Origin of the sequence: Microbacterium sp. 22195, assembly GCF_052056515.1 — a bacterium.
Lineage (GTDB): Bacteria > Actinomycetota > Actinomycetes > Actinomycetales > Microbacteriaceae > Microbacterium.
The window spans coordinates 368,697-482,337 of sequence record NZ_JBQEPE010000001.1 but is presented as its reverse complement, the minus strand read 5'-3'; the positions used below and the strand labels follow the sequence as shown (position 1 = coordinate 482,337).

The 113,641-nt window shown below is 70.2% G+C and carries 101 protein-coding genes, 5 tRNA genes and 1 pseudogene (2 of these 107 only partly in view); 30 read left to right on the top strand and 77 right to left on the bottom strand.

Annotated features, from left to right (window positions below; genetic code table 11):
- The 14 genes from rpe to pyrR form a co-directional block, all read right to left on the bottom strand.
- A protein-coding gene (rpe, locus tag ACTJJ4_RS02355; RefSeq protein ID WP_440941846.1) for a ribulose-phosphate 3-epimerase crosses the window boundary here: on the bottom strand, positions 1-374 show its 5' portion. 307 nt of this gene lie to the left of the window's left edge; the window shows 374 of its 681 coding nt (coding positions 1-374); the start codon lies at positions 372-374; its stop codon lies beyond the left edge, outside the window.
- Between the two features lie 3 nt (positions 375-377).
- Entirely contained in the window at positions 378-1,790 is a 1,413-nt protein-coding gene (locus tag ACTJJ4_RS02350) for an RsmB/NOP family class I SAM-dependent RNA methyltransferase (protein WP_440941845.1), read from the bottom strand.
- The gene (fmt, locus tag ACTJJ4_RS02345; protein WP_440941844.1) at positions 1,787-2,707 is read right to left on the bottom strand and encodes a methionyl-tRNA formyltransferase; all 921 of its coding nucleotides are present in this window, start codon (positions 2,705-2,707) and stop codon (positions 1,787-1,789) included. The genes ACTJJ4_RS02350 and fmt overlap by 4 nt, the downstream gene beginning before the upstream one ends.
- Before the next feature lie 52 nt (positions 2,708-2,759).
- Positions 2,760-4,673, bottom strand: coding sequence for a primosomal protein N' (locus ACTJJ4_RS02340; RefSeq protein ID WP_440942806.1), 1,914 nt, complete (start codon positions 4,671-4,673; stop codon positions 2,760-2,762).
- A 92-nt stretch (positions 4,674-4,765) separates the two neighbouring features.
- Positions 4,766-5,962, bottom strand: a complete 1,197-nt coding sequence (gene metK, locus ACTJJ4_RS02335; protein WP_440941843.1) for a methionine adenosyltransferase — start codon at positions 5,960-5,962, stop codon at positions 4,766-4,768.
- 126 nt (positions 5,963-6,088) lie between these two features.
- Entirely contained in the window at positions 6,089-6,343 is a 255-nt protein-coding gene (gene rpoZ, locus ACTJJ4_RS02330) for a DNA-directed RNA polymerase subunit omega (protein WP_179410807.1), read from the bottom strand.
- A 77-nt stretch (positions 6,344-6,420) separates the two neighbouring features.
- Positions 6,421-7,329 carry a guanylate kinase gene (gmk, locus tag ACTJJ4_RS02325; protein WP_440941842.1) on the bottom strand — a complete coding sequence of 303 codons (909 nt, stop codon included), beginning with the start codon at positions 7,327-7,329 and terminating at the stop codon, positions 6,421-6,423.
- Positions 7,322-8,185, bottom strand: a complete 864-nt coding sequence (gene pyrF, locus ACTJJ4_RS02320; protein WP_440941841.1) for an orotidine-5'-phosphate decarboxylase — start codon at positions 8,183-8,185, stop codon at positions 7,322-7,324. Before pyrF ends, gmk begins: the two co-directional genes overlap by 8 nt.
- Positions 8,182-11,469, bottom strand: a complete 3,288-nt coding sequence (gene carB, locus ACTJJ4_RS02315) for a carbamoyl-phosphate synthase large subunit (RefSeq protein ID WP_440941840.1) — start codon at positions 11,467-11,469, stop codon at positions 8,182-8,184. The genes pyrF and carB overlap by 4 nt, the downstream gene beginning before the upstream one ends.
- Entirely contained in the window at positions 11,469-12,641 is a 1,173-nt protein-coding gene (gene carA, locus ACTJJ4_RS02310; protein WP_440941839.1) for a glutamine-hydrolyzing carbamoyl-phosphate synthase small subunit, read from the bottom strand. Before carA ends, carB begins: the two co-directional genes overlap by 1 nt.
- On the bottom strand, positions 12,638-13,144 hold the full coding sequence (locus ACTJJ4_RS02305) for a PH-like domain-containing protein (protein ID WP_292703061.1): 507 nt from the start codon (positions 13,142-13,144) through the stop codon (positions 12,638-12,640). The genes carA and ACTJJ4_RS02305 overlap by 4 nt, the downstream gene beginning before the upstream one ends.
- Complete coding sequence (locus tag ACTJJ4_RS02300) at positions 13,141-14,439, bottom strand: dihydroorotase (protein WP_440941838.1); 1,299 nt, start codon at positions 14,437-14,439, stop codon at positions 13,141-13,143. Before ACTJJ4_RS02300 ends, ACTJJ4_RS02305 begins: the two co-directional genes overlap by 4 nt.
- Entirely contained in the window at positions 14,436-15,401 is a 966-nt protein-coding gene (locus ACTJJ4_RS02295) for an aspartate carbamoyltransferase catalytic subunit (RefSeq protein WP_440941837.1), read from the bottom strand. Before ACTJJ4_RS02295 ends, ACTJJ4_RS02300 begins: the two co-directional genes overlap by 4 nt.
- Positions 15,398-15,928, bottom strand: a complete 531-nt coding sequence (gene pyrR / locus ACTJJ4_RS02290) for a bifunctional pyr operon transcriptional regulator/uracil phosphoribosyltransferase PyrR (RefSeq protein ID WP_440941836.1) — start codon at positions 15,926-15,928, stop codon at positions 15,398-15,400. The genes ACTJJ4_RS02295 and pyrR overlap by 4 nt, the downstream gene beginning before the upstream one ends.
- A gap of 135 nt (positions 15,929-16,063) precedes the next feature.
- Between pyrR and ACTJJ4_RS02285 the strand changes: the two genes are divergently transcribed.
- Positions 16,064-16,993 (top strand): NUDIX domain-containing protein, encoded by a 930-nt coding sequence (locus tag ACTJJ4_RS02285; RefSeq protein WP_440941835.1) that lies wholly within the window; start codon positions 16,064-16,066, stop codon positions 16,991-16,993.
- On the opposite strand, the gene ACTJJ4_RS02280 is transcribed toward ACTJJ4_RS02285, so the two are convergent.
- The 17 genes from ACTJJ4_RS02280 to ACTJJ4_RS02200 all read right to left on the bottom strand — a co-directional run bounded on the left by ACTJJ4_RS02280 (position 16,965) and on the right by ACTJJ4_RS02200 (position 36,119).
- Positions 16,965-18,536: a Rieske 2Fe-2S domain-containing protein gene (locus tag ACTJJ4_RS02280; RefSeq protein WP_440941834.1), complete on the bottom strand. Its 1,572-nt coding sequence runs from the start codon at positions 18,534-18,536 to the stop codon at positions 16,965-16,967. The genes ACTJJ4_RS02285 and ACTJJ4_RS02280 overlap by 29 nt on opposite strands.
- A 92-nt stretch (positions 18,537-18,628) precedes the next feature.
- Positions 18,629-19,717 carry a DNA glycosylase AlkZ-like family protein gene (locus tag ACTJJ4_RS02275; protein WP_440941833.1) on the bottom strand — a complete coding sequence of 363 codons (1,089 nt, stop codon included), beginning with the start codon at positions 19,715-19,717 and terminating at the stop codon, positions 18,629-18,631.
- Positions 19,718-19,739: 22 nt separating this feature from the next.
- Positions 19,740-23,009, bottom strand: a complete 3,270-nt coding sequence (locus ACTJJ4_RS02270) for a DEAD/DEAH box helicase (protein WP_440941832.1) — start codon at positions 23,007-23,009, stop codon at positions 19,740-19,742.
- A 60-nt stretch (positions 23,010-23,069) separates the two neighbouring features.
- The gene (gene nusB, locus ACTJJ4_RS02265) at positions 23,070-23,480 is read right to left on the bottom strand and encodes a transcription antitermination factor NusB (protein ID WP_440941831.1); all 411 of its coding nucleotides are present in this window, start codon (positions 23,478-23,480) and stop codon (positions 23,070-23,072) included.
- Between the two features lies 1 nt (position 23,481).
- Positions 23,482-24,045: an elongation factor P gene (gene efp, locus ACTJJ4_RS02260; protein ID WP_285632140.1), complete on the bottom strand. Its 564-nt coding sequence runs from the start codon at positions 24,043-24,045 to the stop codon at positions 23,482-23,484.
- 114 nt (positions 24,046-24,159) lie between these two features.
- Positions 24,160-24,702, bottom strand: coding sequence for a GrpB family protein (locus ACTJJ4_RS02255; protein ID WP_440941830.1), 543 nt, complete (start codon positions 24,700-24,702; stop codon positions 24,160-24,162).
- Between the two features lie 96 nt (positions 24,703-24,798).
- Complete coding sequence (locus ACTJJ4_RS02250; protein ID WP_440941829.1) at positions 24,799-25,242, bottom strand: type II 3-dehydroquinate dehydratase; 444 nt, start codon at positions 25,240-25,242, stop codon at positions 24,799-24,801.
- Positions 25,239-26,318, bottom strand: a complete 1,080-nt coding sequence (aroB, locus tag ACTJJ4_RS02245) for a 3-dehydroquinate synthase (RefSeq protein WP_440941828.1) — start codon at positions 26,316-26,318, stop codon at positions 25,239-25,241. Before aroB ends, ACTJJ4_RS02250 begins: the two co-directional genes overlap by 4 nt.
- Complete coding sequence (locus ACTJJ4_RS02240) at positions 26,315-26,845, bottom strand: shikimate kinase (RefSeq protein WP_440942805.1); 531 nt, start codon at positions 26,843-26,845, stop codon at positions 26,315-26,317. Before ACTJJ4_RS02240 ends, aroB begins: the two co-directional genes overlap by 4 nt.
- Positions 26,832-28,061, bottom strand: a complete 1,230-nt coding sequence (gene aroC, locus ACTJJ4_RS02235) for a chorismate synthase (RefSeq protein WP_285632127.1) — start codon at positions 28,059-28,061, stop codon at positions 26,832-26,834. Before aroC ends, ACTJJ4_RS02240 begins: the two co-directional genes overlap by 14 nt.
- A 4-nt stretch (positions 28,062-28,065) precedes the next feature.
- Positions 28,066-28,890, bottom strand: a complete 825-nt coding sequence (locus ACTJJ4_RS02230) for a shikimate dehydrogenase family protein (protein WP_440941827.1) — start codon at positions 28,888-28,890, stop codon at positions 28,066-28,068.
- Between the two features lies 1 nt (position 28,891).
- Positions 28,892-30,541: an endolytic transglycosylase MltG gene (gene mltG / locus ACTJJ4_RS02225; protein WP_440941826.1), complete on the bottom strand. Its 1,650-nt coding sequence runs from the start codon at positions 30,539-30,541 to the stop codon at positions 28,892-28,894.
- On the bottom strand, positions 30,534-31,016 hold the full coding sequence (gene ruvX, locus ACTJJ4_RS02220; protein ID WP_440941825.1) for a Holliday junction resolvase RuvX: 483 nt from the start codon (positions 31,014-31,016) through the stop codon (positions 30,534-30,536). Before ruvX ends, mltG begins: the two co-directional genes overlap by 8 nt.
- The gene (alaS, locus tag ACTJJ4_RS02215) at positions 31,013-33,673 is read right to left on the bottom strand and encodes an alanine--tRNA ligase (RefSeq protein WP_440941824.1); all 2,661 of its coding nucleotides are present in this window, start codon (positions 33,671-33,673) and stop codon (positions 31,013-31,015) included. The genes ruvX and alaS overlap by 4 nt, the downstream gene beginning before the upstream one ends.
- 70 nt (positions 33,674-33,743) lie before the next feature.
- A complete protein-coding gene (locus ACTJJ4_RS02210; protein WP_285632111.1) occupies positions 33,744-33,935 on the bottom strand; it encodes a hypothetical protein in 192 nt (63 codons plus the stop codon).
- 62 nt (positions 33,936-33,997) lie between these two features.
- On the bottom strand, positions 33,998-34,627 hold the full coding sequence (gene rpsD, locus ACTJJ4_RS02205; protein WP_182253198.1) for a 30S ribosomal protein S4: 630 nt from the start codon (positions 34,625-34,627) through the stop codon (positions 33,998-34,000).
- A gap of 172 nt (positions 34,628-34,799) precedes the next feature.
- Entirely contained in the window at positions 34,800-36,119 is a 1,320-nt protein-coding gene (locus ACTJJ4_RS02200) for a replication-associated recombination protein A (protein ID WP_440941823.1), read from the bottom strand.
- 173 nt (positions 36,120-36,292) lie between these two features.
- Here ACTJJ4_RS02200 and ACTJJ4_RS02195 point away from each other — a divergent pair, with 173 nt between their 5' ends.
- A complete protein-coding gene (locus ACTJJ4_RS02195; RefSeq protein ID WP_440941822.1) occupies positions 36,293-37,234 on the top strand; it encodes a formate/nitrite transporter family protein in 942 nt (313 codons plus the stop codon).
- 49 nt (positions 37,235-37,283) lie between these two features.
- Here ACTJJ4_RS02195 and ACTJJ4_RS02190 read toward each other — a convergent pair.
- The 5 genes and pseudogenes from ACTJJ4_RS02190 to nirB form a co-directional block, all read right to left on the bottom strand.
- Positions 37,284-37,925 (bottom strand): annotated as a pseudogene (locus ACTJJ4_RS02190) (sirohydrochlorin chelatase); the annotation flags it as partial.
- Entirely contained in the window at positions 37,922-39,052 is a 1,131-nt protein-coding gene (locus tag ACTJJ4_RS02185) for a uroporphyrinogen-III synthase (protein ID WP_440941821.1), read from the bottom strand. The gene ACTJJ4_RS02185 and the pseudogene ACTJJ4_RS02190, both read right to left, overlap by 4 nt.
- Positions 39,049-40,284, bottom strand: coding sequence for a uroporphyrinogen-III C-methyltransferase (gene cobA / locus ACTJJ4_RS02180; protein ID WP_440941820.1), 1,236 nt, complete (start codon positions 40,282-40,284; stop codon positions 39,049-39,051). Before cobA ends, ACTJJ4_RS02185 begins: the two co-directional genes overlap by 4 nt.
- Positions 40,281-40,643: a nitrite reductase small subunit NirD gene (gene nirD, locus ACTJJ4_RS02175; protein ID WP_440941819.1), complete on the bottom strand. Its 363-nt coding sequence runs from the start codon at positions 40,641-40,643 to the stop codon at positions 40,281-40,283. Before nirD ends, cobA begins: the two co-directional genes overlap by 4 nt.
- Positions 40,640-43,234, bottom strand: coding sequence for a nitrite reductase large subunit NirB (gene nirB, locus ACTJJ4_RS02170; RefSeq protein ID WP_440941818.1), 2,595 nt, complete (start codon positions 43,232-43,234; stop codon positions 40,640-40,642). Before nirB ends, nirD begins: the two co-directional genes overlap by 4 nt.
- 156 nt (positions 43,235-43,390) lie before the next feature.
- Between nirB and ACTJJ4_RS02165 the strand changes: the two genes are divergently transcribed.
- The 3 genes from ACTJJ4_RS02165 to ACTJJ4_RS02155 all read left to right on the top strand — a co-directional run bounded on the left by ACTJJ4_RS02165 (position 43,391) and on the right by ACTJJ4_RS02155 (position 45,725).
- Complete coding sequence (locus ACTJJ4_RS02165) at positions 43,391-43,696, top strand: hypothetical protein (RefSeq protein ID WP_440941817.1); 306 nt, start codon at positions 43,391-43,393, stop codon at positions 43,694-43,696.
- A 118-nt stretch (positions 43,697-43,814) separates the two neighbouring features.
- Complete coding sequence (locus ACTJJ4_RS02160; RefSeq protein WP_440942804.1) at positions 43,815-45,101, top strand: DUF349 domain-containing protein; 1,287 nt, start codon at positions 43,815-43,817, stop codon at positions 45,099-45,101.
- A 66-nt stretch (positions 45,102-45,167) separates the two neighbouring features.
- On the top strand, positions 45,168-45,725 hold the full coding sequence (locus ACTJJ4_RS02155) for a hypothetical protein (RefSeq protein ID WP_440941816.1): 558 nt from the start codon (positions 45,168-45,170) through the stop codon (positions 45,723-45,725).
- Here the strand turns inward: ACTJJ4_RS02155 and ACTJJ4_RS02150 are convergent.
- From ACTJJ4_RS02150 to ACTJJ4_RS02110, 9 genes are all read right to left on the bottom strand, one after another.
- Positions 45,712-47,964 carry a RelA/SpoT family protein gene (locus ACTJJ4_RS02150; RefSeq protein ID WP_440941815.1) on the bottom strand — a complete coding sequence of 751 codons (2,253 nt, stop codon included), beginning with the start codon at positions 47,962-47,964 and terminating at the stop codon, positions 45,712-45,714. The genes ACTJJ4_RS02155 and ACTJJ4_RS02150 overlap by 14 nt on opposite strands.
- A 72-nt stretch (positions 47,965-48,036) precedes the next feature.
- On the bottom strand, positions 48,037-49,032 hold the full coding sequence (gene secF / locus ACTJJ4_RS02145) for a protein translocase subunit SecF (protein ID WP_285632075.1): 996 nt from the start codon (positions 49,030-49,032) through the stop codon (positions 48,037-48,039).
- A complete protein-coding gene (gene secD, locus ACTJJ4_RS02140) occupies positions 49,029-50,786 on the bottom strand; it encodes a protein translocase subunit SecD (RefSeq protein WP_440941814.1) in 1,758 nt (585 codons plus the stop codon). The genes secF and secD overlap by 4 nt, the downstream gene beginning before the upstream one ends.
- A gap of 35 nt (positions 50,787-50,821) precedes the next feature.
- Positions 50,822-51,250 (bottom strand): preprotein translocase subunit YajC, encoded by a 429-nt coding sequence (locus ACTJJ4_RS02135; protein WP_440941813.1) that lies wholly within the window; start codon positions 51,248-51,250, stop codon positions 50,822-50,824.
- Between the two features lie 89 nt (positions 51,251-51,339).
- Positions 51,340-52,371 (bottom strand): Holliday junction branch migration DNA helicase RuvB, encoded by a 1,032-nt coding sequence (ruvB, locus tag ACTJJ4_RS02130; RefSeq protein WP_440941812.1) that lies wholly within the window; start codon positions 52,369-52,371, stop codon positions 51,340-51,342.
- Entirely contained in the window at positions 52,364-52,972 is a 609-nt protein-coding gene (gene ruvA / locus ACTJJ4_RS02125; RefSeq protein ID WP_440941811.1) for a Holliday junction branch migration protein RuvA, read from the bottom strand. The genes ruvB and ruvA overlap by 8 nt, the downstream gene beginning before the upstream one ends.
- A gap of 9 nt (positions 52,973-52,981) precedes the next feature.
- The gene (gene ruvC, locus ACTJJ4_RS02120; RefSeq protein WP_292702985.1) at positions 52,982-53,581 is read right to left on the bottom strand and encodes a crossover junction endodeoxyribonuclease RuvC; all 600 of its coding nucleotides are present in this window, start codon (positions 53,579-53,581) and stop codon (positions 52,982-52,984) included.
- Between the two features lie 64 nt (positions 53,582-53,645).
- Positions 53,646-54,407: a YebC/PmpR family DNA-binding transcriptional regulator gene (locus ACTJJ4_RS02115; RefSeq protein ID WP_285632057.1), complete on the bottom strand. Its 762-nt coding sequence runs from the start codon at positions 54,405-54,407 to the stop codon at positions 53,646-53,648.
- A gap of 77 nt (positions 54,408-54,484) precedes the next feature.
- Complete coding sequence (locus ACTJJ4_RS02110) at positions 54,485-55,357, bottom strand: DUF402 domain-containing protein (protein WP_440941810.1); 873 nt, start codon at positions 55,355-55,357, stop codon at positions 54,485-54,487.
- 94 nt (positions 55,358-55,451) lie between these two features.
- Between ACTJJ4_RS02110 and ACTJJ4_RS02105 the strand changes: the two genes are divergently transcribed.
- Positions 55,452-56,183 carry a VOC family protein gene (locus ACTJJ4_RS02105; RefSeq protein ID WP_440941809.1) on the top strand — a complete coding sequence of 244 codons (732 nt, stop codon included), beginning with the start codon at positions 55,452-55,454 and terminating at the stop codon, positions 56,181-56,183.
- A 6-nt stretch (positions 56,184-56,189) separates the two neighbouring features.
- Here ACTJJ4_RS02105 and pdxT read toward each other — a convergent pair whose 3' ends face one another.
- Complete coding sequence (pdxT, locus tag ACTJJ4_RS02100) at positions 56,190-56,783, bottom strand: pyridoxal 5'-phosphate synthase glutaminase subunit PdxT (RefSeq protein ID WP_440941808.1); 594 nt, start codon at positions 56,781-56,783, stop codon at positions 56,190-56,192.
- The gene (gene pdxS, locus ACTJJ4_RS02095; RefSeq protein WP_285632048.1) at positions 56,780-57,676 is read right to left on the bottom strand and encodes a pyridoxal 5'-phosphate synthase lyase subunit PdxS; all 897 of its coding nucleotides are present in this window, start codon (positions 57,674-57,676) and stop codon (positions 56,780-56,782) included. The genes pdxT and pdxS overlap by 4 nt, the downstream gene beginning before the upstream one ends.
- A gap of 82 nt (positions 57,677-57,758) precedes the next feature.
- On the opposite strand from pdxS, the gene ACTJJ4_RS02090 reads away from it, so the two are divergent.
- Together ACTJJ4_RS02090 and pdxY are read left to right on the top strand one after the other, a co-directional pair.
- A complete protein-coding gene (locus ACTJJ4_RS02090; protein ID WP_440942803.1) occupies positions 57,759-59,060 on the top strand; it encodes an aminotransferase class I/II-fold pyridoxal phosphate-dependent enzyme in 1,302 nt (433 codons plus the stop codon).
- A 31-nt stretch (positions 59,061-59,091) separates the two neighbouring features.
- Positions 59,092-59,943 (top strand): pyridoxal kinase PdxY, encoded by an 852-nt coding sequence (gene pdxY / locus ACTJJ4_RS02085; RefSeq protein WP_440941807.1) that lies wholly within the window; start codon positions 59,092-59,094, stop codon positions 59,941-59,943.
- Positions 59,944-59,949: 6 nt separating this feature from the next.
- Here the strand turns inward: pdxY and ACTJJ4_RS02080 are convergent, their stop codons facing one another.
- The 6 genes from ACTJJ4_RS02080 to ACTJJ4_RS02055 form a co-directional block, all read right to left on the bottom strand.
- Complete coding sequence (locus ACTJJ4_RS02080; protein WP_440941806.1) at positions 59,950-60,543, bottom strand: hypothetical protein; 594 nt, start codon at positions 60,541-60,543, stop codon at positions 59,950-59,952.
- A gap of 79 nt (positions 60,544-60,622) precedes the next feature.
- Entirely contained in the window at positions 60,623-61,183 is a 561-nt protein-coding gene (locus tag ACTJJ4_RS02075) for an HIT family protein (RefSeq protein ID WP_440941805.1), read from the bottom strand.
- Complete coding sequence (thrS, locus tag ACTJJ4_RS02070; RefSeq protein ID WP_440942802.1) at positions 61,180-63,117, bottom strand: threonine--tRNA ligase; 1,938 nt, start codon at positions 63,115-63,117, stop codon at positions 61,180-61,182. The genes ACTJJ4_RS02075 and thrS overlap by 4 nt, the downstream gene beginning before the upstream one ends.
- 286 nt (positions 63,118-63,403) lie before the next feature.
- A tRNA-Val gene (locus ACTJJ4_RS02065) sits at positions 63,404-63,475 on the bottom strand.
- Between the two features lie 27 nt (positions 63,476-63,502).
- Positions 63,503-63,573: transfer RNA gene (locus ACTJJ4_RS02060), tRNA-Cys, on the bottom strand.
- A gap of 54 nt (positions 63,574-63,627) precedes the next feature.
- Positions 63,628-63,700: transfer RNA gene (locus tag ACTJJ4_RS02055), tRNA-Gly, on the bottom strand.
- Between the two features lie 214 nt (positions 63,701-63,914).
- Here ACTJJ4_RS02055 and ACTJJ4_RS02050 point away from each other — a divergent pair.
- The 3 genes from ACTJJ4_RS02050 to ACTJJ4_RS02040 all read left to right on the top strand — a co-directional run bounded on the left by ACTJJ4_RS02050 (position 63,915) and on the right by ACTJJ4_RS02040 (position 65,021).
- Positions 63,915-63,987: transfer RNA gene (locus ACTJJ4_RS02050), tRNA-Val, on the top strand.
- A gap of 1 nt (position 63,988) precedes the next feature.
- Positions 63,989-64,064 (top strand) — tRNA-Gly (locus ACTJJ4_RS02045).
- A 60-nt stretch (positions 64,065-64,124) separates the two neighbouring features.
- On the top strand, positions 64,125-65,021 hold the full coding sequence (locus tag ACTJJ4_RS02040; RefSeq protein ID WP_440941804.1) for a TIGR01777 family oxidoreductase: 897 nt from the start codon (positions 64,125-64,127) through the stop codon (positions 65,019-65,021).
- Between the two features lie 102 nt (positions 65,022-65,123).
- Here ACTJJ4_RS02040 and ACTJJ4_RS02035 read toward each other — a convergent pair whose 3' ends face one another.
- From ACTJJ4_RS02035 to ACTJJ4_RS02025, 3 genes are all read right to left on the bottom strand, one after another.
- Positions 65,124-65,510 carry an SPW repeat domain-containing protein gene (locus ACTJJ4_RS02035; protein ID WP_440941803.1) on the bottom strand — a complete coding sequence of 129 codons (387 nt, stop codon included), beginning with the start codon at positions 65,508-65,510 and terminating at the stop codon, positions 65,124-65,126.
- A gap of 97 nt (positions 65,511-65,607) precedes the next feature.
- Positions 65,608-66,213 carry a type II toxin-antitoxin system PemK/MazF family toxin gene (locus ACTJJ4_RS02030; protein WP_440941802.1) on the bottom strand — a complete coding sequence of 202 codons (606 nt, stop codon included), beginning with the start codon at positions 66,211-66,213 and terminating at the stop codon, positions 65,608-65,610.
- 20 nt (positions 66,214-66,233) lie between these two features.
- A complete protein-coding gene (locus tag ACTJJ4_RS02025) occupies positions 66,234-67,469 on the bottom strand; it encodes an ammonium transporter (RefSeq protein ID WP_292702953.1) in 1,236 nt (411 codons plus the stop codon).
- 214 nt (positions 67,470-67,683) lie between these two features.
- Here ACTJJ4_RS02025 and ACTJJ4_RS02020 point away from each other — a divergent pair, with 214 nt between their 5' ends.
- A complete protein-coding gene (locus ACTJJ4_RS02020) occupies positions 67,684-68,280 on the top strand; it encodes a YceI family protein (protein WP_440941801.1) in 597 nt (198 codons plus the stop codon).
- Positions 68,281-68,301: 21 nt separating this feature from the next.
- Here ACTJJ4_RS02020 and zapE read toward each other — a convergent pair whose 3' ends face one another.
- Positions 68,302-69,357, bottom strand: a complete 1,056-nt coding sequence (gene zapE / locus ACTJJ4_RS02015) for a cell division protein ZapE (RefSeq protein WP_440941800.1) — start codon at positions 69,355-69,357, stop codon at positions 68,302-68,304.
- A 186-nt stretch (positions 69,358-69,543) separates the two neighbouring features.
- Here zapE and ACTJJ4_RS02010 point away from each other — a divergent pair, with 186 nt between their 5' ends.
- Positions 69,544-70,440 (top strand): sulfurtransferase, encoded by an 897-nt coding sequence (locus ACTJJ4_RS02010; RefSeq protein WP_440941799.1) that lies wholly within the window; start codon positions 69,544-69,546, stop codon positions 70,438-70,440.
- A gap of 18 nt (positions 70,441-70,458) precedes the next feature.
- Positions 70,459-70,890 (top strand): SufE family protein, encoded by a 432-nt coding sequence (locus ACTJJ4_RS02005; protein ID WP_440941798.1) that lies wholly within the window; start codon positions 70,459-70,461, stop codon positions 70,888-70,890.
- 6 nt (positions 70,891-70,896) lie between these two features.
- Here ACTJJ4_RS02005 and ACTJJ4_RS02000 read toward each other — a convergent pair whose 3' ends face one another.
- Positions 70,897-72,069, bottom strand: coding sequence for an alpha/beta hydrolase family protein (locus tag ACTJJ4_RS02000; protein WP_440941797.1), 1,173 nt, complete (start codon positions 72,067-72,069; stop codon positions 70,897-70,899).
- 25 nt (positions 72,070-72,094) lie between these two features.
- Between ACTJJ4_RS02000 and ACTJJ4_RS01995 the strand changes: the two genes are divergently transcribed.
- From ACTJJ4_RS01995 to ACTJJ4_RS01975, 5 genes are all read left to right on the top strand, one after another.
- Positions 72,095-72,676 (top strand): DUF3000 domain-containing protein, encoded by a 582-nt coding sequence (locus ACTJJ4_RS01995; protein WP_285632002.1) that lies wholly within the window; start codon positions 72,095-72,097, stop codon positions 72,674-72,676.
- Entirely contained in the window at positions 72,669-73,862 is a 1,194-nt protein-coding gene (locus ACTJJ4_RS01990) for a ribonuclease D (RefSeq protein WP_440941796.1), read from the top strand. Before ACTJJ4_RS01995 ends, ACTJJ4_RS01990 begins: the two co-directional genes overlap by 8 nt.
- 73 nt (positions 73,863-73,935) lie before the next feature.
- Entirely contained in the window at positions 73,936-75,141 is a 1,206-nt protein-coding gene (locus ACTJJ4_RS01985; RefSeq protein WP_440941795.1) for a thiolase family protein, read from the top strand.
- Positions 75,142-75,149: 8 nt separating this feature from the next.
- Positions 75,150-77,294, top strand: coding sequence for a 3-hydroxyacyl-CoA dehydrogenase NAD-binding domain-containing protein (locus ACTJJ4_RS01980; RefSeq protein ID WP_440942801.1), 2,145 nt, complete (start codon positions 75,150-75,152; stop codon positions 77,292-77,294).
- 143 nt (positions 77,295-77,437) lie between these two features.
- The gene (locus ACTJJ4_RS01975) at positions 77,438-78,133 is read left to right on the top strand and encodes an SPFH domain-containing protein (RefSeq protein ID WP_440941794.1); all 696 of its coding nucleotides are present in this window, start codon (positions 77,438-77,440) and stop codon (positions 78,131-78,133) included.
- Here the strand turns inward: ACTJJ4_RS01975 and ACTJJ4_RS01970 are convergent.
- The 3 genes from ACTJJ4_RS01970 to ACTJJ4_RS01960 are packed head-to-tail and all read right to left on the bottom strand — an operon-like array spanning position 78,126 to position 82,299.
- A complete protein-coding gene (locus ACTJJ4_RS01970) occupies positions 78,126-79,757 on the bottom strand; it encodes a GMC oxidoreductase (RefSeq protein WP_440941793.1) in 1,632 nt (543 codons plus the stop codon). The genes ACTJJ4_RS01975 and ACTJJ4_RS01970 overlap by 8 nt on opposite strands.
- Before the next feature lie 21 nt (positions 79,758-79,778).
- Positions 79,779-80,681, bottom strand: a complete 903-nt coding sequence (locus ACTJJ4_RS01965; protein WP_440941792.1) for a diacylglycerol/lipid kinase family protein — start codon at positions 80,679-80,681, stop codon at positions 79,779-79,781.
- Positions 80,674-82,299 carry an FAD-binding oxidoreductase gene (locus ACTJJ4_RS01960; RefSeq protein WP_440941791.1) on the bottom strand — a complete coding sequence of 542 codons (1,626 nt, stop codon included), beginning with the start codon at positions 82,297-82,299 and terminating at the stop codon, positions 80,674-80,676. The genes ACTJJ4_RS01965 and ACTJJ4_RS01960 overlap by 8 nt, the downstream gene beginning before the upstream one ends.
- 38 nt (positions 82,300-82,337) lie before the next feature.
- On the opposite strand from ACTJJ4_RS01960, the gene ACTJJ4_RS01955 reads away from it, so the two are divergent.
- From ACTJJ4_RS01955 to ACTJJ4_RS01940, 4 genes are read left to right on the top strand one after another with little or no spacing between them, the layout of a single operon-like run.
- A complete protein-coding gene (locus ACTJJ4_RS01955) occupies positions 82,338-82,913 on the top strand; it encodes a TetR/AcrR family transcriptional regulator (RefSeq protein WP_440941790.1) in 576 nt (191 codons plus the stop codon).
- On the top strand, positions 82,910-84,355 hold the full coding sequence (locus ACTJJ4_RS01950; protein WP_440941789.1) for a glycerol-3-phosphate dehydrogenase/oxidase: 1,446 nt from the start codon (positions 82,910-82,912) through the stop codon (positions 84,353-84,355). The genes ACTJJ4_RS01955 and ACTJJ4_RS01950 overlap by 4 nt, the downstream gene beginning before the upstream one ends.
- Positions 84,356-84,400: 45 nt before the next feature.
- The gene (locus ACTJJ4_RS01945) at positions 84,401-85,069 is read left to right on the top strand and encodes a TetR/AcrR family transcriptional regulator (protein WP_440941788.1); all 669 of its coding nucleotides are present in this window, start codon (positions 84,401-84,403) and stop codon (positions 85,067-85,069) included.
- A complete protein-coding gene (locus ACTJJ4_RS01940; protein ID WP_440941787.1) occupies positions 85,066-85,680 on the top strand; it encodes a hypothetical protein in 615 nt (204 codons plus the stop codon). The genes ACTJJ4_RS01945 and ACTJJ4_RS01940 overlap by 4 nt, the downstream gene beginning before the upstream one ends.
- A 3-nt stretch (positions 85,681-85,683) precedes the next feature.
- Here ACTJJ4_RS01940 and dxs read toward each other — a convergent pair whose 3' ends face one another.
- The 5 genes from dxs to dut form a co-directional block, all read right to left on the bottom strand.
- Positions 85,684-87,627, bottom strand: coding sequence for a 1-deoxy-D-xylulose-5-phosphate synthase (gene dxs, locus ACTJJ4_RS01935; protein ID WP_440941786.1), 1,944 nt, complete (start codon positions 87,625-87,627; stop codon positions 85,684-85,686).
- 184 nt (positions 87,628-87,811) lie between these two features.
- Positions 87,812-90,691, bottom strand: a complete 2,880-nt coding sequence (locus ACTJJ4_RS01930) for an aconitate hydratase (protein ID WP_440941785.1) — start codon at positions 90,689-90,691, stop codon at positions 87,812-87,814.
- A 129-nt stretch (positions 90,692-90,820) separates the two neighbouring features.
- A complete protein-coding gene (locus tag ACTJJ4_RS01925) occupies positions 90,821-91,558 on the bottom strand; it encodes a DUF3159 domain-containing protein (RefSeq protein ID WP_440941784.1) in 738 nt (245 codons plus the stop codon).
- Positions 91,555-92,142, bottom strand: coding sequence for a DUF3710 domain-containing protein (locus ACTJJ4_RS01920; RefSeq protein ID WP_285631959.1), 588 nt, complete (start codon positions 92,140-92,142; stop codon positions 91,555-91,557). The genes ACTJJ4_RS01925 and ACTJJ4_RS01920 overlap by 4 nt, the downstream gene beginning before the upstream one ends.
- Positions 92,139-92,588: a dUTP diphosphatase gene (gene dut, locus ACTJJ4_RS01915; RefSeq protein ID WP_440941783.1), complete on the bottom strand. Its 450-nt coding sequence runs from the start codon at positions 92,586-92,588 to the stop codon at positions 92,139-92,141. Before dut ends, ACTJJ4_RS01920 begins: the two co-directional genes overlap by 4 nt.
- 3 nt (positions 92,589-92,591) lie before the next feature.
- Here dut and ACTJJ4_RS01910 point away from each other — a divergent pair, with 3 nt between their 5' ends.
- Positions 92,592-93,071, top strand: coding sequence for a DUF3093 family protein (locus ACTJJ4_RS01910; protein WP_440941782.1), 480 nt, complete (start codon positions 92,592-92,594; stop codon positions 93,069-93,071).
- Positions 93,072-93,171: 100 nt separating this feature from the next.
- On the opposite strand, the gene ACTJJ4_RS01905 is transcribed toward ACTJJ4_RS01910, so the two are convergent.
- On the bottom strand, positions 93,172-93,465 hold the full coding sequence (locus ACTJJ4_RS01905) for a DUF4193 domain-containing protein (RefSeq protein ID WP_285631951.1): 294 nt from the start codon (positions 93,463-93,465) through the stop codon (positions 93,172-93,174).
- A gap of 205 nt (positions 93,466-93,670) precedes the next feature.
- Here ACTJJ4_RS01905 and sepH point away from each other — a divergent pair, with 205 nt between their 5' ends.
- Complete coding sequence (sepH, locus tag ACTJJ4_RS01900) at positions 93,671-94,696, top strand: septation protein SepH (protein WP_440941781.1); 1,026 nt, start codon at positions 93,671-93,673, stop codon at positions 94,694-94,696.
- 31 nt (positions 94,697-94,727) lie between these two features.
- Here sepH and ACTJJ4_RS01895 read toward each other — a convergent pair whose 3' ends face one another.
- Positions 94,728-95,849, bottom strand: coding sequence for an alkaline phosphatase family protein (locus ACTJJ4_RS01895; protein WP_440941780.1), 1,122 nt, complete (start codon positions 95,847-95,849; stop codon positions 94,728-94,730).
- Between the two features lie 85 nt (positions 95,850-95,934).
- Here ACTJJ4_RS01895 and ACTJJ4_RS01890 point away from each other — a divergent pair, with 85 nt between their 5' ends.
- Complete coding sequence (locus ACTJJ4_RS01890; RefSeq protein WP_440941779.1) at positions 95,935-98,373, top strand: DNA gyrase/topoisomerase IV subunit A; 2,439 nt, start codon at positions 95,935-95,937, stop codon at positions 98,371-98,373.
- Positions 98,374-98,411: 38 nt separating this feature from the next.
- Here the strand turns inward: ACTJJ4_RS01890 and ACTJJ4_RS01885 are convergent, their stop codons facing one another.
- Complete coding sequence (locus tag ACTJJ4_RS01885) at positions 98,412-98,834, bottom strand: GNAT family N-acetyltransferase (protein WP_440941778.1); 423 nt, start codon at positions 98,832-98,834, stop codon at positions 98,412-98,414.
- 11 nt (positions 98,835-98,845) lie between these two features.
- Entirely contained in the window at positions 98,846-100,954 is a 2,109-nt protein-coding gene (locus ACTJJ4_RS01880; RefSeq protein WP_440941777.1) for a DNA gyrase/topoisomerase IV subunit B, read from the bottom strand.
- 181 nt (positions 100,955-101,135) lie between these two features.
- On the opposite strand from ACTJJ4_RS01880, the gene ACTJJ4_RS01875 reads away from it, so the two are divergent.
- Positions 101,136-101,345, top strand: a complete 210-nt coding sequence (locus ACTJJ4_RS01875) for a DUF7455 domain-containing protein (protein WP_285631933.1) — start codon at positions 101,136-101,138, stop codon at positions 101,343-101,345.
- A 3-nt stretch (positions 101,346-101,348) separates the two neighbouring features.
- Here the strand turns inward: ACTJJ4_RS01875 and ACTJJ4_RS01870 are convergent, their stop codons facing one another.
- The 6 genes from ACTJJ4_RS01870 to ACTJJ4_RS01845 form a co-directional block, all read right to left on the bottom strand.
- On the bottom strand, positions 101,349-102,383 hold the full coding sequence (locus ACTJJ4_RS01870) for an alanine racemase (protein ID WP_440941776.1): 1,035 nt from the start codon (positions 102,381-102,383) through the stop codon (positions 101,349-101,351).
- The gene (locus ACTJJ4_RS01865; RefSeq protein ID WP_440941775.1) at positions 102,380-103,075 is read right to left on the bottom strand and encodes an alanine racemase C-terminal domain-containing protein; all 696 of its coding nucleotides are present in this window, start codon (positions 103,073-103,075) and stop codon (positions 102,380-102,382) included. The genes ACTJJ4_RS01870 and ACTJJ4_RS01865 overlap by 4 nt, the downstream gene beginning before the upstream one ends.
- Positions 103,076-103,089: 14 nt before the next feature.
- A complete protein-coding gene (locus ACTJJ4_RS01860; protein ID WP_440941774.1) occupies positions 103,090-103,863 on the bottom strand; it encodes a type 1 glutamine amidotransferase in 774 nt (257 codons plus the stop codon).
- A complete protein-coding gene (locus ACTJJ4_RS01855; RefSeq protein WP_440941773.1) occupies positions 103,860-105,176 on the bottom strand; it encodes a MurT ligase domain-containing protein in 1,317 nt (438 codons plus the stop codon). Before ACTJJ4_RS01855 ends, ACTJJ4_RS01860 begins: the two co-directional genes overlap by 4 nt.
- Entirely contained in the window at positions 105,176-106,420 is a 1,245-nt protein-coding gene (locus ACTJJ4_RS01850) for an RNA polymerase sigma factor (protein ID WP_440941772.1), read from the bottom strand. Before ACTJJ4_RS01850 ends, ACTJJ4_RS01855 begins: the two co-directional genes overlap by 1 nt.
- A 166-nt stretch (positions 106,421-106,586) precedes the next feature.
- Positions 106,587-107,519 carry a proteasome assembly chaperone family protein gene (locus tag ACTJJ4_RS01845; protein ID WP_440941771.1) on the bottom strand — a complete coding sequence of 311 codons (933 nt, stop codon included), beginning with the start codon at positions 107,517-107,519 and terminating at the stop codon, positions 106,587-106,589.
- Between the two features lie 112 nt (positions 107,520-107,631).
- Between ACTJJ4_RS01845 and ACTJJ4_RS01840 the strand changes: the two genes are divergently transcribed.
- The 3 genes from ACTJJ4_RS01840 (at position 107,632) to sucB (ending at position 112,341) form a co-directional block, all read left to right on the top strand.
- Entirely contained in the window at positions 107,632-109,107 is a 1,476-nt protein-coding gene (locus tag ACTJJ4_RS01840) for a leucyl aminopeptidase (protein WP_440941770.1), read from the top strand.
- Positions 109,107-110,480: a dihydrolipoyl dehydrogenase gene (gene lpdA / locus ACTJJ4_RS01835; RefSeq protein WP_440941769.1), complete on the top strand. Its 1,374-nt coding sequence runs from the start codon at positions 109,107-109,109 to the stop codon at positions 110,478-110,480. Before ACTJJ4_RS01840 ends, lpdA begins: the two co-directional genes overlap by 1 nt.
- Positions 110,481-110,547: 67 nt before the next feature.
- A complete protein-coding gene (gene sucB, locus ACTJJ4_RS01830; protein ID WP_440941768.1) occupies positions 110,548-112,341 on the top strand; it encodes a 2-oxoglutarate dehydrogenase, E2 component, dihydrolipoamide succinyltransferase in 1,794 nt (597 codons plus the stop codon).
- Positions 112,342-112,364: 23 nt separating this feature from the next.
- Here sucB and ACTJJ4_RS01825 read toward each other — a convergent pair whose 3' ends face one another.
- Positions 112,365-113,641: the 3' portion of a hypothetical protein gene (locus ACTJJ4_RS01825; RefSeq protein WP_440941767.1), read on the bottom strand. 130 nt of this gene lie beyond the right edge of the window; only the last 1,277 of its 1,407 coding nucleotides appear in the window; its start codon lies beyond the right edge, outside the window — the gene reads right to left on this strand; it ends in the stop codon at positions 112,365-112,367.

Sequence of the window (113,641 nt, the reverse complement as noted above, 5' to 3'; positions counted from 1 at the left end):
GACTCCCCTGCCGTGCCGGGCTTGATGGCGACGCCGGCGCGCGAGCCGATCGACCGGAGCCGGCGCGCGAGGGCCACCGGATCGGCGGCGGCCTCGAGGTGGAAGGTGACGCTCGCGGCGCCCAGCTCCGCGTAGCCGGGCGCCCAGCGGTCGGGGTCGGTGATCATCAGGTGCACGTCGAGCGGGATGGGACTGGTCGCCTGGATGCGCTCCACCATCTGCGGCCCGAACGTGAGGTTCGGCACGAAATGGTTGTCCATCACGTCGACATGGGCGAAGTCGGCGGTCGCGATCCTGGCGAGGTCCGCCTGCATGTTGACGAAGTCGGCGGCGAGGATGCTGGGGTTGATGCGGGGTGCTTCCGGGAGGCTCATGGCTCATCCTTCCTGGGCGGTGCGCTGCAGCAGCGCGAGGAACATGGCGTCGGTGCCGTGCCGGTGCGGCCAGAGCTGCACGTGCCGGGTGGTGCCGTCGGGGTTCGGGGCGAGGTCGATCGGCACCTCGGACACCTCGTTCATGACGGCCTGGGCATCGAGCTGGGCGACGTCATCCCGTCGGCGGAGGACCTCGCTCACGACGCCGGTGGTCTCCGCCAGGTGCGGTGAGCAGGTCACATAGGCGACGATCCCGCCGGGCGCCAGCGCCCCGATCGCGACGTCCAGCAGCTGCGTCTGCAGCTCGACCAGCTCGGCGACGTCGGCCGGCGACTTGCGCCAGCGCGCCTCGGGGCGGCGGCGCAGGGCGCCCAGGCCCGTGCAGGGCGCATCGACGAGGATGCGGTCGAACGCCCCCGGATGCTGCGCCGCGAACTCCCGGCCGTCCTGCTCGTGCACGGGCACGTCGATCGGCAGGGGGCGGACGGCGTTGCGCACCAGGCCGGCGCGCGCGTGCACCACCTCGTTCGCCTCGAGGTGCGCTCCGTCACGGTGGGCGATGGCGGCGAGCAGAGCGGTCTTGCCGCCGGGCCCGGAGCACAGGTCCAGCCAGCGCTCCCCCGCGCGCACCGGCGCGGCCGCAGCGAGGGCCAGTGCGACGAGCTGCGATCCCTCGTCCTGCACGCGGATGGTGCCGTGGGCATCTCCGATCGCATCACGGGGATCGCCGCCGGGCGAGCCGAACGCCGTCGGCGCGTAGGGCCGGGCGGGCTGTCCGCGCTCCGCCAGCCCGGGCAGCGCGACGAGCGTGACCTCGGGCGAGACGTTGTCCGCAGCGAGCAGGGTCTCCAGCTCGTCGGCACGTCCCTCGGCCGCCAGCGAGCGGCGCAGCGCGCGGATGACCCACACCGGGTGCGCCGTGCGCAGGGACAGCCGCTCGTCATCCGAGCGGGCGCCGGCCTCGATGCGCTCCTGCCAGGTCTCGGCGTCATCGCGACTGATGCGGCGCAGCACGGCGTTCGCGAAGCCCGACGCCCCGCGGCCCACTTCGGAGGCGACGAGGTTCACCGACTCGTTGACCGCAGCATGCGGTGCCACCCGGGTCGCGAGAAGCTGATGCGTGGCGAGCCTGAGAGCGTCGAGCACCGCCGGATCGATGTCGGCCACCGGGCGGCCGGCGGCCTCGGCGATGATCGCGTCGTAGGTCCCGCGCCGCCGGAGCGTGCCGTAGGCGAGTTCGGTGGCCAGCGCGGCATCCTGCCCGTCCAGCTGCGCCTCCACGATGAGCCTGGGCAGCAGCAGGTTGGCGTAGGCGTCGTCGTCGGACACGGCGCGCAGCACGTCATAGGCGACCCACCGGGCGGGCTGGATGCCGCGCTTGCGCGGCGAACCCGCGTCGCGCTGAGCGCCGCTCATGATCCGGCCCTCACCGACTGATCGGCGCGCAGCCCGCGCCACCAGTCGGCAGCGTTCATGGCGCCCTTGCCCGCCGGCTGCACGCGCGTGACCTCGAGCGCGCCGTCGGCCGTGCCGATGAGGACGGCCGCCTTGGTGCCCTGGATCTCGCCGGGAGCGAGTGCGGTGCCATCGGCAGCGGGAGCCGCGGAGAGGATCTTCAGCCGTGCGCCGTCGACGGTCGTGTGCGCGCCCGGCTCAGGGGTGACTCCGCGGTAACGCGAGAACACAGCCGACAACGGCTGCGACCAGTCCAGGTATCCGTCCTCGAGCGCGAGCTTCGGGGCGAGGCTGGACTCGCCCTGCTGCGGGACGGCCACGGCGCTCCCGTCGGCGATGCCGGCGACCACGTCGGCGGTGAGGCCCGCCCCATCCTCCGCGAGGATCCCGAGCGCCGCGTCGGCGGTCGCGTCCGAGGGGATCTCGACCGTGCGCATCGCGAACACGTCACCGGCATCGAGCGCCGGCACCAGCTGGAACACGCTCACGCCCAGTCGGGCGTCGCCGGCGATCAGAGCGCGCTGCACGGGGGCCGCGCCGCGCCACGCCGGCAGCAGCGAGAAGTGCAGGTTGATCCAGCCGTGCGCCGGAGCCGACAGGAGCGGCTCGCGCACGATGCCGCCAAAGGCGACGATCACGCCCAGATCCGCATCCAGCGCGGTGATCCGTGCCGTGGCGTCGTCGTCGAGCCGGGCGGCCTTGATGACCGTCAGCCCCAGCTCTTCGGCGGCTGCGGCGACGGGTGACGGCGTGAGGACGCGCTTGCGGCCGAGTGGCGCGTCCGGTCGGGTGACGACGCCGGCGATCTCGTGGTGTGAGGCGAGGGCGCGCAGCGTGGGGACGGCGACGGCGGGGGTGCCTGCGAAGACGAGGCGCATGAAGGTTCTCCGGTGGGAAGGTCGGTGACGGATCGAGGTGATCGGATGCCGATCAGATCTCCGGTTCGAGGATATCGAGGTGGACCGAGAGCGACACCCGGGGACGTCCGCGCGGGCGCCTGCTCTGCGCGGCATCCGCGATGACGGCGGCGCGCAGCGTGCTCGCCACGCTCTGCCCGGCGGCGTAGGCGAAGCGCACCAGCGCCCGCACCCTGCCGTCGTCGCCGACCGGGAGCGGACCGAGCACGGCCTCCCCGGCGATGCCGATCTGCGCCAGTGCGTCCAGCGCGGTGCGCACGGATGCCGGGAGCCCTTCGAGCTGTGCGACGCGCGTGGTGGGCGGCATGCGCAGCGGGAGCCGCGCCTCCAGCTCGCTGCGGGCGTACGCAGCGGGTGACCAGGTCGCCAGAGCGCGCGCGACGGGCCCGTCCACGCCGACGAGGTGGATGGGAGCGCCCGGCGCTGCGAGAGAGGCCGCGTTGGCCCACCAGCGCAGGCAGGACTCGGCGATGCGCAGTTCAGGCGCCTGCAGCATCCGCGCCCCGTCCAGCAGGATCACGGCCCGGTAGCCGCCTGATGCCAGCGGCTCGGCGCCGCGGGTCGCGACGACGAGTGCGGGTCTGGCATCCACGTGCTGCACGGGGTGAGAGCCGTCGGAGACGATCACGCGCACGCCAGGGAACGCGCGGCCGAGCTCGTCCGCGGTGCGCTCGGTACCGGACGAGGCCAGGCGCACCTGGTCCGAGGAGCAGTTCCCGCAGCGCCAGGAGTTGGCGGAGCGCCCGCACCACCCGCACACGGGCACCGCGCCGCGCCGGCGGGCGCCGAGGGGGCCGCCGCAGTGCGCGCAGCGGGCGGGAGCGCGGCAGGTCGCGCACACCAGTGTCGGCGCGAACCCGGGCCGGGCCACCTGCACCAGCACCGGTCCTTCGGCCGCGGCAGCGCGCGCAGTCGCGAAGGCGCTGGAGGGCACCCGCTGACCGGTCTGCTCGAGCTCCTGCGGTGTGCTCAGGCGCACCTGCGGGATCACGCGCCGCACGGCGGTGACGTCCTGAAGCCATCCGTGCTGCACGAGCCGCTCGGCATCCGTGGAGCGGGTGTGCCCGACGATCAGCAGGGCGCTCCCCTCCTCCTCCTGCCTGACGAGCGCGGCATCCCTGGCGTGCACGTAGGGTGCGAGCGGTTCCGCCAGGAGCGGGTCGCCGTCGTCCCAGATGGCGACGAGCCCCGCCTGCACGGGCGAGTACACCGCGGAGCGGTTGCCCACCACCACGCACGGAGCGCCCCCGAGCGTGCGCAGGAACGCGCGGTAGCGGTCGGGGTTCGTCTGGCGCGCATCGTGCCGCACCACTGCATCCTCGCCGACCAGCGTCGCCAGCGCGGAGAGCAGCAGCTCCTGGTCGCGGTAGTCCGGTACGACCAGCACGCTCGAACGGCCCTCCGCGAGCTGCAGAGCGGCGGCCGACGCCAGCAGCAGCGCCCACCCGGGGAGGTCGTCCTGCAGCACCGGGATCGCCTCGACAGCGGCGCGGCCCGAGCCGGAGAGCACCGCATCGAGACCGTCGTACGCCGCCGTGACGGCACGGGCGCGGTCCACGGCGTCGCTGCTCGGCGGGGCGCACGGTTCCGGCTCCTGCCAGGACTTCTCGACCCGCACCTGCCGCTTGGGGATCGCGAGACGCAGGATGTCGGAGGCGGAACCGGCTGCGCGGTCGGCGGCCTTGCGGGCGAGCCGGTACAGTCTCTCGGGCATGACCTCGACGGTCGAGACGACGCTCTCGATCTCGGACAGCGTGCGGGTGGCATCCGGCTCCACGTCGAGCTCGACGATGTAGCCGTCGATCACGCGACCCGCGGTGCGCAGCGGCGCCTTGACCCGCATGCCGGGACCGACCTCGCCGACGTCCTTCGGGAGGGCGTAGTCGAACAGCCGGTCCAGCTGAGGCAGCGGCGAGTCGATCAGCACCCGCGCGATCCGCCGAGCGTCCCCCGACCGCCCGGTGTCTACGGATGTCGCCTCGGTCGGCGTCGCCTCGGGCACCGTGGACACGGCGTCCCTCAGACGCCGGCGGCGCGACGCAGCTCGTCGGCGCGGTCGGTGCGCTCCCAGGTGAACTCGGGCAGCTCACGGCCGAAGTGCCCGTACGCGGCGGTCTTGGCGTAGATCGGGCGCAGCAGATCCAGCTCCTCGATGATCGCCTGCGGGCGCAAGTCGAACACCGACTCGATCGCGCTCGTGATCACGTCGTCCGACACTGTGCCGGTGCCGAAGGTCTCGACGTACAGGCCCACCGGGCGAGCCACGCCGATCGCATAGGCGACCTGCACCTCCGCGCGCTCGGCGAGGCCGGCCGCGACGACGTTCTTGGCGACCCAGCGCATCGCGTAGGCGCCCGAGCGGTCGACCTTGGACGGGTCCTTGCCGCTGAACGCTCCGCCGCCGTGCCTGGCGGCGCCGCCGTAGGTGTCGATGATGATCTTGCGGCCGGTCAGGCCCGCATCACCCTTGGGACCACCGGTGACGAACGGGCCGGCCGGGTTGATGTAGTACTTCAGATCGGGAGCGAGGTCGAGTCCGGTCTGCGCGAGCACGGGGTCGATGACCTTCTCGCGAACGAGCGCCTGCAGCTCGTCCTGCGCGATGTCCGGGTGGTGCTGCGTGGAGAGCACGACGGCGTCGACCGTCTTGGGGGTGTAGCCGTCGTAGCCGAGCGTGACCTGGGTCTTGCCGTCGGGGCGCAGGAACGCCAGCTCGCCCGAGCGGCGCACCTCGGTGAGACGCTCGGCGATGCGATGCGCGGTCCAGGCCGCCATCGGCATGAGCTGCGGTGTCTCGTTCGTCGCGAAGCCGAACATGATGCCCTGGTCGCCGGCGCCGAGCTCGTCGCGCGGGTCGGTGGAGCCGCCGTCGCGGCGCTCCTGCGCGTTGTCGACGCCGTTGGCGATGTCCGTCGACTGCTCCCCCACCGAGACGGTGACGCCGCAGGACGAACCGTCGAAGCCCGTGTCGCTGGAGGTGTAGCCGATGCCGTTGACCACGTCGCGGACGATGGTGGGGATGTCGACGTATCCGTCGGTGCGGATCTCACCCGCGACGTGCACGAGGCCCGTCGTCACGAGCGTCTCCACGGCGACGCGGGAGCCGCGGTCGACGGAGAGCAGCCCGTCGAGCACGCTGTCGGAGATCTGATCGCAGATCTTGTCGGGGTGCCCCTCGGTGACGGATTCGGACGTGAACAGGCGCAGCGCGCTCATCGGTTCTCCAAAGCGGGAAGATCGGGGCGGGTCGGGTTCGGCTCACCCGCGTGTGTTGCAGGCCCAGTGTGCAGGAAGCCGCCGACATCCGGGTGTGGACGTCGGCGGCTCACAGGGTGCGGAGTGTCACTCGGCGTGACGGATCCGGAGCTTGTCCTCGTTGATCTCGTGCAGCGCGATCGTGAGCGGCTTGTCCTCGACGGACGAGTCCACCAGCGGGCCCACGTTGTCGAAGAGGTTCCCCTCGTGGAGGTCGGAGTAGTAGTCGTTGATCTGACGGGCGCGCTTGGACGCGTAGATCACGAGCTCGTACTTCGACTCGACGCGCTCGAGAAGGTTGTCGATGGGCGGGTCGATGATTCCCTGGTTGGTTCCAGCCATGGTGGACCTCCTGGTCGGGCGACGCTGTCGTCGGATGACGACGTGTCGCGAAGTCGGTTTCGGGCGCGCGCGAGCGTTCAGCGCGAAGAGCCCGTGGACAATTCTACGACCTCTCGCGCCGCGGTGGCGACGTCGGCGTTCACGACGAGGTAATCGAACTCGTTCTGCGCCGCCAGTTCGGTGCGCGCGGTGCGCAGCCGCCGGGCGCGCTCCTCGGCGTCCTCGGTCCCCCGGCCGACCAGCCGGTTCACCAGCTCGTCCCAGGACGGCGGCAGCAGGAACACCAGCGACGCCGAGGGCTCCGCCGCCCGCACCTGCCTGGCGCCCTGCAGGTCGATCTCCAGCAGCACGGTCCTCCCGGCGGCCAGAGCCTCATCCACGGGCCCGCGGGGCGTGCCGTACCGGTACTTGTTGTGCACCGTGGCGTGCTCGAGGAGCCGCCCGTCGGCGATCATGCGGTCGAACTCCGCGTCGTCGACGAAGAAGTAGTGCACGCCGTCGACCTCCCCCGGGCGCGGCGCCCGCGTGGTCGCCGACACCGAGAGGTGGATCTCCGGGTACTGCTCGCGGATCTGCGCGGCGACCGTGCCCTTGCCCACGGCGGTCGGGCCCGCCAGCACGAGCAGCCGGCTGCGACCCGGACGAGCGGTGTGCGGCGGGAAGCGCCGGTCCAGCCACTCCGACAGCGCGGCGAGCTGGCGAACGCCGAGACCGCCCAGGCGCTTCACCGGCGAGATGTGCAGCTCCTCGAGGATCCGGTCGCGCTTGCCGGCCCCGATGGCGGGCAGCGCCATCAGGAAGTCGGTGATGCGCAGGGTCGCGGCATCCGATTCGGCATCCTCGACCGCGCGCCGCAGGACGTCCTGCGGCGCGGTCACCCGGGTCGTGAGGTCCCGCTTCAGCGCGGCCCGCGCACGCCGACGCTGCAGTGCACGTCGCGATGCGGCGGCACGATCCACCTCGGGGACGACTCGACCTTCAGCCACGGAGAACCTCCTGATATCGCGCGGCGCGCTCACTGATGACGGCCGCGATGCCTGCGGGGCCGGCGCCGAGGATGCTGCGGCTCTCGCTCGCGAGCACCTGTCCCGCCGTCGCCCCGAAACGGGTGATCAGATCCTCTGGCGTGGCGCCCTGCGCTCCGAACCCGGGGGCGAGGATCGGCGTGCCGCCGAGGACCTCGTCGCCGAGGCCCACCTCGTCACGGTCGACGGTGGCGCCGATCACGAGACCGACCGGCCCGAGACCGCCCTCGAACGCCGGCGATCCGTTGGCCCAGGCCACGTCCCTCGCCACCCTCCTGGCGACCGTCTGGTCCTCCTCGGAGGCGACGTCCACGGTGCGCGCGGTCTGCAGCGAGGCGGCTTCGGGGTTGCTGGTCGCCGCCAGGACGAACACGCCCTTGTCCGCGCGCACGGCCGTCGTGATGGTCTCGCGCAGGGAGTCCGGGCCCAGATACGGGCTGATGGTCACGGCGTCCGATTCCAGGGGCGAGCCCGGCTCGAGCCATGCCGACGCGTAGCCGGCCATCGTCGAGCCGATGTCGCCGCGCTTGGCGTCGGACAGCACGATCAGGCCGGCCGCGCGTGCGGCCGCGATCACCTCTTCGAGGGCGGCGAAGCCCTTCGAGCCGAAGCGCTCGAAGAACGCCACCTGCGGCTTGACGACGCCCGCCCGGCCGGCGGCGGCCTCGACCACCGCCAGACCGAACGCGCGCAGACCGTCCGCGTCCTGCGTCAGCCCCCACTGCTCCAGGAGCGCCGCGTGCGGGTCGATGCCCACGCACAGCGGGCCGTACGCGTCGAGAGCCGCACGCAGGCGCGTTCCGAAGGGAGTGCTCACTCGGCGGCCTGCCGATCCAGCTCGTACTCCTGCAGGCTGCGCACCGAGAAGCCCTCGTTCGCCGCGTCCATGCCGCTGACGGCCGCGCCGAGCACCGCCATCGTGGTGAACAGCGCCTTGTCCGCCGCGACCGCGGCCGCGCGGATCTCGTAGCCGTCGGCGCGGGCCGCGCCTCCGCTGGGCGTGTTGACGATGATGTCGATCTCGCCGTCGTTGATCAGATCGACGATGTTGCGCTCACCGTTCCCCTGCGTCTCGCTGTACTTGGCCGCGAGGGCGACCTGGATGCCGTTGCGGGAAAGGATCTCGGCGGTGCCCTCGGTGGCCACCAGCGAGAAGCCCAGCTGCGCGAGACGGTGGGCGGGCAGGATGACGTCGCGCTTGTCCGAGTCGGCCACCGAGATGAACACGGTGCCCGAGGTGGGCATCCCGCCGTACGCGGCGGCCTGGCTCTTGGCGAACGCGGTCGGGAAATCGGCCGCGATGCCCATCACCTCGCCGGTGGAGCGCATCTCCGGGCCGAGCACCGAGTCGACGACCTTGCCGTCGTGCGTGCGGAAGCGCTTGAACGGCAGCACCGCCTCCTTCACGGCGATCGGGGCGCCCAGCGGCACGCTCGAACCGTCCTGCGCGGGAAGCATCCCCTCCGCGATGAGTTCGGCGATGCTCGCCCCCGCCATCACGCGGCTGGCGGCCTTCGCCATCGGCACGCCCAGCGCCTTGGAGACGAACGGCACCGTGCGGCTGGCGCGCGGGTTCGCCTCGATGACGTAGAGCACGCCGGCGCTGATCGCGAACTGCACGTTCAGCAGGCCGCGGACGCCCACGCCCTCGGCGATCGCGAGCGTCGCCGCCCGCACCCGCTCGATCTGCGTGCGACCGAGCGAGATCGGCGGCAGGGTGCAGCTCGAGTCGCCGGAGTGGATGCCGGCCTCCTCGAGGTGCTCCATGATCCCGCCGATGTACAGGTCGGTGCCGTCGTACAGCGCGTCGACGTCCAGCTCGATCGCGTCGTCGAGGAAGCGATCCACCAGCAGGGGCTTGCCCTCCTCGATGACGACGTTGCCCGCGGTGCGGACGAAGTAGTCGCGCAGGGATGCCGTGTCGTAGACGATCTCCATGCCGCGGCCGCCGAGCACGAAGCTCGGGCGCACCAGCACCGGGTAGCCGATCTCCTCGGCGATGCGCACCGCGCCGTCGACGTCGATCGCCGTGCCGTTGCGCGGCGCGACCAGGCCCGCATCGTCCAGCAGCCGGGAGAACAGCTCCCGCTCCTCGGCGAGGTCGATCGCGGCGGGGCTGGTGCCCAGCACCGTGTAGCCCGCAGCCTCGATGCCCTTGGCCAGGCCCAGCGGCGTCTGGCCGCCGAGCTGGCACACCACGCCCAGGATCGTCCCGCTCTGCGCCTCGGCGTCGAGCACCTCGAGCACGTCCTCGAGCGTGAGCGGCTCGAAGTACAGCCGGTCCGAGGTGTCGTAGTCGGTGGACACGGTCTCGGGGTTGCAGTTGACCATGACGGTCTCGTATCCGGCATCCGACAGGGCGAACGACGCGTGCACGCAGGAGTAGTCGAACTCGACGCCTTGCCCGATGCGGTTCGGTCCGGAGCCGATGATGACCACCTTGGTGCGCTCGGACGGCGCCACCTCGGTCTCGAAGTCGTAGCTCGAGTAGTGGTACGGCGTGAGCGCGGGGAACTCGCCCGCGCAGGTGTCCACGGTCTTGTAGACCGGGCGCAGGCCCAGGGCGTGACGGATGCCGCGCACCTCGGGCTCGCTGATGCCGCGGAGCTGCGCGATCTGGGCATCCGAGAAGCCGTGCTCCTTGGCGTGCCGCAGGGTGGCGGCGTCCAGCTCCGCCGCCTGTGCGACGGTCTCGGCGACCTCGTTGATCAGCACGATCTGGTCGAGGAACCAGGGGTCCATCGCCGTGGCGTCGAACGCCTGCTCGATCGTGGCGCCCTTGCGCAGCGCCTGCTGCAGCACGACGATCCGGCCGTCGGTGGGGGTCTTCGCGATCTCCAGCAGCTCCTCGACCGAGCGATCTTCGGGGCCCCAGTGGAACGACGAGCCGCGCTGCTCGAGAGAGCGCAGCGCCTTCTGCAGCGCGGTCGTGTAGTTGCGGCCGATGGCCATGGCCTCGCCCACCGACTTCATGGTGGTGGTGAGGGTGGCGTCCGCGGCGGGGAACTTCTCGAACGCGAAGCGCGGCACTTTGACGACCACGTAGTCGAGCGTGGGCTCGAAGCTGGCGGGCGTCACGCCGGTGATGTCGTTCGGGATCTCGTCGAGGCGGTAGCCGAGCGCGAGCTTGGCGGCGAGCTTGGCGATCGGGAAGCCGGTGGCCTTCGAAGCCAGGGCCGATGAGCGCGAGACGCGCGGGTTCATCTCGATGACGATGATGCGCCCGTTGGTCGGGTCGACCGCGAACTGGATGTTGCAGCCGCCGGTGTCCACGCCCACGGCGCGGATGATGTCGATAGAGATGTCGCGCATCTTCTGGTACTCGCGGTCGGTGAGGGTGAGCGCCGGCGCGACCGTGATCGAGTCGCCGGTGTGCACGCCGACCGGGTCGACGTTCTCGATGGAGCAGACCACGACCGTGTTGTCGGCCGTGTCGCGCATGAGCTCGAGCTCGTACTCCTTCCAGCCCAGGATCGACTCCTCCAGCAGCACCTCGGTGGTGGGCGAGTCATGCAGGCCGGCGCCGCCGATGCGGCGCAGGTCCGCCTCGTCGAACGCGAAGCCGGAGCCCAGGCCGCCCATGGTGAAGGAGGGACGGACCACCAGCGGGTAGCCGAGCTCGGCCGCACCGGCGAGCAGCTCGTCCATGGTGTGGCAGATGACCGACTTGGCGACGTCCGCGCCGGCCTCGATCACGAGCTCCTTGAAGATCTGGCGGTCCTCGCCCTTCCGGATGGCGTCGACCTTCGCGCCGATCAGCTCGACGTCGTACTTCTCCAGGATGCCGCGCTCGTGCAGCGCCATGGCGGCGTTCAGCGCGGTCTGCCCGCCGAGGGTCGGCAGGATCGCGTCGGGCTTCTCCTTCGCGATGATCGTCTCGATCACCTCGGGGGTGATCGGCTCGATGTAGGTGGCGTCGGCGAAGTCGGGGTCGGTCATGATGGTGGCCGGGTTGGAGTTCACCAGGATGACGCGCACGCCCTCCTCGCGCAGCACCCGGCACGCCTGGGTGCCGGAGTAGTCGAACTCGCAGGCCTGGCCGATCACGATCGGGCCGGAGCCGATGACCAGAACGGATGTGATGTCGTCGCGCTTCGGCATTACTCAGCGTCCTTTCCGGCGATGTCTGCGAGGACCAGGTCGCGGAACCTGGCGAAGAGGTAGTGGGCGTCGTGGGGGCCTGCGGCCGCCTCGGGGTGGTACTGCACGGAGAAGGCGGGGATGTCGTGGGCACGCAGTCCCTCGACCACCTGGTCGTTCAGACCGACGTGGCTGACCTCGACGGTGCCGTACCCGTTGGGGCTGGCGAAGGTGCCGTCCAGGGGCGCCTCGACGGCGAATCCGTGGTTGTGCGCGGTGATCTCGACCCGGCCGGTCGCCCGGTCGAGCACCGGCTGGTTGATGCCGCGGTGGCCGAAGGTGAGCTTGTAGGTGCCGAGCCCCAGGGCGCGCCCGAACAGCTGGTTGCCGAAGCAGATGCCGAAGTACGGCAGCTTCGCGTCGAGAACCTGCCGCAGCACGGCGACCTGGCTGTCGGATGCCGAGGGGTCTCCGGGGCCGTTCGAGTAGAACACTCCGACCGGGTCGACGGCCTGGATGTCGGCGAAGCTCGCCGACTGCGGCAGGACGTGCACGTCGAATCCGAGGCGGGCGAGGTTGTCGAGCGTGGACTGCTTGACACCCAGGTCGAGCACCGCGAGGTTGCCGATGCGCTCGCCCTCGGCGGGGATCACGGTGGGCTCGCTGACCGAGACCTCTGCGGAGAGGTTCTGGCCGGCCATCTGCGGGGCGTCGGTGACGCGACGCAGCTGCTCCTCGGCATCCAGGTCGGCGTCGGGGCCGGAGAAGATCCCGCCGCGCATGGACCCGGTGTCGCGGATGCGCCGGGTGAGCGCCCGGGTGTCGATGCCGCTGATGCCGACGATGCCGTCGCGCACCAGCACGTCGTCGAGCGACTCCTCGGCGCGCCAGTTGGACACACGGCGCGCGGGGTCGCGCACGATGTAGCCGGCGACCCAGATGCGCGCGGACTCGTCGTCCTCGCGGTTCATGCCGGTGTTGCCGATGTGCGGCGCGGTCTGAAGCACGATCTGGCCGGCGTACGACGGGTCGGTGAGGGTCTCCTGGTAGCCGGTCATGCCGGTGGCGAAGACGACCTCGCCCAGGGTGGTGCCGACGGCGCCGTAGGCGCGGCCGGTGAAGCGGGTGCCGTCCTCGAGGACGAGCACGGCGGACGTCAGCGGGGACGGCGCCCCGGTGGTGGGAATGGTCAAGACTGCTCTCCGTTCTCGGAGCCGGCGCTCAGGCGCTGCAGCTGCGGGAGGATCTGCTGCGGCCCGACGGATGCGGGACGCAGGAAGGAATCTACGATGGTGCCCTCGGCGACCCGCCAGACGAGGCGGATCAGGCCGTTCGGCTCGACGACGCGGTCGATGGCGACCGTCGCGAGGTCGGCTGCGAGCAGCCGTTCGGATGCGATGAAGACGGTGGGAGATCCGTCCAGGCTGAGCGCCACTCCCCTGTCGGTGAGCACGAGCTCGCCACGGGCGCGGTACGTCAGCGCCTTCATCGCGATGCGCTCCAGGGGCTGATCGTGGACGGTCGTCGCGACGTACAGGACTTCGTGGCGATCGATCACGTCAGCGTGCTCCGGGACTCCGAGGGGCGCGGTCAGCGCGGAGTCCCGGCTGATGCGTCGTCGCCAGGCGAGGAACATCGCGGCGAGGATCACGAGCGCGACGGCGATCGTGATCAGCACTGCCCCTTCACGGGTCATACCAGCTCCCGCACGAGCTGCCCGTCGTCCACCGTCACGACGCCGCCGTGGACCGTCCACTGCACGCGCCCGGGAAGTTCGCGACCGAGGTACGGCGAGTTGTGGCTGCGTCCGTGCAGGTCGGCCTCGGTGAACACACCGGGGACGCTCGGGTCGTAGAGGGTGACGTGCGCCGGAGCGCCGACCTCCAGCGAGCCGAACCCCTGGAGCTGTCCGATGCCCGCGGGCGCCGAGCTCATGACGCGAGCGACGTCGGCCCAGTCCAGCATCCCGGTGGCGACCATCGACTGGTGCACGACGCGGAGCGCGCTCTCCAGCCCGACCATGCCGTTGGCGGCGACCTGCCACTCGCAGGCCTTGTTCTCGGCCGGGTGGGGGGCGTGGTCGGTGGCGACGATGTCGATCGTGCCGTCCGCCAGGCCCTCGCGGACGGCGGTGACGTCCTCGGCGGTGCGCAGCGGCGGGTTGACCTTGTATCGCGCGTCGTAGTCGCGGACCAGCTCGTCGGTCAGCAGCAGGTGGTGCGGCGTGACCTCGGCGGTGACGCGGATGCCGCGCTTCTTGGCCCACCGGATGATGTCGACCGAGCCCGCCGTGGACAGGTGGCAGACGTGCAGCCGCGAGCCGACGTGCTCGGCGAGCAGCACGTCACGGGCGATGATCGACTCCTCGGCGACCGCCGGCCATCCGGCCAGGCCCAGCTCTGCGGAGACGATGCCCTCGTTCATCTGGGCGCCGTCGGTCAGGCGCGGGTCCTGGGCGTGCTGCGCGATGACGCCGTCGAACGCCTTGACGTACTCGAGCGCGCGACGCATGATCAGCGGGTCCCAGACGCAGAAGCCGTCGTCGCTGAAGACCCGGACGCGAGCGCGGGATCCGGCCATCGCCCCGAGCTCGGCAAGACGCTCGCCCTTCTGCCCGACGGTGACGGCGCCGATCGGCTGCACCGTGGCGTAGCCGGCGGCCTCGCCGAGGGCGAGCTCCTGCTCGACCACGCCGGCCGTGTCGGCCACGGGCTGGGTGTTCGGCATGGCGAAAACGGCGGTGAATCCGCCCGCGGCGGCCGCCTGGGTGCCCGTCAGCACGGTCTCGGATGCCTCGAAACCGGGCTCGCGGAGGTGCGTGTGCAGGTCGACCAGTCCGGGCAGGGCGACGAGGCCGGCAGCATCGATGACGCGCGCACCGCTGCGGGTGAGGCCGGCACCGATCTCGACGATGACGCCATCCTCGATCGCGATGTCGGCGCTGCCGCCACCGAGCAGCTGGGCTCCGGTGATGACGAGGTTCCGGTTCACTTCGCTTCTCCTCGTTCGTCGATGCGCTCCCCCGCCAGCAGCAGGTAGAGCACGGCCATGCGCACCGAGACGCCGTTGGTGACCTGCTCCAGCACGGTCGAGCGTGCGGAGTCTGCGGCCTCGGAGGAGATCTCCAGACCGCGGTTCATGGGGCCGGGGTGCATCACGATGCTACTCTCGGGCAGCGTCGCGGCCCGCAGTGCGTCGAGGCCCCACAGCCGGGAGTACTCGCGCTCGGTCGGGAAGAACGCCGCGTGCATGCGCTCCACCTGGATGCGGAGCATCATGACGGCATCCGGACCCTCTGCCAGCGCCTGATCCAGGTCGTAGAGCACGCGCACCGGCCACTGCGAGACGTTCTGCGGCACGAGCGTCGGCGGTGTGACCAGCGTCACCTCGGCGCCCAGGGTCGACAGCAGCCAGACGTTGGAGCGCGCGACCCGCGAGTGCAGCACGTCGCCCACGATGACGACGCGGAGCCCGCTCAGGTCGCGGCCGCGGCTGTCGGCGCCGTACCGGCGCTTGCGGATCGTGAACGCGTCCAGAAGAGCCTGCGTGGGGTGCTCGTGCGTTCCGTCGCCGGCGTTCACGACGCCGGCGGAGATCCAGCCGCTGGTGGCGAGCGTGCGGGGGGCGCCGGATGCCGAGTGGCGGATCACCACGGCGTCTGCTCCCATCGCCTCCAGGGTCTGCGCGGTGTCCTTCAGGCTCTCGCCCTTGGAGACGCTGGATCCCTTGGCGGAGAAGTTGATCACGTCCGCGGAGAGTCGCTTGGCAGCGGCCTCGAACGAGATGCGGGTGCGCGTGGAGTCCTCGAAGAAGAGGTTCACGACCGTCTTGCCGAGCAGGGTCGGAAGCTTCTTGATCTGCCGGGACTGGGTCTCGGCCATGTCCTCGGCCACGTCGAGGACGCGCAGCGCCTCGTCCCGGTCGAGACTGCGGGTGTCGAGCAGGTGCCTCATGATTCGATCGTCACCTCATCGGCGCCGTCGAGCTCCTTGAGGCGGACGTTCACGCGCTCCGTGCGCGAGGACGGGATGTTCTTGCCCACGAAGTCGGGGCGGATCGGCAGCTCGCGATGACCGCGGTCCACGAGGATCGCCAGACGGACGACCGACGGACGTCCGATGGACTGGATCGCGTCGAGCGCGGCGCGGATGCTGCGCCCGGAGAAGAGGACGTCGTCCACCAGCACGACCGTCTTGCCGTCGATGCCGCCCTCGGGGATCTCGGTGCGCTTGGGCGCACGGGTCGGGTGCTTGGACAGATCGTCCCGGTACAGCGTGATGTCGATGGAGCCGACCGGGATCTCGGTGTCGGCGATGCCGGCGATGATGGGGCCGAGCCGATCGGCGAGCGTCACCCCGCGGGTCGGAATGCCGAGAAGGACCAGTCCTTCGGCGCCGCGGTTGGATTCGAGGATCTCATGGGCGATGCGCGTCAGCGCACGCGCGATATCGGCTTCTTGCAGCACTGTCCGTGCGGCCATCTGCCTCTCCCTTCTCCGCCTCACAGGACGGGCTTAAAGGTTGGGTGATGGTTCGAGTCTAGCGATTCGCCTCGTCCGTCGTTGGTATACCGGCGACCACAGGCGTCTCGTCGCGCCCCGCCTAAGCTGAGCCGCATGGCCCGCATCACGTTCCTCCGCCACGCGATACCGGAGGTCGAGTCAGGGGTCATGCCTGCGGAGTGGCGGCTGAGCGCGGCGGGCGTCGCGGCGGCGGGCGCGCTGCACATCGCCTCCGCACCGTCGACGCGTGCCCTGTCCAGCCCGGAGCTGAAGGCACGTCAGACCACCGCGCTGGCGATGGGCTCGCCGCTCGAGACGATGATGACCGACATCCGCTTCCGCGAGGTCGACCGCGAGGAGCGCGTGCACGACGGATTCCGTGAAGCGCGACGGGCGTGGGTCGCGGGTCGCCTGGATCGGCGGCACCGGAGCTGGGAGACGCCGGAAGCGGCTGCGCGCCGCTTCCATGACGGGCTGCTCGCGCACGTGGCGGAGCACCTCGTCATCGGAACGCACGGGATGGTGCTGACGGCCTGGATGGTGGATCAGGGGCTGATCGCCCCGGGCGACGAAGCCGTCGCGTTCTGGGAGGCGCTGCGCCTTCCGGACGTGGTCGAGCTCGCCCTCCCGCTCCTGCGGGTGCGCGCCGTGCTCACGGACGCCGAGGGTCGGCACGTCCTGATCAAGCGGACGCGACCGGGAGCGGAGCCGTACTGGACGGCACCGGGAGGCGGGGTCGCCCTGACGGACGCCTCACGGGATGACGCGCTGCGGCGCGAACTGCGCGAGGAGCTCGGCGCTGAGGCGGACATCGGTCCTGTGCTCTTCGAGCGGCCGATCGACGGCATCCGCTCCGAGATCTACCACCGCGTGCGACTGGTCAGCATGGATCCGTCCCTGCGCTGCGGGCCGGAGTTCGACGATCCGGCCCGCGGGAGCTACGACATCGAGCACGTCGGCGCCGACGAGCTCCCGCTCCTCGACCTCCGGCCGACCGAGCTCAAGGAGCGACTGCTCAGCCGGCGCGCAGCGCCTCGTCGGTGAGGGGGCACTGCGAGACCCGGATCGGGTGACCGGTGGTGGTCAGGCACTTGCCCGTCTTCAGGTCCCACTTCCAGTCGTGCATGCTGCAGGTGAGCACGCCGTCCTCGTCGATCTTGCCGGTGCGGGTCAGATCCGCCCGCAGGTGCGGGCAGCGGCGCTGCACGACCCAGTCGCCGATCTCGGCGTCCTCGGTCTGGTCGGTCTGCTCCTGGTACCAGTTCTCCACGTACTCGATGCGGTCCACTGACAGGCACTTGAGGAACGTGGTGAGGAACTCGTTGAACTTGCCGCTGCGGCCCACCGAGAACTGCATAGAGAGGAAGATCGAGTTCGACCAGTCGATCTCGTGATCGACGATGTTCGTCGAGACCAGGTCGGCGGGGAGCGTGTACCAGTAGATGCACTCCTCCCCCGCGTACTCGCGCACCTTGGCCTTGGGGAAGTCGACGACCATGTCCAGCTCGCCGATCCTGAACCGCACGTTGCCGCCGACGCCCAGGCGGATGGTGCGGGACTTCTTGATGAGCGGCTCCCACCACTCCTTGATCGCAGCGAGCATTTCGGCGGGCGGGATGATCTCAGCCCGTCGCGCCTCCTCGTCGCGGAGCTCCTGCTGCCGCGAGGCGCGCTGCTCCTCGAGGTACTGCCACTTCTCGTCGAAGATGTGGCTGATCTCGGCATCCGAGTAGAGGCTCTGCGAGACGTTCAGCTCGCCGCCGTTCAGATCCACGACCGTGCCGGGGATGAAGAGCTGTCCGTCGTACTGCGGCGCCTGCTCCTTCAGATGAGCGAGGAACTCCTTCTGATCCGTGAAGATCGAATCGTCGTCCTGACCGGTTCCGTTGTAGCGGAAGATGTCGTCGCGCAGGAACATCGGCGGGCCCGCCATCGGGAAGACGTGCGGGGCGTCGACCTTCTCGATGTAGTACATGGCGCGCTTGTTCTGCGCCTCGCGCTTCAGGCGCGCGAAGTTCTGCTTGGCGTCCTGGGGCAGGTCGTAGACCATCGGCCACCAGATGGCACCGGAGACCTGCGTGAAGTACGCCTCGGGCTTGCCGAACGACAGCAGCGCCTCCAGATCGAGGGGGTGCGAGTCGTTCTGGTTGAGGATGGATGCCGTGCCGTCGTCGACGCTCAGGGAGGAATCGCCGATCGGCCCGTCGCTGGGGGCGCGCAGCGGCGTGATCATGATCCTGGTGCCGCCCCGCTCGAAGATCTCGCCGGCGGGAGCGTAGAAGATGTTCTCGTACCCGAGCGCCCGGATGTCGTTCTCGAGATCATCGGTGACGTACTCGGGCAGCAGAACCTCGATGTCCTTGCGGATGTACTTCTCCAGCAGGCGCGGGTCGAAGTGGTCGCGGTGCCGGTGCGAGATGTACAGGAAGTCGGCCTCACGGCCGTATCGCTCCCAGTCGAGACCGCGATTGTCCGGGAACGGGAACCACGAGCCGAAGAAGGACGGTCCGAGCACAGGGTCGCAGATGATGTTTCCGCCGACAGTCTCGATGAACATCCCGGCGTGGCCGAGTCCCGTGATCCGCATGTCTCTCCTCGTGCTTGGGCAGCCTCGATTCTACCGGCGGGCTCCTGTGCCGCAGCGGTGACCGGCCGGGAGAAAGCGCGCCGGGCGCGCCGTCAGTCCAGTCCGGTCAACGGCACGCCCAGCCAATCCGCCAGCTCGCCCAGCTCGAGGCGCACGAGTTCGCGCTCGTCCGAACCCCACTCGTCGAACTCGTGGATCGCGTTCACGCGGAGCACCTCCCGCTCGCGGTCGTGCTCGGCATCCAGCATCCCGATGAAGCGGTCGCCGAACAGGATCGGATGCGCGAAGTAGCCGTACACGCGCTGTGGCTTGGGTTTGAACTGCTCCAGCACATAGGTGAAGCCGAACAGCTCGATGAGCCTCCTCCGGTCGAACAGCAGGCGGTCATAGGGGTTGAGGAAGGCGACCCGGCCGCCGGGATCGGGCTCGTCGAGCGCCCGCAGTGCGTCGGGATCCACCCGGAACCGCATCCTGGTCCCCTCGACGCGAGCCGGCTCGCCGGTGTCCTTGCCGACGCCGCTCCACCAGTGGTGCGGGCGCGCGAGGCCCTCCGCCTGCAGGCACCGGCGCTGCAGCTCCGCCGTCGCCTCCATCGGCTCGAGCTCCGGCAGGTCCTGCGGGAAGGCGCGCTCGGCGACATCCCAGATGCGGTTGCGTCCGACTCGGCCGACGATGCCCACTTCGCCGTGACGGGAGAGCAGGTCGAGCATGATCGGCACCTGGTTCGCGCCGTACCACCCGTCCGGCGCCTTCGACACCTGTGCGGTGTCGGGGATCTCGGATGCCGTCATCGGTCCCTCCGCGCGGAGGCGGGCGAGCACCTCACGCCGGAAGCCGTCGTTCACCGCGAGCCATTCGACGGCACTCTCCCGCACCGCCGGATCGCGCATGCCTGCCCGGATGGCGGGCAGCAGGGACACCGGCCGGAAGGCGCCGTCGAACTCGAACAGCAGCCGGTCCTGCTCGACCGCCTTCTTCAGCTGACCGGGCTCGTACGACCAGCCGATCCGCGACCAGAGCACCGTGTGCTCGCAGGGCGCGATCACCGCTGTGGGGTCGATCTTGATCTGCCCGATCTGCTCGGCGACCTCGACCACGTCGCCGGGGCGGTCGGCGTCGAGCAGCGTCGCGCGCACCACGATGCGCCGCGCCTGCTCGAGAGTCAGCTCATGCGAAGTCATCGCTCAGAGCCTAGGCCGCCGGTCAGGTCTCCAGAAGACCCCGGATGTCATCGGCCGTGAGCGCCTTCGAGAACAGCTCGTCGTCGTCCATCACCGCGGTGAACAGGCGCGCCTTGCGCTGCTGCAGCGCAAGGACCTTCTCCTCGATCGTGCCCGAGGCGATCAGCCGGTAGACGAACACCCGGCGCGTCTGACCGATGCGGTGCGTGCGGTCGATGGCCTGCGCCTCGGCCGCGGGATTCCACCAGGGGTCGAGGAGGAACACGTAGTCGGCCTCGGTGAGCGTGAGTCCGAATCCGCCCGCCTTGAGGCTGATGAGGAACACCGGCTGCTCGCCGTCCTTGAAGCCGTCGATGACCTCGGTGCGGTTGCGCGTGGAGCCGTCCAGGTGCACATACGCGATGCCTGCGGCGGTGAGGCGCTCCGCAGCGAGGTCGAGGAAGCTCGTGAACTGGCTGAACACCAGCGCCCTGTGCCCCTCCGCCTGCAGCTCCTGGACGTGCTCGAGCAGCACGTCCAGCTTGCTGGAGGGGATTCCGGCATCCGCCTCATCGATCAGGCCCGGTGCCAGGGCCAGCATCCGCAGCATGGTCAGCGAGCGGAAGACGATGAAGCGGTTGCGGTCGAGGTCCGCGAGCAGGCCGAGCAGCTTCTGCCGTTCGCGCTGCAGCACGGCGTCGTAACGGGCGCGGTGCGCGGGCGAGAGCTCGACGAACACCTCCTGCACCTGCTTCTCGGGCAGCTCCGCGGCAACGAGCTCCTTGGTGCGGCGCAGCATGAGCGGGCGGATGCGTCGTCGCAGACGCTCCAGCCGGCGCTGCCGGTAGTCGCCGCCCTCCTCGTTGTCGGGGACCTTGCCCTTCTCGATGGGCTGCACGTACTCCTCGCGGAACCGCCGTGCCGACGGGAACAGCCCGGGGGCGGTGAGCGAGAACAGCGCCCAGAGATCAGTGAGGCTGTTCTCCAGCGGGGTTCCGGTCACGGCGATCTTGACCCGGGCGCGCAGCGCCGCGATGGCCTTGTGCGCCTTCGTCGCGGGATTCTTCGCGAACTGCGCCTCGTCCAGGATGACGCCTGCCCATTCGACATCCGCGTACTCGCTGTCATCCAGACGCAGCAGCGTGTACGAGGTGACGACGACGTCGGCCTGCTCCACGGCGTCGGCGATGCGCTCGTCCCGGCGCGACGCGGTGCCCTCGATGATCCGCATCCGCAGGCCCGGCACGAACCGGGCCGCCTCGCTGCGCCAGGTTCCGAGAACGGAGGTCGGGGCGATCACCAGGAACGGGCGCGTCTCCCCCGCCTCTCGCGCGTGCGCGATCAGCGCGAGCAGCTGCAGCGTCTTGCCGAGGCCCATGTCATCGGCGAGCACACCGCCGAGGCTGTGCCCCCAGAGGAACGCCAGCCAGTCGAACCCCTGCTTCTGGTACGGACGGAGCTGCGCGTTCAGCCCCTCGGGCACGGGTGCGGGCGGCACGTTCTGCACGTCGCGAAGCCCCTCGGCCAGCGCGCGCCATGACACCGCCGACTCGGACTGGTCAGCGAGGTCCTCGAAGTCCGCCCACAGGGCGGTCTGGTGCCGGCTGATGCGCGGACCGGTCTCCCACTCGGCGAGATCGGCCGCCTCGTCGATGAGCTCGCGGAGCGTCTGCAGGGCGGGATGCGCGAGGGAGAACCAGCTGCCGTCGACGAGCATCAGCTTGGTGCGCCGCATGCTCAGCGCGGTGAACAGGGGCGTGAACGGGATCGAGACGCCGTCGATCTTCACGATGATCCCCAGATCGAACCAGTCCGGATCGGTCGACTCGACGGTGGAGACCGTGATCTCGGGGGCACCGGTGAGCTCGCGGTACTTCTTGCGCTTGCCGGTGATGACGACGCGCACGTCGCTGTCCTCGAAGGCGGGCAGGACGGTGGACGCCCATTCGGCGGCGGGCACGCCGATCACCGCCGCCCGTGGTTCGAACGGGGTGTCGGTCGCGGATGCCCAGATGCGCTCCAGCTCGCGGAGCTCGCGCTGCTCGGCGTCGGCGTCGCGGAAGGCGTGGTCAGCGGGCACCGGCTCGCCCGAGACGACCGGCACGGTGCCGTGGCCCGCGTACTCCCACTCGAAGCGGTGCTCGAGCCGGTCGGCCGAGCCGAAGTTGACGCGGAGCACGGGCGCGGGCCGCACCGGTGCGGGGAGGGACAGGCCGCTCGCGGCCGTGATCGTCGACTGTCGTGCGATGCTGGGGTAGGCCTCGTCGAGGAACAGGTCGCGATCCTCGGCGGACACCTCGATGGGCTCCTCCGCCGTGATGGCGGCGCGCACGGGGGCGCTCAGGTGCACGGGCGCGAGCGTCACCTCGATGTCGGCGCCCACGACCTCCCAGCGGTAGAGGCCTGTGGTCCCGATCGGGCGGACGGATGCTGCGGGCACAGGCTGCTCGTCGATGCGGATGTCCGCGTCGACCACCAGGCCTCCGTCCTCGTCGGTGTCGATGCGGATGCCCGCCGTTGCGTGGTCGGTGAGGCGGACGGCGGTGTGCGTCTGCGCCGCGACCATGGGGATGCCGAGGCTCGGCAGCGAACGGAGGTGCTGCCAGAGCAGCGGCGACTCGACCCGGTCCAGCGGTATCCAGTCGGAGGCCGTGCCGGAGAGCAGCGAGTCCCGCGCGATGGCGAGGAAGTCGGTGAACCAGCGTGACTGCGCGGCATCGAAGCGGATGCCGGGGCGCCGGATGCCGTCCCAGGTGACGTCGCCCTGGATCCACTTGCCGGTGGAGTCGCTGCGCATGAGCGGACGCACGGACAGCTGCACCTCGCCGTGCTCGCGGGTCAGCTCGCGCGGCGTGGCGGTGCGGGCGGGGGCGGAACTCCAGCGGTCCCGCGCCCTCGACGGACGCACGCGCAACTCGACGCCCAGGGCGAGCGCCGTGATCTGCCGAGCCGGAGCGGCCTCGGGCACCAGCCGCCGCCAGGCGGCGCGCTGGGCGTCCAGTCGGCGTTCGACCGCGATCCGCTCGCGGGCCTCCTTCTCGGGCGCGACGAGCATCGCCGCGACCACGTGCTTGCAGCCGCGCTGCAGCGGACAGGAGCACGCGGTGCCGGCGATCTCCCCGCCGTTGAAGCGGATACGGCATCGGTACGGCGCGGGCGCGCTGCCGTACACATCGGCCGTGAGCGTCTCTGTCGCAGCATCCCACGACGTGCGCTCGACGTGGCCACGGCGGGCGTAGTCCAGGCCGCGCTGATAGCCGCCGTCACCGGCGAGCCGGCGCAGCTGCTGTGCACTGGGCCGGGGAATGCTCATCTCAGCATCCTTCCCGACAGCACCGACACTCCACCCGGTTCAGCGGGGATCCTGCGCAACTCAGCGTGCGCGGTCGATGCGGGCGAGCACGCCGTGCACGAACGCGCCGGAGTCCTCGGTGGAGAGCTCCTTGGCCAGCTCCACCGCCTCGTCGATCGCGACGGCGGTGGGGACCTCGTCGTTGAAGAGGATCTCCCAGGTGCCGATCCGGAGCAGGGCGCGGTCGACCGCGGGCATTCGCTCGAGCTTCCAGTCACGGCTGTGCGTGGTGATCTGCTCGTCGATCTCGTCGCCGTGGTCGATGATCCCGTCGACGATGTCGCGGGCGTACAGCCACGACGCCTGGCGGGAGGGCTCGCTCGCGGCGCGCGCGGCGGCCGCGGCGAGGGACACCGACACCTCTTCTCCGCGCACGTCGGCGGAGAAGAGGATGTCGAGGGCGCGCTTGCGCGCCTTGGTGCGTGCGCTCAACTCAGTCGTTGACCCGGCCGAGGTAGCCACCCGTGCGGGTGTCGACCTTGACCTTGGTGCCCTGCTCGAGGAACAGCGGAACCTGGATCTCGTAGCCGGTCTCGAGCGTGGCGGGCTTGGTGCCGGCCGACGAGCGGTCGCCCTGCAGGCCCGGCTCGGTGTAGGTGACCTCGAGCACGACGGATGCCGGGAGCTCGATGTACAGCGGGTTGCCGTTGTTCAGCGCGATCTGCACCTGCTGGTTCTCGAGCATGAAGTGCGCCGCGTCGCCGACGGTCGCGGCGCCGACGGTGAGCTGGTCGTAGTCCTCGACGTCCATGAAGACGAAGCTGTCGCCATCGGTGTAGAGGTACTGGAAGTCGCGACGGTCGACGTTCTCGATGTCGATCTTGGCGCCCGCGTTGTAGGTGCGGTCGACGACCTTGCCGGAGACGACGTTCTTCAGCTTGGTGCGCACGAACGCACCGCCCTTGCCGGGCTTGACGTGCTGGAACTCGATGACGCTCCACAGCTGTCCGTCGATCGAGAGGACGACGCCGTTCTTGATGTCTGCAGTGGATGCCATGCTGGTGCGAGTCCGTTCGTTTCGAAGGTTCAATGGCCGAGCGCGGATGCGCGCAGGAAGTGGCCAAGGATTCATCTTATCGGATGCCGGGGAACCGGCTGTCCGGAGCTCAACTCAGGTCTGGCTGTTCAAGGCGAGGATCTGTGCCTTCTCGCCAGCCGTCAGGTCCGAGATCGAGAGCACATCCTGGAGGACGGCGGATTTTCCGGCGATGTAGGTGTCGATGTCCATCTCCGCGTCACCGGCCAGCGCGAGCTTCACAGCTTCGTATCTCTGCCGGAGCTTCACGTCGCTCCTCAGGACGTCACGCACCGCCAGGTGATTCCTCAGGTGCAGAGTCCCCTCCACGCAGACATAGACGTGACGAGAGGGACCCTGGTCGGGCGCCTTGAACGCTTCCCTGTCGGCCAGCCCGAGGTCGCCGACATGCTCGTACCCTGCAGTTTCAAGCGCCTTGATCGCCTGGGCCACGTGCGGCCGCCGGACGACGACGTCGATGTCGATGATCGGCTTCGCAGCGAGCCCGGGCACTGCGGTGGAACCGACATGCTCGATCGATCCGACCGGCACTCCGTCTAGGGCCTGGGCAAGTTCTGCTGCGACGAGGGCGAATTGCGCAGGCCACTGGTCGGAGTATGGGATCACCTGGATGCTCACCACACGATCCTCATGCAGCGCTGCCGCGGAATCAATCTCGGGGCGCGGACGCCGCGTCCCCGAGCATCCCGCTGCCCCGCTCCCCCGAACCACCGACTACTCGCCGAGCTGCGCGACCAGCTCCCGCACGGCCTCGGCATAGCCGTCGATGCCCTTGCCGACCACCCGCACCGTCGCGACGTCCTCGAGGTACGAGAAGTGCCGGAACGACTCCCGCGCGTACACGTCCGAGATGTGCACCTCGGCGAACGGCATGCCGACGCCGGTCAGCGCGTCACGCAGCGACACCGACGTGTGGGTCAGGCCGCCGGGGTTGATGACGATGCCCGCGCAGTCCCCGCGCACGGCGTGGATCGCGTCGATCAGCACGCCCTCGTGGTTGCTCTGCACCGCGCGCACCTCGTAGCCGAGGCCGTCGGCGACCTCCGCGACCAGCTGCTCGACATCGGCGAGCGTCGCGGTGCCGTACACCTCCGGTTCGCGCGTGCCGAGCAGGTTCAGGTTCGGGCCGTTGACGAGCAGCAGGCGCCGGGTGCTCACGCTCCGACCTCCTGGTAGGCGGCGAACATCAGCGACTCGTCCGGCGCCTGCAGCACCGTCGGCTTGGCGATGTCATCCAGCACGATGAAGCGCAGCATCCCGCCGCGCGCCTTCTTGTCGCGCTGCATGGTCGCCAGCAGCGTGTTCCACGCTCCGGCCCGGTAGGTGGTCGGAAGGCCCAGCGATTCGAGCACGTTCCGATGCCGGTCGACGGCGGCATCGGGCAGGCGTCCGGCCAGGCGCGACAGCTCCGCCGCGTACATCATGCCGATCGAGATCGCGGCGCCGTGCCGCCACTGGTAGCGCTCGGTGTGCTCGATCGCGTGCCCGAGCGTGTGCCCGTAGTTGAGGATCTCCCTCAGCCCCGCCTCGCGGAAGTCGTCGGAGACGACCTTCGCCTTCATCTCGATCGCGAGTTCGATCGTGCGGCGGAACTCGTCCGTGGAGGTGTCGACGGCGCGCGCCGGGTCGGCTTCGATGATGTCCAGGATCTCCGGCGCCCAGATGAAGCCGGCCTTCACGACCTCCGCGTAGCCGGCGGTCGCCTCGTTCGAGCTCAGGCTGCCCAGCTCGTCGAGGTCGCCGATCACGGCCCGCGGCGCCCAGAACGCCCCGACCATGTTCTTGCCCTCGTTGGTGTTCACTCCGGTCTTGCCGCCCACCGCCGCATCCACCAGGCCGAGCACCGTGGTCGGCACCTGCACCACCTGCACGCCGCGCAGCCAGGTCGCCGCCACGAATCCGGCGAGATCGGTGACCGCGCCACCGCCGTACCCGATCACGGCGTCCGAGCGGGTGAAGTCCGCCTGGCCCATGACCTGCCAGCAGAACGCCGCGACCTCGATGCGCTTGCCCGCCTCGGCGTCCGGGATCTCGGCGAGCAGCACCTGCACCCCGCCGTCCGCCACCAGGCGGTCGCGCAGCTCCGCCGCGCGGTTCGCCAGCGTCGGCGGGTGCACCACGAGCACCTTCTTGACCGCCGGGTCCAGGGCCGTCCTGACCCGGTCGAGGATGTCGCGCCCCACGGTGATGTCGTAGGCGGCCTGTCCGGTCACGCTGATGGTCTTGACGGTCATTCCTGTTCCTTCCTCCAGGCGGCGATCCTCTCCGCCAGCATCCGCATCGGCGTGCGGGAGGTGTCGACGGTCAGATCCGCGACCTCCTCGTACCAGCCACGGCGCTCGTCGAAGATCCTCCGCCATCGTTCCAGCGGGTCGTCATCGCCGGCGAGCAGCGGTCGTCCGGTTCCGCCGATCCGCCGGGACACCGCCTCCGGCGACACCGTGAGGAAGACGACCGGATGCCGCGCCAGCAGCGCCCTCGTCGCGGCATCCGTCACGGCGCCGCCTCCGAGCGAGACGACACCGCCGTCCGCCACAGCTGCGGCGACCGCCGCACGCTCCAGTTCGCGGAAGTACGGCTCGCCGTGCTCCGCGAAGATCTGCGGGATCGCCCCGTGCACGGCCGCGATCCTCTTGTCGGTGTCGCTGAAGGGCACCTCGAGCAGCCTCGCGACCTTGCGACCGACGCTCGTCTTGCCCGCGGCCATCGGGCCGACGAGCACCAGCGTCAGCGGCGGATCAGCCCGCTCAGGAGAGCTCATCATGGGCGAGCAGCGCCGCCTCCGATGCGGGAGCGGTGCGCAGGGCCTCCGGGATGCCGGCGAGGTAGCCCTCCAGGTTGCGACGCGTCTCGCGGATGCTGTCGCCCCCGAACTTCTCCAGCACCGAATTGGCGAGCTCGATGGCGACCATGGCCTCGGCCACGACGCCCGCTGCGGGCACGGCGCACACGTCGGAGCGCTGGTGGTGCGCCGTGGCCTCCTCGCCGGTCGCGACGTCGATCGTGCGCAGCGCGTGGGGCACCGTGGCGATGGGCTTCATGCCCGCGCGGACGCGCAGCACCGTACCCGTGGTCATGCCGCCCTCCGTCCCACCGGCGCGGTCGGAGCCGCGGGTGATGCCGCCGTCCGTCTCGAACAGCTCGTCGTGGGCGGCGGAGCCGCGACGGCGCGTGGTCTCGAAGCCGTCGCCGACCTCCACGCCCTTGATGGCCTGGATGCTCATCAGCGCCTGCGCGAGACGTCCGTCGAGACGACGGTCCCAGTGCACGTGCGAGCCGACCCCCGGGGGCAGACCGTAGGCCAGCACCTCGACGATGCCACCGAGGGTGTCGCCGTCCTTGCGAGCGGCGTCCACCTCGGCCACCATCAGCGCGGAGGTGGCGGCGTCGAAGCAGCGCAGCGGATCGGCGTCGAGCGCGTCCACGTCGTCGGGCGTCGGCAGCGCTGAGCCGTCCGGCACCTGCACCGGCCCGATCGAGAGCGTGTGACTGACCAGGCGGATGCCGAGCTCTGACAGGAACGCACGCGCGATCGCGCCCAGCGCGACCCGGGCGGCCGTCTCACGGGCGCTCGCGCGCTCGAGGATGGGCCGGGCCTCGTCGAAGTCGTACTTCTGCATGCCGACGAGGTCGGCGTGGCCGGGACGGGGACGCGTCAGCGCCGCACCACGACCGCGGGACTTCTCGGTCAGCTCGGTCGGCGCCGGGTTCATCACCTCGGTCCACTTCGGCCATTCGGTGTTGCCGATCCGCAGGGCGATCGGGCTGCCCAGTGAGAGGCCGTGGCGCACGCCACCGGAGATCGACAGCTCGTCCTGCTCGAACTTCATGCGCGATCCGCGCCCGTAGCCGAGCTTGCGGCGCTGAAGGTCGGCCTGGATGGCCTCGGCCGTGATCGTCACACCGGAGGGCAGACCCTCCATGACGGCGATGAGTTCGGGGCCGTGGGATTCGCCGGCCGTGAGCACGCGGAGCATGCCTCTAGTCTTCCACGACCGCCGACCGCATGACTGCCACGATGACGTCCTCGTCCGGGAGCGCGGCATCCTGCTCCCCCGTCAGGAAGATCCGGATCTGCCGCACCGCCTGGTAGAGCAGCATCTCGAAGCCCGAGATCACCCTCTCCCCCGACCAGCCCGCGGCGAGTGCCGAGGGCCACGGTGCGTACGCCGCCTCGAAGAGCACTCCGCCGGAGCCCGACAGCGGCGCGGCGAGGGCGGCATCCAGCACGGTGCCGCTGGGCAGGGTCGCCACGGTCGCGTCGACGGGGCCGGCGGCCGCGTCGAAGGGCACCGCGTCGACCGCGACGTCCAGCGCGTCACCGATCCGGATCAACCGGGCTGCCGCCTCGGGACGGCGTGCGCGCACCTCCACGCGCTGCGCGCCGAGGTCGTGTGCGGCGACGAGAGCGGATGCCGCGGTCGCCCCCGCACCGAGGATCCGCGCCGACCGGATGCCGGAGACGCCGGCGGTGCGGAACGCGTCGACGATGCCGCCGACGTCGGTGTTGAAGCCGCGCAGCCGCTCTCCCAGCAGGAGCGTGTTGACCGCTCCGGTCAGGCGGGCGTGTCCGTCCAGCTCGGTCGCCGTGTCGTGCGCGATCTCCTTGAGCGGCATGGTGAGCGAGAGTCCGCGCCACGAGTCGTCGAGGGCGTTCAGCGCGGCGGGGAAACCCGCCACGTCGACGCGCTGCCGACCGTACTGCCAGTCCAGTCCGAGCCGGGCGTAGGCGGCACCGTGCAGGGCGGGCGACCGGCTGTGCCCGATCGGGTCGCCCCAGACGGCGAGACGCGAGCGCGTCCTCACCTCAGCAGCCCGTGCCGGGGTTCGCCTTGCACCATGCTTGCATCTGCTTGATGGCCTGCTGGTGCTCGGCGTAGGTGTTCGAGAAGACCGTCTCGCCCGTGCTCATGTTCACCGTCACGAAGTAGAGCCAGGTGCCGTCGGCGGGATGCATGGCGGCGTCGATCGCGCGAGCACCGGGGTTGGCGATCGGTGTCGCCGGCAGTCCCTTGATGACGTACGTGTTCCACTCGTTCTCGGCGTGCTGCGCCTCCTTCGAGGTGCTCGCCTTGCCCGCGTGCAGCTGACCGTAGCCGTACTGCGCAGTCGAGTCCATCTGCAGCATCATGCCCGTGTCGAGCCGGTTCTGGATCACCCGGGAGACCTTCGGGAAGTCGGGCGTGCGGCCCTCGCGCTCCACGATCGAGGCGATGGTCAGCACGCGCTGCACGTCGGAATCGGGGACACCGGCCTTCTTCAGCTGCGCACGCGTCTCGTCGACCATCCGCTGGATGAGTTCCTTCGCCGTGACACCGGGATCGAACGTGTAGGTCGCCGGGAAGAGCCAGCCGTCCAGCCTCGGCGCCTGCACGCCGTAGACGCTGGGGTCCTGCACAGCCGCCTGAAGGTCCTCGAGCTTCAGGCCGACGCCCTGGACGATGCGCGGCAGCGACGACTCGACGGTGCTGCCCTCGGCGATGCGCACGGTGTTTGCCATGCGGTTCTTCGGGTCGTCCAGAGCCTTCAAAGCGGCAGCCGCGGTCATCTTCTTCTGCAGCTTGTACACGCCGGGGTAGAACGTGACCGTCGGCCGCTCCGCCAGCAGGTACTCGTAGAAGACGCGATCGGTCTTGGTGACACCGGCCTTGTAGAGCGTCGTCGACACGGGCGAACCGGTGTCGCCCTTCAGGATGGTGACCTGCACCTCACCGGATGCCTCGCCGGGGGCGTAGTCCTTGGGCTCGCCCCAGCCCATCAGGTCGTTGATCTTGTCCTGGTAGGTGTTGTAGACCCACGCGCCGCCGGCGGCGATGCCGCCGAGCACGATCAGCACGACGATCAGGGCGATCAGGCACCCGCGTCCGCGCTTCTTCTTCGGGACGGAGCGGTGCTGCTCGGGTGCGAACAGGGCGTCGAGCGAACCGCCGAGCTCGGGCTCGTCGTGCGAAGGGTCGTCGTGGTCGGGCTCCGGATCCGTCGCAGCGGGGTCAGGCTCCGCGGATGCCATGGGTGCCGCCGTGCGCGGAGCGGACGTGGCCGGCTCCTCCGAGGCAGCGGATGCCGATGCCGGCCGCGGCGTCATGAGGTCCTCGAATCGCGTCTCTGCTGCGGCCTGAGGCTGAGGCTGAGGCTGAGGCGCAACCGTGGGCAGGATCGCCGTCGGTGCGTCGGGGGTCTCCGCGGGCTGCGCGTCCGTGGCCGGGGGCTGCTGCTGATCTGCGGGACGCCGCGCTGCGGCATCCTGCTGGAGCGCCCGGCGGGCCTCCGCATCCTGCTGGGCACGACGCTCGGCGGCCTCCGCCGCCTCCTTGGCTGCACGCATCGCCCGGCGGGAGCCCGGTGCCGGCTCGTCGCGGTTCTCGCGCGAGGGCAGCGAGGACGAGGACGCCGTGGGGAGGTTGTCGAAGAGGTCTCCCAGCCCTGGGCCCTGCGGGGATGCGTCGGGGTCATGCATCGTCAGCGGACTCCTCATCGAGGTCGATCACCGCACCGGCGGGGTGTCCGGTGCTCTTCTCCGTGTCCACAGCGTGCTGCAGAAGCACGACCGCAGCCACCTGGTCGACAATGTTACGAGAGTTCTTCTGGGATCTTCCCGAGGATCTCAGCGCGGCGTGCGCCGTCACCGTGCTCAGCCGTTCGTCCACCATGCGAACCGGCACGCCCGTTCGCCGGCCGAGCTGGGCCGCGAACTCCCTGGCATCCGTCGTGGACGGCGTCTCCTCACCGCGCATGTTCACCGGAAGCCCGACGACGAACTCCAGCGGCTCCCACTCGCGCGCGAGCTCGGAGATGCGCTCGATCGACGTGTCCGAACGCGGGACGGTCTCCACGGGCACGGCCAGCATCCCGTCAGGATCGCATCGGGACACACCGACCCGGGCCTTCCCGACGTCGATGCCGAGCCGCACACCGCGACGGAATCCGCTCACGCTGCGGCGAGCTCCGCGACGACGGCCGCCAGCGCGGCATCCAGAGCGGATGCATCGGTGCCACCGCCCTGAGCGACGTCGTCCTTCCCGCCGCCACCGCCCCCGAGGACGCCGGCCGCGACGCGCACCAGCGCACCCGCCTTCGCCCCCGCGGCACGCGCGGCGTCGTTCGTGGCCACGACGACGATCGGCCGACCGTTCGCGACGCCGCCGAAGGCGACGACCGCGGCATCCGTGCCGAGCCTCTCCCGCACGCTCAGAGTGAGAGTGCGCACGTCGTCGGCCGAGCCGATCTCGCCGAGCGAGGTCGACGCGACGCGGAAGGAACCGACCTGCTGTGCGGCCTCGGCAAGAGCGGGAACGCGTCCCTCGCGCTCCTTGGCCTCGAACTGCGCGATGCGCTTCTCTGCGGCCTTCAGGTTCGCCTGCAGCTCTTCGATGCGGGTGGAGAGCTGGTCACGGGGCGCCTTCAGCGCAGCGGACAGCTGCGAGACGACGGTGCGCTCCGCGGCGAGCTCCCGGAAGGCGTCCTGACCCACCAGGGCCTCGATGCGTCGGTTCGACGCACCCACGGAGGATTCGCCGACCACGCTGACCAGGCCGATCTCGGAGCTCGAGGACACGTGCGTGCCCGCGCAGAGCTCGCGCGACCACGGACCGCCGATGTCGACCATCCGCACGACGTCGCCGTACTTCTCGCCGAACAGCGCCATGGCCCCGGCTTCCTTGGCCTCGTCCAGCGACACGATGCGGGTGGTGACCTCGAGCGCGTCCTGGACGGCGCGGTTCGTGATGTCCTCGATCTCGGAACGCGTCTCGGCCGAGAGCGGCTGCGACCAAGCGAAGTCGAAGCGCATGTAGCCGGCGCGGTTCAGCGAGCCGGCCTGCGTCGCCGTCTTGCCGAGCGTGTCACGCAGGGCGGCGTGCACGAGGTGGGTCGCCGAATGCGCCTGGCGCGCGGCGCGTCGGTTCGGGGCGTCGACGAGGGTGGTGGCCCGGTCGTCGACCGCGACACTGCCCGAGGCGACGTGCACGGTGTGGCTGATCAGACCGGGGACGGGCTTCTGCACGTCCAGGACGTCCAGCTCGAAGCCGGTGCCGACGATCGTCCCCTTGTCGGCGACCTGACCGCCGGACTCGGCGTAGAGGGTCGTCTCGGCGAGGATGACCTCGGCGACCTGACCCTCGGACGCCGCCCGCACGGGCGCGCCGTCGACGATGATCCCGAGGATGCGCGAGTCGGTCTGCAGATCGGTGTAGCCGGCGAACACGGTCTCGCCCGCGGCACGGAAGTCGCGGTAGACCGAGACGTCGGCCAGCTGACGCTTGCGGTTGCGGGCATCCGCCTTGGCGCGCTCGCGCTGCTCCTTCATGAGCGAGTCGAACGCGGAGCGGTCGACGTCGAGCCCTGCCTCCTCCGCGACCTCCAGCGTGAGGTCGATCGGGAAGCCGTAGGTGTCGTGCAGCAGGAACGCCTCGGACCCGCTGAGCGTCGAGCCGCCGGACTTCTTCGTGTCCTCCAGGGCGAGATCCAGGATGGTCGAACCCTGCGCCAGCGTGCGGCGGAACGTGTCCTCCTCGGCGAAGGCCGCCGAGGACAGCGTCGCCCACTCGGTCTCGAGCACCGGGTAAGCCGACTTCATGGCATCCCGCGACGTGGCGAAGAGCTCGGGGAAGACCGGCTCGTCCACGCCCAGCAGGCGCATGGCGCGCACCGTGCGGCGCATCAGGCGGCGCAGGATGTAGCCGCGTCCCTCGTTGGACGGGCGCACGCCGTCGGAGAGCAGCATCAGCGAGGAGCGCACGTGGTCGGCGATGACGCGGAAGCGCACGTCGTCCTCGTGGACGCTGCCGTACTTCTTCCCGGAGAGCTCCACGGCGCGGTCGAGCACCGGGCGCACCTGGTCGGTCTCGTACATGTTCTCGACGCCCTGCTTGAGGAAGGCGACGCGCTCGAGGCCCATGCCGGTGTCGATGTTCTTCATCGGGAGCTCGCCCACGATGTCGAACTCCGTCTTGCCGCGGATGTTCTCGATGAAGTCCTGCATGAACACGAGGTTCCAGATCTCCAGGAACCGCGTGTCATCGGCTGCGGGTCCGCCGTCCTTGCCGTACGACGGGCCGCGGTCGAAGAAGATCTCCGAGTCCGGGCCGCCGGGGCCGGGCTGTCCGGTGTTCCAGTAGTTGTCGGCCCGTCCCAGGCGCTGGATGCGCTCGGGCTTCAGGCCGATCTCGTCGCGCCAGATCGCCTCGGCCTCATCGTCGGTCTCGTAGACCGTGACCCAGAGGTCCTTCTCGTCGAAGCCGAGGCCGCCGTCCGCCTCGGAGGAGGTCAGCAGCTCCCACGCGTAGCGGATCGCGCCTTCCTTGAAGTAGTCGCCGAACGACCAGTTGCCGAGCATCTGGAAGAACGTGCCGTGCCGGGCCGTGCGGCCGACCTCTTCGATGTCGTTGGTGCGGATGCACTTCTGCAGGTCGGCGATGCGAGGATGCGGCGCGGGGACGACGCCCGTGAGATACGGGATCATCGGGACCATGCCGGCGACCGTGAACAGCAACGACGGGTCGTCGCTGACCAGGGACGCCGAGGGGACGATGAGGTGGTCGTTCTTCTCGAAGTAGTCGAGGTAGCGCTGCGCGATCTCCGCAGTTCTCATAGTGCTCGTGGGTTTCCTTGCGTGGCGGAGCCGCGTCCGAGGACGCGACGGGATGGGGGAATCGTCGGAATCAGTCTTCGTCTGCAGTGTCTGCCAGACGCGCTTCCTGCTGGCGGTACGCCTCACCGAGGATGCCGGTGAACTCCGAGATGCGCGCGTCGATGTCGGCGAAGATCTCCTGACCCCGAGGGTCCTTGTTCATGAAGTGCGCGGCGACGAAACCGCCGATCACACCGATCAGGAACCAGAGCAGATTCTTCATTCCGCCATCCTACGACGAGAGGCGCCGGGGAATCCCCCGACGCCTCTCGCACGGATGCTGTATCAGCGAGCCGCGTAGTACTCGACGACCAGCTGCACCTCACAGGTCACGGGGACCTCGACGCGCTTCGGACGACGGACCAGACGGGCCTGCAGCTTGTCGAGCTCGACCTCGAGGTAGCCCGGGACCGGGGGCAGGACCTCGGCGTGACCGCCGGCGGCTGCGACCTGGAAGGGCTCGAGAGCCTCGGACTTGGCCTTGACGTGGATGAGCTGACCCGGCTTCACGCGGAAGGACGGGCGGTCGACGAGCTGACCGTCGACCAGGATGTGACGGTGCACGACCAGCTGACGGGCCTGCGCGGTGGTGCGGGCGAAGCCGGCACGCAGCACGAGGGCGTCGAGACGCATCTCGAGCAGCTCGACCAGGTTCTCACCGGTCAGGCCGTCCTTGCGGCGGGCCTCGTTGAACGCGATGCGCAGCTGCTTCTCGCGGATGCCGTACTGCTCGCGCAGACGCTGCTTCTCGCGCAGACGGACGGCGTAGTCGCTGTCGGCCTTGCGCTTGGTGCGGCCGTGCTCACCCGGGGCGTAGGGACGCTTCTCGAGGTAGCGGGCGGCCTTCGGGGTGAGCGGGATGCCCAGCGCGCGGCTGAGGCGGACCTTGCGGCGGTCCTGAGACTTCGTGACCACGAAGTGCTCCTTCCATGACGCGGACGTGTCTTTCACGACTCGCGGGCGTATCTCCTCTGCTCCGCCTTTCCGCCGCGTACGCCGAGGCGCGCCGGGAAGTGCTTCAGGAATGGAGGGATGCCCGAAAACTGGGTTTCGAGCCAATCCATGCTATCAGACGAGCCCGAGCGTCTCAGCGGTCGCCGAGGATGCGGCGGATGCGCTCGAGCCGCGCGGAGACATCGCGCTCGGCGCCGAGGTTCTTCGGCTCGTAGTAGTGCCGACCGACGAGCTCGTCGGGAAGGTACTGCTGCGGCAGGATCCCCGCATCGCTGTCGTGCGGGTAGCGATACCCCTTGCCGTGGCCGAGCCGCTTCGCACCCGCATAGTGCGCGTCGCGCAGATGGATGGGCACGCGCCCGAAGCCGCCGCCGCGCACATCGGCGATCGCGGCGTCGATCGCCAGGTACGCGGCGTTCGACTTGGCCGTCGTGGCGAGGTAGATGGTCGCCTCGGCGAGCGGGATGCGGCCCTCCGGCATGCCGATGAACGCCACGGCATCCGCCGCCGCGGTGGCGATCGACAGCGCCTGCGGATCCGCGAGGCCGATGTCCTCCGCCGCGGAGATGACCAGCCGGCGGGCGATGAAGCGCGGGTCCTCCCCCGCCTCGATCATCCGCGCGAGGTAGTGCACCGCGGCATCCGGGTCCGACCCGCGGATGGACTTGATGAACGCGCTGATCACGTCGTAGTGCTCGTCGCCCTGGCGGTCGTAGCGCAGCAGCGCACGGTCCACGGCCTGAGCGACATCGTCGGCGGTGATCTCCGCCTCGCCTCCGCGCGACAGCGCGACGGCGGCGGCCGCCTCGAGCCCGGTCAGCGCCCGGCGGGCATCGCCGGAGGCCAGCCTGATCAGCGCGGCGCGCGCATCGTCGGCCACCGTGACCGCACCGGACAGACCGCGCGCATCCGTGATGGCGCGATCGACCAGCACGCCGATGTCGTCGTCGGTCAGCGGCTGGAGCGTGAGCAGCAGGGAACGCGACAGCAGCGGCGAGATGACCGAGAACGAGGGGTTCTCGGTGGTCGCGGCGATGAGGATCACCCAGCCGTTCTCGACACCCGGGAGCAGGGCGTCCTGCTGCGCCTTCGTGAAGCGGTGGATCTCATCCAGGAACAGGATCGTGGTCTGGCCGTAGAGGTCCCGCTGGGTGATGGCCTCCTGCATCACCTCGCGCACGTCCTTGACGCCCGCGGTGATCGCGGACAGCTCGACGAACCGTCGACCGGACGACCGCGCGATCGCCTGCGCGAGCGTGGTCTTGCCGGTGCCGGGCGGGCCCCACAGGATGATCGACACCGCGCCGGGTGCCTTGGCGTCAGGATCTGCGAGGGCCACGATGGGAGACCCCGTGCGCAGCAGGTGCGCCTGCCCCGCCACCTCGTCGAGCGAGACCGGCCGCATGCGCACGGCGAGCGGCGTCTGACCCGAGAGGAGCGGAGCGGAGGTCATGACTCCAGGCTACTGGGCGGCACCGACAGCGGAGGCGCGCGACTTCACAGCGCGCATGGCGGGAGGTGAGCTCTTCGTTCCACGGCCGTAACCCCATCCGCCATCCCCTGAAACGCGACCCGGCGACGCTGGACCCGAGCGAGCCCGTCGGGCTCCTGTCACTGGAGGTCCTCATGTCCTATGTCAAGCCCGCCGAGCTCGTCGAGCGCATGCTCGACGCCGGCGCCAGCAAGATGCAGCTCTCCGCGCGCGACACCGTCGTGCGCGCCTTCATGGGCGCGGCCCTGCTCACGATGGGAGCGGCCTTCGCCGTGACCGTGTCGACGCAGACCGGCCAGCCCCTGCTGGGCGCCCTGCTCTTCCCCGTCGGCTTCGCCATCCTCTATCTGTTCGGATACGACCTGCTCACCGGGGTGTTCACCCTCGGCCCGTTGGCGGTGATCGCCCGAAGGCCCGGAGCGACCGTACCCGCCATGCTCCGGAACTGGGGCCTGGTGCTCCTCGGCAACGCGGGCGGCGCAGTCCTCGTCGCGGTGCTCATGGCGCTGTACTTCACGTACTCGTTCTCCTCCGAGCCCAGCGCCGTCGGGCAGGCGATCAGCGAGATCGGTCACGGCCGCACCGTGGGCTACGCCGAGCACGGCGCGGCCGGCATGCTGACGCTGTTCGTCCGCGGTGTGCTGTGCAACTGGCTGGTGTCCACCGGCGTCGTACTGGCGATGGCCTCGGACAGCATCACGGGGAAGGTCCTGGGCATGTGGCTGCCCATCATGCTCTTCTTCTACATGGGCTTCGAGCACTCCGTGGTCAACATGTTCCTGTTCCCCTCCGGCCTGCTGCTCGGGGCGGACTTCACGCTGTGGGACTACCTCATCTGGAACGAGTTCCCCACCCTGCTGGGCAACCTCGTGGGCGGTCTGCTGTTCGTCGGACTCCCGCTCTACCTGAGCCACGGCCGCACCCGCCCGCGCACGTCGGCGCCGCGCACCGTCGCCGCGGTCGAGGTCCCGACCTCGTCATCCGTCTCCCCCGCCCCGGCGGAGCTCGAATCCGACGCCGGCGCCGAGACGGTTCTCGCCGATGTCGAGCGCGAGCGGCAGCCCACGGCGGTCTGATGACCTGGCGGCGGAGGGGCGTGCGGAAGCGCTCGACGATGACCTGGGCGATACGCGGATCCGCGCCGAGCGGCGCGGAGACCACATCGGCACCGGCTTCGTGGACGAGGCCGGCGAAGAAGCCGGGCGCGAGCAGGTGGCTGGCCGCGATCACGCGCCCCGCTCCCTCCAGTCGCGAACCGGCGACGGCATCCGCGATACGCGGCCGCATCGTCGAGACGTAGCCGACCGACACCGGGGCGGGGATCAGAGCACGCAGGTGCTCGGCCGCCGTGTCCACATCGACCGCTGCGGCGGGATCGCTCGACCCCGCCGCAGCGAGCACCACCCGATCGCCGGCGCGCCAGGAACTGCTCACAGCGGCGCGCAGGCGCGTGGCGAGCACGTGCGCGACGAGCGGATGCGAACCCAACGGCTCGGTCCGGCGAGCACCGGGATGCCCTGCGATCGCCTCGGCGATGTCGACGGCGGTGTGGTGGCCCGCAGACAGCAGCAGGGGCACCACGACCACGTCGTCCTCCGTGCTCTCCTCGACGACGACGTCGCGGATCGCGGGGATCTGGACGTCGACGAAGGCCTGCACCACCCGCACGCCGGGCAGCAGCTCGCGTACCATCTCCACCAGCCGGACGATCGTCGCGCGCCCTGCGCCGGAGTCCGTGCCGTGCGAGCAGGCGATCAGAGTGGTCACGCCGTCTCCGGCACGGTCAGGCGGTATCCGCGCTTGACCACCGTCCTCACGGCATCCGCGCCACCGAGACCGTCGCGCAGACGCGCGATCGCCATCTCCACGGCGTGGGCGCTCTCGCCCCCGCGCGGAAGCGTTCGCCCCAGCTCCTCGCGTGAGAGCACCCGCCCGCGGGCATCGAACAGTGCCCCGAGGATGCTCGCCGACGATGGGGAGAGCGGGGCGAAACGACCGTCCAGCAGTGCCCCGCCGCTGCGCACCTCGAGCTCCCCCGCCGCGGTGGTGGCGAACGGCGTGCCGCCCGCGGCGAAGTGATCGACGACGCAGCGCACCAGCGATCCGAGCCTTCCCCGCACGGCCGTCTTCACGTTCAGAGCCGCCTCTGCGAAGGGAGCCGCGGTGATCGGGCCGACGGCCGCCAGCAGCAGCCGGCCGTTCGCCGCGCGCTCCCGGATGGCACGGATCGCTCCCGCGTCCTCCGCCACGCGGATCCAGGCTGCCGCACCCGGCGCCGAGGTGAACAGGACAGCGTCGACGGCTCCCGATGCGGCCTGCTGCGCGGAGCGCCGCACCACTTCCGGGTCCGGCGGAGGCCCCCAGCGGTACACGGTGAGCGGCACGACGTCGGCGCCGTGCTCGATGAGCAGGGAGTCGAGCCCATCGGCCCCGGCGCCGTGGTGCTGGACGGCGATGCGAAGCCCCTCGACACCGCCCGCGATCAGGTGCTCCGCGACCTCGGCGGACGTCTCGGATGCGGCGACCCACCGCGCCGCGAAGCCGGCCTGCTGGACGGCGCCGTGCGCTTTGGGCCCTCGGGCGATGAAGCGGGCGTCCTGCAGGGCGGCCGAGAGGGGCTCGTGCAGTCCGCGCTCGTGCGCCGCGTCCATCCACCCCCGCAGGCCGATGCCGGTGGTGACCACGACCACGTCCGGCGGTTCCGCGATGAGCGCGCGCGACCGCTCGATGAGCTGCTCGTCATCGGCGGCATGAAGGATGCTCAGTGCCGGAGCCCGGTACACCGCGGCTCCGCGGCGCTCGAGCGCCTTGGCCAGGTCGCCCGCGCGCCGATCGGCGGCGATGACGATCGTGCATCCGGTCAGGGCCTCGTCGGGCAGGGAGGCGGCCGTCATGCGAGCGTCACCCGCTGCGACGCGGGGGCGGGCAGCAGCAGATCTGCGCGTGCGACCTCGCCGATCACGATCACCGCGGGGTTGCTGAGGCCGATCTCCGCGGCGTCCGTCAGCGCATGCGCCAGCGTGGTGCGGGTGGTGCGCTGCACTGCGCTGTGCCCGTTCTCGACGAACGCCATCGGACGCTCCCCCGGGATGCCGCTGCGCACCGCGGCCGATACGAGCTGCGGGAGCGCAGCGACGCCCATGAGCACGATCGTCGTCACCGCGGGATCGCCCATCGCGGCCAGCGTCGAAGGCTCGAGTCCGCCCTGGCCGTTGACGACGTGGAAGGCGGCTGCTGTGCCACGGTGGGTGACCGGGATGCCCGCCGCCTGAGGCACCGCGATCGCGCTGGACACCCCTGGCGTGACCTCGACGGCGACACCGGCGGCGAGGCAGGCCCGCACCTCCTCACCACCGCGGCCGAACACGAACGGATCGCCGCCCTTGAGGCGGACCACACGACGCCCCGCGAGCGCATGCTCGACGAGGATGCTGTTGATCTCCTCCTGTGGCACCGGATGGGCGCCAGGGCGCTTTCCGACGTCGATCACCTGCACACCGGGGTCGAGTTCACGGACGACCTCCTGCGCAGGCCCGAGACGGTCGGTGACGATCACGTCCGCCTCGGCGATGAGGCGCCGGGCACGCACCGTCATCAGATCGGCGGGCCCGGGCCCTCCGCCGACGAGGTCCACGCGGCCTGCTCCGCCTCGCCGGTTGCGGCGCAGCGGGAGGCGTCCGTTGGCCACGAGGTCTGCGATCGCATCCCGGATCGCCATCGTGCGCCTCGGGTCGGCGCCGTGGGTGCTGACGACGCCGAGTGTGACGTCACCCGCGTCCGTCTGAGCAGTCATCCGCGCTGAGCCGTGCGATCCGTCACCGGCCGCGACGCACAGGATCCGGCGTCGTTCGCAGAGCGCCACGACGCGGCGATCGACGTGCGCATCGCCGGTCGCGACGTGCACCATCCACACCCCTGCGAGGTCCGCGGCGCGAAACCGTCGCGCCCGCCAGTCCAGCGCATGCGTCCGGACGAGCCGAGCGGCGTCGGGATCCAGCTCCGGCGCGACGACCCGCACGATGGCACCCTCATCGACGAACCGACGCAGCCGGCGCGCCGACACGGCGCCTCCCCCGACCAGCAGAACGTCGCGCCCGGCCAATGAGACCCCCAGTATCAGCGTCATCCCTGCTCCTCGAAGTCGAGGTAGACGTCGTCATCGCGGACGACGACCGGCCAGACCCGCAAGGACGCCGCAGGCCTGCCCTGCGTCGCCACGCACAGGCCGGTGCGCAGATCGAAGACCTGCTTGTGCATCGGAGAGGCGACCGTGGGCGACTGATCCCTGGTGCCGACGATGCCGCGGGACATCACGTGCGCTCCGCTGTACGGGTCGAGGTTCGACACAGCGTGCACCGTGCCGTCCGCGAGGAGGAACAGCGCGATCTGCGTGCTGCCGAGCAGCGCGGCGCGACCGCGCTCCACTTCCAGGTCCCGTACTGAGCACACGCGCACGAGTGTGTCGACGGCTGCTGCGATGGTCATCTGCGCACCTCCAAGGTGGTTCCGGCGATGAGGATGCTCTCGGCCGACCGCTCGTCCGCGGTCGCCGGACGCACCTGTCCGCGGACGGGCACGTACGCGAGCGAGGGATCGGGGGTGTCTGCGGCGTTCACGAAGGAGCCGAAGCGCCGCAGCTTCTCCGGATCGCGGAGCGTCGCCGCCCACTCGTCCTCGTAGCGGTCGACGTGGCGCGCCATCGCGGCGTCGAGATCAGCGCAGATGCCGAGACTGTCATCGAAGATGACCTCGCGCAGGCCGTCCAGACCGCCCTCGAGCTCCTCGCACCAGGGTGCCGTCCGCTGCAGGCGGTCGGCCGTGCGGATGTAGTACATGAAGAAGCGGTCGATCGCGCGGATCAGTCCCTCGTCGTCGAGCTCCGAGGCCAGCAGCTCGGCATGCCTCGGCGAGAATCCGCCGTTCCCGCCCACGTACATGTTCCAGCCGGTCTCGGTGGCGATCACTCCGACGTCCTTGCTGCGGGCCTCTGCGCATTCGCGAGCGCATCCCGAGACGCCCACCTTGAGCTTGTGGGGCGCACGCAGCCCGCGGTAGCGCAGTTCGAGGCGCACCGCCATGCCCACCGAGTCGAGGACGCCGTATCGGCACCACGTGGAGCCCACGCACGACTTCACCGTGCGCAGCGCTTTGCCGTACGCCTGCCCCGACTCGAATCCCGCCTCGACGAGGCGCCCCCAGATCGCGGGAAGCTGCTCGAGCCGGGCGCCGAACATGTCGATCCGCTGACCCCCGGTGATCTTCGTGTAGAGCCCGTAGTCGTCGGCGATCCGGCCGATCGCGATCAATCCGGCAGGTGTGACCTCGCCGCCGGGCATGCGCGGCACGACCGAATAGGTGCCGTCCTTCTGCATGTTCGCCATCACGTGGTCGTTGGTGTCCTGCAGCGCGGCGTTCTCGCCGTCGAGCACGTGCTCCCCGACCAGCACGGAGAGGATGCTGGCCAGGGCGGGCTTGCAGATGTCGCAGCCCCTCCCACGGCCGAAGCGCGCGATGATCGCGCTGAAGGTCGTGAGCTCCGACACGCGCACGGCGTCGAACAGCTGGCGTCGTGACATGTCGAAGTGCTCGCACAGAGCCGTGGAAGCCGTGCGACCGGACTTCGCGAGTTCCTTGGCGACGATCTTCGACACCATGAAGACGCAGGAACCGCAGGTGGCGCCCGCTCGTGTGCAGCTCTTCACGCCCGCCGCGTCCGCGCATCCCTCCTCGTGCACGGCGGTGCGGATGCGTCCCGCGGTGACGTTCGAGCACGAGCAGACGACAGCGTCGTCGGGCAGTTCACGGGAGGGCGCCTCGATGCGGTCCTCCGGCAGCAGGTACGCCGCCGGGTCACCGCCCAGTGGGCCCCCGACCAGCGGCCGCAGTGCGCCGTACGCCGACGCGTCACCGATCAGGATGCCGCCGAGGAGCGTCTTCGCATCGTCCGAGAGGACGAGCTTCTTGTAGACGCCCGCCACCGGGTCGGTGTAGACCACGTCGAGCGCGCCGGGAATCGTCGCCATCGCGTCCCCGAAGCTCGCCACATCCACGCCGGACAGCTTCAGCTTCGTCGAGTCGTCGTAGCCGGGGAAGGACGCGTCCGCGCCGTTCAGCCGCGCCGCCGCCACTTCCGCCATCGTATATCCAGGTGCGACCAGACCCACCGCGCGACCCTCGAAGCTCGCGACCTCACCGACGGCGAGGATCCGAGGATCGTCCGTGCGGCATCCCTCGTCGATGATCACGCCTCCGTGCGGGTGGACCGCGAGTCCCGCCTCGCGGGCGAGCTCGTCGCGCGGGCGGACGCCGACCGTGAACACGACGACGTCGGCGGGCAGGCGGCCTCCGTCCTGGAACTCGACCGCGGCGACCGCGCCGGACTCGTCGGCCGCGAGTCGGCTGGTACGGCTTCCGGTGCGCACCGAGATGCCTCGAGTCTCGATGAGACGCCGCAGCACGATCCCGCCCGCCGCGTCGAGCTGGGCGGACATGAGCCGATCCGAGGACTGCACCACCGTGCAGTCGACATCCATCCCCTGCAGCGCCCCGGCGGCCTCGAGCCCGAGCAGGCCACCGCCGATCACCGCGCCGCGGAGCGTCCGTCCCAGTCGCGCGCTGCGCTCCGCGACGTGCTCACGCAGCCGCGCCACGTCGTCGAGGGTGCGATAGACGAAGCATCCGTCGAGGTCGCGGCCCTCGACCGGAAGCCGCGGAGCATACGACCCGGTGGCCAGCACCAGCGTCTGGTAGGCGAGCACCGCGCCGGACAGCGTCTGCACCGTCTGCGCGGCACGGTCGACGCGCGTCACGGGATCGCCGCTCAGATGGGTCACCCGTGGATCGGCGAACACCCTGCGGTCCAGCGCGAGCTCGTCGGCGGTCGTGCCGGAGAAGAAGGACGTCAGGCCCACGCGGTCGTAGGGATCCCTCGCCTCCTCGCCGATCACGGTGACGGAGCGGCGGTCCTGACCGCCGCTGAGAAGACTGTCGACGAAGCGGTGCGCGACCATGCCCGCACCCACCACGAGCACATCCGCGGCGGCTCCGAGCTGTTCGGTCATCGCACCCTGTTCCATGCATCGAAGCTATGGAGCCCGTGTTTCGCGAACCGGCCGATCCGCGTTACGCCCGTCGAACAGTTCGCTCACAAACGGGTAACGATGGTGTGAGCAGACCGGGCGATAGGGTTGCGATGGCGGGCCCACCGGTCCGGACAGAGGGAGAGGAACGCGATGGCGACACGCGGTTCCCGTGGCGCGCAGCAGCGCGCACGCACGGATGCGGAACGAGCACGTCTCTACGCGGCGCGCCGCGACTGGAACGACGGACTCGTCGCCCGCAGGCGCCGCGACACGGTGATCGCCGTCGTCGCGGGCGGACTCATCGTCATCGGGGCCGGAGTGAGCCAGGCGGTCCACGCGCAGGTCGGCGCACCCGCTCCGAAGCCGTCCCCGACGGCGACCGAGCCCGCGCCGGAACCGCTGCTGACCCCGCCCGCCGACGAGTCGCCCGCACCCACGCAGACTCCCGGCGAGTGAACTAGGCTGAGCGGAGTCCTTTCCCACTCCCGCGGACAGACCGCGCAAGGAGAACACCGTGTCTGACGACAACGCACCCAAGCCCACCCCGCCGATCCCCGCACCGCCGCGCAAGCCGATGCCGCGGGTCACCGCCACTCCCGCCGCAGCCCCCACGGTCCCTGCGCCGGTCTCCTCGGACGCGTCCGAGTGGGGCCGTGTCGCCGAGGACGGCACCGTCGAGGTGCGGGAGGGCGACGACTGGCGTCCGGTCGGGCAGTACCCGGACGGCACCCCCGACGAGGCCCTCGCCTACTACGCGCGCAAGTTCGACGACTTCGCCGTCAAGCTCGGCACGCTGGAGACCCGGGCGCAGGGCGGCGGAAGCTCGGCATCCGATCTGACCAAGCAGGCGAAGCACCTCCTCGACGAGGTCACCGGCGCCGCCGCGGTCGGCGACCTCGCCGGACTCCGCACGCGCATCGAGACGCTGATCAGCTCGCTCTCCGAGGCCGCCGCAAAGGAGGCGGAAGCCGCCAAGGAGGCGCTGGACGCCGCGATCGCCGAGCGCACCGTCATCGTGGAGAAGGCCGAGGCCATCGCCGGCCGCGATCTCGCCAAGGTGCAGTGGAAGCAGGTCACGGCTGAGATGACCGAGCTGTTCGACGCGTGGCAGGCGCACCAGCAGAACGGGCCCCGTCTGCCCAAGGGCACGGCGCAGCAGCTCTGGAAGCGGTTCCGCGACGCCCGTTCTACCGTGGACAAGGCGCGCCGCGCGTTCTTCTCCGAGCTCGACGACGTGCACCGCGCCGCGCGCGACGTGAAGTCCCGCCTGGTCGAGCGCGCCGAGGCGCTCGCTCCGCGCGGCATCGACGGCATCCCCGCCTACCGCACCCTGCTCGACGAGTGGAAGGCAGCCGGCCGCGCCGGCCGCAAGGCCGACGACGCGCTCTGGGCGAAGTTCAAGGCCGCCGGTGACGCCCTCTATGCGGCGCGCGCCGAGCAGGCCGCCGCCGAGGAGGCGGACTCCGCACCGCGCATCGAGGCCCGCGAGGCGCTTCTCGAGGAGGCGAAGGCCGTCGCCGACGAGCCGAACCTGAAGCGCGCGCGTCAGCTGCTGACCCGCATCCAGCGCCAGTGGGACGAGGTCGGGCGCATCTTCCCGCGTGAGAAGGAGCGCGCGCTGGACGACCGCATGCGCTCCATCGAGCAGGCGCTCAAGGCCCGCGAGGACGTGGACTGGAAGAAGAACAACCCCGAGACCAAGGCACGCGCGAACGACATGAGCTCGCAGCTGCTCGACGCGATCGAGAAGCTCGAGCAGGAGCTCGCCGCGGCGGAGAAGGCCGGCGACAAGAAGGCCGTCAAGGAGGCGACGGAGGCGCTGGCCGCCCGTCGCGCCTGGCTCAGCGCGCTCGGCGCCTGATCCGCGTTATCCACAGTATGAGCCGTGCGCGCCCGTCATCGGGCGGCACGGCTCATACTTCTTTGCATGCATCCTGCCCTCTTCTACCGGCCGGGCGAGCGCCTCTCGCTCCCTGAACTGGGCGCCGCGCGGCTGGACGGAGACGTCTTCGAGGTCGGCGAGGGGTTCATGCCCGCGGACACCGTCGAGGAGGCGGATGCCAGGGCCACGAGCCTGCGCGACCTCGTCCCCGTGCATCTGGCCGCCTGCGGCCCGACGGCGGCTTGGATCCACGGCGCCGGTGACGCGCCGCCGCAGATCCACCACGTGCGGCGAGGCGGCCCGACCCGCGGACGCGTCGGCTTCTCACCCCGGGTGGTCTACCACGAGCGTCGTGCCGCGCCCGAGGAGCTCCTGTCGATCGGCGGCATCGCGGTCACGACGCCCCTCGCCACCGCAGAGGAGCTGCTGTTCGCGGCGACGAGGCCGGACGGGGACGACGAGAGCTGGCTGCGCGCGCTGCTGCTGCTGAGCCCCGAGCTGGTCGACGCGCTCCGGTCCACGCTCGCGGCCACGGCGCGGCGCCCCGGAAGACGCCGCGCCGTGCAGCTGATGTCGGAGCTCGCGACGGTCAGGACGTCGTGACGCGGTACACGTCGTAGACGGCGTCGATCCGCCGCACGGCGTTCAGCACGCGGTCCAGGTGCACCGAGTCGCCCATCTCGAACACGAAGCGGCTCAGCGCCAGACGCTCGTCCGTGGTCGAGACGGTCGCGGAAAGGATGTTCACGTGGTGCTCGCTGAGCACCCGGGTCACATCGGAGAGCAGCCCCGAGCGGTCCAGCGCCTCGACCTGGATCTGCACCCGGAACACGCTCTTCGTGGTGGGCGCCCACTCGACCTCGACGAAGCGCTCGGGATCGCTGCCGAGGGCCTTGACGTTGACGCAGTCCTTGCGGTGGACCGAGACGCCGCTGCCGCGGGTGACGAAGCCCACGATGGGATCGCCGGGCACGGGCGTGCAGCAGCGCGCGAGCTTCACCAGGATGTCGGCGGCGCCACGCACGAGGATGCCGGAGTCGCCGGAGCGGGCCTCCCTCGCCGGGGTGTGGCCGGGCAGCTCGATGGCACCGGTGCTGGTGTCCGGCTCCGAGGCGACGAGCGCGGTGACCTTCTCCAGCACCGACTGCGTGGAGACGTGCCCCTCGCCGACGGCGGCGTACAGCGCCGTCACGTCCTCGTAGCGCAGCTGGTGCGCGACCTCCGCGAACGACTCCTGACTCATCAGTCGCTGCAACGGAAGGTTCTGCTTGCGCATCGCGCGGGCGATGGACTCCTTGCCCTGCTCGACCGCCTCCTCGCGGCGCTCCTTCGTGAACCAGCCCTTGATCTTGTTCCGCGCGCGGGTGCTCTTGACGAACGTCAGCCAGTCCTGGCTGGGGCCCGCATCCGGGTTCTTCGAGGTGAACACCTCGACCACATCACCGCTGCGCAGCTCCGACTCCAGCGGGACCAGCCGGCCGTTGACCTTGGCGCCCATCGTGCGATGGCCGATCTCCGTGTGCACCGCGTACGCGAAGTCCACCGGCGTCGCGCCCGCAGGCAGGCCGATGACACGCCCCTTCGGGGTGAAGACGTAGACCTCCTTGGCGCCGATCTCGAACCGGAGCGAGTCGAGGAACTCGCTCGGGTCCGCGGTCTCGGCCTGCCAGTCGGAGATGTGGGCGAGCCAGGCCATGTCGGCATCCGTCTTGCGGGTCTCGACCTTGCCGCCGTTCATCCGCTCCTTGTACATCCAGTGCGCGGCGACGCCGAACTCCGCCTGCTGATGCATCTCGTGCGTGCGGATCTGGATCTCCACCGTGCGGCCGGAGGGCCCGATGACCGTGGTGTGCAGCGACTGGTAGAGGTTGAACTTCGGGGTGGCGATGTAGTCCTTGAAGCGGCCCGGCAGCGGCGTCCAGCGCGCATGGATCGCTCCCAGGACCGCGTAGCAGTCGCGCACCGAGTTGACCAGCACGCGGATGCCGATGAGGTCGTAGATGTCATCGAACTCGCGTCCGCGCACGACCATCTTCTGGTACACGGAGTACAGCTGCTTGGGACGGCCGACCACCTTGCCGCGGATCCGCAGCTCGCGCAGGTCCTCGTCGATCGCCTCGATCACCTGCTGCAGGTACTTCTCGCGCTGCGGGGTGCGCTGGGCGATCAGGCTGTTGATCTCGGCGTAGATCTTCGGATGCAGAACGGCGAAGGACAGGTCCTCGAGCTCGGACTTGATGGTCTGGATGCCGAGCCGGTTGGCCAGGGGCGCGTAGATCTCCAGCGTCTCCTTGGCCTTGCGCGCGGACTTCTCGGGTGGAACGAACCCCCAGGTGCGCGCATTGTGCAGTCTGTCGGCGAGCTTGATGAGCAGCACGCGAATGTCCTTGGACATGGCCACGATCATCTTGCGGACGGTCTCGGCCTGGGCGCTCTCGCCGTACTTGACCTTGTCGAGCTTGGTGACGCCGTCGACGAGCATCGCGACCTCGTCGCCGAACTCCTCGGTGAGCTCGCTCAGCGCGTAGCCGGTGTCCTCCACCGTGTCGTGCAGCAGGGCGGCCGCGATCGCGCGCGGCCCGAGCCCCAGCTCGGCGAGGATCTGCGCGACCGCGAGGGGGTGCGTGATGTAGGGCTCGCCGCTCTGACGGAACTGCCCCTCGTGCTTCTCCTTCGCGACGCGATACGCATGCTCGATGATCGGGAGATCGCCACGGGGATGATTCGCACGGACCGTGCGGATCAGATTGTCCAGGTCGTTGACGCGGGGCGCGCGGGAGAAGATGCGCGGCACCAGCCTGCGCAGGCTGGATCCCTGCGATGCGACCTGCGAATCGGCCATCTGTGCTCCCGTCCCCGCGATGTGTTCATCCTACGCGGGGACCGGGCGCACCCGATCCCCGCAGGGGTCCGCTCACACGGAGGTGGTCGCTGCGGCGCGCTCGCGCGCCTGGAGCACCTTCTTGTCGTGCGCGAGGATCTCCGGCTCGTTCTGGCGGAACGCCGCATACAGCGGGGCCGCCACGAACAGCGTGGAGTACGTCGCGACGAGGATGCCGACGAAGATCGACAGCGAGATGGCCGAGAGCGTCTCCGCACCGAACCAGAAGGCGCCGATGAAGAGGATCGCGCCGACCGGAAGAGCGGCCACGACGGACGTGTTGATCGAGCGGACCAGGGTCTGGTTGACCGCGAGGTTGACCGATTCGCCGAAGGTGCGCTGCAGACTGACGGCGTCCTCCTGGGTGTTCTCGCGCACCTTGTCGAACACGACCGTGGTGTCGTACAGCGAGTACGCCAGGATCGTCAGGAATCCGATCACCGCGGCCGGGGAGATCTCGAAGCCGGCGAGGGCGTAGATGCCGACCGTGATGACCAGCACGTCCAGGAGTCCGAGGATCGAGGCCGCCGACATCTTCCAGGTGCGGAAGTAGATGCCGAGGATCAGGAAGGTCAGCGCCAGGAAGATCGCCAGGCCCCACAGCGACTGCCGCGTCACGCCCTCACCCCAGGCGGGACCGATGAAGGAGTCCGAGACCTCGTCGGCCTTCACGTCGAAGGCCTTCGCGAGCGCGGCCTTGACGTCCTGCGTCTGGTTCGGGGTCATCCGGTCGGTCTGGACGCGGACGTCCTTCTTGTTGACGATCGCGACCTTGGTCGTCGCGCCGGGGACCACCGAGCGCACGGCATCACTCGCCAGGCCCTGATTGGTGGATGCGGGGCCGACCACCATGAACTGGGATCCGCCGGTGAACTCGATGGAGAACTGCACCGGCCGCACGAGCGGGACCAGCACGGATCCCAGCACCAGCAGGATCGCGATCACGAACCACAGGCGGCGCTTGCCGACGAACGGGAAGGAGGTCTTCCCGGAGTACAGGTTGTTGCCGAACTCATTCATGGAGATCATGAGGCGTCGGAGTCCTTCCCGGCATCCTTGGATCCCATCGCGGTGAGTGCCTCAGCGCGCTTGCGCTCGGCGATCGTCTGGCGCCGCTCGGCCTCACCCCGAGCGCCCTTGTTGCGCGCCGCGCGCCCCTTCGAGGCGGTCTCCGCGGTGCGATACTCGACCTCGGCGCCGCGGACGGCGCCCAGCGACTCGGCGTTCAGGCCCGAGAGCCTGTGGCCGCCGCCGAAGAAGCGGGTGCGCGCGAGGATCTGCATGACCGGGTGCGTGAAGATCACGAAGATGAACACGTCGATCAGGGTCGTCAGACCCAGTGTGAACGCGAAGCCCTTGACCGTCGCGTCGGCGAGGATGAACAGCACGACGGCGGCCAGGATGTTGACCGACTTGGCGATGTAGATCGTGCGCTTGGCGCGCTCCCAGCCGTACTCGATCGAGCCGGTGATCGACCTGCCGTCGCGCAGCTCGTCGCGGATGCGCTCGAAGTACACGATGAACGAGTCGGCGGTGAAGCCGATCGACACGATCAGACCGGCGACGCCGGCGAGCGAGAGCCGGAAGCCCATGCGCCACGCGAGGATCGCGATGATGATGTAGGTCAGCACGCCCATCACGGCGATCGACGCCATGATCACCCAGCCGAGTGCGCGGTAGCTGAGCAGCGAGTAGACCGCCACCAGGCCCAGACCGATCAGACCGGCGATCAGACCGTACTGCAGCTGCTGCGAGCCGAGGGTCGCGGACACGGTGTCCGAGCTCTGCACGGTGAAGCTCAGCGGCAGGGCGCCGTACTTGAGCTGGTCGGCGAGCGTCTTCGCGCTCTCCTGCGTGAAGCTGCCCGAGATGCTGGGCTTGCCGTTGAGGATCGCGGCCTGCATGACGGGTGCCGAGATGACCTTGCCGTCGAGCACGAACGCGAACTGGTCGCGCGGGCTGAGGTTCGCGATGCGGTTGGCGTTCAGCCGCTGACTGATCTCGCCGAAGACCTTGGTGCCCTTGGCGTTCATCGACAGGTTGACGGTCCACTGGCCGGATTGCTGCTCACGACCCGCGGTGGCGTCGTTGATGACCGTGCCGTCGAGCTCCATCGGCCCGAGGATGTACTTCGCCTGGGCGTTGCCCTGCGTGTCGAACTCGCAGGCGATCAGAGGCTGGTCCTCCGGGGGATTGCTGTCCTGCTCGGCATTGCAGTCGAAGGCCTGGAACTGGGCCTGCAGCTTCGGCGTGATGTACGCCGGGTCCGAGGCATTGGTGGGCTTCGCGGTCGGCGTGGCCTCCAGCGTGGCCGCCGGCGTCGGGTACGGCGTGCTCTTGCCGTCCTCGCCGACGAAGCTGTTCACCGGAGCATCCGTGTACAGCACGGCCCGGAACTCGAGCTTCGCGCTGGCGGTGATGCGCGCGCGGTCGGCCTTGGAGGCGGCACCCGGGATCTGGACGACGATGTTGCGGCCGCCCTCGGTGGTGATGTCGGCCTCCGACACGCCCGATGCGTCCACGCGCTGGCGGATGATCGAGACCGCCTGGGTCAGCTGGTCGGACGAAGGCGCGGCGCCGTCGGGCGTCGCCGCCTGCAGGATGATCTGCGTGCCGCCCTGCAGGTCGAGCGCGAGTTCGGGTGTCCAGGAGCTGGCGGGCTTGTCGTTGTCAGCCTTGAAGACGTAGACGCCGAGCGCGTTGATGCCGAACAGCACCGCCGTCACGACGAGCAGGCCGAGGAGGACCCGCCAGGCGTGACGGGTCGGGGATGTGGATGCCACGGGGTTCCGCTTTCCGCGAGAGAGGACGCTGCGCGTCAGTTGTCGTTGTTGCGCTCGAGACGAGCCTTCGTCTCCTCGGGCGTCTCGACCTGGATCGACTCGATCCCGTCGTTCGCGCCCTGCGCCGGCGTGGTCTCAGCGGCAGTGTCCTCGGCGGCGTCCTCGGTGTCGGCCTCGTCGTCGGCGGCGTCCTCGGTGGGGTCGACGACGCGGATGATGGCCTGGCTGTGCACCTCGATGACGACACCCGGAGCGAGCTCCACCTGGGCGGGCTTGTCGAGGTCGACCGGGTCGAAGGACACGATGGTGCCGTACAGGCCGCCCTGCAGGAGCACCTTGGCGCCCGGGACGGTCTTGGCGGCCTTCTCCTCCTGCTGCTCCTTCATCTGCTTCTGGCGCTTGCGCGTGTTCATGAACATGAACACGAGCATCACGGCGAGAAGACCGAAGAGCATGAGGGACATGGGATCCATAGGAGCAAGAGCCTTTCAGATGCACGCCGGACGCGGCGTTGCGTGAGGGGGAAACCGGGAATCCGGGAAGCCTTCAGCGATTATAGGTCATCGAACAATGCCGCGCCCTCGGGGTGCGCGACGCCCAGATGACGGTATGCCTCGGGCATCGCGATGCGCCCGCGCGGTGTGCGGCCCAGGAATCCGATGCGCACGAGGTACGGCTCGACGACGCTCTCCACCGTCTCGGCCTCCTCGCCGACCGCGACGGCGAGGGTGCTCAGGCCCACGGGGCCGCCGCGGAAGCGCCGCACCAGGGCATGCAGCACCGCACGGTCCAGCCGATCGAGCCCGATCGCGTCCACGTCGTACAGGTCGAGTGCCGAGCGCACGTCGCCGATCGACGCGGATGACCCGGAGCCGTGCACCAGCGCGTAGTCGCGCACCCGGCGCAGCAGGCGGTTGGCGATGCGGGGCGTGCCGCGGGAGCGCCGCGCGATCTCGGCCAGCGAGTCCGCGGGCAGCGCCACGCCGAGCACGTTCGCGGAGCGGGCGATGACCCGCTCGAGGTCGCTGTCGTCGTAGAACTCGAGGTGGCCGGTGAAGCCGAACCTGTCGCGCAGCGGATTGGGCAGCAGGCCCGATCTCGTGGTCGCGCCGACGAGGGTGAAGGGTGCGAGATCCAGCGGGATGCTGGTGGCTCCGGCGCCCTTGCCGACCATGATGTCGATGCGGAAGTCCTCCATCGCCAGATACAGCATCTCCTCGGCGGAGCGCGCCATGCGGTGGATCTCGTCGATGAACAGCACCTCACCCGGCGTGAGGCTCGACAGCAGCGCGGCCAGGTCGCCGGCGTGCTGGATGGCAGGGCCGCTGCTGAGCCGCAGGGGGCGCCCGCTCTCGTGCGCGACGATCATCGCGAGAGTCGTCTTGCCCAGGCCCGGAGGGCCTGCGAGCAGGATGTGGTCGGCAGGACGCTCCTGGATGCGGGCGGCCTCCAGCAGGAGCTGCAGCTGGCCGCGCACCTTCGGCTGGCCGACGAACTCGCTCAGGCTGGTGGGGCGCAGAGCGCCCTCGATGGCGAGCTCGGTCTCGTCCAGCGCCTCGCCGGCGTCGCGATGATCCTCAGCCACGCTTCGCTCCCGGCCCCATCGCGGCGAGCGTTCGCCTCAGCAGTGCGGGAACGGACTCCCGCTCGGCATCCGTCGCCTTCTCGGCGGACTCGACCGCCGCCTCTGCGGCGACCTTCTCCGACCAGCCGAGCCCGACGAGTGCCGCGGCCACCTGGTCGACGACCGCCGTGCTCGCGGATGCCGACGGCGCGCTGGCGACGCGCGCCTGCACCTTGCCCGCCAGCTGCACCACGATGAGCTTCGCGGTCTTCGGGCCGATGCCCGAGACGCGTCGGAACGGGGCGTCGTCCTCCGCTGTGACGGCCTCGGCGATCTGATCGACAGTGAGGTGCGAGAGCACGCCGAGCGCGGACTTCGGACCGACGCCGGTCACGCTCAGCAGCAGGCCGAAGATCTCCAGCTCGTCGCGGTCTCCGAAACCGTACAGGGTCAGCGCGTCCTCGCGCACGATCAGGCTGGTGTGCAGCCGGAGCTGCTCGCCGATCGTGGCGGTGTGCGCGACGTCGGCCGGCACGAAGACCGAGAAGCCGACCCCGCCGGTCTCGATGATGACGTGGTCGGAGGCCGTGTGCAGCACCGTGCCGCGCAGCGAGGAGATCATGCAGCCAGCCTAACGGGCCGATCGTACATTCGTTCGAGCGACACGAGTCGTGCCCCTGGCGCCGCGCTCGGCGTCCGCCCATGCGCGCTGCGCCGGCGTCAGCGAGCCGGACGCCGAGGGCGCGGCGGATCCGCCGCGCCACGCGTGGCAGAGCGCGATGGCCAGGGCATCCGCGGCATCCGCGGGCTGAGGCGGCGCGTCGAGGCGAAGGATCCGCGCGATCATCGACTGCACCTGCTTCTTGTCCGCGGAACCGTAGCCGGTCACGGCGGCCTTCACCTCACTCGGCGTGTGCGTCGCGGCGGGCAGTCCCGCCTCGGCGGCGATGAGCAGTGCCACGCCGGATGCCTGGGCGGTGCCCATCACGGTCTGCACGTTGTGCTGCGCGAACACGCGCTCCACGGCGACGGCGTCCGGGTGGTGGTCCTCGATCACCGCGCGGATGCCGGCGGCGACCGCCGCCAGGCGCACCGGCAGCTCCGCGTCCAGCGGCGTCCGCACCACGCCGACGTGCACCAGCGTTGCGCGTCGCGTGCGGTCGACGTCGACGATGCCGACACCGCACCGGGTGAGGCCGGGGTCGATGCCCAGCACGCGCAGAGAGGTCACTCCCCCAGGCTACGGGCGCAGAACGGCCCCGGGCGCAGGCGCGCCCGGGGCCGTTGCGAAGCTCTTACTCGTCGTCGCTCTCGAGCTCGGCCTGCACCTCGGCGGTCAGGTCGAAGTTGGCGTAGACGTTCTGCACGTCATCGCTGTCCTCGAGCGCGTCGATCAGGCGGAAGATCTTGCGCGCGGTGTCGGCGTCGATCTCCACCTTGAGGTTCGGGACGAACTCGACGTCGGCGGACTCGTAGTCGATGCCCGCCTCCTGCAGAGCGGAGCGCACCGGCACCAGGTCGCTGGCGTCGGTGATCACCTGGAAGCCCTCGGCGTGGTCCTCGATCTCCTCGGCACCGGCCTCGAGAGCGGCCATCATCACATCGTCCTCGGTGGTGCCCTCGGAGCCGACCACGATGACGCCCTTGCGGGTGAAGTTGTAGGCGACCGAACCCGGGTCGGCAAGCGTGCCGCCGTTGCGGCTCAGAGCCGTGCGGACCTCGGCGGCTGCGCGGTTCTTGTTGTCGGTCAGACACTCGATCATCAGGGCCACACCGCCCTGGCCGTAGCCCTCGTACATGATCGAGGTGTACTCGACGGCCTCGCCGCCGATCCCCGCACCGCGCTTGATCGCGCGGTCGATGTTGTCCTTCGGGACGGAAGTCTTCTTGGCCTTGAGCACGGCGTCGAAGAGCGTCGGATTGCCGTCGAGATCGGCGCCGCCGAGCTTGGCCGCGACCTCGATGTTCTTGATGAGCTTGGCCCACGACTTGGCACGGCGCGCGTCGATGACCGCCTTCTTGTGCTTGGTCGTGGCCCACTTGGAATGCCCGGACATATATCTCCGCTCGTCTCGTATGCCCGAAGTCGCCTCCAGGGCATCGTCCATTCTAACGAATCGCGAACGTTCCGCCGTCAGCCCTTCAGACGGGTGCCGCCCGTGCGCCCTCGCGCCGCTGCGACGGCAGCGCTCTCCGGCAGGGCGATCGGCTCGTCCATCGCGGCGTCCGGCGTCCAGTGCGCCCAGCCCTCGTCGAGTGGCCACCCTCCCGGCATCAGGAACTCGGCCGCCGCGTGGTCGGCGATCGCCCGGACGGCATCCGCCTGCACGGCGGTGAAGCGCCCCTGCGCGACCGCCGCGGCGAGCTCGTCGGCATCCTTCAGCCACACGTCCTCCTCCCCTGGATGCCCGGCGTCGATCCAGAGGTCCAGGATGAGGTCGCGCGAGAAGATTCCGGGCGCGCCCGACGTGGGGCGCAGATGAGGCAGCTCCAGATTCACGTACGCGCCTTCGGGCGTCCCATCCGCCGCCCGGAAGAACCACACCGACCAGGGGCGGCCGCTCGGCGCGACGCGCACCACGCCGGGTCCGCGCCAGGTCGACTCGCGGATCTCCCAGGGCACGCTGAACCGCTCCTCGAGCGGGACCTCTCTGGTGGCCCTGCCGTCCGCCGGCACGGATTCCAGCCGGGCGGATCCGGACGGGAGGGCCACCAGGCCGCGGGCGTCGTCCCGGATCACCCGCGCGGTCTCGATGTAGCGTCCGTAGCGCCACAGGATGGGTTCACCGGCGGCGAAGCGCGGCGCCTCTGCCGAGTCTGCGGGCACGGCGTCCGCGAACTCGTCGCCGGCATGAGCTCCCGCGTGCTGATCGAGGAGCAGCTCGACAGCTTCCTCGAGCGGGATGCTCCGCGCGCACAGGGCCTCCCACGCCTCTCCCCTCCTGCCGACGAGGGTGACGGTCCCGCCGCTGGCGCTGACATCCGTGGATCCGAGGGGAAGGCGCATCCGGCCACGCTACCGCCGGCGCCTGCGAACGCCATCAGGCGGGGGCCGGCTGCGGCCCCTGTCGCCGACGGCGGCCTCCGGTTAGGCTCCACGGATGGACATGCTCAAGGGCGAGCAGATCGCCGCCGCTGGACTGACCGACTGGCGCAAACTGGCGCAAGGGCTGCACGCCCGATACCTCGTGGGCGACTACCCATCCGCAGCCCGATTCGTCACGGCGATCGCCGAGGCCGGCGCCCGGATCGGACACCACCCGCGCACCGTGATCGGCGAAGGGCACGTCGATCTGAGGCTCGTCAGCGACGACGCCGTCTACCGTGACAGCGAGGGCGTCGAGCACGTCGTGGAATGGGTGACGCAGAACGATGTGGACCTCGCACGCGCGATCTCCGAGATCGCCGCCGCTCAGGGCATCGCACCCGAACCGGCCGCCGTGTCCGAGGTCGAGCTGGGCCTCGACACCTCCGACTCGGGCAGGATCGCCCCGGTGTGGGCCGCGCTCCTGACGGGCCGTCCCGACTCCCGGGGGCGCGGCACGCCGGGCGACGAGATCAGGGATGCCACCGGTCGCGTGCCGCATCTGTGGTTCGGCGACGTCGACGAGTCGTCGTCGCAGCGATTCCATGTGGAGGTGTACGTGCCGCCGGAGTGCGTCGCGGAGCGCGTCGCAGCGGTCAAGGAAGTGGGCGGTGTCGTCATTGACGACTCGGATGCCCCGGGACTCACCGTGTTCGCGGATCAGGACGGGAACCGCGGCGTGCTGTGCGCGGACACGTCCGCATGGAGCCGTCCGGCAGGCGGCGCCGACGAATCCGGCGCCGCCTGATCCGGCTCAGCTGCGCGCGGCGACCCGGTCCAGGAACCGCTGGTGGAACCGCGGCTCACCGCTCAGCTCCGGATGGAAGCTGATGCCCAGCAGGTTCCCCTGCTCGACGGCCACGACGCGTCCGTCCTCCAGCGACGCCAGGGCGGTGGCATCCGCACCGACCTCCTCCACCACCGGTCCGCGGATGAACGTCGTGTGCACCGGATCGGTGCCGAGCGCGGGGATGTCGAGCTCCGCCTCGAAGGACTCCGTCTGGCGGCCGAAGGCGTTGCGTCTGGTCAGCACGTCCAGCCCGCCGAAGGTCTGCTGGCCCTCGATCGCATCGATCAGGCGGTTCGAGAGCATGATCAGCCCGGCGCAGGTGCCGAGCATCGGCATCCCTTCGCGGATCGCCGCGCGGATCGGCTCCGCCAGATCGAACTGTCGGGACAGCTTGTCGATCACCGTCGACTCGCCGCCGGGGAGGGCCAGACCGTCGACCTGGGCGAACTCCTCCGGACGGCGCACGCGCACGACGTCGGCACCGAGGTGCTCGAGCAGGGCGACGTGCTCGCGCACATCGCCCTGCAGCGCGAGCACGCCGACGCGTGCCGTGGTCACCAGCCCCGCTCGGCGAGACGGTGCGGCGCGGGCAGATCGGCGACGTTGATGCCGACCATGGCCTCGCCGAGGCCACGGGAGACCTCCGCGATCACCTTCGGGTCGTCGTAGAACGTCGTCGCCTTGACGATGGCCTTCGCGCGGGCGACCGGGTCGCCGGACTTGAAGATGCCCGAGCCGACGAACACGCCGTCGGCGCCCAGCTGCATCATCATCGCGGCATCCGCGGGAGTCGCCACGCCGCCCGCCACGAACAGGACGACGGGGAGCTTGCCGGTCTCGGCGATCTCGGACACCAGCTCGTACGGTGCCTGCAGCTCCTTGGCCGCGACGTACAGCTCGTCCTTCGACAGCGCGCCGAGGGCGGCGATCTCGCCGCGGATCTTTCGGATGTGCTTCATGGCCTCGGAGACGTCGCCGGTGCCGGCCTCGCCCTTGGAGCGGATCATCGCCGCCCCCTCGTTGATGCGGCGCAGCGCCTCGCCCAGGTTGGTCGCACCGCAGACGAAGGGAACCGTGAAGCCCCACTTGTCGATGTGGTTGACGTAGTCGGCAGGCGAGAGCACCTCGGACTCGTCGATGTAGTCGACGCCGAGCTCCTGCAGCACCTGCGCCTCGACGAAGTGGCCGATGCGGGCCTTCGCCATGACGGGGATGGAGACCGCGTCGATGATGCTGTCGATCATGTCGGGGTCGCTCATGCGCGAGACGCCGCCCTGGGCGCGGATGTCGGCGGGGACGCGCTCGAGCGCCATGACGGCGACGGCGCCGGCATCCTCGGCGATCTTGGCCTGGTCGGCGGTGACGACGTCCATGATGACGCCGCCCTTCAGCATCTCGGCGAGTCCGCGCTTGACGCGCTGCGAGCCGGTGGTGGGGGTCTGGTCTGCCATCGTGTCTCCTCGGGAAGAAGGTCAGCACAAAAGATTCTTTGGCCTATGTCAAAAGATAGCACCATAGAATCGGCATGTGAGCATGGATATCGCCGGGACGACCGCTGCGGAGATCGCCGACAGCGTGCGGGCGCTGCGCGAGCGCGGGATGCTGCGCCCGGGCGATGCGCTCCCCCCTGTGCGCGAGCTCGCCGGCCTCCTCGGCGTCAACCGCAACACCGCCGTCGCCGCCTACCGTCAGCTCGCGCAGGCCGGCCTGGTGATCTCGAAGGGCCGTGGCGGAACGCTGATCGCCGGCGCCGCGCACGTGGCGCAGGAGGGCATCGCCGCCGACACCGTGCTGCAGGACATCGGCTCGGGAAACCCCGACCCACGGCTCATCCCCGACCCGACCGCTGCGCTCGCCGGCATCGTCGGGCGGCCCGTCCTCTACGGCGAACCGGTCATCGATCCCGGCCTCGAGCAGTGGGCTCGAGAGTGGATGCTCGCCGACCTGCCCCGTGACGACCTGCGCATCACCGTGACCAGCGGCGCGGTCGACGCCGTCGAGCGGCTGCTGGCCCAGGCGCTCATGCGCGACGACGCCGTGGCGCTGGAGGACCCCTGCTTCCTCGCCAGCATCCACACCGTCCGGCTCGGGGGCTACCGGGCGGTGCCCATGCCCGTCGACGCGGAGGGGATGACGGTCGAGGGCCTTCAGGCGGCGCTGGATGCGGGGGTCCGCGCGATCATCAGCACCCCGCGCGCGCAGAACCCCACCGGGGTGAGCCTCTCCCCCGCCCGCGCCGAGGCGCTGCGCGAGGTGCTCCGCCCGCATCCGTACGTGCTGATCATCGAGGACGATCACTTCTCGATGCTGTCGGCGCACCCGTACGCCTCACTGATCGGCCCGGAGCACCGGCGCTATGCGCTGCTGCGCTCGGTGTCGAAGTTCCTCGGGCCGGACATGTGCCTGGCGCTCGCCGCGACGGATCCCACGACCGCCGAGCGGCTCGCGATGCGGCTGAATCCCGGCACCACCTGGGTCAGCCACCTGCTGCAGCGCCTCGCCCACGCGCAGCTCGCGGATGCCGGTGTGCGCACGCGGATCGCAGAGGCCGCAGCGCACTATGCGGCGCGCAACGGCGCGTTCGTCTCCGCCCTCGCCGAGCGCGGCATCGAGACCGCCTCCTCTGACGGGCTCAGCCTCTGGGTGCGGCTCGCGGTACCCGCACGGACGGCGGCCGAGCGGCTGATGCGCCGCGGCTGGCTGGTGCGCACGGGCGACGAGTTCCGCATCGATGAGGCATCCCCTGCATCCGACCATCTGCGCCTGACGGTGCACGATCTCAGCGCCGCGGACACCGCCCGTCTGCTCGACGACCTCGAGGGCGCCGCGCGCTGAGGGCCATCGCGGCGGGTGAGAGGATGGCAGGATGAAGATCCTCTCGATCCAGTCGGCCGTCGCGCACGGCCACGTCGGCAACTCGGCCGCCGTCTTCCCGCTGCAGCGCATCGGCGTCGAGGTGCTGCCGGTCTACACCGTCAACTTCTCCAACCACACCGGCTACGGCGCCTGGCGCGGACCGATGATCGCGCCGGACGACGTGCGCGAGGTCATCACCGGCATCGAGGAGCGCGGCGTGCTGCCGCAGATCGACGCCGTGCTCAGCGGCTACCAGGGCGGCGAGGGCATCGCCGACGTCATCATCGAGGCGGTCGCGAAGGTCAAGGCGGCGAACCCGGATGCCGTGTACGCCTGCGACCCGGTGATGGGCAACGCGAAGTCCGGATGCTTCGTCGCACCGGCCATCCCTGAGCTGCTCCGTGACAGGGTGGTGCCGGTCGCCGACATCATCACGCCCAACCAGTTCGAGCTGGGCTACCTGACCCGGACCGAGCCCGGCGACCTGGAGTCCACGCTGGCGTCGGTCGACGCCGCGATGGCGATGGGTCCGTCCGTCGTGCTGGTGACCTCGGTCGAGCGCCCCGACCGCGAGGAGGGCACCATCGAGATGCTTGCGGTGGACGGGAAGGGCGCCTGGCTGGTCTCGACGCCCCGGCTGCCGATGAAGGCCAACGGCTCCGGCGATGTCACTGCGGCGCTGTTCACCGCGCACTACGTCGAGACCGGTGACGCCAAGGTCGCACTGGAGCGCACCGTGTCGAGCGTCTTCGACCTGCTGCAGAACACGCTCGACTCGGGCGAGCGCGAGCTGCAGCTCGTCGAGTCGCAGGAGGCGTACGCGAACCCGCGCCTGCAGTTCACCGCGTACCAGGTGCGCTGAGCGGGATCAGCCGGGGTAGGCCGTCCGGAAGGCGGCCTCCCAGGCCTCCTTGTCCGCAGGACAGAGGTACGAGGCGCTGAACACCGACATCGAGGCGATGTTGCGCTCGTACAGCGCGGCCTGGTCCGCCGTGGCGTCCTTCGGGATCAGCTGGGCCGCCAACGGGGATGAGGCGATCAGCTTCTTCAAGGTGGTCCCATCGACCCTGTGCTGGTTCAGGATGCCGGTCTCGCAGGTGTCCGACCCCAGAGCCAGCAGAACCGTCTCGCTCCGATCGTCCCAGACTCCGCCTTTGGACTCGGTCCACTCCTTCTGCGCCTGCACCAGCGTCCGCTGTGCCTCGGTCGTGGCCTTGAGCGGTCCGTTCCCCGTGAAGCCCTGTTCGGCGAAGAACGCGTCGCGCTCGGCGAAGGCATCCGCCAGCTTCGGGTCACCGGCGTCGACCCCCGCCGTGCGCTCGGGCACGGGTGAAGCGGATGCCGAAGGCGTGGCCTTCTCCATGGGCTTCGACTCCGTGGTCGTCGCCTGCGAGCATCCCGTCATGACGACGAGAGCCACCGCGCTGCAGGCGACGACTGCCGCCACCCGCAGAACAGGCATCGAACTGCGAACCGCACCGTTCATCTTTTCCCCCCGAGGAACTGTGCGTTCAGTCTCGCAGAGGCGGCGTTCCGAGGAATCAGTTATCCACAGGCCAGGCGTGCGCGACCGCTTCGCGGACCTCGCCGAGCAGCTGCGGCAGCGCCTTGGTCTTCGCGATGATCGGGAAGAAGTTCGCGTCCGACGTCCACCGCGGCACGATGTGCTGGTGCAGGTGCGCGTCGACGCCGGCGCCGGCGACCGCGCCCTGGTTCATTCCCAGGTTGAAGCCGTCGCAGTTCGAGACCTCGCGCAGCACGCGCATGCCGGTCTGCGTGAGCGCGCCGATCTCCGCGACCTCTTCGGGTGTGGCCTGGTCGTAGGTCGCGATGTGGCGATACGGGCACACCAGCAGGTGTCCGGAGTTGTACGGGAACAGGTTCAGCAGAACGTAGGCCGTCTCTCCGCGGGCGACGATGAGCCGCTCGGCATCCGGATGCTTCGGTGCCTCGCAGAACGGGCAGTCCTCGCGCAGCGCCTCGGGGCCGGCCTGGATGTACGCCATCCGGTGCGGGGTCCACAGCCGCTGGAACTCGTCCGGGACACCGGCGAGGTGGCCGCCGTCCTCGACGGCCACCTCGTGCTCGGGCGTGAAGGTCACGCGAGATCCTCGGAGGTCATCACCCGCGCATGGGACGCGATCGCTCCGCGGATGCGGGCGACGGCATCCGCGATCGGCACGCCGTTCTCCTGCGAGCCGTCGCGGAAGCGGAACGAAACCGTGCCGGCCGCACGGTCCTGCTCACCGGCGATCAGGATCACGGGCACCTTGGCCGTGGTGTGGTTGCGGATCTTTTTCTGCATCCGATCGTCGGAGTGATCCACTTCGGCGCGCACGCCTTCGGCCTTCAGCAGGCCGACGACCTCGTCCAGGTAGTCGCCGAACGCGTCGGCGACCGGGACGCCCACGACCTGCATCGGTGCGAGCCACAGCGGGAAGTCGCCCGCGTAGTGCTCGAGCAGGATCGCGAAGAACCGCTCCACCGATCCGAGCAGCGCGCGGTGGATCATCACCGGACGGTGCTTCTGCCCGTCGGGGCCGGTGTACTCCAGCTCGAAGCGCTCCGGCTGGTTGAAGTCCAGCTGGATGGTCGACATCTGCCAGGTGCGGCCGATGGCGTCCCGCGCCTGAACCGAGATCTTCGGGCCGTAGAAGGCTGCGCCACCCGGGTCCGCGACCAGTTCGAGGCCGGACTCCAGAGCGACCTCGCGCAGCGTGTCGATCGCAGTGGTCCACTGCTCGGGCTCGCCGAGGAACTTCGGGTTGCCCTCCTCGTTGGTCGAGAGCTCCAGGTAGAAGTCGTTCAGCCCGTAGTCGCGCAGCAGTTCGAGCACCAGGTTGAGGTTGGTGGTCAGCTCCTCGCGCACCTGGTCCTGCGCGACGTAGATGTGCGCGTCGTCCTGGGTCAGGCCACGCACGCGGGTGAGGCCCGAGAGCGTGCCGCTCTTCTCGTACCGGTAGACGGTGCCGAACTCCGCCAGGCGCAGCGGCAGCTCGCGGTAGCTGCGTCCACGGGCCCGATAGATCAGGTTGTGGAACGGGCAGTTCATGGGCTTCAGGTAGTAGTCCTGCCCCTGACGGGTGACGTTGCCCTCCTCGTCGACCACCTCGTCGAGGTGCATCGGCGGGAACATGCCTTCGGCGTAGGTCTGCAGATGACCGGAGGTCATGAACAGATCCTTCTTGGTGATGTGCGGACTGTTCACCACGTCGTAGCCGTTGCGCAGCAGATGACGACGCAGGTTCTCCTCGATCTCGTAGCGGATGATCCCGCCCTTGGGGTGGAAGACCGCCAGTCCGGAACCGATCTCGTCCGGGAAGGAGAACAGGTCCATCTCGACGCCGAGCTTGCGGTGGTCGCGGCGCTCGGCCTCGGCGAGGCGCTCCTGGTAGGCGCGCAGCTCCTCCTTGCTGGGCCACGCGGTGCCGTAGATCCGCTGCAGCTGCGGGTTCTTCTCGCTGCCGCGCCAGTAGGCGGCGGCCACGCGGGTGAGATCCCAGCCGTTGCCGAGCATGCGGGTGCTGGGCACGTGCGGGCCGCGGCAGAGGTCCTTCCAGGCCACCTCGCCGTCCTTGGTGACGTTGTCGTAGATGGTCAGCTCGCCGGCTCCGACCTCGACGGATGCTCCGTCCGCGGCGTCCGCGCCGGAGCCGGGGCCGCCGGCCAGGTCGATCAGCTCGAGCTTGAAGGGCTCGTTCGCGAGCTCTGCGCGCGCCTCATTCTCGGTGACGACGCGGCGGGTGAAGCGCTGGCCGTCGCGGACGATGCGCTGCATCTCCTTCGAGATGGCCTTGAGGTCCTCGGGCGTGAAGGGCTCGTCGACGCCGAAGTCGTAGTAGAAGCCGTCGGTGATGAACGGGCCGATGCCCAGGTTCGCGGCAGGACGGATGCGCTGCACGGCCTGCGCGAGCACGTGCGCGGTGGAGTGGCGCAGGATGTCGAGGCCTGCGGGGCTGTCGATGGTGACCGGCTCGACGACGTCGTTCTCGGTGACGGTCGCTGCGAGGTCCTTGAGCACGCCGTTCACGCGCATGGCGATGACGGATCGGTCGGTGAAGAGTGCGAAGCCGTCGCGCACCTCGGCGCTGGGCTGGGCGATGTCTGACACGGGGATTCTCCTGATGGACGAATGGAATGAGACGACTCAGCTTCGGGCGCGACGGCGCCCTGCCCGCTCAGGCGCCAGTAGTTCGCGTGACGACACCGGTGACAGAGGTCACGAGAAGGGTCGACACGGATTCCATGGGAAGAGTCTACGCTGTCGCCCCGAAGCGCTCGGAAACGACGAAACCCCCGGGGGAACCGGGGGTTTCTGTCTGTGCGCGATACTGGGATCGAACCAGTGACCTCTTCCGTGTCAGGGAAGCGCGCTACCGCTGCGCCAATCGCGCCTAGAAGGCTATTAAGTTTTCGCTGAGAGGTGGCGACGGGATTCGAACCCGTGTAAACGGCTTTGCAGGCCGGTGCCTAGCCACTCGGCCACGCCACCAGAGGTGGATTCGAACCCACATGCCAGAACCCCTGGCTGGGGCTCCTGCACTCGAGCGGATGACGAGACTCGAACTCGCGACCCTCACCTTGGCAAGGTGATGCGCTACCAACTGCGCTACATCCGCAAACTGTTCAGTTTTTCGATCTTACCCGGCGTGCCGGGCACTCGAAATACATTAGCCCAGGTTCAGGCGTTCGCCAAACCGGATGACGCCGTCGGGCGTGTCCGCCGCGCCGCCGCTCGACGCGCCACGCCCGGCCTGCCGACCGATACCGGCACCACCCATCCGATCGGGTATGCTTTTCAATCGTGCCGTTGTGCACACCACAACAGCACAGGGGCGATTGGCGCAGTTGGTAGCGCGCTTCCTTCACACGGAAGAGGTCGTCGGTTCGAGTCCGGCATCGCCCACGCGGATGTAGCGCAGTTGGTAGCGCATAACCTTGCCAAGGTTAGGGTCGCGAGTTCGAGTCTCGTCATCCGCTCCACGTCAGAGGCCCGGGATCGATGATCCCGGGCCTCTCGTCATATCCGGAGGGAGAAACGGCATGACCGCAGGGCACGTCGTCATCACCGGCGCATCGGGACTGATCGGCCGCGCACTCACGGCCTCGCTCCGCGCAGACGGGATCAGGGTCGTGCACCTCGTGCGGCGCGCACCCGCAGGACCGGACGAGGTTCGCTGGCTCGATTCAGGGCATCCGCTCTCCCCCGACGTCCTCGCCGACGCGGACGCGGTGGTCGGCCTGAACGGCGCGAGCATCGGACGTCTGCCGTGGACGCGTGGTTACCGCGAACGACTTCGATCCTCCCGCCTGCTGCCCACGCAGACGCTCGCGGCCTCCCTCCGTGCTCTGGGCGGCGATGCGCCGCCCTTCCTCTCGGCATCCGGTATCGGCTTCTACGGCGACCGCCCCGGCGAGGCGATCGATGAGAGCAGCGCGGTCGGCGACACGTTCCTCGCCGAGCTCTGCGTCGACTGGGAGCGTGCGGCCCGCGACGCCGGGGACGACGTGCGCACCGTGCTGCTGCGCACGGCCCCCGTGCTGCATCCGGAGGGCGTGCTGCGTCCCATGATCCTGCTCACCCGGCTCGGGCTGGGCGGCCCGCTCGGCTCCGGGCGGGACCTCTGGCCGTGGATCTCGCTCGACGACGAGGTGCGCGCCATCCGCCACCTGATCAGCACCCCGGTCGACGGTCCGGTCAACCTGACGGGTCCGACACCCGCGACCTCGGGCGACATCGGTCGTGCGCTCGCCCGCGCGCTGCACCGCCCGTACTGGCTCCCCGCGCCGGCCTGGGCCCTGCGCCTGGCGCTGGGACGCGCGGCGGCCGACTCGCTCATCCTCTCCGACGTCGATGCGACTCCCGGAGCGCTGCTGGACAGCGGCTTCGTCTTCCGCCATCAGACCGCTGCGGATGCCGTGGACTCGGCTCTCCGCTGATCCACGGCATCCGCTGCGCCGGCGACTCCATCTCGTGACGCCGAAGGGGCGTCAGGGACGATTCCGCCCTGGCGCCCCTTCGGACATGCGATCGCGGAGGCCTCAGGCCCGCGTCGTGCGCAGCTCTGCTCGAGCGGGCTGCGGCTCCGAGAAGATCACGACGATGATCACCGTGATCCCGACGACCACGTGGGGAACCCAGGCGTTCGGCGGCGCAGATGCGAAACCGAACAGCCAGGGGGACGCGGCGAGGAAGATGCTGGCGACGACGTCGAACACGAGGTGCACCGGCATCGGGATCAGCTTGACCGGACCCCATTCGTACCGCGTCAGCAGGCTGTAGACGATCAGTCCGACACCCAGGACGATCGGGATCACGACGGCTGGGCCGCCCATGGAGGCGAAGCCGAACAGCCAGGGGGCGAGGATCAGGGCGATGCCGACGAGATAGTCGAGAACGCCGTGGACTTTCGTGGGGATGAAACGCATGATTCCTCCTCGATCGGATGTGCCGCGGACAGCGGCTCACTGAGGGTTCGTCGCCCTGGACCGATCGGATTGGATGCCTGCGAATGCGGCCCGCTCCTCAGGCCTTCGCCCAGCCGTACCTGCGGATGAGCGCCTCGGCCACGCGACCGTAGCGCCCCTTGTCCAGGACGGCGGCCTCACGCCGCATCCCCTCGTCGTGCACGCTGTACAGCTGCTCGATGTCCACCCACGATTCACGGCCCTGCGAGTCCCAGTCGCCGGACCCGATGGAAAGGAAGTCCCGGTCGCCGTCGTGGGCCTTGCTGGTCATGCGGACGGCGTACACGCGATCCGCGGACTGCCTTCCGATGACCAGCACGGGACGATCCTTGCCGCGCCCGTCGTTCTCCTGGTAGGGCACCCAGGTCCAGATCACCTCGCCGGAGTCCGGCTGACCGTTCCGGGAGGGCGAGTATCCGACGCTCACATCGCCGACCCGCTCGGGATCGACCTCGATCGTCTCGGAACCGCGCGTCCGTCCCGGTGAGGCCGGGTCGGCCCTACGGGACGACCCGGCAGGGGACGAACCGGCGCCGGCCCGCCCATCGGGGCGGAGCACGGCGTCCGGATGCCGCGGGCGCGCGGGCTGCTTCGGGTCCTCCTTGGCCAGAAGCCGGCCCACGAGATCCGCGAGGACGGACAGGATGCGCTGAGTGGAGCTCACCCCCACACCCTAGCCGCGACTCATTCGACCAGCGCGTAGCCCTCTTCACCGTGCACGAAGGTGTCGACGCCCGCGACCTCGGCCTCCTTCGTGACCCGGAAGCCGATGGTCTTCTCGATCACGAATCCGATCGCCAGCGACACCAGGAACGAGTACACCAGCACTCCCCCGGCGGCGATGATCTGCACCGCCAGCAGCCGCAGGTCGCCGCCGGTGAACAGCCCCTGCCCGGTCGCGAAGAAGCCCAGGTACACCGTGCCCAGCACGCCGCCGACCAGGTGCAGGCCCACGACGTCGAGCGAGTCGTCGAAGCCGAGACGGAACTTGAGCTCCACGGCCAGTGCGCACGCGGCACCGGAGAGCAGGCCCAGCAGGAGCGACCACCCGGGCGTGAGGTTCGCGCAGGCCGGCGTGATCGCGACGAGTCCTGCGACGAGCCCCGAGACGGCGCCCACCGACGTCGGCTTGCCGTCACGGAGCTTCTCGATGAGGATCCAGCCCAGGATGCCCGCGGCCGACGCGCCCAGGGTGTTCACCGCGATCAGACCGACGTGCCCCATCCCCGGCGACAGCCACTCGGCACCGGCGTTGAAGCCGAACCATCCGAACCACAGCAGCGCGGCGCCCAGCAGCGTCAGCGGCACGTTGTGCGGCTTCTGGATGCCCTTGCCGAAGCCGATGCGCTTGCCCAGCACCAGGGCCAGTGCGAGGGCGGCGGCACCGGCGTTGATGTGCACGGCCGTGCCGCCCGCGTAGTCGATCACCGCGATCCCGCTGTCCTTGCCGAACAGGGTCGTGCCCAGGTGCATGATCCAGCCGCCGCCCCAGACCCAGGCTGCGATCGGGAAGTAGCCGATCGTGCCGAAGACGCCCACGAAGATCAGCCACGGACCGAATCGCGCACGGTCCGCGATGGCTCCGGAGATCAGCGCGACGGTGATGATCGCGAAGGTGGCCCCGTACGCGACGCTCAGCAGCGCGGCGTTGGCTCCGGAACCCGAGGCGGCTTCCGCGAGCCCGAAGTCCTTGAAGGGATCACCCGCGAACTGGCCGGGCCCGTCGACACTGCTCATCGAGTAGCCGTACAGCATCCACAGCACGGCGATGAGCCCGATCGCGCCGAAGCTCATCATCATCATGCTGATGACGCTCTTCGCCCGCACCAGGCCACCGTAGAAGAACGCCACGCCCGGGGTCATCAGTAGCACGAGTGCCGTGGCGGTGAGCGCCCACGTGATGTTGCCGGTGGAGTCCATGTCCGCACCCTTCTCTCTTCGTCGGATGAATGAAGTCTGTGCGCGACGTGTTTCGATCTCGCGTGCTGCGTGTTGCGGGCGTGTTACAGCGGACGCCCCCAGATGACGATCCGGTTACCGGAAGCAGTTCGGGTATTCTCGAATCCACCTCCGGCCCCCAGGCAGGAGGACGTTTCTCCCGCCTCCCGACGGGAGACCGAGTGAGGAGTCTCGTGTGATCGACCTCGAAAAAGTCAACGGCGACTGGGAGTTCGACCCGGCGCACACCCGGATCGGCTTCTCCGCGAAGCACGCCATGGTCACCACCGTCCGCGGTGCCTTCAACGAGGTCTCCGGACACCTCCATGTCGACACCGAGCACCCGGAGAACTCCTGGGCGAAGGTGACGATGAAGACGGGCAGCGTGGACACGCGTGTGCAGCAGCGCGACGATCACCTGCGCAGCGCGGACTTCTTCGACTCGGAGAAGTGGCCGGAGATCACCTTCGTCAGCACCCATATCGAGGAGGTCGACGATCGCGCGTTCAGCGTCACGGGCGATCTCACCATCCGCGACGTGACCAAGCAGGTCATGATCCCGCTGGCGCTGATCGGCATCGAGACGGGACCCGCGGGCGAGCTCCGCGCCGGCTTCGAGGGCACTCGCCGCCTGAACCGCCGCGACTACGGCCTGGAGTGGAACACGCCCCTCGACTCCGGCGGGGTGCTCGTCTCGGAGAAGATCAACCTCGAGTTCGAGATCTCCGCTGTCAAGACCGCGGGCGACGACGCCTCTGCCGAGGACGGCGAGGACGCCGGCTCCCAGGAGTGACCGCAGGCGCTCCGGCGGGGATCAGTCCTCGCCGGAGCCGCCGCGCACCGAGTGGGTGAGGGCGTTGAGCCTCGAGATCGCCCGCAGGTACTTCTTGCGGTACCCGCCGCCGAGCATCTCCTCCGCGAACACGGTGTCCAGTGACGCGCCTGTGGCCGCGATAGGCAGCTGGGCGTCGTACACGCGGTCCACGAACGCCACGAAACGCAGCGCCTCGGACTGATCAGTGAGCACCTGCACATCGCGCAGGCCCACCAGATCGAGCCCGTCGATCAGGCGGATGTACCGCGAGGGATGCACCTGCGCCAGGTGCCTGATGACATCGGCGAACGCATCGTCCGAGGCCGTGCCCGCTGCGGCGGCATCCGCGACGGCCTTCGCATACTCGGCGTCGTCCAGCACCACCGCGCTGCCGTCGATCGCGCGCTGACGGTAGTCGACCCCGTCGATGCGCAGGGTCTCGAAGCTCTCGGACATCGCGTGGATCTCGCGCAGGAAGTCCTGCGCGGCGAACCGGCCCTCGCCGAGCGCGTTCGGGGGCGTGTTGGAGGTGGCGGCGAGCTTGGTGCCCGAGGCCACCAGCTCCCCCAGCAGGCGAGTCATCACCATCGTGTCGCCGGGATCGTCCAGCTCGAACTCGTCGATGCAGAGCAGGTCGGAGCCGCGCAGCAGATCCACGGTGTTGCGGTAGCCCAGCGCCCCGACCAGGGCGGTGTACTCGATGAACGAGCCGAAGTACTTCCGGCGGGACGGCATCGCGTGGTACACGGACGCCAGCAGGTGCGTCTTCCCGACGCCGAAGCCGCCGTCCAGGTACACGCCCGGCTTCATCGGAGTCTCCTTGGGCGCGCGACGGAACAGCCCGGCCTTCTTCACCGGCTCGCTGCGACCCGCGAAGCGCTGCAGGGTCTCCTTCGCCGCCTCCTGAGACGGATAGGCGTCGTCGGCGCGGTAGCTGTCGAAGGTCGCGGAGTCGAACTGCGGCGGCGGCACGAGGCTGGCGAGCATCTCCGGGCCGGTGACGATCGGCGTGCGCTCGGTGAGGTGCACGACACCCGTGCTCGTCTGCTGGGTCATCACATTCCTGAGGTCAGAAGTCATAGTCTTACGATCCGGATGCGGGCCCGACCGAAGGGATCTATCGTCAAAGGGGACGGCTCAACTTTACGCCGTCGCACACCCGCACCCGCGTCCTGAACCACCTGGCGCACCCGTGCACCGCCCGCAATCAGCATCCGCGTCCTGAACCAAGAGGAGCATCCCGTGACCGTCGAGCACGACAACTCATCCGCCAAGTTCGCCGAGTACGCCGCACCCGGCCGGCTCGTCACGACCGAGTGGCTCGCCGCCAACCTCGGCGCACCCGGCCTGGTCGTCGTCGAATCCGACGAGGACGTCCTGCTCTACGAGACCGGCCACATCCCGGGCGCCGTGAAGGTCGACTGGCACACCGAGCTCAACGATCCGGTCGTGCGCGACTACGTCGACGGCAAGGGCTTCGCCGAGCTCCTCAGCCGCAAGGGCATCTCGCGCGACGACACCGTCGTGATCTACGGCGACAAGAACAACTGGTGGGCCGCATACGCCCTCTGGGTCTTCTCGCTCTTCGGCCACGAGGACGTGCGCCTGGTCGACGGCGGTCGCGACAAGTGGATCGCCGAGGGCCGCGAGATCACCACGGAGAAGACGGTCCGTCCCGCGACGGAGTATCCCGTGGTCGAGCGCGACGACTCCGTGCTGCGCGCCTACAAGGACGACGTGCTGGCGTTCATCGGCCAGGGCCCGCTGATCGACGTGCGCTCCCCCGAGGAGTACTCCGGAGAGCGCACCCACATGCCGGCCTACCCCGACGAGAGTTCGCTGCGCGGCGGTCACATCCCCACCGCGAAGAGCGTGCCGTGGAGCCGTGCGGTCGCCGAGGACGGCGGATTCAAGACCCGCGCCGAGCTCGAGGAGATCTACCAGGACGGGGCGGGGCTCAAGGCCGGCGACGACGTGATCGCCTACTGCCGCATCGGTGAGCGCTCCAGCCACACCTGGTTCGTCCTGCAGCACCTGCTCGGCTTCGAGAACGTGCGCAACTACGACGGCTCGTGGACCGAGTGGGGCAGCGCCGTGCGCGTTCCGATCGTCACGGGGACCGAGCCCGGCTCCCTCTGAGCGTGGGAGAATCGGTGGGTGACTGACACGCATCTTCCCGCACGCCTGGCGGAGGTCCGCGAGGAGTTCCTGGAGCTCCCTCAGGAGGACCGCCTGGAGCTGCTCCTGGAGTACTCGTCCGAGCTCCCACCGGTGCCCGAGCACCTCGCCGGCAACGTCGACATGTACGAGCGCGTCGCGGAGTGCCAGTCCCCTGTCTTCATCAACGTCGAGGTCACCGACGGCGTCGTCGCCATGCACGCGACGGCGCCGCCGGAGGCGCCGACCACCCGCGGGTTCGCGAGCATCCTGGTTCAGGGCCTCACCGGACTGACCGCCGACGAGGTCCTCGCGATCCCGGGCGACTACCCGCAGACCATCGGTCTGACGAAGTCGGTCTCGCCCCTGCGGATCGCCGGCATGACCGGGATGCTGGTGCGCGCCCAGCGACAGGTCGCGGAGAAGCGCTGAATCAGTTCAGGACCCGGCGCGCGCGCCGAGGCCGCGCTCCGACATCCAGTCGGTGATCGCCGCCGTCCACCGCGTCTGGTCGTAGTTCCAGATCTTCGTGTGCCGCGCCACCGCGAACGCGGGCATGGTCACGAGGTCGGGCCGCGCAGCCGCCAGCGCATGGGAGGCGTCCGCGGGGACGAACCCGTCGTCGTCGCTGTGCAGGATCAGGATCGGCGCGTGCAGCTCGGATGCCCGCGCCACCATGTCCAGGCGATCGAAGCGGATCGCGTTCTCCGCGCCGCTCAGCCGCGCCGTGAACGTGTTCTCCAGCACACCCATGGCCAGGGCCGGAAGCGGTTCGCGCAGGCCCTCCTCACGCGCCTGGAAGCGCAGCACGGTGCGCCAGTCGACGACAGGTGAATCCAGCACGAGGCCGGCGATCCGGTCGCGGTTGCCGGAGGAGACGGCGGTCTGCAGCGCGATGGCACCGCCCATCGACCAGCCCATCAGCACGACGCGCCGCGCTCCGTGCCGCAGCGCGTATCCGACGGCCGCGTCCACGTCGCGCCATTCGCTCGCGCCGAGCGCGTAGCTCCCTCCGCGGGAGCGCGGTGCCTCGCCGTCGTTGCGGTAGGACACCACGAGGTTCGGCAGCCCCAGGGCATGGAACACCGGCACGGCGCGCAGGCACTCTGACCGCGTGGTGCCGCGACCATGGACCTGGATGACCCACGTGTCCGCGTTCCCGGTGTCCGCCGCGGGGAAGAACCACGCAGGGCAGGGGCCCGCGGGCGAACCGATCAGCACGCTCTCCCACGGCAGGTGCAGCTCGCTCGGGGTCACGTAGTACCAGCCGCTGAACGCGGCATCCCTGTCCACCTGTGCGCCCGGTTCGATCTGGGTCAGCAGCTTGCGGCGCACGGTCCGGGAGTCGGCACCGAGCACCGCGCCGAGCTTCACATAGCCGTAGGTGCCCGAGGTGAAGAGTCCGTAGCGCCCGGGCAGCTCGGTGTCCGGCGTGCGATCCAGCTCGATCGTCTGCGCGCCGGTGTCCACAGCCAGGATGTGCGTGTCGTTGCGCCGCACCGTCGGCGTGACCACACGGCGGGCGACCGTGAACACGACCGCTCCGGCAGCGGCTCCCAGCGCCAGCAGCGCGGGTACGGCGATGGCTACGGCGTGCCTGAGACTCTTCATCGCCTCCTGACTCTAGCCTGTCCACGTGACTGCACACCCGGATGCCGCAGCGCTCTTCGCCGTCGCCGCCGCAGAGCTGCGCGAGACGACGTTCCGCGCCGACATCGTCGTGCGGGAGATCCCGTCCCCCGCAGGTCTGGCGCCCTTCTCGCTGGCCCTCGCCGCGGACGTGCGCCCGGATGATCACGGCGACTCCATCTACGGCACCGGACGGTTCGTGCTGCTGCACGATCCGGACGAGCCCGCGGCCTGGGGCGGCGCGTGGCGCGTGATCGCGTTCGCCCAGGCCCCGCTGGAGCCCGAGATCGGCACCGATCCCCTGCTCGCCGACGTCGCCTGGTCGTGGCTCGTCGATGCCCTGGACTCACGCGACGCGCAGTACCACTCCGAGTCGGGGACCTCGACGAAGATGCTCTCGAAGGGCTTCGGCGGCCTGGCTGAGGAGGGCGACGGCGCTCAGATCGAGCTGCGCGCGTCGTGGACCCCGGATGCGCCGCTGCGCCCGCATGTGGAAGCATGGGCAGAGCTGGTGGGGATGCTGGCGGGTCTCCCGCCGGGTTCCGAAGATGTCGCCGTGTTCGGCGCGAGAAGGGACGGTCGTGGCTGAATACTCCGTGATCGCTGACCGCACGGAGTTCGAGAAGGCGTGTCTCGCCCTCTCCCAGGGCCAGGGACCGGTGGCCGTCGACGTGGAGCGCGCGTCCGGGTTCCGCTACTCGCAGCGCGCGTACCTCGTGCAGGTCTTCCGGCGCGACGCGGGCGTCTTCCTCTTCGATCCGCCGGCCGTCGGCGACTTCAGCGCACTGCAGGATGCCATCGGCGACACCGAGTGGGTGTTCCACGCCGCGAGTCAGGATCTGCCGTCGCTGCGCGAACTGGGCCTGAATCCGCCCCGCATCTTCGACACCGAGCTGGCGTCCCGCCTTCTGGGCAGCGACGGCTTCGGGCTGGCCGCCGTCGTCGAGCACACCATCGGGATCACCCTCGCCAAGGCGCATTCGGCCGCGGACTGGTCCACTCGGCCGCTCCCGCAGCCGTGGCTCGAGTACGCGGCCCTCGACGTGCTGCACCTGATCGACGTCGCGGACGTGCTCGCCCGCGAGCTCGCGGAGGCGGGCAAGACCGAGATCGCGGCGGAGGAATTCCAGGCGACTCTCGACAAGGAGCCCAAGGCCCCTCGCACGGAGCCGTGGCGCCGGCTGAGCGGACTGCACAAGGTGCGCGGCGCTCGTCAGCTGGCCGTCGCCCGAGAACTCTGGACCGCACGCGAGGCGTACGCGCAGGAGATCGATGTCTCCCCCGGCCGCCTCGTGCCGGACCGCTCGCTGCTCGCGGCCGTGCTCGCCGCACCGCAGAGCAAGTCCGCCCTCGCAGCGCTCAAGGAGTTCAACGGGCGCGCCAGCCGTACCCAGCTGGACCGCTGGTGGGACGCGATCGAGCGCGGCCGCACCACGGAGGACCTCCCTCGTGAGCGCGTGCCCAGTGATGCGCTCCCCCCGCCGCGCGCATGGGCGGATCGCAATCCGGAGGCCGATCTGCGACTGAAGGCCGCCCGCCCTGTGGTGGAGGCCATCGCGGAGGAGCTGCACATGCCGACGGAGAACCTGCTGACCCCGGACTTCCTGCGCCGGGTGGCCTGGCAGCCGCCGGCGTTGACAGCCGAGGCCGTCGGCGATGCTCTCGCCACGCTCGGGGCTCGACCGTGGCAGGTTGCGCATACCGCACAGAAGATCGCGGATGCCTTTGTAGAGGGGCCGCAAACCGATTCGGACGCCCCCGAAACGGCTTCGTAGGTTCGATCCAACCGATTCCTGACGCTCCGAGCGCCCTCCTAGGCTGGGGTCATCCCAACCAATGGAGGCAGGAGTGGCCGAGATCTCGGACGTCTTCTTCGTCGATGGAGTGCGCACGCCTTTCGGGCGCGCCGGCGAAAAAGGAATGTATTGGAACACCCGCGCGGATGACCTCGCCGTCAAGGCGACCATCGGCCTGATGGAGCGCAACGCCTCCGTCCCCGCCGACCGCATCGACGACGTCGCGATCGCCGCGACCTCGCAGACCGGCGACCAGGGCCTGACCCTCGGACGGTCGGTCGCGATCCTGGCCGGTCTCCCACAGACCGTTCCCGGCCTCGCGGTCGAGCGGATGTGCGCCGGCGCCATGACCAGCGTCACCACGATGGCGGCCTCCATCGGCATCGGCATGTACGACTTCGCCCTCGCCGGCGGTGTCGAGCACATGGGCCACCACCCGATCGGCGGCAACGCCGACCCGAACCCGCGCTTCGTCGCGGAGCGCATGGTCGACCCGGGCGCTCTCAACATGGGCGTCACCGCGGAGCGGATCTTCGACCGCTTCCCGCACCTGACCAAGGAGCGCTCCGACCGGTTCGGCATGCTCAGCCAGCACAAGGTGCAGGCTGCGTACGACGCCGGCAAGATCCAGCCCGACCTGGTGTCCGTGGCGATCAAGGACGCCGACGGCGCCTGGGGCCTCGCCACCGAGGACGAGGGTCGTCGCCCGCAGACCACCATGGAGGACCTGGCGGCGCTGAAGACCCCGTTCCGTCCGCACGGCCGCGTCACCGCCGGAACCTCCTCCCCCCTCACCGACGGCGCGACCATGTCGCTGCTCGCCGGCGGCGGCGCTGTCAAGGAGTTCGGCCTGACCCCCAAGATGCGGATGGTCTCGTTCGCCTTCGCCGGCGTGCAGCCCGAGATCATGGGCATCGGCCCGATCCCGTCGACCGAGAAGGCCCTCAAGAAGGCCGGCCTCACCATCGACGACATCGGCCTGTTCGAGCTCAACGAGGCCTTCGCCATCCAGGTGATCTCCCTGCTCGACCACTTCGGCATCGCCGACGACGACCCCCGCGTCAACCAGTGGGGCGGCGCGATCGCCCTCGGACACCCCCTCGCGGCGTCCGGCGTGCGCCTGATGATCCAGCTCGCCGCGCAGTTCGCCGAGCGCCCCGACGTGCGCTACGGCCTGACGGCCATGTGCGTCGGTCTCGGCCAGGGCGGATCGGTCATCTGGGAGAACCCGTTCTACGACGGCAAGAAGCGGAAGTGACGGCGGACATGACGAACTACGACGACATCGACTTCTCGCCGATCATGGCCCTCACCGAGGGCGAGGTCGTCACGCACTCCCCCGTGCGCGACATCCGCCTCGCCTCAGGCAAGGTGCTCGCCCTGATCACGCTGGACAACGGCCGCGACCACACCCGCCCGAACACGCTGGGGCCCGCCACGCTCACCGAGCTCGGCGAGACCCTCGACGGGCTCAAGGCCCGTGCGGCCGCCGGCGAGATCCAGGCGGTCGGCATCACCGGCAAGCAGTACATCCTCGCCGCCGGCGCCGATCTGTCGGACATCAGCCGGGTCGGTTCGAAGGACAACGCACGCCTGATCGCGCAGCTGGGCCACAAGGTCATCGGCTCGCTGTCCGATCTGGGCGTGCCCTCCTTCGCGTTCGTGAACGGACTCGCCCTCGGCGGCGGCATGGAGATCGCCCTGAACTCCACGTACCGCACGGTCGACGCCTCCGCCGCAGCGCTGGCGCTGCCCGAGGTCTTCCTCGGCATCATCCCCGGCTGGGGCGGCGCGTATCTGGTTCCGAACCTGATCGGCATCGAGAACGCGCTCGAGGTGGTCATCTCCAACCCGCTCAAGCAGAACCGGATGCTCAAGCCGCAGCAGGCGTTCGAGCTCGGCCTGTTCGACGCGATCTACCCCGCCGCGAACTTCCTGGAGAACTCGCTGGCCTGGGCCGATGCGGTCCTCGGCGGCAAGAAGGTGGAGCGCAAGAACGCCCCGGGCAAGATCGAGCGCACGGTCAAGTGGCCGGTGGCCATCAAGATGGCCCGCAACATGCTCGAGTCGAAGATCGGCACCGTGCCGAAGTCGCCTTATGCCGCGCTCGAGCTGCTCGACAAGGCGAAGAGCGGCACGAAGGCGGAGGGTTTCGCCCGCGAGGACGAGGCGCTCGCCGAGCTCGTGACCGGCGACCAGTTCGCGGCATCGATGTACGCGTTCGACCTGGTGCAGAAGCGCGCCAAGCGTCCCGTCGGCGCACCCGACAAGACGCTCGCGAAGAAGGTCACCAAGGTCGGCATCATCGGGGCCGGCCTGATGGCCAGCCAGTTCGCGCTGCTGTTCGTGCGCAAGCTGCAGGTGCCGGTGCTCATCACCGACCTGGACCAGGCGCGCGTCGACAAGGGCGTGGCGTACATCCACGAGGAGATCGGCAAGCTCGAGGCGAAGGGCCGTCTCGACGGCGACACCGCCAACAAGCTGCGCAGCCTCGTCACCGGCACCACCGACAAGACCCTCTACGCGGACTGCGACTTCGTGATCGAGGCCGTGTTCGAAGAGGTCGGCGTGAAGCAGGCCGTGTTCGGCGAGATCGAGAAGATCGTCGCCGAGGACGCGATCCTGGCGACCAACACCTCGTCGCTCTCGGTCGCCGAGATCGGCTCCAAGCTCGCGCACCCCGAGCGCCTGGTCGGCTTCCACTTCTTCAACCCGGTCGCGGTCATGCCGCTGATCGAGATCGTGAAGACGGACGCCACGACGGATGCCGCTCTGTCGACCGCCTTCGTGGTGGCGAAGGGCCTCGGCAAGAACGCCGTGCTCACGGCCGACGCCCCCGGCTTCGTCGTGAACCGCCTGCTGGCCAAGGTCATGGGCGAGGCCGCGCGTGCGGTGTACGAGGGCACTCCGGTCGCCGACGTCGAGAAGGCGTTCGGTCCGCTGGGGCTACCGATGAGCCCGTTCCAGCTGATCGACCTGGTCGGCTGGAAGGTCGCCGCGCACGTGCAGGACACGATGGTCCGCGCCTTCCCCGAGCGCTTCTACGCGAACGACAACTTCCACGCTCTCGCCGAGCTGGACGCGGTCGTCGAAAAGGACAAGGGCGGTCGCGTGACCGGCTGGACGAAGGCCGCCGAGAAGGCGCTGAAGGGCCAGACCGGCTCCACTCCGGCATCCGCGGAGACGATCCTGCGCCGCGTGCAGGACGGCCTGGCGCAGGAGATCCGGATCATGCTCGACGAGGGTGTGGTCCCGGAGGTCGAGGACATCGACCTGTGCCTGATCCTGGGCGCGGGCTGGCCGTTCATCGACGGCGGCGCCTCACCGTACCTCGACCGCGAGGGAGCCTCGGAGCGCGTGTTCCAGGGCACCTTCCACAACCCGCCGATCCGCGGGATCGCGCACAGCTGACGAACGCCGCACGACGGGCCGCTCCGACTTCGGGGCGGCCCGTCTCGCGTCTGCGGGGAACGGACGGCGAACACCCCGTGAACACCTGCGCGACGGGGCTCGATCGGGGTACGGCATCCTCACGGACCCGGCACAGTGGTCTCATGGAGATGCTCCTGACGATGGTGAGCGGCAAAGGGATCTCGAGCCTGCTGAAGACCGGAACCGCGATCCTCACGATCGTGCTCGTCTTCCCGGCGCTGATGAAGCTCTTCATCGTGACCGTGGACGAGGGCTGGGCCGCGATCCGCACCCGGAACGGCAAGCCGATCATCCGCAACCGGCCGCCACGGCGCAAATCGAGCCTCAGCGGCGCCGTGGGAGAGGTCGTCGTGCTGCGACCCGGTTCGCACGGGGCGTTCCCGCTGTTCTACTGGTACCGGCTCGTGGACGTGCGCTGCCGGGCGACCGATCTGCCGGTGCGGGAGCTGACCGGCGCCGGCGGCGTGCAGCACAGAGTGCACGCGTCGTTCGAGTGGCGGCCGATCCCGACCGGACACGACCTGAGGGTGTTCGAGCTCGACGTGGTGAACGTGCGGGAACGCGCGTCGAACATCGTCGGCGCCGCGCTGCGCGACGCGGTGCGGATGCTGGACGGCGAGGAGCTCCCGCACAACGACGAGATCAGCACCAGAGTGCTCGCCGCCTGCGCCGAGTCGGTGCGCGTCGCGTGCGGTGTGGAGCTGGTGCGGGTGATGATCACCGGTGACGCTCTGACGGACGGCTACCTGCTCGCCGGAGCCCTCCGCGCCGGCGACCGCGCACCGGACGCTGTCGCCGCCCTGCACGCGCTCAACTGAGCGCGTCCTGCGCCGGTCGCCGGTCCTGTCCGCCGCGTTCCGGCCAGTGCGCGAACGCCCGCTCGGCGATGGCGGTGATGGTCAGTGAGGGGTTCACACCCGGGTTCGCCGGCACCGCCGCACCGTCGACGACATGCACGCCCGGATGTCCCCAGACGCGGTTCCAGGCGTCGATGACGCCGTCCTCGGGGGTCGCGCCGATCACTGCGCCGCCGAGGAAGTGCGCGGTCAACGGGATGCCGAAGGCCTCAGGCCATGAGCCTCGCGCCTCGGTGCGGACACCGGTCTCCTCCTGCATCCGCGCGGCGATCGCCGCCGCGGCGCGATGCGCCTGTGGCAGGTACGACGGATTCGGCTCCCCGTGGCCCTGCCTGCTGGTCAGGACGTCGCGGCCCAGGCGACGACGCAGCGAGAGCGTGAGCGAGTTGTCGGCCGTCTGCATGACCAGGGCGATGATGCCGCGCTCGCTCCACCTGCGCAGATTCGCCAGCCGGAACTGCCGCACCGGATGTCGCAGCACCTGCGCGGCCATCGAGCCGAGCCGCCCGAACAGGGGCCGGTCGCCGTCGACCAGCAGCGTTGCGAGCCCGCCCATCAGATTCGAGCCCGCGCCGTAGCGCACGTTCTCCACGTGCGTGTGATCGTCCACATGGAACGAGGTCGTGATCGCCACGCCCTCCGTGTACGCGACGCTGTCCGGGACGCGGGTCGAGATCGCGCCGTCCAGCGCCTCGGAGTTGGTACGGGTCAGGCGGCCCACGGCATCCGAGATGCGCGGCAGTGCGCCGGACGCCTTCATCCGGTGCAGCAGCTGCTGCGTCCCCCAGGTGCCGGCCGCGAGCACCACCTGCTCCGCCCGGATCGTGCGGCGCTGCCGGCGCACCCACGCCCCGGAGCGCTCGGAGGTGACGAGATACCCGCCGCGCGGATCCTCACGCACCTCGACGACCGTGCGCAGCGGCTCGATCGTCGCACCGCGGCGCTCGGCGAGATGCAGATAGTTCTTGCGCAGGGTGTTCTTGGCGCCGACGCGGCACCCCACCATGCAGTTGCCGCACAGCGTGCACCCGGTCCGCGCCGGCCCCTCCCCGTCGAAGAACGGGTCCGGGACCGTGACGCCCGGCATGCCGAGGAAGACCCCCACCGGCGCACGCCGGAAGGTGCCGCCGACTCCGAGGTCCTCGGCGGCGCCGGCCATGATCCGCTCCACGGGTCCGGTGTGCGGATAGTGCTCGACGACGCCCAGCATCCGCTTCGCCGTGACGTAGTGCGGCGCGAGCTCGGCCTGCCAGGACATCCCCGGCGGCCACTGCCGATCGGCGAAGAACGCCGCACCCGGCTCGTAGAGCGTGTTGGCGTAGTTCAGCGAACCGCCGCCGACGCCCGCACCGGCGAGGATCATCACGTGCGGTAGCCGATGGATGCGCTGCACGCCGAAGCAGCCCAGACGGGGCGCCCACAGGTAGCGGCGCACGTCCCACGACGTCCTCGCGAAGTCCTCGTCCTCGAACCGGCGGCCGGCCTCGAGCACCCGGACGCGGTATCCCTTCTCCGACAGGCGCAGGGCGGCGACCGAGCCGCCGAAGCCCGATCCCACGATCACGACGTCCTCGTCGTAGCTCATCCGTTCATCCCTTCGGGGTCCTCATCGTCGCGGAACCATCATCGTCACGGCACCGGGTCGGATGCCGATCACGCACTCGCCGGCGCCGACGCGCTCGCCGTCGGCGTATACCACCAGGTCGGGTGCCGACACCTGCACGCGTCTCGCCTGCCGGTGCAGCACCTCCGGCCGTGACAGGTGGGTGCCGCGCAGCAGCAGCGGGAACACGGTCAGCAGCCGCAGGCGGCCGAGCGGTGCGACGCGCACGAGGTCGAGCGCTCCGTCGTCGGGCCGGGCTCCGACGCAGATCGGCATCCCTCCCCCGTAGCTGGACGTGTTGCCGACGGCGAGCAGGGTGCCTGGCATCGACTGCTCCTCGCCGCTGTCGACGCGCACCCGGAAGTCGGTGGGTCGCAGCCGCAGCAGCTCGATGACCAGTGCGAGGTAGTACCGCAGCGGGCCGCGGGGATGTCGCAGCGTGTTGGTGCGCTCACTGACCTTGGCGTCGAAGCCGAGGGCGGCGATCGTGAGGAACGCCCGGCTCTCCCCCTGCGAGGAGATGCTGCCGAGGTCGATGCGACGCGGGCTCCCGTGGACTGCGGCTGACGCCGCCGCGGCGGGATCGCCGGTGGGGATGCCGAGCGCGCGGGCGAGGTCGTTCCCCGTGCCGGCGGGCACGAGCGTCACCGGCACGTCGGCATCGGCGAGGACGTCGACGATGCCGGTGAGCGTCCCGTCGCCGCCCACGACGACCACGCCGTCGTGACGCTCGTGCACGGCCTGGTGCGCGAGTGCGCGGGTCTGCGCGGCGGTGTCGCCCGCCAGCACCGAGACGACGGCGCCGGTGTCCCGCAGCATCCGCTCGGCGACGGCGGCGGCGCGAGCACCGCGCCCCTTGCCGGCGCGCGGGTTGACGATCATCGCGAGACGCACGGGTTCAGGCACCGGGGTGTTCCGTGGGGACCAGCACACCGGGATTCATGATCCCCCGCGGGTCGAGCTCGCGCTTGACGGCGCGAAGGATGCGGATGCCGGTCTCGCCGATCTCGTCCGCCAGCCAGGGCGCGTGATCGCGTCCGACGGCGTGGTGGTGCGTGATCGTGCCGCCGGCAGCCGCGATCGCATCCCCGACGCGATGCTTCACCGTCTCCCACACGCCGAGCTGCTCGCCCCTGATCCCGGCGAGCACCGTGAAGTACAGCGAGGCGCCCGTCGGGTACACGTGCGAGACATGGCACATCACGAAGCTCTTCGCCCCGGCATCCGAGAATCCGCCCTTGAGCGCGGCCGTCACCGCCGCCCGCAGAGCGTGCAGGTTCGACCAGGTCGTCGCTGTCTCCAGCGTCTCGCAGAACACCCCTGCGTCGAGCAGGGCGTCACGCAGATAGGGGCCGTCGAAGCGGGTGCGCATCCACTCCTCGGCATCGCCGCGGCCCGTGCTGGAGCCGCCGGCCTCCGCGATGAGCGCCGCCGTGCGCTCGCGGCGTCTCTCCGCGTCCTCTCCCTCGAACACGGTGACCGCACTGGCACCCTTCGCGAGCACCTTGCCGAGCCGGCCGAGCTGAGCGAGGCTCACGCCGGTCTCGGCCTCGTCCGAGAGGCGGATGACGGTCGGTGTCCCGCCGCGCTGCACGACCTGCCGGAGCGCGTCGGCGCCGGTCGCGAAGTCGGGGAAGGTCCAGGACTCCAAGATGCGCTCCGCCGGAGTCCGGTGCACGCGCACGCGCACCTCCGTGATCACCCCGAAGGCGCCCTCCGAGCCGAGCAGCAGGCGGGTGAGGTCCGGGCCGGCGGCGGAGCCCGGTGCGCGCCCGAGGTCCAGGTCGCCAGTCGGAGTGGCCATGCGGATGCCGGTCACCATGGCCTCGAAGCGGCCGTAGCCGGCCGAGTTCTGTCCCGAGGAGCGTGCGGCCGCGAAACCGCCGATCGTGGCGTAGCGGAAGCTCTGCGGGTAATGCCCGAGCTCGAAGCCGTGCGCCGCGAGCATGCGCTCTGCCTCCGGTGCTCGCGTACCGGCCAGCAGCACCGCCTCGCCGCTGACCTCGTCGAGCCGGACCAGACCGGACAGCAGCGCGAGATCCAGGGCGATCACGGCGCGGTGCGCGCCGGCGTCCGGATCCACGCCGCCGACCACGCTGGTGCCGCCTCCGAACGGGACGACCGCGAGATCGCGCTCGGCGGCCGTGCGCAGCGTCTCGCGCACCTGATCGTGGTCGGCCGGCCTTACGACGGCATCCGGTGCCTCCTGGCGTGCAGCGCGACGGCGCAGCAGATCGGGCGTCGACTTCCCGCCCGAGCGCCGGATGCGGGTCTCCGCGTCGGTCAGCACCTGATCAGCGCCGACGACGACTCCGAGCGCGTCGATGTCCTCGCCGCTGAGGCGCGAGGCGGCGATCTCGACGGCGCCGATCGCGGGCGCGGGGTCGGGCCGGCGCACGCGCCCCAGCATGAGCGGCAGCAGGGCCCGCACCGCGCGCGGCAGGTCAGTGGCCCGTTCCGGGTCGCCCCAGCCGTCCCAGCGCATCTCCGGCGGCGAACCCGCCCTGTCATCCTCGACATCCATGCGTTACAGTGTGACACATTGTGGAAGATCGTCAATCATTGAACCGGAACCCGCCGCGGTGGGATGCGACGCAGCTGCGCATCCTCGGTGCCGCGGAGCACCTGATCGCGCAGCGCGGCGTCGGCGGACTCACGATCGCCGAACTGGCTCGCGAGGCGGGTGTGAGCAGGCCGACGATCTATCGCAGCTGGGCCGGCGCCGACGAGGTCGTCCGCGCCGCTCTGCTGCACCGTGTCGTGACGCTGCTCGAGCGCGTGCCGTTCGCGCAGACGCGCGCGGGGATCGTCGACGACGTGCTCCGCTTCTCGGAGGCGTTCCAGACCGACCCGCTGTACTCAGCGCTGCTCGCCCGCGAGCCCGAGGTCTTCACCCGCTACACCCTGCACCGGTTCGGTGCCAGCCAGCAGGCCATCCTGCAGCGGATGGCCGCCTCGATCGGCGCAGCTCAGGCAGGCGGCACGGTGCGCGACGGCGACCCGCAGCACATCGGCGTCATGCTGCTCCTCGTCGCGCAGTCGGCGATCCTCTCGCACGGCACCGTCAGCGAGCTCATCGACGACGCCTCCTGGGAACGCGAGCTGCGTGCTGCGCTGGACGGACTGCTGCGGCCATGAGCTCGCCCGATCTCACCGCGGCGCGCCGTCGCGCGGAGCTCGCCCGCGCGGCGGCCGGCACCGTCGACGTGCTGGTGGTGGGTGGCGGGATCACCGGGACCGGTACCGCGCTGGATGCCGCATCCCGCGGCCTCAGCGTGCTGCTCATCGAGGCGGAGGATCTCGCGTTCGGGACCAGCCGGTTCAGCTCCAAGCTGGTGCACGGCGGTCTTCGGTACCTCGCCACCGGCGACATCGCGACAGCGCGGGAGAGCGCCAGGGAGCGCCATCTGCTGATGACGGCGATCGCCCCGCACCTGATCCGCCCGCTGCCCCAACTGCTCCCCTTCTCTCCCTCGGTCTCGCTGCGTCAGCGGGTCGCGGGGGCGGCGGGCATGGCGATGGGCGACCTGCTGCGGCTGCAGGCGCGCACGCCTGGACGCATCCTGCCCGGTCCTCGCGCAGCATCCGCCCGCACCGCGCTCGGGCTGGTGCCCGGGCTGGACGCGCACCGCCTGCGCGGGGGCATGATCACCCATGACGGGCAGCTCGCCGACGACGCGCGCCTGGTGGTCGCGGTGGCGCGGAGCGCAGCCGCTCTGGGCGCGAGCATCCTCACCCGGGTTCGCGCGCTGCGCCTGCACGCCGACGGCGCGGACGCCGAGGACGTGCTCACCGGCGAGCGGTTGACGATCCGCGCACGCAGCGTGATCAATGCCACGGGCGTGTGGGCCGGCTCGCTCGACGACGCGATCACGGTGCGTCCCAGCCGCGGAACGCACATCGTGCTCGACGGCGCCGCTCTCGGGCATCCGCGCGCCGCCCTGACGATCCCGCACGTCGGGTCCGTCAGCCGGTACGTGTTCGCCCTTCCGCAGCCGGGCGGACGCGTCTACGTCGGACTCACCGACGAGGACGCGCCGGGCGATGTGCCGCGCGTCGCCCAGCCGACCGAGCCGGAGATCGCGTTCCTGCTCGAGAGCCTGAATCGTGTGCTGCAGACGCCGGTCCGCCGGGGGCAGGTGCTGGGCGCGTTCGCCGGGCTCCGTCCCCTGGTGGACGGCGGCGGTGGAAGCACGGCCGATGTGTCCCGCAGGCATCTCGTCGCGGCATCCGACGACGGCTTCGTCTCGGTGCTGGGCGGCAAGCTCACCACGTATCGGCGCATGGCACAGGACGCCGTGGATCTGGCCGTGCGCACGCGCGGGCTGACGGCGCCGTCCAGCCGCACCGCGGCACTGCGGCTGGCGGCCTTCTCCCCCGTCGATCCCGCACCTCCGCTGGCCGAGGGTCTGAGCCTCAGTGCGGCGGACGTCGTGGATGCCGTGCGCACTCAGGGCGCGATGACGGCGGATGACGTTCTCGACCGGAGGACCCGTGTGGGCCTGGTCCCGGAGGAGCGGGCACGGGCGCTCCCGCTGGTCGCCGACCTGGTCGCACGAGCCCTCGACGAGCTCGGCTGACGGCGCGACTCGTCTTCGCTCCCCTCCGCGCGCTATTATTTGAACATGTTCAGTTCTGAGCTCACGCCGAAGGCGGAGCAGACCCGCGCCCGCATCCGGGCAGCCGCCATCGCCTCCTTCATCGAGCGCGGCTACCCCGACACCACGATCCGGCTGATCGCCAGAGAGGCGGGGGTGTCGGTCGGGAACGCGTACTACTACTTCCCCTCGAAGACCCATCTGGTGCAGGAGCTGTACGAGCAGGTGCAGCAGGATCACGCTCGCGTCGCAGTCCCCCTGCTGGAGGGCGTCGGGGGCCTGGTCGACCGCCTGCGGATCGTCTTCGAGACCGGCCTCCAGACGCTGGAGCCCTATCAGCGCGTGGCGCCGGGCTTCCTCAGCGCCATGATCGCCCCGGACTCCCCCATCAACCCGCTGTCTCGCGAGTCGTCCGGTGCTCGGGAGATGACGATCGGTCTCTTCCGGCGCGCGGTCGACGGCGCAGAGCACCGTCTGCCGGATGACATCGCGAAACGGCTCCCGGATGCCCTCTTCGTCGCGTTCCTGGGACTCATCGTGCGCTGGACCTACGACGAGGACGAGCACGCCCGCACCCGGCGCCTTCTGGACACCGCACTGAAGCTGCTCGCGGTGGCCCTGCCCTTCGTGCGGGTCCCGGGCGTGCGCGGAGTCGCACGCGACCTGCTCGACCAGATCGCGGAGGTGCGGGCATGACAGGCGCGCCCGCCTCGACCCTGTCACCGCGCACTCCCGATCAGCCGATGGCGTTCACCCGTGACGAGTTCGTGATGGGGGCGGTGTCGTCCTGGCTCTTCTTCCTGGGGCTGCTGGCAGCGGCGGAAGTGTCCGTCGCGGTCGTCTCCGATGTCATGGGCTCGCTCCGCGGTGGTCCCTCCGGCTTCTCCTCCGTAGGGCTTCTGGGCCCCGTGCTGCTCATCTCGCTGCTGATCGCGGCGCCCATCTCCGGAATCGCGGCGCTGCTCACCGCGCCGGTGATCCGCAGGCTCGCGTGGCGGCTGCGCACGCGGCGCTCCCCCTGGCTGCACGTCGCCGCCCACGCCGCCATCGGCGCGGCGGTCGGGGCGATCACCATCGCCGTCCTGCAGCTGCTCTTCCTGCTGTGGACGGATGCCGCGGCCCCCCTGCCGCAGTTCGCCGGCTACTGCCTGATCGCCGCGGCGCTCACCGCGGCGTCCACGGTGCTCGGCTGGGCCGTCACCGTGCGCAACGCGCGCCGGTGGGACAGCGGTCGGAGCACAGCGCGGCGCATCCAGGCCCGCATCGATCGTGACGCTGTCGTGGAGGACGAGGCTCTGGAGCTCTGACGCTCAGCTGCGATCGTGGATGGGCAGCTCGATCGCGCCGGTCTCGCCGGTCTGACGCGCCATCGGGACGCGCTTGCCCAGCACCTGTGCGACGACGTCCTGGGCGATCTTCGCAGCCGTCAGGCCGGCATCCTGCAGCACCTGCTCGCGCGACGCGTGCTCGATGAACGCGTCCGGCACGCCGAGCTCGTCGACGGCGGTGTCGATGCCCGCCTCACGCAGCACCTGACGCACCCGGGTGCCGACGCCGCCCACGCGGATGCCGTCCTCGAGCGTGATCACCAGACGGTGCCTTGCAGCCAGCTCGAGGATCGACGGCTGCACGGGGATCGCCCAGCGCGGGTCGATCACCGTGGCGCCGATCCCCTGCGCTCGCAGGCGCGCGGCGACGTCCAGGGCGAGCTCGGTGAACGGACCGATGCCCACCAGGAGCACATCCTCGGTCTCATCGCGGGAGAGCACGTCGACCCCGTCCGCCAACCGTTCGACGGCAGGGATGTCGTCGGGCACCGACCCCTTCGGGTAGCGGATCACGGTGGGCGCGTCGTCGACGGCCACGGCCTCGTCGAGCACCTCCTGCAGACGCGCCGCGTCCCGAGGGGCCGCGATGCGGATGCCCGGGACCAGCTGCAGCATCGCCAGATCCCAGATCCCATGATGGCTCGGGCCGTCCGGCCCGGTGACACCGGCCCGATCCAGCACGAACGTGACGCCGGCCTTGTGCAGGGCGACATCCATCAGCACCTGGTCGAAGGCGCGGTTCATGAAGGTCGCGTAGATCGCCACCACGGGGTGCAGGCCCCCGAACGCGAGGCCGGCCGACGAGGCGACGGCGTGCTGCTCGGCGATGCCGACGTCGTACACGCGGTGCGGGTAGCGTTCGGCGAACGGGGCGAGACCCGTCGGGCGCAGCATGGCGGCGGTCATCGCGATGACCTTCTCGTCCCTGCCGCCGACGTCGACCAGGGCGTCGGCGAACACCGAGGTCCACGAGCGGCCCGAGGACTTGCCCAGCGCGCCACCGGTCTTCGGATCGATGCGTCCGACGGAATGGAACTGGTCCGCCTCGTCGTCGAGCGCCGGCTGGTATCCACGGCCCTTCTCGGTGATGACGTGCACGATCACGGGTGCGCCGAAGTCCTTCGCGAGCTGGAGCGTCTCCAGGAGGGCGGGGAGGTCGTGACCGTCGACCGGGCCGAGGTACTTGATGTCCAGATTGGAATACAGTGCGACGTTGTTCGTGAAGCGCGACAGGAAGCCGTGCGTGCCACCGCGCACTCCGCGGAACAGCGCCCGGCCGAACGGGCCGAAGGCGCGGAACACCCGGTCGGACTTGCGGTGCAGATCGCGATAGGCGGCGGCGGTGCGCACCCGGTTCAGGTATCGGGACATTCCGCCGATCGTCGGCGCGTAGGAGCGTCCGTTGTCGTTGACGACGATCACGAGATTGCGATCGTTGTCATCGGAGATGTTGTTCAGCGCCTCCCAGGTCATCCCGCCCGTGAGCGCGCCGTCGCCGACGACCGCGACCACGTGGCGATCTCCCCGTCCGGTGGCGGTGAGGGCGCGGGAGACGCCGTCCGCCCAGCTCAGCGAGCTGGAGGCGTGCGAGGACTCGACCACGTCGTGCGGGCTCTCCGAGCGCTGCGGGTAACCGGCGAGGCCGCCGCGGGAGCGCAGCTGCGAGAAGTCCTGTCTGCCGGTCAGCAGCTTGTGCACGTAGGACTGGTGCCCGGTGTCGAAGATGATCGGGTCCTCGGGCGAGGAGAACACCCGGTGCAGCGCGATCGTCAGCTCGACGACGCCGAGGTTCGGACCGAGGTGACCGCCGGTGCGGGCCACGTTCTCGACCAGGAAGGTGCGGATCTCGGCCGCCAGCTCAGCGAGCTGATCGGGTGAGAGCCGGTCGAGATCCCGGGGACCGGTGATGCTCGGCAGGATCGGCATGGACGCTCCTCCGCGACTCGACGACTGCGCGGCCGGAGGGCTCGCGCGAACCTGTCCAGTCTATCTCCGAGTCGGTGGGAGTTCGGTGCGTGGCGCGGATGACTGCGGCCTCGGCGGTGCACTCCTCGGGCATGCGGAAGCGCCCCGCCCGGTCGAAACCGGGCGGGGCGCTCTCGTCGTGGGATCAGACCAGCGAACGCAGCACGTACTGCAGGATGCCGCCGTTGCGGTAGTAGTCCGCCTCACCGGGTGTGTCGATGCGCACGACCGCGTCGAAGGTGACGGGCGCGTGGCCCTCGGGCGAGAACTCGCTCGGGGTCGCAGTGACCTTCACCGTCTTCGGCGTGGTGCCCTCGTTGAGCTCGGTCAGGCCCTCGATCGAGATGATCTCGGTGCCGTCCAGGCCCAGCGACTCCCAGGACTCGCCCGCCGGGAACTGCAGCGGGACGACGCCCATGCCGATGAGGTTGGAGCGGTGGATGCGCTCGAAGCTCTCCGCGATGACCGCCTTGACGCCCAGGAGGTTGGTGCCCTTGGCCGCCCAGTCGCGCGAGGATCCGGAGCCGTACTCCTTGCCGCCGAAGACCACCAGCGGCACGCCCTGCTCCTGGTAGTTCATGCACGCGTCGTAGATGAACGCCTGCGGACCGCCGGGCTGGGTGAAGTCGCGGGTGTAGCCGCCCTCGATCTGCTGACCGTCGTTGACGGCCTTGACCAGCGTGTTCTTCAGGCGGATGTTCGCGAACGTGCCGCGGATCATCACCTCGTGGTTGCCTCGACGCGATCCGAAGGAGTTGAAGTCCTTGCGCTCCACACCGTGCTCCTGCAGGTACTGCGCAGCAGGGGTGCCCGGCTTGATTGCGCCGGCCGGCGAGATGTGGTCGGTGGTGACCGAGTCGCCCAGGGCCGCCATCACGCGAGCGCCGGTGATGTCGGTCACCGGGGTGAGCTCCATGGTCATGCCGTCGAAGTACGGCGCCTTGCGCACGTAGGTCGAGTCCTCGTCCCATTCGAAGATCGGACCGGTCGGCGTGGGCAGGCCCGTCCAGCGCTCGTCGCCGTCGAAGACGGTTGCGTACTGCTTGATGAACTGCTCACGCGAGATCGATGCGTCGATGATCTCCTGCACCTCTTCGGAGGTGGGCCAGATGTCCCGCAGGAACACGTCGTTGCCTTCGGTGTCCTGACCCAGCGCGTCGTTCTCGAAGTCGAAGTGCATCGAGCCGGCGAGGGCGTAGGCGATGACCAGCGGCGGCGAGGCCAGGTAGTTCATCTTCACGTCCGGGCTGATGCGACCCTCGAAGTTGCGGTTGCCGGAGAGCACGGCGGTGACCGCGAGGTCGTGCTCGTTGACGGCGGCCGAGACCTCGTCGATCAGCGGACCGGAGTTGCCGATGCAGACCGTGCAGCCGTAGCCGACCGTGTAGAAGCCCAGGCCCTCGAGGTCCTCGTTCAGGCCCGACTTCTCGTAGTAGTCGGTGACGACCTTGGAGCCGGGAGCCAGCGTGGTCTTGACCCACGGCTTCTGCTTCAGGCCCTTCTGCAGCGCCTTCCGGGCGACCAGACCGGCCGCGACCATGACCGAGGGGTTGGAGGTGTTGGTGCACGAGGTGATCGCTGCGAGCGTCACCGCGCCGTTGTCCAGGATGTACTGGTCGCCGGCGGGCGTGGTCACGGGAACCGGCTTGGACGATGCGGCGGGCGCACCGCTGCTGATGTGCACCGGACGGGTGTGCACCTCCTCCTCACCGGGGACCTGACCGGGGTCGGATGCCGGGAAGGAGTGCTTCGACTCGAGGTCGGCCAGCTCGTCCGAGGTGGACGGCGTGGCGTAGTTGAGGATGTCCTTCTCGAACTGCGTCTTCGCCTCGGAGAGCAGGATGCGGTCCTGCGGGCGCTTCGGACCGGCGATCGAGGGGACCACGGTGCCGAGGTCGAGCTCCATGTACTCGCTGTACACCGGCTCGTTGGCGGCGTCGTGCCACAGGCCCTGGATCTTGGCGTACGACTCGACCAGCGCGATCGCCTCGTCGCTGCGGCCGGTGAGGCGCAGGTAGTCGAGGGTGACGTCGTCCACCGGGAAGATCGCCGCGGTGGAGCCGAACTCCGGCGACATGTTTCCGATGGTGGCGCGGTTGGCGAGCGGCACGGATGCCACGCCGGCGCCGTAGAACTCGACGAACTTGCCGACCACGCCGTGCTGGCGCAGCATGTCGGTGATCGTCAGCACGACGTCGGTCGCGGTGACGCCGGCGGGGATCTCGCCGGTGAGCTTGAAGCCGACGACGCGCGGGATGAGCATGGAGACCGGCTGGCCCAGCATGGCCGCCTCGGCCTCGATGCCGCCGACGCCCCAGCCCAGCACGCCCAGGCCGTTGACCATGGTGGTGTGCGAGTCGGTGCCGACGAGCGTGTCGGGGTAGGCGCGCAGCACGCCGTCGACGGTGCGGTCGTAGACGACCTTGGCCAGGTGCTCGATGTTCACCTGGTGCACGATGCCGGTTCCCGGCGGGACGACCTTGAAGTCGTCGAAGGCGGTCTGGCCCCAGCGCAGGAACTGGTAGCGCTCGCCGTTGCGCTCGTACTCGATCTCGACGTTGCGCTGCAGCGCGTTCTCCGCGCCGAAGAGGTCGGCGATCACGGAGTGGTCGATGACCATCTCGGCGGGCGAGAGCGGGTTGATGCGGCTCGGGTCGCCGCCGAGGGCGGTGACGGCCTCGCGCATGGTGGCGAGGTCGACGATGCAGGGCACGCCGGTGAAGTCCTGCATGAGGACGCGGGCGGGCGTGAACTGGATCTCGGTGCTGGGCTCGGCCGTGGCATCCCACGAGCCCAGCGCCTCGATCTGCGCCTTCGTGACGTTCTTGCCGTCCTCGGTGCGCAGCTGGTTCTCCAGAAGCACCTTCAGGCTGAAGGGGAGCTTCTCGTGACCGGCGACCGTGTCGATGCGGAAGATCTCGTAGTCGGTGCTGCCGACCGTCAGGGTGCTCTTGGCACCGAAGCTGTTCACCGTGGACACGGATCCGTCTCCTTCTGTTCGGATGGGAGCGACAGGCGACTCCATCTTGCTCGCCTCCGGATGCCGCGGCTAGCAAGGTTCGCCTTACCAGTGTGCTCCGCGGAATCGCTCGGCAAAAGCCCGAGATTTATCTTGATGTCGAGATAAATCTAGCAGAGGTGAACGGTGCCTGCGTCACTCGCCGCGCCGATACAGGGCCCTGACGACGAGCCAGGTCACGGCGACGAGCGGGGCGAACAGCGGCAGCCCCATGATGAGCTTCAGCGTTCCCAGGAGGGTGACCTGGTCGGTGAGATAGAGCGGCAGCTGCACGCCCAGGCGCGCGTAGAAGAGCACGCCCCACGCGATGCCGAGCCAGAAGAACGCCCGCCGTTTGCGGCGATCCTGGCGCCAGGCCGTGCCCTCCCCCATCAGGAAGCCCACGGCCAGCCCGATCAGCGACCAGCCCACCAGCGCGGCCACGATCATGGCGGTGCCGTAGACCGCGTTCGTGATCAGTCCGGGCACGAAGTTGTCCGCTCCGCGTCCGGTCCACAGCGCCAGCACCGCCGCGGCGCCGGCGGCGACCAGGCCGCCGATCGCGGCGGACGGCGGCGACTTCTGCAGCAGGCGGATGACCGTGAACACCGCGGCCAGTCCCACCGACACGCCCAGGGAGAGGATCAGCGGCTCGGGGCGCACCGTGAAGAGGACGACGAAGGCGAGACTCGGCAGGACCGACTCCAGGATGCCGCGCCAGCCGCCCATCGCGGTCCAGACGACCTTCTGCGTGCTCTCGCTGCTGTCCGCGCCGAGCCCGGCGCGGCGCGCCGCTCCGCCCAGCGCCGCGCCGATCAGGTCGGCCGCGGACGGCTCAGCGTGCGCAGCGGCGTCCTTCTCGCGCGCGTCCTGCTCGCGGTCGGCGTCGGTCACGCCGAGCCCGGCGTGGACGGCATCTTCAGCGGGATGAGGTCGCGGGGCGGCATCGGGGATCCGCCGCGCACGACGACGATCGAGCGGAACAGGTCCTCGACCTGCTCGGCCGCGGCCGGGTCGGAGGCCGCCTCGCCGCCGATGACGCCGCGCAGGAACCAGCGCGGGCCGTCGACGCCGATGAAGCGCGCCAGGCGCATCTCGGAGCCCTCTGCGGCGGTCGCGGGCACCTCGGCCAGCAGCTCCTTGCCCAGCGGGCCCTCGCGCTCCTCGACGCGACCGCCCTGGGTGCGGATCTGGTCGCGCAGCTGCACGCGGGTCTCATCCCACAGGCCGCGCGTGCGCGGCGCGGCGAACGGCTGCACCTGCAGCGAGGAGTTCGCGTAGTCCAGGCCGACCGCCACGATGCGCTTGGTCTGCTCCTCCACCTCCAGCCGCAGGTTCAGACCCTCGCGGGGCAGCACCTTGATGCCGCCGAGGTCGATGTAGGGGCGGACGGGGTTCGCCTCCGCGTCGTCGAACGGTCCCGCAGTGGCCCGGTCCTCCGGTGCCGACTTCAGCGTGGGCTCGATCTCTTCAGTCATTCGCTCTTTCCCTGGGTATAGCCGGTGGACCCGAAGCCGCCTTCGCCGCGGACGCTCTCGGGCAGCTCGTCGACGGGTTCGAAGTGCGCCTGGATCACGGGCATCACGATCAGCTGCGCGATGCGATCACCGACCGCCACATCGTACGCGTCCTTGCTGTCGGTGTTCAGCAGGCTCACCTTGATCTCGCCGCGGTATCCCGCATCGACCGTGCCGGGCGAGTTGACCACGGTGATGCCGTGCTTGGCCGCGAGTCCGCTGCGCGGAACCACGAAGGCCGCGTAGCCCCCGGGCAGCGCGATCCGCACGCCCGTGCCGATCAGGGCGCGCTCACCCGGTTCCAGGCGCACCGCCTCGGTGGAGACGAGGTCTGCCCCGGCATCACCCGGATTCGCGTAGAACGGGGTGTGCGCGGCGATAATGGGGACGGCAACGGAATGAGTCACCCCATGAGGCTAATGCAGAACACCACGCAGGAAACGCGGGAGAGCTATCGCGAACGGCTGTCGCCGAGCCTGTGGATGCTCGTCACGATCGCACTCGTCGGCCCCATGGTGTCGCTGGTGTTCGCACCGGTCGCCTCCAGCATCGCGATCGCGATCGGGGCGGCCGTCTCGCTGGTGCTCGTCATCCTCAGCATCCTGCTGGCGCCGGTCATCAGCGTGCGCGGGACGGTTCTGCACGCCGGACGCGCGCACATCGACGCGCGCTGGCTGGGCGAGCCCGAGCACTTCACCGGGCAGGATGCCCGCGACCGGCGCACACGCGACATCGCGCGCGACGGATGGCATCTCATCCGGGGAGGCATCGACGGCCTCGTCGTGGTGCCGCTGACGGATCCGGACGACCCGATGCGCTCCTGGACCATCTCCTCGCGCACGCCCGATCGGCTCAGCGCTGCGATCCGCGCGGCGCGCGCAGCGGGCTGACGGGGCGACCGGGGCGACCGGATCCGTCAGCGCCGACCACGCCCGGAGAAGCAGAACGCGCCCCGAGCCGAATGGCCGGGGCGCGTGCGTACAGGGTGCGTCAGGCGGCGCATTCCTTGCAGATGGGACCTTCGGGGCCCTCGTGGTCGAGCTGCGAGCGGTGCTTCACGAGGAAGCAGCTCATGCAGGTGAACTCATCCTGCTGCGCAGGGAGCACGACCACATCGAGCTCCACATCGGACAGGTCCGCACCCGGGAGTTCGAAGCCCGAGGGGTTGTCGGAGTCCTCGACGTCGCCGGCGCCGGACTGGTTGCTCGGCACACGCTCCTTGAGGGCTTCGATCGACTCGGAGTCGTCTTCGCTCTTACGGGGCGCGTCGTAGTCGGTTGCCATGTGGTGAATCTCCACTTCAGTGGTACGAGTGGTTTGTGGGGGAGCTGATTCGGGTGTTCAGCGGGCGTTAGTTTGCACGACCGCGGAGGATTTAGCAAATGCCTTCGCGTTCGCCCGGGGAAACTCACGGCGCGCCCAGAGTATTCCCGGACCTGAGCGGGTCATCGTGACAGCATGAACGCACACCCACCAGAGGGGCATCGGTATGGAAAACGTCACCATCGTCGGAACAGAAGCGGGAGTCCTCGTCCTCGCCACGGAGTCCGGGCAGCGCTTCGCGCTCCCGATCGACGACGTGCTGCACCGCGAGGTGCGCCGGGCGACCCGCGAGACGGAGCCCGCCGCCGCGCGACTGGCCGCGAGCCCCCGCGACATCCAGACCCAGATCCGCGCCGGGCTCTCAGCGTCCGAGGTCGCGGCACTGCTCGGCGTCAGCGAGGCGGACGTCGCGCGCTTCGAGGGTCCTGTGCTCGCCGAGCGCGAGCACATCGTCGGTCAGGCCCTCGCCGTTCCGGTGCTGATCGGCAGCGAGGTCGAGCCCGACGCCCAGCCGACCTTCGGTGTCGCGGTGCGCGCCAAGCTCGCCGATCTGCAGGCGACCGACGAGCGCTGGGCGAGCTGGAAGGACGAGTCCGGCTGGACCGTCAAGCTGGAGTTCACCGCCGACGAGGTCGAGCACGACGCACGCTGGGCCTTCGACCCGCGTCGCAGCACGCTCTCGCCCCTGAACCCGGATGCCACGCAGCTCTCCCGCCAGGGCTCACTCCCCGAGGGGCTGATCCCGCGCCTTCGCGCGGTCGACCACGAGCGCGTCTCGCCCTACAAGGACGACAGCCGCTTCGACTCCGGTGCGTTCGGCCCCCGTCTGCTCCCCCGCCCGGAGGACGAGGCCGCGGACGCACCCGCCGCTGAGCACTCCAGCGCCGCCGTGCAGGCGGCCGCCGCCCGCCGCGCGCCGGAGGAGAGCCACCCCAACGCCGAGACCGCGGACCTGCTGGAGGCGCTGCGACGCCGCCGCGGGCAGCGCGAATCCGCTCCCCTGTTCGGCGAGGACGAGCACGATGAGCCCGCGCCCATCGCCCTGTTCGACGCCATCGAGGACGAGGCGCCCGCCGAGCCGGAACCGGCTCCGGAGCCCGAGCCGGCCGAGCAGCCCTCCGGCCGGCGCAAGCGCCGCAACGCGATGCCGAGCTGGGACGAGATCGTCTTCGGGGCCCGCACCGAGGAGTGATGCACGGATCGGACTCCGGGCCCCACGGTGATCAGCGCGAGAAGGCGCCCATCCGGATGAGCGGGACGCGCCACTCCTCCATGGTGAGTCCGCCGTGCTGGCCCACCATTCCCCGACCGCGCTGATCCGCCGCCTCGCCGTCGTAGAGGGCGTGATTCGAGCGCGCGATCACGAGCAGGTCGCCGATGCGCTCGCGCGCGGCATCCGTCACCACCCCGCCGAAGAGCCCGGCGTCGATCGCCTCCACCCGGCTGACCACATCGGCGAATCCGTCCAGGTCGCGACGCCAGCGGCTCAGGATGCCCGGCTGGTCGGCATCCGGCTCGGTGTACACGTGCAGCATCCGCGGCTCCCCGCCGATGTGCCGGATGCCGTCGTGCCAGCCCCCCGCGGCGTCCAGGATCAGCTGCCGGTGCGCGGGCACGTCCACCATGCCGTGGTCGGCCGTGACAAGCACTCCCACTCCGTCCGGCACGCGTCGCGACAGCGCCGCGTCGATGTCCTCGAGGGCGGCGACCCATTCGGCGGAGTCGACGCCGTGCTTGTGCCCGGCCTTGTCCGCCTCCGGAAGATAGCAGTACACCAGGGCGCCGTCGTGCGCGTCAGCGAGCTCCCATGCCAGCTCCACGCGGTCGGCCGGCGACCCGGCGCTGCGGAACTCCGCACCGCGCAGGATCGCATGAGTCAGTCCGGTGCCTGCGTGCGCGGCGATGCCCACGGCGAAGGTCGGATGCCCGGCGGCCGCCGCCTGCTCGAACACGGTCGCCCGCGGCTGCCAGGCGGTCGGGTCCACGCCGTCCCATTCCGTGAGCTGGTTGACGAGCACGTCGCGCTCCGGATGGCGCACGCGGTAGCCGACCATCCCGTGCACTCCCGGTGCGGACCCGGTGAGCAGGCTGGTCAGTGCGGCGGCCGTCGTCGTCGGGAACACCGAGCCTGCGACGTCCTTCTTCGCCATCGCCGACACCAGGGTGCGGGCGTGCCCGGCATGCGCGCGCAGAGGCAGGGCGCCGAGGCCGTCCACGACGACGAGCACGGCTGATCGCACATGCGGCAGCTCCCCCGGAGCGTCGCGCAGAGCGGCGAGCAGCTGGGGCGCCACCCCGGCGATGCTCCGCGTCGATTCGAGGCTGGACGGTAGCATGAGAGGCATCCGGGCCAGTCTTCCACAGGCGGCCCGCCCGCCCCGCACTCGTGCCCCGCCACCCGTGCGCACCCGAGCGTCCAGCAGGAAGTCCATGCCAAAGCCCTCGTCATCCGAGCCCGTCCAGGAGCGCATCCAGGACATCGACCTCTCCCAGGAGATGCAGGGCTCGTTCCTCGAGTACGCGTACTCGGTCATCTACTCGCGCGCCCTGCCGGACGCCCGCGACGGCCTCAAGCCCGTGCAGCGCCGCATCCTGTACCAGATGGCCGAGATGGGCCTGCGGCCCGACCGCGGCCATGTCAAGAGCGCCCGCGTCGTCGGCGAGGTGATGGGAAAGCTGCACCCGCACGGCGATTCTGCCATCTACGACGCCCTGGTGCGCCTCGCGCAGGACTTCGCGCTGCGCGTGCCGCTGGTCGACGGGCACGGCAACTTCGGCTCCCTGGACGACGGCCCGGCCGCGTCGCGCTACACGGAGGCCCGGCTCGCGGCATCCGCTCTGGCCCTGACCGAGAACCTCGACGAGGACGTCGTCGACTTCGTCCCGAACTACGACGGCCAGTTCCAGCAGCCCGCGGTGCTGTCGGCGGCCTTCCCCAACCTGCTCGTCAACGGCGCCAGCGGCATCGCGGTGGGCATGGCCACGAACATGGCCCCGCACAACCTCATCGAGGTGATCGCCGCCGCCACGCACCTTCTCGAGAACCCGGATGCGACGACGGCGGAGCTGATGGAGTTCGTGCCGGGCCCGGACTTCCCGTCCGGGGGCATCCTGATGGGCCTGGACGGCGTCAGGGAGGCCTACGAGACCGGCCGCGGCGCGTTCAAGCTGCGCGCCAAGACCTCGATCGAGCCCCTCGGCCCGCGCCGCACCGGCATCGTCGTCACCGAGCTGCCTTACCAGGTGGGTCCCGAGCGCGTCATCGAGAAGCTCAAGGACGCCGTCAACGCCAAGAAGCTGCAGGGCATCAGCGACGTGCAGGACCTCACCGACCGCAAGAACGGCCTGCGCCTGGTCGTGACGGTCAAGACCGGGTTCGACCCGGCGGCGGTGCTCGACCAGCTGTTCCGGTTCACGCCGCTCGAGGACTCGTTCTCGATCAACAACGTCGCGCTCGTCGACGGGCAGCCCCGCACGCTGGGTCTCAAGGAGCTGCTGCGGGTCTACCTGCAGCACCGCATCGAGGTCATCGAGCGGCGCAGCCGCTACCGGCTCGCCCGCCGCAACGAGCGTCTGCACCTGGTGCGCGGGCTCTTGCTCGCGATCCTCGACATCGACGAGGTGATCCAGGTCATCCGCTCCTCGGACGACTCCGAGACCGCGCGGACCCGCCTTCAGCAGGTGTTCGAGCTCGACGAGGTGCAGGCCGAGTACATCCTCGAACTGCGGCTGCGTCGTCTGACGAAGTTCTCCCGCCTCGAGCTGGAGACCGAGCGCGACAAGCTGCTCGCCGAGATCGCCGAGCTGGAGAAGCTGCTCGCCGATCCCGCCCTCGTGCGCGCGCAGGTGGCGACCGAGCTGGATGCCGTGGCCGAGCAGTTCGGCACGCACCGGCGCACCCTGCTGCTGAACGCGGCACCGCCGAAGGCGCGCACGACGAAGTCCGCTGCAGAGCTGCAGCTCGCCGACGCGCCGACCACGCTGCTGCTGTCGACGACGGGACGCGCCGTGCGCGTGGATCTGGAGCCGGGGGCGGCCATCGCGACGCCCGCCCGCCGCAGCAAGCACGATGCCATCCAGGCGCGCCTGGAGACGACCACGCGCAGTGAGATCGGCGCCGTCACGAGTGCGGGCCGGGTCGTGCGGTTCACGCCCATCGACATCCCGGCTGTGCCCGCCAGCTCGGTCGGACTCGGCGCCGGCGTGCGGATCCACGACTATCTGGGGCTCGCAGATCGGAGCGAGCGGGTGCTCGCTCTGATCCGCTTCGACGACGACACGCCGCTGGCGCTCGGCACCAAGGACGGCGTCGTCAAGCGCATCGTCCCGTCCGCGCTGGCGGTGCGTCCGGAGATCGAGATCATCGGTCTGAAGCCGAAGGACGTCGTCATCGGCGCCGCGCCGGCATCGGACGAGACGGAGCTCGTCTTCGTCAGCTCGGATGCCCAGCTGCTGCACTTCCCGGCGTCGAACGTGCGGCCGCAGGGCGCGCCCGCAGGCGGCATGGCGGGCGTGAAGCTCGGCTCGGGTGCCGAGGTCATCTCGTTCACCGTCGTCGCGTCCCCGGAGGAGGCCGTGGTCGTCACGGTCTCCGGCTCCGAGGGGATGCTGGCGGGAGCGGATGCTGGGCGCGCCAAGGTGTCGGACTTCGCAGAGTTCCCCGGCAAGGGCCGCGCCACCGGCGGTGTGCGCGCGCACGCGTTCCTGAAGGGCGAGGACCGGCTGCGGCTGGCCTGGGTCGGCGTGGAGCCCCGTGCGATCGGGTCGGACGGCGCGGCGCGGCAGCTTCCGGCATCAGGCGCCAAGCGCGACGCCTCGGGCCAGCCCCTCGACTCCGTGATCGGCTCCGTCGGCACCGCGATCGGCTGAGCGCGTCCGGCAGGCCCCTGACCGCGCACGACGCGGGCTCAGGGGGCCGGGCGGCGCATCCAGACGTCGATGCCGTCGTCCTCCTCCACGACGAAGCCGTGGCGGGCGTACAGCCGCTGAGCCGGTGAACCGACGAGCACCTGCAGACGCAGCGGGGTGGTCGCGGCCGCCAGCAGAGTAGCCAGGATCGACGTCCCGATGCCGCGACCGTGGAGCGCCGCGTCGAGGTAGAACATCTCCAGCCAGACCGCCTCCCGGTCCGGACGCAGCGTGATGGTTCCCACCACGGCGTCCTCCAGCAGGATCATCCGGGTGTGCTCCGGCGAGAAGTGCTCGACGACACGCGCTCTCGACTTCTCCGGATCCCAGCCGACCAGCCGCTCCAGATCCGCCCGGAGAACCCGCTCCTTCAGCGAGACGACGTGCTCCAGGTCATCGGCGGTCGCAGCGCGCAACCGCACCCCCGGCGCCATCACGCGTCGATGGACTCGCGGCTCAGCCTGTCGCTGGAGCTCATGATGAACTCGCGGCGCGGCGCCACCTCGCTGCCCATCAGCAGCTCGAAGGTGCGGATCGCGGCGTCCGCCGCCTCGGCGTCCTCGATGGTCACGCGACGCAGCAGACGTCCCTGCTTGTCCATGGTCGTGGTCGCCAGCTGATCGGCATCCATCTCACCGAGACCCTTGTATCGCTGGATCGGATCCTGCCAGCGCTTGCCCGCCTTCTGCAGCTTCGCCAGCAGCGCGTGCAGCTCGGCCTCGGAGTACGTGTAGATCGTCTCATTGGGCTTGGACCCGGGGTTCATCACGATCACGCGGTGCAGCGGCGGCACGGCCGAGAACACCCGTCCCGCCTCCACCAGCGGCCGCATGTACCGGAAGAACAGCGTCAGCAGCAGCGTGCGGATGTGGGCGCCGTCGACGTCGGCGTCGCTCATCAGGATGACCTTGCCGTAGCGCGCCTGGCTCAGATCGAACGTGCGTCCGGAACCCGCGCCGATCGTGGTGATGATGGCCGCGCACTCGGCGTTGCCGAGCATGTCGCTGATCGACGCCTTCTGCACGTTCAGGATCTTGCCGCGGATCGGCAGCAGCGCCTGGAACTCGCTGTTGCGGGCATGCCGAGCGGTGCCGAGGGCCGAGTCGCCCTCGACGATGAACAGCTCGCTCTGCTCGAAGTCTTTGGAGCGGCAGTCCACCAGCTTCGCGGGCAGCGACGAGGACTCGAGCGCGGTCTTGCGCCGCTGGGTCTCCTTGTGGGCGCGCGCGGAGACGCGGGCCTTCATCTCGGAGACGATCTTGTCCAGCAGCTGGGAGGTCTGGCTCTTGTCGTCGCGCTTGGTCGACCCGAAGCGGGCGGCGAGCTCGGTGCGCACGACCTTCGCGACGATCGAGCGCACCGCCGGCGTGCCCAGCACCTCCTTGGTCTGGCCCTCGAACTGCGGCTCCGGCACGGTGACGGTCAGCACCGCGGTGAGCCCCGCCAGCACGTCGTCCTTCTCGAGCTTGTCGTTGCCGACCTTGAGCCGTCGCGCGTTCTGCTCGACCTGCCCGCGCAGCGACTTGAGCAGCTCCTGCTCGAAGCCCTGCTGATGCGTGCCGCCCTTCGGCGTGGCGATGATGTTCACGAACGAGCGCGTCACGGTCTCGTAGCCGGTGCCCCAGCGCAGCGCGATGTCGACCTGGCACTCGCGCTCCACCTCGGTGGCCTTCATGTGTCCGTCGGCCTGCAGCACGGGCACGGTCTCGGTGAACGAGCCACTGCCCTGGATGCGCCAGGTGTCGGTCACGGGGGCGTCGGAGGCGAGGTAGTCGACGAACTCGGAGATGCCACCCTCGTACAGGTACGACGTGACTCTGGGGCCGGTCTCGCCGTCCGGGGCGGATGAGGGACGCTCATCGCGCACGACGAGTTCAAGGCCGGGCACGAGGAACGCAGTCTGGCGGGCGCGGTTCTCCAGGTCGCCGAGCTGGAAGGCCGCGTCCTTGGTGAAGATCTGCCGGTCGGCCCAGTACCTGACACGCGTTCCGGTGACTCCCTTGGCCACCTTGCCGATCACGCGCAGCTCGCTCTTGTTCTCGAAGGGCGTGAAGGGCGAGTCCGGCCGAGGCTCCCCCGCGTCGGCGAACACGCCCGGCTCACCGCGATGGAACGACATGGCGTAGGTCTTGCCGCCGCGGTCGACCTCGACGTCGAGTCGCTCGGACAGGGCGTTCACGACCGATGCGCCGACACCGTGCAGACCACCGGATGCCGCATAGGACCCGCCGCCGAACTTCCCGCCCGCGTGCAGCTTGGTGTAGACGACCTCCACGCCGGTCAGTCCCGTGCGCGGCTCGACGTCGACGGGCACGCCACGGCCGCGGTCGGCGACCTCGACGCTGCCGTCGGCGTGCAGCACGATGTCGATCTTCGACCCGTTGCCGGCGACGGCCTCATCGACGGAGTTGTCGATGATCTCCCAGAGGCAGTGCATGAGTCCCGGCGATCCGTTGGATCCGATGTACATGCCGGGGCGCTTGCGAACCGCTTCGAGCCCCTCGAGCACCTGGAGATGATGGGCGGAATACTCGTTGGTCACAATGTTCGATTCTATTTCGCGGCGGCCTCCACGGATGCCGCGACACTCCCCCGCCGCCCACCCGTTACGCGGCGCGTACGCGCAGAGCGAAACACGCCGTGATCCGGGCATGCACTCAGGTGAGCCGTGGTTGTATTGAGCACGATCTCGAATCGAACCCGAATCCCGAGGAGGCACCGACATGAACGCTACGACTGAGCGAGAGACCGTCCAGTACCGCCTCACCGCGATGGACCGGTGCGACTCCTGTGGAGCGCAGGCCTACATCGCAGCCGAGGTCAACGGCACGGAGATGCTCTTCTGCGCCCACCACGGCCGCAAGTACGAGGAGAAGCTGCGCGCGGTCGCCACCAGCTGGCACGACGAGACCGCCCGCCTCATCGAGGCCTGAGCCTCAATCCGCGAGCTCACGCCGCACCGCCGGCGTGAGCCGGGTGAGGATCTCCTCGCCCACCGTGTCGATCCGCTCCGCGAGAGCCGTGGCATCCGACTCCCCGTCGGCACCGGGCCCGAACACGACCACCCGGTCCCCCTCCTGTGCACCAGGCCAGCCTTCGACCAGCGTGCTGTCGCCGTCGATGCGCACGATCGTCCGCAGGCCAGCAGGCGTCGCCACCTCCGCGCCGCGGAGGATCGACGGCAGGCCGTGGAACGCACCGACGCCGATCCGCACCAGCTCGCCTTCCATGGCGTCGACGGTGGCCACCAGTCGCGAGATGAGCGACAGGCCCTCCAGCTGCGGGCCCTCGGCGGAGCGGATGCCGTAGCAGAACGCGCCGATCCGGCTCAGCGTCCCTCGCAGCTCGGGGCGCCACCACGCCGCAGCGGAAGCCGTCAGGTGCAGCACCTCCGGCTCCCCGCCGGCGTTCTCCAGGATGCGCACCGCGTCCAGGAACACTTCCTGGGCGGCGTCGTCCTCCTCGTCGCTGGCCTCCGCGAGATGACTCCAGACTCCGACGATCCGGATGATGCCCCGAGCCTCCGCGTCCCGCGCGACGGCGACGGCATCGGCCCACGCCTCCGGCCGGAACCCGTTGCGATGCAGGCCCGTGTCGATCTTCAGGTGCACCGCGACGCGTGCGCCGAGGCGCTCCGCCGCCGCGATCACCGCGTGCAGGTACTCCATCGACCCGACCCCCAGCTCGACGCCCGCCCCGATCGCCGCGTCGATCTCGGGACCGGTCGACGGGGCCCACGCGTACACCCGCTGGGCGGTCACGGCGCGGATGCGCAGCGCCGTCGGGACGTCGTAGCTGCCGAACCAGGAGACGCCGCCGGCCTCCGCCTCGGCGACGGCCCATTCGATGCCGTGCCCGTAGGCGTCGTCCTTCATGACCAGCATGAGCTGCGACCCGTCCAGTCGCGCGCGCACCGCCGCGATGTTCGCACGGAATGCGGCTCGGGAGATCTCCAGGACCGGGGTGCTCATGCCTGCCAGCTCCGTTCGCCGTTGCTTCCGATCACGACCGCCATCTCCAGTGCGGTCAGGCCCGTGGCCGAGGCCCACTGGGCGAGCGCGTCGCGCATCGCACCGCTGCCGCCGAAGTAGGTCACGGGGGTGTCGACCGCGGCATCCGCCCCCTCCAGATCGACCACGCAGACGTCCATCGCGATGCGGCCGACGATCGGATGCGTCTGCTCGGCGATCTGCACGCGAGCACGGTTCCCCAGCGCGCGCAGGATGCCCTGGGCGTACCCGCCCGTCACCAGCGCGACCCGGGTGTCCCTGCTCGCCCGATGCGTGTAGCCGTACGAGACGGCTTCCCCGGCGTGCAGGGGCTTGGTCGAGAGCACACGGCCGTGCAGGCTCATCACGGGCATCCCCGGCGCCGCACCGCCGGCATCCGGGATGCCGAACAGCTCGTGCACGTCCACATCCGCGGAAGCGTCGGTCGACACCGGGATGCCGGATGCCCGCAGCCGACGCGCCTCGTCCTCGGAGCCGACCTGCACGGCAGTGGCGCCGGCTTCGACGACGATCGGGGCGACCTCGTCGAGGCCGTGGCCGTAGGCATCGTGCCGCAGATCGACGACGCCGCCCGCAGGCGCGAGCAGTCGCTGCGCGTTCTGCAGCAGTACGGAACGGCTCAGCAGGACCCGGGGCGCCGCACTGCCTGACATGTGTCGCCTCCGATTCAGAGCTGGATGGAGTTGAAGCCCTTGCCGTGCACGAGGGTCTCGATGGCCGCGCGAGCGCCGGCCGCGTAGGTGTCCAGCGACTCGACGCCGATGGTGAGATCGAGCTCCAGGTCCCGCCGCGCGGCGACGCCCGCGATGATCTCTCGCACCAGCTCGGGGTTCAGCGGAAGCATCGGCCCCTGGATGTTCGCGGCGATCGCGTTCGCGACGCGGATGATCTCGCCGCGCGCGGGCTGGTCCCCGGCGTCGGGAAGGGCGAACCCGCCCTGACCGAACGCCACGCGGCCGTAGCTGCCCGCCGCGTCGGAGAGGGTCCACTCGCTGGCGTGATCCTCGAAGCCGATCACGCGGCCGACCGCGGTCTCGACGACGATGTACCCCACCTTGCGCTTCTTGGTGCGCGACACCGTGGCGTCGAAGATGCCGAGGCCCTCCACGGTCTCGCCCTCCAGCGTCGTGACGCCCTTGCTGAGCAGCTCGGCGCCGGCACCGACGGCGAGCAGCGCACGTCCGTCGGCCACATGGGAGCGGATGCCGTCGCCGCGGGCCATCAGATCGGCGTGCACGCCGCGCATGGCGGACAGGGGGCCGTTGCCGATGACGAGGACGTCGAGGTCGGCGGGCAGCTCCTCACCGATGCCGACGGGCAGCACCTCCACGTTCGCGCCGGCGCGCTCGAGGCGCACCTGCAGGGCGCGGACGTTGCCGCGGTCGCCGGTGACGCCCAGGATCTCGGGGTACAGCTGCGCGATGCGCACGGTCGCGGTCATCGGCGAGCCACCTCCTGGTCACCATGGCCGAGGAGCCTGCGGCCGATCATCATGAGCTCGTAGTTGACGAACCAGATCTGACGGCCGGCGGCGGTCTGCGGCAGCTCCCGCATCATCGCGACGGCCTTCTCCATGTCGGGCTCGACGGTGCCGATGCGGACGCCGGCGTGCTCCAGAGCCAGAGCGAGCTGGTAGGCCTTCTCGCCCGTGACGACGTCGACGGACTCCAGCGCGTGGAAGTCCACGTCGTACAGCCACGAGACGTCGGGCGTGCCCTCGTCGATCGCCATCAGGGCGCGCTCGGGCGCCCCGTCCAGCGCGTCCAGGTTCATCTGCAGGCTCGGCGCATTCTTGAACATCACGAACTCGACCTGCTCACCCGCGGGGTCGCGACGCAGCGGGATGACCTCGCCTCGCCCGTAGGCGGGCGCCATGCGCGAGAAGCCCTGTGCGGCGGCATCCGTGGAGAACTCGTCGCCGAGCACACGCGAGGCCACAGCCAGCGCTGCGGCGGCGTCGGCGGCGTAGTGCAGACCGCGCGCGGGCAGGCGCACCGCGGCATCCGCGTCGCCGATCCTGATCGACACCTCGCGTCCGTTCACGCTGCGCACCTCGGAGTACGCGTCGCGCTCCGCGGTCCCGGCGTTGCCGCTGCGGGTGTCCGCGGCGTTGACGAGACCGTGCGCGGATGCCGCGATGATCTCGGGGGCGACGCCGAAGAACGACACCGGGGCGCGCATGGCGTCGACGTCGATCTTGCTCAGGTACGGGTCGTCGCGGTTCACGACGACGTGAGCGGATGCCCGCGTCGAGGCGTCCAGCATCATGTCGGCGACCCGCTCGGTTTCGTAGAACCGGTACAGCTGGTCGACCTGCACGTTCAGCGACAGGATGACCGACGGGGAGAGCCGGTCGGCCAGATCGGCCGCGTAGCCCTCATCGATCTCGAGCACCGCGACGTCCGCCTTGATCCGCCCGGTGAGGGTGGCGTCGGCGAGCAGCGCACTGGTCACGCCCTGCGGCAGGTTGGCGCCGGTCGGGTTCGTGAAGACCCGGAGTCCGTGCGCTCGCAGCACCTCGCTGACCATGTGCGTGGTCGTGGTCTTGCCGTTCGAGCCCAGCACGAACACCACGCCGTAGCGGAACTGGTCCGCGAGCGTGGGCAGCAGCGACGGGGCCAGCCGGTTGGTGAGATAGCCGGGGAAGGCGGAGCCTCCCCCGCGCAGACGGGTCGCGAAGCGCGCGAGCTTTCCCGCCAGCACGGGGAAGACGTACCGCAGGCCGGCTGAGCGCGCCTGAGGTGCCGTCGACATCATTCGAGGTAGTCCCGCAGCGACTGCGACCGGCTCGGGTGACGGAGCTTGGCCATGGTCTTCGACTCGATCTGGCGGATGCGCTCGCGCGTCACGCCGAAGGTGTCGCCGATCTGGTCGAGCGTCTTCGGCTGGCCGTCTCCCAGGCCGAAGCGCATCCGGATCACGCCGGCCTCGCGCTCGGACAGGGAGTCCAGGAGCTGCTCGAGCTGACGCTGCAGCATCGTGAAGCCCACGGCGTCGGCGGGCACGACGGCCTCGGTGTCCTCGATCAGGTCACCGAACTCGCTGTCGCCGTCCTCGCCGAGCGGCGTGTGCAGCGAGATCGGCTCGCGACCGTACTTCTGCACCTCGACGACCTTCTCGGGCGTCATGTCCAGCTCGCGGGAGAGCTCCTCGGGCGTAGGCTCGCGACCCAGGTCCTGCAGCATCTGGCGCTGAACGCGGGCGAGCTTGTTGATGACCTCGACCATGTGCACCGGGATGCGGATGGTGCGGGCCTGGTCGGCCATTGCGCGGGTGATGGCCTGACGGATCCACCAGGTGGCGTACGTGGAGAACTTGAAGCCCTTGGTGTAGTCGAACTTCTCGACGGCGCGGATGAGGCCCAGGTTGCCCTCCTGGATGAGATCCAGGAACTGCATGCCGCGGCCGGTGTAGCGCTTCGCCAGCGAGACGACCAGACGCAGGTTGGCGCCGAGCAGGTGGCTCTTGGCGCGCTGACCGTCGCGGGCGACCCACTGCAGGTCGAGACCGAGCTGGCTGGACTTCTCGGTGGCCGACATCGTCGACAGCTTCTCCTCGGCGAACAGGCCGGCCTCGATGCGCATGGCGAGCTCGACCTCTTCGGCCGCGTTCAGCAGCGCGACCTTTCCGATCTGCTTCAGGTAGTCCTTGACCGGGTCGGCCGTGGCGCCGGTGATCTGGGTGGAGTAGACCGGGACGTCGTCCTCGTCGGCGGACGAGATCACGATCGCGCCGGTGGGCAGCGGCTCCGTGAACGCCGGCTTCTTGTCGTTCTCCTCGTCGTCCGCGTCCGCCGCGTCGACGGCCTCGTCGTCGACCTCGGGAGCCTCGTCCTTCTTGGACGCACGCTTGGCGGGAGCCTTCTTGGCGGCGGCCTTCTTCGCGGGCGCCTTCGCAGCAGCCGCCTCAGCGGCCTCTTCGACCTCGGGGGTCTCGACCTCTGCGGCGGCCGTCTTCTTCGTGGTCGTCCGGGTCTTCTTGGTCGTGGCAGGAGTCACGTTTCGCCTTTCACGGAGCGGTGCACGCGCTCCGGGCCATTTCGGACACTAGTAAGACCCTTGTCAAGCCGGATCACGAGGATCGATGGTTGACAACGGGTCAGACGTCCATTATCACACACATGAAGGCATGCGGCGTCCCAGGTGGTGATCTCCGCGCGTCGGCTCAGCCGCGCTTCTCGTCGTCGCCGGGCCTGCGGTTCGCCAGATACCGCTCCAGCTCTGCGGCGAGCTCGTCCGCGCTGGGCAGGTCGCGCTCGTCGAAGCTCTCGTCGGCCTCGTCGCCCTCGTCGTCGCGCCCGGCCATGTAGGCGTCGTAGCGCCGTTCGAGGGTGTGCACCATCTGCATCAGCTCCTCGCTGCCGTGCACCTGCTCCTCGACGCGGGTCAGGTACTCCTCGCGACGCTCCTGCACCTCGTCCATCCGCAGCACGAGACCCGTCGCGATCATGAGCTTGTCGGCGGCGGCGATCACGGTGTCCGGGTACTCCGTGTCGGCCAGATAGTGCGGCACGAGAAGCACGAAACCGGCGACGCGCGCGTCGTGCTGGATGAGCCGGTACTCGAGCAGGTGGCCTGCCGTCGCAGGGACCTGCGTGCGCGGACGCCACACCGAGTGCGCGGCGATCAGGTCGCGCCGGTTGCCGCTGACGGTCGTGCCCAGCGGACGGGTGTGCGGCACGGGCATGGCGATCGAGTGCACCCAGGTGACCGCGGACACCTGGAATCCCTCCGCGAAGCTCACCACGGCGTCCGTGAACGCGTTCCAGGCGAAGTCGGGCTCATAGCCCGACAGCAGCAGGAACGGCTGGCCGAGCGCGTCGTGCGCCAGCGCGAGCTCGAGGCGGGCGGGGCGGAACTCGGTCAGGTGGTCCTGATCGAAGACGATCACGGGACGCCGCGCGCGGTAGTCCAGCAGAACGTCGTTGTCGAACACGATCAGAGGCTGCGGGTCGGTGGTCTCGTGAAGGTGCTCGATGAGCCCGGAGACCGCATTGCCCGCATCCGTGAAACCGGTGAGCAGGATCACCAGGGGAAGGCCGGTGGGCACATCGGGCGCGCCGGCGATCGACTCGTAGAGCTCATCGGAGAAGGGCATGTGTCAATGCTACGAGCCGGGGTGCCGGCGGGGCGGGCGCCGCTCATGCTGACAGCGAACACGGTCGCCGCGGTGATCCCGGGAGCAACCGGCGGATCCCTAGGATGGAGACATGACGCTTCCCGTGATCTCGCACACGACCGATCCGTTCCCTGGAAGTGCTGCAGACGCCGCAGTGCTCGTCATCCCCGATCCCGCAGGCGCACACGACGCGCTGGACGGCTACGAGGGCCTGACCGGAACCCTGTCCGCCATCGGCTACAAGGGCACCGCATCCGCCTACACGCGCGTGCACCTGCCCGCTGTCACCGACCTCCCGCTGGCCGTCGTGAGCGCAGGTGCGACTCCGAGCGCCGAGAGCGTGCGGGACGCCGTCGCCACCGCGATCCGCAGCCTGACGGGCTTCGCGACGATCTCGATCGGGTTCGCCCCCGGTCTCGAGCAGTTCGCGGATGCCGCAGCCGAGGGGGCTCTGCTCGGCGGATACCGCTTCGACGACTACCGCACCGAGAAGAAGCCCGCTCGCGCGGACGCTCTCGTGCTGCATGCGCCGTCGGTCGGCGACGGCGCACTGGAGAACGCCCGCATCGTCGCGGAGGCCGTCGCTCTGGTGAAGGACCTCGTGTCCGTGCCCGCCGAGTGGCAGAGCCCCGCGCAGCTCGCGCAGTCCGCCGCCGACGCGGTCGCCTCCCTGCCCGTGCAGGTCGAGATCCTCGACGAGAGCCAGCTCGAGGAGCAGGGCTTCGGCGGGATCATCGGCGTCGGCCGCGGCTCGGACCGCCCGCCCCGCCTGGTCAAGCTCAGCTACTCCCCCGAGGGCGCGGGCCGCCACATCGCCCTGGTCGGCAAGGGGATCACGTTCGACACCGGCGGCCTGTCGCTCAAGCCCGCCGCGAGCATGCTCGGCATGAAGTTCGACATGGCGGGCTCCGCCACGGTGCTCGCCGCGATCCGCGCGATCGCCGCTCTGGCTCTCCCCGTCCGGGTCACGGCGTGGATGTGCATCGCCGACAACATGCCGTCCGGACGCGCGACGCGCCCCGGCGACGTGCTGCGGATGCTGGACGGTCAGACGGTAGAGGTGCTGAACACCGACGCGGAGGGCCGCCTGGTGATGGCCGACGGCCTGGTCGCAGCGAGCCGTGAGAACCCGGATGTCGTCTTCGACGTCGCGACCCTCACCGGCGCGATCATCACCGCGCTCGGCAAGCGCCACACGGGCGTCATGGGCGACGACGCCGCGGTCGCCGAGTACCTCGCCGCCTCCGAGCAGGCGGGCGAGCCGGCCTGGCAGCTGCCGCTGCCGGAGTACATGGAGGAGCTGCTGGAGTCCCCCATCGCCGACATGATCAACTCCAACATGTCCGACCGATCGGGCGGCTCGATGTTCGCGGGTCTCTTCCTGCAGCGCTTCGTGGGCCGCACCTCGGATGCCGAGGACGCGCCCCGCATCCCCTGGGTGCACCTCGACATCGCCGGCTCCGGTGAGCACACCGGCTCGCCGTACGGCTTCACGGAGAAGGGCCCCACCGGCGCCACGGTGCGCTCTCTCATCGCGTTCGCACGCGCATCGGTCAAGGAGGCCTGATGGCTGTTCACGAGTTCGACCTCGTCATCCTCGGCGGCGGCAGCGGCGGCTACGCCGCAGCCCTGCGCGCTGCGGAGCTCGGGAAGAAGGTGGCGCTGATCGAGAAGGACAAGGTCGGAGGCACCTGCCTGCACCGCGGATGCATCCCGACCAAGGCGCTGCTGCACGCGGCAGAGGTCGCCGATCACGTGCGCACCGCGGCCTCCGTCGGAGTGACCGCCACCCTCGGCGGCATCGACGCGGCCGGCGTGACCGCGTACCGCGAGGGGATCGTCGCGAAGAAGTTCAAGGGTCTGGAGGGTCTGATCAAGGCCCGCGGCATCACCGTGGTCGCCGGTGAGGGCCGACTGGAGAAGGATCGCTCGGTGAGCGTCGGCGACGACCGCTACGTCGGCGCCGACGTGGTGCTGGCCACCGGCTCGTACAGCCGCACCCTGCCCGGCCTGGAGATCGGCGGACGGATCCTCACCAGCGAGCAGGCGCTCGCGCTCGACGAGATCCCCGCCAAGGTCATCGTCCTCGGCGGCGGCGTGATCGGCGTCGAGTTCGCCAGCGTCTGGCACTCGTTCGGCGCTGAGGTCACGATCGTCGAGGCTCTGCCGCACCTGGTCCCGAACGAGGACATCGTGCTGAGCAAGGGCCTGGAGCGCGCGTTCCGCCGCAAGGGGATCTCGTACAACCTCGGCGTGCGCTTCCAGAAGGCGGAGCAGGACGAGAACCAGGTCACGGTGACGCTCGAGGACGGCAAGACGTTCACGGCCGACTACCTGCTGGTCGCCGTGGGCCGCGGTCCCGCCACCGCTGGGCTGGGCTTCGAGGAGGCGGGCGCGACGGTGGACCGCGGCTTCGTGATCGTCGACGAGCAGCTCCGCACCGGCGTCCCCGGACTGTGGGCCGTGGGCGACATCGTCCCGGGCCTGCAGCTGGCGCACCGCGGGTTCCTGCAGGGCATCGCGGTCGCCGAGCGCATCGCCGGCATGGAGGTCGCGGCGGTCCCCGAGACGCAGATCCCCCGCGTGACCTACTGCAGCCCCGAGGTGGCATCGGTGGGCATCACCGAGGAGGCCGCGATCGCGGCCCACGGCGCGGACGCCGTCGTCTCCTACGAGTACAACCTGGCCGGCAACGGCAAGAGCGAGATCATCGGCACCGGAGGCACGGTCAAGGTCGTGCGCCAGAAGGACGGCCCGGTCCTCGGCGTGCACCTGCTCGGCGACCGCGTCGGCGAGCTCATCACCGAGGGCCAGCTGGCCGTCGCGTGGGAGGCGCACCCGGAGGACATCGCTCCGCTGATCCACGCGCACCCCACCCAGAGCGAGGCGCTGGGCGAGGCCTTCCTCGCTCTGGCCGGAAAACCGCTCCACGCACTCTGAACCGCACCAACAGGGCGCCCGGGTCACTAAGCTTGAGGCGTCACAGATTTCTGAAGGAGACTCCGTCATGAGCACACCCGTGGTCCTCCCCGCACTTGGGGAGAGCGTCACCGAGGGTACGGTCACTCGCTGGCTGAAGCAGGTCGGCGACACGGTGCAGGCGGATGAGGGCCTGCTCGAGATCTCGACCGACAAGGTCGACACCGAGATCCCCTCGCCCGTCAGCGGCGTCATCGAGGAGATCCTCGTGGCCGAGGACGAGACCGTCGAGGTGGGCGCTCTGCTCGCCCGTATCGGCGATGGCAGCGGTGCCGGTTCGGCCGGCGACGCGCCCGCAGCAGCAGCGCCCGCCGCCGAGGCCGCACCCGCCGAGGCCGCGACGGCAGCCCCCGCGGCCGAGCCCGCCGCAGCGCCCACAGCGCCCGCCGCCGAAGCGCCCGCCGCCGCTGCGCCGGCCGCTTCCGGCGACGCGACCGACGTCGTGCTCCCCGAGCTGGGCGAGTCCGTCACCGAGGGCACCGTCACCCGCTGGCTGAAGGCCGTCGGAGACGACGTGGCCGTCGATGAGGCCCTGCTCGAGATCTCGACCGACAAGGTCGACACCGAGATCCCCTCGCCCGTCGCGGGCACGCTGCAGGAGATCCTCGCAGCCGAGGACGAGACGGTCGCCGTCGGCGCCGTCCTCGCCCGCATCGGCTCGGGCGCCCCCGCGGCCGCACCCGCTGCTCCGGCAGCGCCCGCGGCTCCGGCACCGGCCGCTCCGGCACCCGCCGCTGAATCCGCCCCGGCTCCGGCAGCTCCTGCCCCGGCAGCGCCAGCGCCCGCAGCACCGGCCGCCGCGCCCGCAGCGCCTGCGCCCGCAGCACCGGCCGCCGCTCCGGCCGCGCCCGCTCCGGCACCGGCCGCACCTGCCGCACCGGCTCCGGCCGCACCGGCTGCGGAAGAGGCATCCGACTCGCTGTACGTCACTCCCCTGGTCCGTCGACTCGCCTCCCAGCAGGGCATCGACCTGGCCACCGTGAAGGGCACCGGCGTCGGCGGACGCATCCGCAAGGAGGACGTGCTGAAGGCCGCCGAGGCCAAGGCGCAGGCTCCGGCCGCCGCCGCACCGGCAGCGCCCGCCGCGGCCCCGCTCGAGGTCTCGCCTCTGCGCGGCACCACGCAGAAGATGTCGCGTCTGCGCAAGGTCGTCGCCGAGCGCGCTGTCGCCTCCATGCAGCAGACCGCTCAGCTGACGACGTTCGTCGAGGTCGATGTGACGGCCCTGGCCGCCTACCGCACCGCGAAGAAGGACGAGTTCCTGCAGAAGACGGGCGACAAGCTCTCCTTCCTGCCGTTCTTCACCCTCGCGGCTGCCGAGGCGCTGCAGGCGTACCCGATCATCAACGCGACGGTCGACGGCGACAGCATCGTCTACCCGGCATCCGAGAACATCTCGATCGCCGTGGACACCGAGCGAGGCCTGCTCACGCCGGTCGTCCGCGACGCCGGGACGAAGAACATCGCGCAGATCGCGCACGAGATCGCCGATCTCGCCGCCCGAACCCGCGACAACAAGCTCAAGCCCGACGAGCTCGCCGGCGGCACCTTCACGGTGACCAACACGGGTTCGCGCGGTGCGATGTTCGACACGCCCCTGGTGTTCCTGCCGCAGTCCGCGATCCTCGGCACGGGCGTGGTGTTCAAGCGCCCCGGTGTGGTCACGGTCGACGGCGTGGATGCGATCTCGGTCCGTTCGTACGTGTGGCTGGCGATCTCCTACGACCACCGCATCATCGACGGTGCGGATGCCGCGCGCTTCCTGGGCGCGATCAAGAACCGCCTGGAGGCCGCGGACTTCGCGGCAACGCTGGGCATCTGATTCAGCCGGGGATCTGAGCCTGCTCAGTCCCCACCGGATGGCTGGTCCGCGACGTCGTACACGTCGCGGACCAGCCATCCGTCTTTCTCCCGCACCAGGACGAGCATCTGCTCGCCGCTCGTCGCCGTGCGCCCGAGTCGCGTGACCGCGATGTCGCCGTAGTCCTCGACCAGCGTCACCTCCCGACCCGCGGCGTCAGCTCCGAGCCGTTCGAGCACGCCCTGCGCGCCGCCCGCCACGATCGCGGTCGCGCAGTCGGTGTCGTTCTTCGCACGGCATCCGTCGATCGCCTTCAGCAACCGCGTCGCCGTCCGCTCGACATCGCCGTCCTCCCGGTCGGGTCGCGGCTGCTCGGGCGCCGGAGCGCCGGATTCCGAGGGTCGCGGTTCGTCAGGCTGCGTGACCTGTCCGAGCTCGGACGCCGAGGGCGACGGCGAAGCCTGCCGATCCGCGGCGACCGCCTGCGGCATCACGGCATCCTCATCGCCGCCAGGCCACAGCAACCCGCCCAGGATCACGAGCGCCGCCGCACCGGCTCCGACCAGCAGCATCCGGCCGCGCGGCGCACGCGTCCTCGCGCCACCGTCCACGCCGGCCTCCACGCCGGAGGACATCCTCGGCTTCGACGACGGGATGCTCTCGCGCAGGCGCTCGTGCAGGCGTGCGCCGACCAGCACGAGACGCTCCCGGAGCGAGCGCCGCTCCTCCAGCCGCCCGGCCACCTCGGCGAGGCCGGCACGGTGGAAGGACAGGGCGCGCACCCGCTCCGGAGCCGGCCAGGAGGCATCCGCCTCGGCTGCTTCGCGCTCGAGGGCGCGCGGGGCGGCGAGCTCGGTCAGCTCGCCCTCCCAGGCGTCGAGCTCACGCAGCACCATCCGGTGATCGGCCATCCCCACGGCGATCCGTGCCAGCATCCGCTGCATCGCGCGATCCGCGCACTCGTCTCGGACGCGCTCGACGAGCGCCAACGATGCGGCCGCGCAGGAGAGCCCCTCACCCGGGACGAACACCGGACGTCCGCCGTCCTCGAGCCACCAGCGGCCGGTGATCGGCCGCCCCGCCACCTCGACGATCCCGCGCATCAGACTGCCGACGAGGGTGACGATCTCGCCGGACGTCAACGGACGTCCGGCAGCGCACCGGCGGGCGATCAGCGTCTCGGCCGGTTCGACGCACCAGGGCAGCAATGCGCCGTGACCGTCGGCGGATCGCACGAGGTCTTGCACTCCGGCGACGTGCTCGGCGTCCGCGAACTCCCACAGCGCCGCCTCCGTCACTGCGGCGTCGATCAGCACTCTCC

Coding starts and splice junctions, on each gene's coding strand:
- ACTJJ4_RS02350 (WP_440941845.1), bottom strand. CDS start 1,790: ATGAGCGGCGCTCAGCGCGACGCGGGTTCGCCGCGCAAGCGCGGCATC.
- fmt (WP_440941844.1), bottom strand. CDS start 2,707: ATGCGCCTCGTCTTCGCAGGCACCCCCGCCGTCGCCGTCCCCACGCTG.
- metK (WP_440941843.1), bottom strand. CDS start 5,962: ATGAGCGCGCTGCGCCTGTTCACGTCCGAATCCGTCACCGAGGGGCAC.
- rpoZ (WP_179410807.1), bottom strand. CDS start 6,343: ATGGCTGGAACCAACCAGGGAATCATCGACCCGCCCATCGACAACCTT.
- carB (WP_440941840.1), bottom strand. CDS start 11,469: ATGCCGAAGCGCGACGACATCACATCCGTTCTGGTCATCGGCTCCGGC.
- ACTJJ4_RS02305 (WP_292703061.1), bottom strand. CDS start 13,144: ATGACCCGTGAAGGGGCAGTGCTGATCACGATCGCCGTCGCGCTCGTG.
- ACTJJ4_RS02295 (WP_440941837.1), bottom strand. CDS start 15,401: ATGAGGCACCTGCTCGACACCCGCAGTCTCGACCGGGACGAGGCGCTG.
- pyrR (WP_440941836.1), bottom strand. CDS start 15,928: ATGGCCGCACGGACAGTGCTGCAAGAAGCCGATATCGCGCGTGCGCTG.
- ACTJJ4_RS02285 (WP_440941835.1), top strand. CDS start 16,064: ATGGCCCGCATCACGTTCCTCCGCCACGCGATACCGGAGGTCGAGTCA.
- ACTJJ4_RS02280 (WP_440941834.1), bottom strand. CDS start 18,536: ATGCGGATCACGGGACTCGGCCACGCCGGGATGTTCATCGAGACTGTC.
- ACTJJ4_RS02275 (WP_440941833.1), bottom strand. CDS start 19,717: ATGACTTCGCATGAGCTGACTCTCGAGCAGGCGCGGCGCATCGTGGTG.
- ACTJJ4_RS02270 (WP_440941832.1), bottom strand. CDS start 23,009: ATGAGCATTCCCCGGCCCAGTGCACAGCAGCTGCGCCGGCTCGCCGGT.
- efp (WP_285632140.1), bottom strand. CDS start 24,045: ATGGCATCCACTGCAGACATCAAGAACGGCGTCGTCCTCTCGATCGAC.
- aroB (WP_440941828.1), bottom strand. CDS start 26,318: ATGACCGTCAAGACCATCAGCGTGACCGGACAGGCCGCCTACGACATC.
- ACTJJ4_RS02240 (WP_440942805.1), bottom strand. CDS start 26,845: ATGAGCTCTCCTGAGCGGGCTGATCCGCCGCTGACGCTGGTGCTCGTC.
- aroC (WP_285632127.1), bottom strand. CDS start 28,061: ATGCTCCGCGTGCTCACGGCCGGCGAATCCCACGGCCCCGAACTCATC.
- mltG (WP_440941826.1), bottom strand. CDS start 30,541: ATGCATGACCCCGACGCATCCCCGCAGGGCCCAGGGCTGGGAGACCTC.
- alaS (WP_440941824.1), bottom strand. CDS start 33,673: ATGAGAACTGCGGAGATCGCGCAGCGCTACCTCGACTACTTCGAGAAG.
- ACTJJ4_RS02210 (WP_285632111.1), bottom strand. CDS start 33,935: ATGAAGAATCTGCTCTGGTTCCTGATCGGTGTGATCGGCGGTTTCGTC.
- ACTJJ4_RS02200 (WP_440941823.1), bottom strand. CDS start 36,119: ATGACCTCCGCTCCGCTCCTCTCGGGTCAGACGCCGCTCGCCGTGCGC.
- ACTJJ4_RS02195 (WP_440941822.1), top strand. CDS start 36,293: ATGTCCTATGTCAAGCCCGCCGAGCTCGTCGAGCGCATGCTCGACGCC.
- ACTJJ4_RS02185 (WP_440941821.1), bottom strand. CDS start 39,052: ATGACGGCCGCCTCCCTGCCCGACGAGGCCCTGACCGGATGCACGATC.
- cobA (WP_440941820.1), bottom strand. CDS start 40,284: ATGACGCTGATACTGGGGGTCTCATTGGCCGGGCGCGACGTTCTGCTG.
- nirD (WP_440941819.1), bottom strand. CDS start 40,643: ATGACCATCGCAGCAGCCGTCGACACACTCGTGCGCGTGTGCTCAGTA.
- nirB (WP_440941818.1), bottom strand. CDS start 43,234: ATGGAACAGGGTGCGATGACCGAACAGCTCGGAGCCGCCGCGGATGTG.
- ACTJJ4_RS02165 (WP_440941817.1), top strand. CDS start 43,391: ATGGCGACACGCGGTTCCCGTGGCGCGCAGCAGCGCGCACGCACGGAT.
- ACTJJ4_RS02160 (WP_440942804.1), top strand. CDS start 43,815: ATGCCGCGGGTCACCGCCACTCCCGCCGCAGCCCCCACGGTCCCTGCG.
- ACTJJ4_RS02155 (WP_440941816.1), top strand. CDS start 45,168: ATGCATCCTGCCCTCTTCTACCGGCCGGGCGAGCGCCTCTCGCTCCCT.
- ACTJJ4_RS02150 (WP_440941815.1), bottom strand. CDS start 47,964: ATGGCCGATTCGCAGGTCGCATCGCAGGGATCCAGCCTGCGCAGGCTG.
- secF (WP_285632075.1), bottom strand. CDS start 49,032: ATGATCTCCATGAATGAGTTCGGCAACAACCTGTACTCCGGGAAGACC.
- ACTJJ4_RS02135 (WP_440941813.1), bottom strand. CDS start 51,250: ATGTCCCTCATGCTCTTCGGTCTTCTCGCCGTGATGCTCGTGTTCATG.
- ruvA (WP_440941811.1), bottom strand. CDS start 52,972: ATGATCTCCTCGCTGCGCGGCACGGTGCTGCACACGGCCTCCGACCAC.
- ACTJJ4_RS02115 (WP_285632057.1), bottom strand. CDS start 54,407: ATGTCCGGGCATTCCAAGTGGGCCACGACCAAGCACAAGAAGGCGGTC.
- ACTJJ4_RS02110 (WP_440941810.1), bottom strand. CDS start 55,357: ATGCGCCTTCCCCTCGGATCCACGGATGTCAGCGCCAGCGGCGGGACC.
- ACTJJ4_RS02105 (WP_440941809.1), top strand. CDS start 55,452: ATGGACATGCTCAAGGGCGAGCAGATCGCCGCCGCTGGACTGACCGAC.
- pdxS (WP_285632048.1), bottom strand. CDS start 57,676: ATGGCAGACCAGACCCCCACCACCGGCTCGCAGCGCGTCAAGCGCGGA.
- ACTJJ4_RS02090 (WP_440942803.1), top strand. CDS start 57,759: ATGGATATCGCCGGGACGACCGCTGCGGAGATCGCCGACAGCGTGCGG.
- pdxY (WP_440941807.1), top strand. CDS start 59,092: ATGAAGATCCTCTCGATCCAGTCGGCCGTCGCGCACGGCCACGTCGGC.
- ACTJJ4_RS02080 (WP_440941806.1), bottom strand. CDS start 60,543: ATGCCTGTTCTGCGGGTGGCGGCAGTCGTCGCCTGCAGCGCGGTGGCT.
- thrS (WP_440942802.1), bottom strand. CDS start 63,117: ATGCGCGTGAACGGCGTGCTCAAGGACCTCGCAGCGACCGTCACCGAG.
- ACTJJ4_RS02040 (WP_440941804.1), top strand. CDS start 64,125: ATGACCGCAGGGCACGTCGTCATCACCGGCGCATCGGGACTGATCGGC.
- ACTJJ4_RS02035 (WP_440941803.1), bottom strand. CDS start 65,510: ATGCGTTTCATCCCCACGAAAGTCCACGGCGTTCTCGACTATCTCGTC.
- ACTJJ4_RS02025 (WP_292702953.1), bottom strand. CDS start 67,469: ATGGACTCCACCGGCAACATCACGTGGGCGCTCACCGCCACGGCACTC.
- zapE (WP_440941800.1), bottom strand. CDS start 69,357: ATGACCCAGCAGACGAGCACGGGTGTCGTGCACCTCACCGAGCGCACG.
- ACTJJ4_RS02000 (WP_440941797.1), bottom strand. CDS start 72,069: ATGAAGAGTCTCAGGCACGCCGTAGCCATCGCCGTACCCGCGCTGCTG.
- ACTJJ4_RS01980 (WP_440942801.1), top strand. CDS start 75,150: ATGACGAACTACGACGACATCGACTTCTCGCCGATCATGGCCCTCACC.
- ACTJJ4_RS01975 (WP_440941794.1), top strand. CDS start 77,438: ATGGAGATGCTCCTGACGATGGTGAGCGGCAAAGGGATCTCGAGCCTG.
- ACTJJ4_RS01970 (WP_440941793.1), bottom strand. CDS start 79,757: ATGAGCTACGACGAGGACGTCGTGATCGTGGGATCGGGCTTCGGCGGC.
- ACTJJ4_RS01960 (WP_440941791.1), bottom strand. CDS start 82,299: ATGGATGTCGAGGATGACAGGGCGGGTTCGCCGCCGGAGATGCGCTGG.
- ACTJJ4_RS01950 (WP_440941789.1), top strand. CDS start 82,910: ATGAGCTCGCCCGATCTCACCGCGGCGCGCCGTCGCGCGGAGCTCGCC.
- ACTJJ4_RS01945 (WP_440941788.1), top strand. CDS start 84,401: ATGTTCAGTTCTGAGCTCACGCCGAAGGCGGAGCAGACCCGCGCCCGC.
- ACTJJ4_RS01940 (WP_440941787.1), top strand. CDS start 85,066: ATGACAGGCGCGCCCGCCTCGACCCTGTCACCGCGCACTCCCGATCAG.
- dxs (WP_440941786.1), bottom strand. CDS start 87,627: ATGCCGATCCTGCCGAGCATCACCGGTCCCCGGGATCTCGACCGGCTC.
- ACTJJ4_RS01930 (WP_440941785.1), bottom strand. CDS start 90,691: ATGGAGTCGCCTGTCGCTCCCATCCGAACAGAAGGAGACGGATCCGTG.
- ACTJJ4_RS01920 (WP_285631959.1), bottom strand. CDS start 92,142: ATGACTGAAGAGATCGAGCCCACGCTGAAGTCGGCACCGGAGGACCGG.
- ACTJJ4_RS01910 (WP_440941782.1), top strand. CDS start 92,592: ATGAGGCTAATGCAGAACACCACGCAGGAAACGCGGGAGAGCTATCGC.
- ACTJJ4_RS01905 (WP_285631951.1), bottom strand. CDS start 93,465: ATGGCAACCGACTACGACGCGCCCCGTAAGAGCGAAGACGACTCCGAG.
- sepH (WP_440941781.1), top strand. CDS start 93,671: ATGGAAAACGTCACCATCGTCGGAACAGAAGCGGGAGTCCTCGTCCTC.
- ACTJJ4_RS01895 (WP_440941780.1), bottom strand. CDS start 95,849: ATGCCTCTCATGCTACCGTCCAGCCTCGAATCGACGCGGAGCATCGCC.
- ACTJJ4_RS01890 (WP_440941779.1), top strand. CDS start 95,935: ATGCCAAAGCCCTCGTCATCCGAGCCCGTCCAGGAGCGCATCCAGGAC.
- ACTJJ4_RS01875 (WP_285631933.1), top strand. CDS start 101,136: ATGAACGCTACGACTGAGCGAGAGACCGTCCAGTACCGCCTCACCGCG.
- ACTJJ4_RS01870 (WP_440941776.1), bottom strand. CDS start 102,383: ATGAGCACCCCGGTCCTGGAGATCTCCCGAGCCGCATTCCGTGCGAAC.
- ACTJJ4_RS01865 (WP_440941775.1), bottom strand. CDS start 103,075: ATGTCAGGCAGTGCGGCGCCCCGGGTCCTGCTGAGCCGTTCCGTACTG.
- ACTJJ4_RS01860 (WP_440941774.1), bottom strand. CDS start 103,863: ATGACCGCGACCGTGCGCATCGCGCAGCTGTACCCCGAGATCCTGGGC.
- ACTJJ4_RS01855 (WP_440941773.1), bottom strand. CDS start 105,176: ATGTCGACGGCACCTCAGGCGCGCTCAGCCGGCCTGCGGTACGTCTTC.
- ACTJJ4_RS01845 (WP_440941771.1), bottom strand. CDS start 107,519: ATGCCCTTCTCCGATGAGCTCTACGAGTCGATCGCCGGCGCGCCCGAT.
- ACTJJ4_RS01840 (WP_440941770.1), top strand. CDS start 107,632: ATGACGCTTCCCGTGATCTCGCACACGACCGATCCGTTCCCTGGAAGT.
- lpdA (WP_440941769.1), top strand. CDS start 109,107: ATGGCTGTTCACGAGTTCGACCTCGTCATCCTCGGCGGCGGCAGCGGC.
- sucB (WP_440941768.1), top strand. CDS start 110,548: ATGAGCACACCCGTGGTCCTCCCCGCACTTGGGGAGAGCGTCACCGAG.